Origin of the sequence: Methylobacterium organophilum (assembly GCF_022533465.1) — a bacterium.
In the GTDB taxonomy this organism is placed as follows: domain Bacteria; phylum Pseudomonadota; class Alphaproteobacteria; order Rhizobiales; family Beijerinckiaceae; genus Methylobacterium; species Methylobacterium organophilum.
The window spans coordinates 831586-942152 of the sequence record NZ_CP092848.1 but is presented as its reverse complement, the minus strand read 5'-3'; the positions used below and the strand labels follow the sequence as shown (position 1 = coordinate 942152).

The 110567-nt window shown below is 70.9% G+C and carries 103 protein-coding genes, 9 tRNA genes and 1 pseudogene (2 of these 113 only partly in view); 49 read left to right on the top strand and 64 right to left on the bottom strand.

Annotated elements, in window-relative coordinates:
* From MMB17_RS04320 to MMB17_RS04265, 12 genes and pseudogenes are all read right to left on the bottom strand, one after another.
* Window positions 1–279, bottom strand: the 5' end (the start) of a protein-coding gene (locus MMB17_RS04320; protein ID WP_276518055.1) for a DUF2793 domain-containing protein. Its footprint begins 1242 nt before the window's first position; the window shows 279 of its 1521 coding nt (coding positions 1–279); its start codon is at window positions 277–279; the stop codon falls past the left edge of the window.
* Between the two features lie 42 nt (window positions 280–321).
* A pseudogene (locus MMB17_RS04315) lies at window positions 322–4214 on the bottom strand (baseplate multidomain protein megatron).
* Window positions 4211–4681, bottom strand: a complete 471-nt coding sequence (locus MMB17_RS04310) for an NlpC/P60 family protein (RefSeq protein ID WP_241101191.1) — start codon at window positions 4679–4681, stop codon at window positions 4211–4213. Before MMB17_RS04310 ends, MMB17_RS04315 begins: the two are co-directional and overlap by 4 nt.
* A gap of 56 nt (window positions 4682–4737) precedes the next feature.
* The gene (locus MMB17_RS04305; protein ID WP_241101190.1) at window positions 4738–5631 is read right to left on the bottom strand and encodes a DUF2163 domain-containing protein; all 894 of its coding nucleotides are present in this window, start codon (window positions 5629–5631) and stop codon (window positions 4738–4740) included.
* A gap of 18 nt (window positions 5632–5649) precedes the next feature.
* Window positions 5650–6285 (bottom strand): DUF2460 domain-containing protein, encoded by a 636-nt coding sequence (locus MMB17_RS04300; RefSeq protein ID WP_241101189.1) that lies wholly within the window; start codon window positions 6283–6285, stop codon window positions 5650–5652.
* Window positions 6286–6294: 9 nt separating this feature from the next.
* Window positions 6295–6924: a phage tail tape measure protein gene (locus MMB17_RS04295; RefSeq protein WP_241101188.1), complete on the bottom strand. Its 630-nt coding sequence runs from the start codon at window positions 6922–6924 to the stop codon at window positions 6295–6297.
* A 12-nt stretch (window positions 6925–6936) separates the two neighbouring features.
* A complete protein-coding gene (locus tag MMB17_RS04290) occupies window positions 6937–7155 on the bottom strand; it encodes a phage tail assembly chaperone (protein WP_420847328.1) in 219 nt (72 codons plus the stop codon).
* Window positions 7152–7481: a gene transfer agent family protein gene (locus MMB17_RS04285; RefSeq protein WP_241101187.1), complete on the bottom strand. Its 330-nt coding sequence runs from the start codon at window positions 7479–7481 to the stop codon at window positions 7152–7154. Before MMB17_RS04285 ends, MMB17_RS04290 begins: the two co-directional genes overlap by 4 nt.
* Before the next feature lie 3 nt (window positions 7482–7484).
* Window positions 7485–7895 carry a phage major tail protein, TP901-1 family gene (locus MMB17_RS04280; RefSeq protein WP_241101186.1) on the bottom strand — a complete coding sequence of 137 codons (411 nt, stop codon included), beginning with the start codon at window positions 7893–7895 and terminating at the stop codon, window positions 7485–7487.
* A 10-nt stretch (window positions 7896–7905) separates the two neighbouring features.
* Window positions 7906–8316, bottom strand: a complete 411-nt coding sequence (locus MMB17_RS04275; protein WP_238314124.1) for a DUF3168 domain-containing protein — start codon at window positions 8314–8316, stop codon at window positions 7906–7908.
* Window positions 8313–8654 carry a head-tail adaptor protein gene (locus MMB17_RS04270; protein WP_238314126.1) on the bottom strand — a complete coding sequence of 114 codons (342 nt, stop codon included), beginning with the start codon at window positions 8652–8654 and terminating at the stop codon, window positions 8313–8315. Before MMB17_RS04270 ends, MMB17_RS04275 begins: the two co-directional genes overlap by 4 nt.
* Window positions 8655–8677: 23 nt before the next feature.
* Window positions 8678–9259 carry a head-tail connector protein gene (locus MMB17_RS04265; protein WP_241101185.1) on the bottom strand — a complete coding sequence of 194 codons (582 nt, stop codon included), beginning with the start codon at window positions 9257–9259 and terminating at the stop codon, window positions 8678–8680.
* A gap of 42 nt (window positions 9260–9301) precedes the next feature.
* On the opposite strand from MMB17_RS04265, the gene MMB17_RS04260 reads away from it, so the two are divergent.
* Window positions 9302–10075, top strand: coding sequence for a trypsin-like serine protease (locus tag MMB17_RS04260; RefSeq protein ID WP_241101184.1), 774 nt, complete (start codon window positions 9302–9304; stop codon window positions 10073–10075).
* Window positions 10076–10262: 187 nt separating this feature from the next.
* The gene (locus MMB17_RS04255) at window positions 10263–11087 is read left to right on the top strand and encodes a S1 family peptidase (protein WP_241101183.1); all 825 of its coding nucleotides are present in this window, start codon (window positions 10263–10265) and stop codon (window positions 11085–11087) included.
* A 28-nt stretch (window positions 11088–11115) separates the two neighbouring features.
* On the opposite strand, the gene MMB17_RS04250 is transcribed toward MMB17_RS04255, so the two are convergent.
* The 5 genes from MMB17_RS04250 to MMB17_RS04230 form a co-directional block, all read right to left on the bottom strand.
* Window positions 11116–12384, bottom strand: a complete 1269-nt coding sequence (locus tag MMB17_RS04250; RefSeq protein WP_241101182.1) for a phage major capsid protein — start codon at window positions 12382–12384, stop codon at window positions 11116–11118.
* Between the two features lie 7 nt (window positions 12385–12391).
* A complete protein-coding gene (locus MMB17_RS04245) occupies window positions 12392–12919 on the bottom strand; it encodes an HK97 family phage prohead protease (RefSeq protein WP_241101181.1) in 528 nt (175 codons plus the stop codon).
* A 32-nt stretch (window positions 12920–12951) separates the two neighbouring features.
* A complete protein-coding gene (locus MMB17_RS04240; protein ID WP_241101180.1) occupies window positions 12952–14109 on the bottom strand; it encodes a phage portal protein in 1158 nt (385 codons plus the stop codon).
* Window positions 14110–14309: 200 nt separating this feature from the next.
* Window positions 14310–15575, bottom strand: coding sequence for a DNA-packaging protein (locus MMB17_RS04235; RefSeq protein WP_241102111.1), 1266 nt, complete (start codon window positions 15573–15575; stop codon window positions 14310–14312).
* A complete protein-coding gene (locus MMB17_RS04230) occupies window positions 15556–16257 on the bottom strand; it encodes a hypothetical protein (RefSeq protein WP_241101179.1) in 702 nt (233 codons plus the stop codon). Before MMB17_RS04230 ends, MMB17_RS04235 begins: the two co-directional genes overlap by 20 nt.
* Window positions 16258–16556: 299 nt before the next feature.
* Between MMB17_RS04230 and MMB17_RS04225 the strand changes: the two genes are divergently transcribed.
* Together MMB17_RS04225 and MMB17_RS04220 are read left to right on the top strand one after the other, a co-directional pair.
* On the top strand, window positions 16557–17588 hold the full coding sequence (locus MMB17_RS04225; protein ID WP_238314141.1) for a sensor histidine kinase: 1032 nt from the start codon (window positions 16557–16559) through the stop codon (window positions 17586–17588).
* An 84-nt stretch (window positions 17589–17672) separates the two neighbouring features.
* Entirely contained in the window at window positions 17673–18104 is a 432-nt protein-coding gene (locus tag MMB17_RS04220) for a SufE family protein (protein WP_238314142.1), read from the top strand.
* 94 nt (window positions 18105–18198) lie between these two features.
* On the opposite strand, the gene MMB17_RS04215 is transcribed toward MMB17_RS04220, so the two are convergent.
* From MMB17_RS04215 to MMB17_RS04205, 3 genes are all read right to left on the bottom strand, one after another.
* A complete protein-coding gene (locus tag MMB17_RS04215; RefSeq protein WP_241101178.1) occupies window positions 18199–19050 on the bottom strand; it encodes a DUF6456 domain-containing protein in 852 nt (283 codons plus the stop codon).
* Window positions 19051–19187: 137 nt separating this feature from the next.
* Window positions 19188–19382: a hypothetical protein gene (locus tag MMB17_RS04210; RefSeq protein WP_241101177.1), complete on the bottom strand. Its 195-nt coding sequence runs from the start codon at window positions 19380–19382 to the stop codon at window positions 19188–19190.
* A gap of 133 nt (window positions 19383–19515) precedes the next feature.
* Window positions 19516–19953, bottom strand: a complete 438-nt coding sequence (locus tag MMB17_RS04205) for a Ros/MucR family transcriptional regulator (RefSeq protein WP_238314146.1) — start codon at window positions 19951–19953, stop codon at window positions 19516–19518.
* A 404-nt stretch (window positions 19954–20357) separates the two neighbouring features.
* On the opposite strand from MMB17_RS04205, the gene MMB17_RS04200 reads away from it, so the two are divergent.
* Both MMB17_RS04200 and ilvD read left to right on the top strand, forming a co-directional pair.
* Window positions 20358–22538, top strand: a complete 2181-nt coding sequence (locus MMB17_RS04200; RefSeq protein WP_241101176.1) for a S9 family peptidase — start codon at window positions 20358–20360, stop codon at window positions 22536–22538.
* A 113-nt stretch (window positions 22539–22651) separates the two neighbouring features.
* On the top strand, window positions 22652–24490 hold the full coding sequence (gene ilvD / locus MMB17_RS04195; protein WP_241101175.1) for a dihydroxy-acid dehydratase: 1839 nt from the start codon (window positions 22652–22654) through the stop codon (window positions 24488–24490).
* 136 nt (window positions 24491–24626) lie between these two features.
* Here the strand turns inward: ilvD and MMB17_RS04190 are convergent, their stop codons facing one another.
* Together MMB17_RS04190 and MMB17_RS04185 are read right to left on the bottom strand one after the other, a co-directional pair.
* Window positions 24627–28271 carry an AsmA-like C-terminal region-containing protein gene (locus MMB17_RS04190; RefSeq protein ID WP_241101174.1) on the bottom strand — a complete coding sequence of 1215 codons (3645 nt, stop codon included), beginning with the start codon at window positions 28269–28271 and terminating at the stop codon, window positions 24627–24629.
* 152 nt (window positions 28272–28423) lie between these two features.
* Complete coding sequence (locus MMB17_RS04185; protein WP_241101173.1) at window positions 28424–28678, bottom strand: hypothetical protein; 255 nt, start codon at window positions 28676–28678, stop codon at window positions 28424–28426.
* A gap of 137 nt (window positions 28679–28815) precedes the next feature.
* Here MMB17_RS04185 and MMB17_RS04180 point away from each other — a divergent pair, with 137 nt between their 5' ends.
* From MMB17_RS04180 to MMB17_RS04165, 4 genes are all read left to right on the top strand, one after another.
* A complete protein-coding gene (locus MMB17_RS04180) occupies window positions 28816–31173 on the top strand; it encodes an ATP-dependent helicase (protein ID WP_241101172.1) in 2358 nt (785 codons plus the stop codon).
* A 69-nt stretch (window positions 31174–31242) separates the two neighbouring features.
* Window positions 31243–31560, top strand: a complete 318-nt coding sequence (locus tag MMB17_RS04175; RefSeq protein ID WP_241101171.1) for a hypothetical protein — start codon at window positions 31243–31245, stop codon at window positions 31558–31560.
* Entirely contained in the window at window positions 31535–32251 is a 717-nt protein-coding gene (locus MMB17_RS04170) for a PhoH family protein (RefSeq protein WP_238314156.1), read from the top strand. Before MMB17_RS04175 ends, MMB17_RS04170 begins: the two co-directional genes overlap by 26 nt.
* Before the next feature lie 489 nt (window positions 32252–32740).
* Window positions 32741–32971, top strand: coding sequence for a hypothetical protein (locus tag MMB17_RS04165; RefSeq protein ID WP_238314157.1), 231 nt, complete (start codon window positions 32741–32743; stop codon window positions 32969–32971).
* Between the two features lie 76 nt (window positions 32972–33047).
* On the opposite strand, the gene MMB17_RS04160 is transcribed toward MMB17_RS04165, so the two are convergent.
* Both MMB17_RS04160 and MMB17_RS04155 read right to left on the bottom strand, forming a co-directional pair.
* Window positions 33048–34532, bottom strand: a complete 1485-nt coding sequence (locus MMB17_RS04160; protein ID WP_241101170.1) for a L,D-transpeptidase family protein — start codon at window positions 34530–34532, stop codon at window positions 33048–33050.
* A 339-nt stretch (window positions 34533–34871) separates the two neighbouring features.
* Window positions 34872–35831, bottom strand: coding sequence for an acetyl-CoA carboxylase carboxyltransferase subunit alpha (locus MMB17_RS04155; protein WP_241101169.1), 960 nt, complete (start codon window positions 35829–35831; stop codon window positions 34872–34874).
* Window positions 35832–36070: 239 nt separating this feature from the next.
* On the opposite strand from MMB17_RS04155, the gene MMB17_RS04150 reads away from it, so the two are divergent.
* On the top strand, window positions 36071–36856 hold the full coding sequence (locus tag MMB17_RS04150) for a 3-hydroxybutyrate dehydrogenase (protein ID WP_238314163.1): 786 nt from the start codon (window positions 36071–36073) through the stop codon (window positions 36854–36856).
* Window positions 36857–36919: 63 nt separating this feature from the next.
* On the opposite strand, the gene MMB17_RS04145 is transcribed toward MMB17_RS04150, so the two are convergent.
* The 3 genes from MMB17_RS04145 to MMB17_RS04135 form a co-directional block, all read right to left on the bottom strand.
* Window positions 36920–37276 carry a CsbD family protein gene (locus tag MMB17_RS04145; protein WP_238314166.1) on the bottom strand — a complete coding sequence of 119 codons (357 nt, stop codon included), beginning with the start codon at window positions 37274–37276 and terminating at the stop codon, window positions 36920–36922.
* 194 nt (window positions 37277–37470) lie between these two features.
* The gene (locus MMB17_RS04140) at window positions 37471–38664 is read right to left on the bottom strand and encodes an adenylate/guanylate cyclase domain-containing protein (RefSeq protein WP_241101168.1); all 1194 of its coding nucleotides are present in this window, start codon (window positions 38662–38664) and stop codon (window positions 37471–37473) included.
* 77 nt (window positions 38665–38741) lie between these two features.
* Window positions 38742–38816, bottom strand: a tRNA-Gly gene (locus MMB17_RS04135).
* 282 nt (window positions 38817–39098) lie between these two features.
* Here MMB17_RS04135 and MMB17_RS04130 point away from each other — a divergent pair.
* The 4 genes from MMB17_RS04130 (at window position 39099) to MMB17_RS04115 (ending at window position 40656) form a co-directional block, all read left to right on the top strand.
* A complete protein-coding gene (locus tag MMB17_RS04130) occupies window positions 39099–39785 on the top strand; it encodes a Maf-like protein (protein ID WP_241101167.1) in 687 nt (228 codons plus the stop codon).
* Window positions 39782–39988, top strand: coding sequence for a DNA gyrase inhibitor YacG (gene yacG, locus MMB17_RS04125; protein WP_241101166.1), 207 nt, complete (start codon window positions 39782–39784; stop codon window positions 39986–39988). The genes MMB17_RS04130 and yacG overlap by 4 nt, the downstream gene beginning before the upstream one ends.
* A 112-nt stretch (window positions 39989–40100) precedes the next feature.
* A tRNA-Phe gene (locus MMB17_RS04120) sits at window positions 40101–40176 on the top strand.
* A gap of 207 nt (window positions 40177–40383) precedes the next feature.
* Window positions 40384–40656, top strand: a complete 273-nt coding sequence (locus MMB17_RS04115; RefSeq protein ID WP_241101165.1) for a hypothetical protein — start codon at window positions 40384–40386, stop codon at window positions 40654–40656.
* A gap of 31 nt (window positions 40657–40687) precedes the next feature.
* Here MMB17_RS04115 and MMB17_RS04110 read toward each other — a convergent pair whose 3' ends face one another.
* From MMB17_RS04110 to glgX, 4 genes are all read right to left on the bottom strand, one after another.
* Window positions 40688–40834 (bottom strand): hypothetical protein, encoded by a 147-nt coding sequence (locus MMB17_RS04110; protein WP_238313312.1) that lies wholly within the window; start codon window positions 40832–40834, stop codon window positions 40688–40690.
* Between the two features lie 147 nt (window positions 40835–40981).
* Window positions 40982–42946 carry an AI-2E family transporter gene (locus MMB17_RS04105; protein WP_241101164.1) on the bottom strand — a complete coding sequence of 655 codons (1965 nt, stop codon included), beginning with the start codon at window positions 42944–42946 and terminating at the stop codon, window positions 40982–40984.
* 5 nt (window positions 42947–42951) lie between these two features.
* Window positions 42952–43335: a response regulator gene (locus MMB17_RS04100; protein ID WP_238313308.1), complete on the bottom strand. Its 384-nt coding sequence runs from the start codon at window positions 43333–43335 to the stop codon at window positions 42952–42954.
* Window positions 43336–43428: 93 nt separating this feature from the next.
* Window positions 43429–45702, bottom strand: a complete 2274-nt coding sequence (glgX, locus tag MMB17_RS04095) for a glycogen debranching protein GlgX (protein ID WP_241101163.1) — start codon at window positions 45700–45702, stop codon at window positions 43429–43431.
* Between the two features lie 298 nt (window positions 45703–46000).
* On the opposite strand from glgX, the gene MMB17_RS04090 reads away from it, so the two are divergent.
* Entirely contained in the window at window positions 46001–46423 is a 423-nt protein-coding gene (locus MMB17_RS04090; protein ID WP_238313304.1) for a CBS domain-containing protein, read from the top strand.
* A 7-nt stretch (window positions 46424–46430) separates the two neighbouring features.
* Here MMB17_RS04090 and MMB17_RS04085 read toward each other — a convergent pair whose 3' ends face one another.
* Complete coding sequence (locus MMB17_RS04085) at window positions 46431–46967, bottom strand: DUF533 domain-containing protein (protein ID WP_241101162.1); 537 nt, start codon at window positions 46965–46967, stop codon at window positions 46431–46433.
* 126 nt (window positions 46968–47093) lie between these two features.
* Between MMB17_RS04085 and MMB17_RS04080 the strand changes: the two genes are divergently transcribed.
* The 3 genes from MMB17_RS04080 to MMB17_RS04070 are packed head-to-tail and all read left to right on the top strand — an operon-like array spanning window position 47094 to window position 49424.
* Complete coding sequence (locus MMB17_RS04080; protein WP_241101161.1) at window positions 47094–47867, top strand: SHOCT domain-containing protein; 774 nt, start codon at window positions 47094–47096, stop codon at window positions 47865–47867.
* A 7-nt stretch (window positions 47868–47874) separates the two neighbouring features.
* Window positions 47875–48942: a spore photoproduct lyase family protein gene (locus MMB17_RS04075; RefSeq protein WP_241101160.1), complete on the top strand. Its 1068-nt coding sequence runs from the start codon at window positions 47875–47877 to the stop codon at window positions 48940–48942.
* 20 nt (window positions 48943–48962) lie between these two features.
* Window positions 48963–49424 (top strand): nucleoside deaminase, encoded by a 462-nt coding sequence (locus MMB17_RS04070; RefSeq protein WP_241101159.1) that lies wholly within the window; start codon window positions 48963–48965, stop codon window positions 49422–49424.
* A gap of 13 nt (window positions 49425–49437) precedes the next feature.
* Here MMB17_RS04070 and MMB17_RS04065 read toward each other — a convergent pair whose 3' ends face one another.
* Window positions 49438–49749, bottom strand: coding sequence for an ETC complex I subunit (locus MMB17_RS04065; RefSeq protein WP_241101158.1), 312 nt, complete (start codon window positions 49747–49749; stop codon window positions 49438–49440).
* Window positions 49750–50257: 508 nt separating this feature from the next.
* Here MMB17_RS04065 and gmtY point away from each other — a divergent pair.
* From gmtY to gmtX, 5 genes are read left to right on the top strand one after another with little or no spacing between them, the layout of a single operon-like run.
* Window positions 50258–51694 carry a gamma-mobile-trio recombinase GmtY gene (gene gmtY, locus MMB17_RS04060; RefSeq protein WP_241101157.1) on the top strand — a complete coding sequence of 479 codons (1437 nt, stop codon included), beginning with the start codon at window positions 50258–50260 and terminating at the stop codon, window positions 51692–51694.
* 39 nt (window positions 51695–51733) lie between these two features.
* Complete coding sequence (locus MMB17_RS04055; protein WP_241101156.1) at window positions 51734–54877, top strand: VPA1269 family protein; 3144 nt, start codon at window positions 51734–51736, stop codon at window positions 54875–54877.
* A gap of 2 nt (window positions 54878–54879) precedes the next feature.
* The gene (locus MMB17_RS04050; RefSeq protein ID WP_241101155.1) at window positions 54880–55410 is read left to right on the top strand and encodes a hypothetical protein; all 531 of its coding nucleotides are present in this window, start codon (window positions 54880–54882) and stop codon (window positions 55408–55410) included.
* Window positions 55407–57689: an AAA family ATPase gene (locus MMB17_RS04045; protein ID WP_241101154.1), complete on the top strand. Its 2283-nt coding sequence runs from the start codon at window positions 55407–55409 to the stop codon at window positions 57687–57689. The genes MMB17_RS04050 and MMB17_RS04045 overlap by 4 nt, the downstream gene beginning before the upstream one ends.
* Before the next feature lie 9 nt (window positions 57690–57698).
* Window positions 57699–58439, top strand: coding sequence for a gamma-mobile-trio protein GmtX (gmtX, locus tag MMB17_RS04040; RefSeq protein ID WP_241101153.1), 741 nt, complete (start codon window positions 57699–57701; stop codon window positions 58437–58439).
* Window positions 58440–58736: 297 nt separating this feature from the next.
* On the opposite strand, the gene MMB17_RS04035 is transcribed toward gmtX, so the two are convergent.
* From MMB17_RS04035 to MMB17_RS04010, 6 genes are all read right to left on the bottom strand, one after another.
* Window positions 58737–58820: transfer RNA gene (locus tag MMB17_RS04035), tRNA-Tyr, on the bottom strand.
* A 56-nt stretch (window positions 58821–58876) separates the two neighbouring features.
* Window positions 58877–58953: transfer RNA gene (locus tag MMB17_RS04030), tRNA-His, on the bottom strand.
* A gap of 6 nt (window positions 58954–58959) precedes the next feature.
* Window positions 58960–59044, bottom strand: a tRNA-Leu gene (locus MMB17_RS04025).
* A 76-nt stretch (window positions 59045–59120) separates the two neighbouring features.
* A tRNA-Leu gene (locus MMB17_RS04020) sits at window positions 59121–59206 on the bottom strand.
* A gap of 24 nt (window positions 59207–59230) precedes the next feature.
* Window positions 59231–59307, bottom strand: a tRNA-Pro gene (locus MMB17_RS04015).
* A gap of 144 nt (window positions 59308–59451) precedes the next feature.
* Window positions 59452–59528, bottom strand: a tRNA-Pro gene (locus tag MMB17_RS04010).
* A 347-nt stretch (window positions 59529–59875) separates the two neighbouring features.
* On the opposite strand from MMB17_RS04010, the gene MMB17_RS04005 reads away from it, so the two are divergent.
* Together MMB17_RS04005 and MMB17_RS04000 are read left to right on the top strand one after the other, a co-directional pair.
* Complete coding sequence (locus MMB17_RS04005) at window positions 59876–60649, top strand: Crp/Fnr family transcriptional regulator (protein WP_241101152.1); 774 nt, start codon at window positions 59876–59878, stop codon at window positions 60647–60649.
* Window positions 60650–60690: 41 nt separating this feature from the next.
* The gene (locus MMB17_RS04000; RefSeq protein ID WP_241101151.1) at window positions 60691–60927 is read left to right on the top strand and encodes a DUF6894 family protein; all 237 of its coding nucleotides are present in this window, start codon (window positions 60691–60693) and stop codon (window positions 60925–60927) included.
* Window positions 60928–60949: 22 nt separating this feature from the next.
* Here the strand turns inward: MMB17_RS04000 and MMB17_RS03995 are convergent, their stop codons facing one another.
* Window positions 60950–61174, bottom strand: a complete 225-nt coding sequence (locus tag MMB17_RS03995) for a hypothetical protein (RefSeq protein ID WP_241101150.1) — start codon at window positions 61172–61174, stop codon at window positions 60950–60952.
* A 211-nt stretch (window positions 61175–61385) separates the two neighbouring features.
* On the opposite strand from MMB17_RS03995, the gene MMB17_RS03990 reads away from it, so the two are divergent.
* Window positions 61386–62093, top strand: coding sequence for a glutathione binding-like protein (locus MMB17_RS03990; RefSeq protein ID WP_238313289.1), 708 nt, complete (start codon window positions 61386–61388; stop codon window positions 62091–62093).
* 41 nt (window positions 62094–62134) lie between these two features.
* On the opposite strand, the gene MMB17_RS03985 is transcribed toward MMB17_RS03990, so the two are convergent.
* The 5 genes from MMB17_RS03985 to MMB17_RS03965 form a co-directional block, all read right to left on the bottom strand.
* The gene (locus MMB17_RS03985; RefSeq protein WP_241101149.1) at window positions 62135–63001 is read right to left on the bottom strand and encodes an MBL fold metallo-hydrolase; all 867 of its coding nucleotides are present in this window, start codon (window positions 62999–63001) and stop codon (window positions 62135–62137) included.
* Between the two features lie 82 nt (window positions 63002–63083).
* Window positions 63084–66278, bottom strand: coding sequence for an efflux RND transporter permease subunit (locus tag MMB17_RS03980; protein WP_238313287.1), 3195 nt, complete (start codon window positions 66276–66278; stop codon window positions 63084–63086).
* Between the two features lie 140 nt (window positions 66279–66418).
* On the bottom strand, window positions 66419–67573 hold the full coding sequence (locus tag MMB17_RS03975; protein WP_373325065.1) for an efflux RND transporter periplasmic adaptor subunit: 1155 nt from the start codon (window positions 67571–67573) through the stop codon (window positions 66419–66421).
* A gap of 94 nt (window positions 67574–67667) precedes the next feature.
* Complete coding sequence (locus tag MMB17_RS03970) at window positions 67668–67991, bottom strand: rhodanese-like domain-containing protein (RefSeq protein ID WP_241101148.1); 324 nt, start codon at window positions 67989–67991, stop codon at window positions 67668–67670.
* A gap of 226 nt (window positions 67992–68217) precedes the next feature.
* Window positions 68218–69516 carry a glycosyltransferase family 4 protein gene (locus MMB17_RS03965; RefSeq protein ID WP_241101147.1) on the bottom strand — a complete coding sequence of 433 codons (1299 nt, stop codon included), beginning with the start codon at window positions 69514–69516 and terminating at the stop codon, window positions 68218–68220.
* 201 nt (window positions 69517–69717) lie between these two features.
* Here MMB17_RS03965 and MMB17_RS03960 point away from each other — a divergent pair.
* Window positions 69718–69795, top strand: a tRNA-Pro gene (locus tag MMB17_RS03960).
* Between the two features lie 185 nt (window positions 69796–69980).
* On the opposite strand, the gene MMB17_RS03955 is transcribed toward MMB17_RS03960, so the two are convergent.
* Window positions 69981–70133 (bottom strand): hypothetical protein, encoded by a 153-nt coding sequence (locus tag MMB17_RS03955; RefSeq protein WP_241101146.1) that lies wholly within the window; start codon window positions 70131–70133, stop codon window positions 69981–69983.
* 498 nt (window positions 70134–70631) lie between these two features.
* Complete coding sequence (locus MMB17_RS03950) at window positions 70632–71477, bottom strand: outer membrane protein (RefSeq protein WP_241101145.1); 846 nt, start codon at window positions 71475–71477, stop codon at window positions 70632–70634.
* 985 nt (window positions 71478–72462) lie between these two features.
* Here MMB17_RS03950 and MMB17_RS03945 point away from each other — a divergent pair.
* The gene (locus MMB17_RS03945) at window positions 72463–73032 is read left to right on the top strand and encodes a hypothetical protein (RefSeq protein WP_241101144.1); all 570 of its coding nucleotides are present in this window, start codon (window positions 72463–72465) and stop codon (window positions 73030–73032) included.
* A 173-nt stretch (window positions 73033–73205) separates the two neighbouring features.
* Here MMB17_RS03945 and MMB17_RS03940 read toward each other — a convergent pair whose 3' ends face one another.
* Both MMB17_RS03940 and MMB17_RS03935 read right to left on the bottom strand, forming a co-directional pair.
* Window positions 73206–74393, bottom strand: coding sequence for a DUF1501 domain-containing protein (locus tag MMB17_RS03940; protein WP_241101143.1), 1188 nt, complete (start codon window positions 74391–74393; stop codon window positions 73206–73208).
* A gap of 11 nt (window positions 74394–74404) precedes the next feature.
* Entirely contained in the window at window positions 74405–75931 is a 1527-nt protein-coding gene (locus MMB17_RS03935; protein WP_420847326.1) for a DUF1800 domain-containing protein, read from the bottom strand.
* 450 nt (window positions 75932–76381) lie between these two features.
* On the opposite strand from MMB17_RS03935, the gene MMB17_RS03930 reads away from it, so the two are divergent.
* From MMB17_RS03930 to MMB17_RS03920, 3 genes are all read left to right on the top strand, one after another.
* Entirely contained in the window at window positions 76382–76591 is a 210-nt protein-coding gene (locus tag MMB17_RS03930; RefSeq protein ID WP_238313276.1) for a cold-shock protein, read from the top strand.
* Between the two features lie 182 nt (window positions 76592–76773).
* Complete coding sequence (locus tag MMB17_RS03925; protein WP_241102109.1) at window positions 76774–77076, top strand: DUF6481 family protein; 303 nt, start codon at window positions 76774–76776, stop codon at window positions 77074–77076.
* A 30-nt stretch (window positions 77077–77106) separates the two neighbouring features.
* Window positions 77107–77304 carry a hypothetical protein gene (locus MMB17_RS03920; protein ID WP_241101142.1) on the top strand — a complete coding sequence of 66 codons (198 nt, stop codon included), beginning with the start codon at window positions 77107–77109 and terminating at the stop codon, window positions 77302–77304.
* 44 nt (window positions 77305–77348) lie between these two features.
* On the opposite strand, the gene MMB17_RS03915 is transcribed toward MMB17_RS03920, so the two are convergent.
* The 8 genes from MMB17_RS03915 to MMB17_RS03880 all read right to left on the bottom strand — a co-directional run bounded on the left by MMB17_RS03915 (window position 77349) and on the right by MMB17_RS03880 (window position 85868).
* Window positions 77349–77963 (bottom strand): class I SAM-dependent DNA methyltransferase, encoded by a 615-nt coding sequence (locus MMB17_RS03915; protein ID WP_241101141.1) that lies wholly within the window; start codon window positions 77961–77963, stop codon window positions 77349–77351.
* Window positions 77960–78697, bottom strand: a complete 738-nt coding sequence (locus tag MMB17_RS03910) for a PIG-L deacetylase family protein (RefSeq protein WP_241101140.1) — start codon at window positions 78695–78697, stop codon at window positions 77960–77962. Before MMB17_RS03910 ends, MMB17_RS03915 begins: the two co-directional genes overlap by 4 nt.
* Window positions 78697–79848: an acyl-CoA dehydrogenase family protein gene (locus MMB17_RS03905; RefSeq protein WP_241101139.1), complete on the bottom strand. Its 1152-nt coding sequence runs from the start codon at window positions 79846–79848 to the stop codon at window positions 78697–78699. Before MMB17_RS03905 ends, MMB17_RS03910 begins: the two co-directional genes overlap by 1 nt.
* 14 nt (window positions 79849–79862) lie before the next feature.
* Window positions 79863–80375, bottom strand: a complete 513-nt coding sequence (locus MMB17_RS03900) for a DNA polymerase ligase N-terminal domain-containing protein (protein ID WP_338041765.1) — start codon at window positions 80373–80375, stop codon at window positions 79863–79865.
* Entirely contained in the window at window positions 80368–81678 is a 1311-nt protein-coding gene (locus MMB17_RS03895) for a glycosyltransferase family 2 protein (protein WP_241101138.1), read from the bottom strand. Before MMB17_RS03895 ends, MMB17_RS03900 begins: the two co-directional genes overlap by 8 nt.
* 80 nt (window positions 81679–81758) lie before the next feature.
* On the bottom strand, window positions 81759–84173 hold the full coding sequence (locus MMB17_RS03890; protein WP_241101137.1) for an EAL domain-containing protein: 2415 nt from the start codon (window positions 84171–84173) through the stop codon (window positions 81759–81761).
* 703 nt (window positions 84174–84876) lie between these two features.
* On the bottom strand, window positions 84877–85392 hold the full coding sequence (locus MMB17_RS03885; RefSeq protein WP_241101136.1) for a hypothetical protein: 516 nt from the start codon (window positions 85390–85392) through the stop codon (window positions 84877–84879).
* Window positions 85389–85868 carry a hypothetical protein gene (locus tag MMB17_RS03880; RefSeq protein WP_241101135.1) on the bottom strand — a complete coding sequence of 160 codons (480 nt, stop codon included), beginning with the start codon at window positions 85866–85868 and terminating at the stop codon, window positions 85389–85391. Before MMB17_RS03880 ends, MMB17_RS03885 begins: the two co-directional genes overlap by 4 nt.
* A 532-nt stretch (window positions 85869–86400) precedes the next feature.
* Here MMB17_RS03880 and MMB17_RS03875 point away from each other — a divergent pair.
* The 6 genes from MMB17_RS03875 to MMB17_RS03850 all read left to right on the top strand — a co-directional run bounded on the left by MMB17_RS03875 (window position 86401) and on the right by MMB17_RS03850 (window position 93794).
* Window positions 86401–88740 (top strand): TonB-dependent siderophore receptor, encoded by a 2340-nt coding sequence (locus MMB17_RS03875; RefSeq protein ID WP_241101134.1) that lies wholly within the window; start codon window positions 86401–86403, stop codon window positions 88738–88740.
* Window positions 88741–88813: 73 nt separating this feature from the next.
* Complete coding sequence (locus MMB17_RS03870) at window positions 88814–90376, top strand: PepSY-associated TM helix domain-containing protein (protein WP_241101133.1); 1563 nt, start codon at window positions 88814–88816, stop codon at window positions 90374–90376.
* Between the two features lie 136 nt (window positions 90377–90512).
* Window positions 90513–91223, top strand: coding sequence for a CatB-related O-acetyltransferase (locus MMB17_RS03865; protein ID WP_241101132.1), 711 nt, complete (start codon window positions 90513–90515; stop codon window positions 91221–91223).
* A gap of 218 nt (window positions 91224–91441) precedes the next feature.
* Window positions 91442–91762 (top strand): PepSY domain-containing protein, encoded by a 321-nt coding sequence (locus MMB17_RS03860; RefSeq protein WP_241101131.1) that lies wholly within the window; start codon window positions 91442–91444, stop codon window positions 91760–91762.
* A 23-nt stretch (window positions 91763–91785) separates the two neighbouring features.
* Window positions 91786–92466 carry a response regulator transcription factor gene (locus MMB17_RS03855; protein ID WP_238313251.1) on the top strand — a complete coding sequence of 227 codons (681 nt, stop codon included), beginning with the start codon at window positions 91786–91788 and terminating at the stop codon, window positions 92464–92466.
* Window positions 92463–93794 (top strand): sensor histidine kinase, encoded by a 1332-nt coding sequence (locus MMB17_RS03850; RefSeq protein ID WP_241101130.1) that lies wholly within the window; start codon window positions 92463–92465, stop codon window positions 93792–93794. The genes MMB17_RS03855 and MMB17_RS03850 overlap by 4 nt, the downstream gene beginning before the upstream one ends.
* A gap of 25 nt (window positions 93795–93819) precedes the next feature.
* On the opposite strand, the gene MMB17_RS03845 is transcribed toward MMB17_RS03850, so the two are convergent.
* Window positions 93820–95139: an MFS transporter gene (locus tag MMB17_RS03845; RefSeq protein WP_241101129.1), complete on the bottom strand. Its 1320-nt coding sequence runs from the start codon at window positions 95137–95139 to the stop codon at window positions 93820–93822.
* Between the two features lie 181 nt (window positions 95140–95320).
* Here MMB17_RS03845 and MMB17_RS03840 point away from each other — a divergent pair, with 181 nt between their 5' ends.
* Window positions 95321–96646, top strand: coding sequence for a leucine-rich repeat-containing protein kinase family protein (locus MMB17_RS03840; protein WP_241101128.1), 1326 nt, complete (start codon window positions 95321–95323; stop codon window positions 96644–96646).
* 8 nt (window positions 96647–96654) lie between these two features.
* Here the strand turns inward: MMB17_RS03840 and fdhD are convergent, their stop codons facing one another.
* Window positions 96655–97497 (bottom strand): formate dehydrogenase accessory sulfurtransferase FdhD, encoded by an 843-nt coding sequence (fdhD, locus tag MMB17_RS03835; RefSeq protein ID WP_241101127.1) that lies wholly within the window; start codon window positions 97495–97497, stop codon window positions 96655–96657.
* A gap of 386 nt (window positions 97498–97883) precedes the next feature.
* Here fdhD and coxB point away from each other — a divergent pair, with 386 nt between their 5' ends.
* The 9 genes from coxB (at window position 97884) to MMB17_RS03790 (ending at window position 105563) form a co-directional block, all read left to right on the top strand.
* On the top strand, window positions 97884–98717 hold the full coding sequence (gene coxB / locus MMB17_RS03830; protein WP_241101126.1) for a cytochrome c oxidase subunit II: 834 nt from the start codon (window positions 97884–97886) through the stop codon (window positions 98715–98717).
* Window positions 98718–98816: 99 nt separating this feature from the next.
* Window positions 98817–100445 (top strand): cytochrome c oxidase subunit I, encoded by a 1629-nt coding sequence (gene ctaD / locus MMB17_RS03825; protein WP_238313239.1) that lies wholly within the window; start codon window positions 98817–98819, stop codon window positions 100443–100445.
* Between the two features lie 159 nt (window positions 100446–100604).
* On the top strand, window positions 100605–101567 hold the full coding sequence (locus MMB17_RS03820; RefSeq protein WP_238313237.1) for a heme o synthase: 963 nt from the start codon (window positions 100605–100607) through the stop codon (window positions 101565–101567).
* 8 nt (window positions 101568–101575) lie between these two features.
* Window positions 101576–101740 carry a hypothetical protein gene (locus tag MMB17_RS03815; protein ID WP_238313236.1) on the top strand — a complete coding sequence of 55 codons (165 nt, stop codon included), beginning with the start codon at window positions 101576–101578 and terminating at the stop codon, window positions 101738–101740.
* Window positions 101741–101753: 13 nt separating this feature from the next.
* Window positions 101754–102359 carry a cytochrome c oxidase assembly protein gene (locus MMB17_RS03810; protein ID WP_241101125.1) on the top strand — a complete coding sequence of 202 codons (606 nt, stop codon included), beginning with the start codon at window positions 101754–101756 and terminating at the stop codon, window positions 102357–102359.
* A gap of 149 nt (window positions 102360–102508) precedes the next feature.
* Window positions 102509–103369 carry a cytochrome c oxidase subunit 3 gene (locus MMB17_RS03805; protein WP_238313232.1) on the top strand — a complete coding sequence of 287 codons (861 nt, stop codon included), beginning with the start codon at window positions 102509–102511 and terminating at the stop codon, window positions 103367–103369.
* A 156-nt stretch (window positions 103370–103525) separates the two neighbouring features.
* Window positions 103526–103930: a DUF983 domain-containing protein gene (locus MMB17_RS03800; RefSeq protein ID WP_373325063.1), complete on the top strand. Its 405-nt coding sequence runs from the start codon at window positions 103526–103528 to the stop codon at window positions 103928–103930.
* 443 nt (window positions 103931–104373) lie between these two features.
* Window positions 104374–104838, top strand: coding sequence for a MarR family winged helix-turn-helix transcriptional regulator (locus MMB17_RS03795; RefSeq protein ID WP_238313228.1), 465 nt, complete (start codon window positions 104374–104376; stop codon window positions 104836–104838).
* 266 nt (window positions 104839–105104) lie between these two features.
* The gene (locus MMB17_RS03790; protein ID WP_238313226.1) at window positions 105105–105563 is read left to right on the top strand and encodes an NUDIX hydrolase; all 459 of its coding nucleotides are present in this window, start codon (window positions 105105–105107) and stop codon (window positions 105561–105563) included.
* A 4-nt stretch (window positions 105564–105567) separates the two neighbouring features.
* Here the strand turns inward: MMB17_RS03790 and MMB17_RS03785 are convergent, their stop codons facing one another.
* Both MMB17_RS03785 and MMB17_RS03780 read right to left on the bottom strand, forming a co-directional pair.
* Window positions 105568–106530, bottom strand: a complete 963-nt coding sequence (locus MMB17_RS03785; RefSeq protein WP_241101124.1) for an ABC transporter ATP-binding protein — start codon at window positions 106528–106530, stop codon at window positions 105568–105570.
* A gap of 34 nt (window positions 106531–106564) precedes the next feature.
* Entirely contained in the window at window positions 106565–106831 is a 267-nt protein-coding gene (locus MMB17_RS03780) for a hypothetical protein (protein WP_238313222.1), read from the bottom strand.
* A gap of 180 nt (window positions 106832–107011) precedes the next feature.
* Between MMB17_RS03780 and MMB17_RS03775 the strand changes: the two genes are divergently transcribed.
* Window positions 107012–107359, top strand: coding sequence for a DUF2293 domain-containing protein (locus MMB17_RS03775; protein WP_238313220.1), 348 nt, complete (start codon window positions 107012–107014; stop codon window positions 107357–107359).
* Between the two features lies 1 nt (window position 107360).
* On the opposite strand, the gene MMB17_RS03770 is transcribed toward MMB17_RS03775, so the two are convergent.
* The 3 genes from MMB17_RS03770 to uvrB all read right to left on the bottom strand — a co-directional run.
* Complete coding sequence (locus MMB17_RS03770; RefSeq protein WP_241101123.1) at window positions 107361–108239, bottom strand: aldose 1-epimerase family protein; 879 nt, start codon at window positions 108237–108239, stop codon at window positions 107361–107363.
* A 63-nt stretch (window positions 108240–108302) separates the two neighbouring features.
* A complete protein-coding gene (locus tag MMB17_RS03765) occupies window positions 108303–110075 on the bottom strand; it encodes an ABC transporter ATP-binding protein (protein ID WP_241101122.1) in 1773 nt (590 codons plus the stop codon).
* A gap of 224 nt (window positions 110076–110299) precedes the next feature.
* Window positions 110300–110567 carry the final stretch of an excinuclease ABC subunit UvrB gene (uvrB, locus tag MMB17_RS03760; protein ID WP_238313217.1) on the bottom strand. The gene runs 2456 nt beyond the window's last position, so the window shows 268 of its 2724 coding nt (coding positions 2457–2724); its start codon lies off the right edge, out of view; the stop codon is at window positions 110300–110302.

The following is a 110567-nucleotide window of genomic DNA, read 5'->3' as shown; positions in this document are numbered from 1 at the left end:
GGCGCACCAGCCCGGCCGGGGTGCGTAGCCCGTCCAGACGCCGTCGCGGAAGGCGGCGACCTGCCCCGACAGGCCGCTCCAGGCCCCGGTCGGGTTCGCCGCGAGGACCAGGTAGCGGTCTCCCTCGTTCGGCACGGCGGGCGGCGCCGCGAGGTCCTTGTCGAGGCAGGCGAGCTGCACCAGCGCGTCGAGGTCGGCGAGCGCCTCGTTGTGGGTGACGTGCTTCTGGGCCTGCCCCGCCGCGAGCAGCGGCAGGCGCAGGTTCTCGGTCTCCGCCATGCGGGGCTCCGTCGTCGAGGGGCTTCGGGAAGAGGCGGCCGTTCAGGCCATGCGCACCGGCAGGCGCGCCTGTGTCGCCGGGCCGGGGCCGGTCACGGCGCCGAGCTGCGCCACCGAAACGGTCAGCGTGTCCTGCGGGCCGCCGAAATCGGCGCTCTCCTGCGCCTGGGCATAGAGGGCGCTCGCTTCGTCCGTCTCGAGGCTGCGCAGGGCGCTGCCATCCGCGCCCAGGATCGTGACGCGGTAGCGCTCCGGCGCGTCGAGGGGGATCTCGGCGGCCTCCCAGGCATCGGCGTCGCGCAGCGCGCGGCGGATCCAGGAGAGCCGCACGCCCTCCGCCTCCCGCCGCGCCCGCAGATGCACCGGAGACAGCGGCCGGTAGGCCAGGAGGCCGGCGCTCGCCTCGAAGCCGGTGGAGGCCGGATCGGCGGGATCGCGCTCGGCGGGCACCGCCCGGTAGCGGAAGGCCCGTCCGGCCTCGTCCAGGCGTTCCACCAGGGGCTGCACGGCCCCGTCGTCGAGACGCACGAGCAGGCTGCCGGCGGGGGCGGTCCGCGCCGCGGCGGCCTCGCTGCCGGCGAGCCCCCGCAGCAGCCGGGACAGCCGCCAGCGGCCCGCGCCGATCAGCGCCACCCCGGCGGCCGCGAGGATCTCGACCGTGCCGTCCGGGGTCCGCAGGGCGAACAGGTTGCCGCCGCCGAGGGCCTCGGCTTCCGAGATCGCCGCGAACCCCTCGGCATGGCGCAGGGCGACCTCGAAGCCGGCTCCGCGGTCGAAGCGCCAGAGCGGGCCGGGCGGCAGCGCCGTCAGCGTTTCCCCGAGGCAGGCCGGATGCTCGATCAGGCGCTGCAGGGCGAGGCCGGCGCCCTCGCCCTCCGACCGCCAGAGCGCGACCCGGCCCGGCCAGGGATCGGCGGCCACCGCCACGTATTGCAGGGCGGGCGGCGTGCCCCGGGCGATCGGCAGGTCGAGGGCGACGGCGAAGGGCGGCCCCGGCAGGGCGGGCGGCGCGCGCCGCGGCGCGCGGTCCCGGACGCGGCGGCGGGGCTGTCGGAGGCCGGCGGCACCGCCCGCGCCTCGATCCGCCGCCCCGCGGCCGAATCCGCGATCCGCTCGATCCGGTAGAGGCCGCCTCCGGATTCTTGGGGCAGGATCAGGCGGTCCCCCGGCTCCGCCGCGATCTGCCGGGGGCTGAGCGTCAGGCTCGCGCTGTCGCGGCCGGCCAGGGCGGTCTCCAGCACCGCTTCCGCCAGATCCTGCGCGCTCGCCCGCCGCGTCACCACGGCCGTGTCGAGGCGGCTCTCCCGGCGGCGCTGGCCGCCCGGGCGCAGGGCGGCGGCGGTGGCGCGCCGGTAGTCCGGGTTCTCGGAATCGGTGAAGGCGAGCGCGACCGAGCGGGGCAGCTCGCTCTCCTGCGCCCGCACGAAGCGAAGCGGCGCCTCCCCGTCGCGCGGGCGCACGAGATCGTCGGCCCGGAGCGTCAGTGCGGCGGCGCGGCCGGGGCCGCGGATGGTCAGGGTGCCGGCGCCCGCGCGCACGTCGAGGCCGAAGAGCTGGACGAGGGGTTCGAGGGCGCCGCGGGCGGAGAGCGGCCGGTCGATCACGTAGCCGTCGAGGAAGCCCGCCGCCTCGCAATCGAGCCCGCCCGCCTGGCCGAAATCGGCCAGGATCGCCGCGATCAGCCGGTCGAGCTCCATCCCCTCGATCCGGCCCGTGAGCCAGTGGCCGCTGCGCCAGTTCTCCGCATCCGCCCAGACGCCGTCGAAATCCGGGAAGGCGGGGAAGGGCCGCGCATCCCAGCACCAGGCGAAGAGGCGTGCCGGATCCACCATGCGGCCGGGGAAGGCGGCGGCCTCCGGATTGTGGGCCGCCTCGAAGCCCGGCATGGCGGGATCGAAGCGGGCGACGATCGCCTCCAGGCCCCGGGCCTGGATCAGGTCGTCGCGGAACCCCCGCGAGAAGGGTGGCAGGGCGTTCTCGGAGGACTTGGCGTCCGGGAAGGCGTTCGGGCCGTTGCTGCCCCGGTCGACGGCGGGGATGCCGATCTCGGTGAGCCAGATCGGCTTGCTCCCGGGCACCCAGGCGGTGGCGCCCGTCTCCACCCCGTTCTCCCGCTCGACATGCGGGTTCGACCACCAGGAGACGAGGTCCTTGGCCCGGTAGGTCCAGGGCCGGCCATAGGCCCCGTCCGTGATCGGGGTGCGGATCTGGGCCGCCCGGTCGGCGGCGCTGGCATAGAACCAGTCGAAGGCCTCCCCCGATCCGAGCCGGCCCTTCAGATAGGCGCGGTCGTAGATCTCCGGCGCCTCGGCGGCGTCGCGATGCGCCGTGCCGTCGCGCCAGTCGGTGATCGGCGGGTAGTAGTCGATGCCGACCGCGTTGAGGGCCGGGTCGGCGAAGAGCGGGTCGAGGGGGAAGCGCAGGCTCGCCCCGTCGTCGCGGATATGGGCGCCGTACTCGGTCCAGTCGGCGGCGTAGACGAGCGTCACCGACGATCCCAGCCGTGCCCGCACGTCCTGGGCGAGCCGGCGGAAGGCGGCGACCGCCGGATAGGCGCCGCCGGGGCCGCGCACCCGGGTCAGCCCGACGAACTCGCTGCCGATCACGAAGCCGGAAAGCCCCCAGGCGGCGGCACGGTCGGCATAGTGCAGGACCATCCGGCGATAGCCCTCCGCCCCGTCGAAGAAGGCGGCGACCTGCTCGGCGGCGGCCGCCGTTCCGTCGACGCTGCCCGGCGCCCCGGGGGCGGGATGGCAGGTGATGCGCCCCCGCCAGGGATAGGCCGGCTGCGGCTGGTCCGGCGCCTGTGGGTCGGGCAGGGCGTTGCCGGCGGGCACGTCCATCATCACGAAGGGGTAGAGCACCACCTTGAGCCCGCGCCGCGTCAGTTCCGCGACGAGGCGTTCGAGGGACGCGTCGTCCGGCGTGCCGCCATAGGCCGGCCCGCCTCCGGGCCGCGTCGAGACGGTCCGGGCGGTGGCACGCGTCAGGCCGGCGACGCTCCAGGCCGCGCCGAAGGTGGCCTTGCGCGTCGAATCCACCCGCGGCGTCAGGGTGCAGGCGCCCGCCCGCAGGTCGTCGCCGAACCAGCTGACCACCACCGACACCGCCTCGAGCTTCGGGCAGAGCGCCTGCAGGGCGTCGAGGGAGGCGACCACGTCGCTCGCCCCCTGGAGCTGGAAGCGGTTGGCCGGCTTGGTCGCCCCGAACCCGGCATCCTCGGTGACGGGGCGTGGGTCGAGCCCGAATTCCGTCGCGCCGGGGATCAGGCAGACCGCCCGCAGGTGGCTGGCCAAACCGGCCACGGGGCGGATCACCTCGAAGGCGAATTGCGGGATGCGGTTGCCGAACTCGGCCAGGGCCAGGTTCTCGAACACCACATAGGCGAGCCCGCGATAGGCCGGGGCGTTCTCCGCCCCCTCCTTGGCGACGATCAGCGGATCCGGCATCTGGTCCGGCCCGCCGCGATGCACGCGGTAGCTCAGCCGGGTCAGGTCGAGCTCGGTGCCGTCCGCCCAGATCCGGCGCACCAGGGCGATCTCCCCGGCGCAGAGCCCGACCGCGAGGCTGACGGAATAGCTGTAGGCGGTGGTCACGACCTTGCGGCCGCTCCCGCCCTTCGAGCCGGACTGCGTGCGCGTCACCGTGGTGTTGGCGGTCTCGAGGGGCCGCGTCGCCCAGATCAGGGTGCCGCCGAGGCGGGCGCGGCCGTAGAGGCGGGGAATGGGATCGCCCTCGGTCGAGGTCAGGCCGGCGAGGTCGGTGAGCCGCGGCCCCTCGACGAAGCGGGGGCCGGGGGCGCCGGGGCCGAACAGGGCGCGGTCGAGCGCCCCGCCGGCCGCCGCGCCGAGCACCTGCCCGATCCCGGCCCCGATCGGGCCGCCGAGGGCCGCGCCGATGGCGGAGCCCGCCGCCTGCAGGACCAGCGTGGTCATCGCGGCTCCTCCCGGTCGGGAAAGCGGAAGGCGGCGGCGAGGTGCCGGCGCCACCAGGGGGTGAAGGCGATCTCGGTGACCGCGGCGCCGTCCTGGGCATGCACCATCGCCTCCGGGCCGGTGGCGATGGCGCAGTGCTTGGCCGGCAGATGCGCCCGGAAGGCGAAGAGCAGCACGTCCCCGGGCGCCGGCCGGTAGCCTGGCCCCGCGGGAACCGGGATCAGGTGGCGCCGCGCCGCCTCGGCCAGCAGGTCGCGCCCGCCGGGCACGGCCTCGGCCCAGCCGGCGGGATAGGGGGGCGGCGTCTCCGGCTCGGCGCCGTGGATCTCGGCCCAGACCCCGCGCACGAGGCCGAGGCAGTCGCAGCCGACCCCCTTCAGGCAGGCCTGGTGCCGGTAGGGCGTGCCGATCCAGCCGCGCGCGGCGGCGACGATTCTTTCGCGCAGGCGCGGGGAAGCGGGCGGCATGGGCGATCCTCCGCGCGACGGGACGGAACGATGGGTCGGGTGGGCGTTCGGCCGCCTCAGCGGAACAGGCTGCCGCCGTCGAGGCCGGGGCCGCCGCTCGGAGCGGGGCGCAGCACGAAGTCGTTGCCGGGCATGTGCGGGAAGCCCTGGAAGTTGAGCCCGTTGGCGAACTTTTCGCGGCAGGTGGCGAAGGCCTTGTCGCAGCCCGCGGTCAGGGTGACGGCGTCGCCGGCGGCCACCGCGCGCGCCGGGGCCTGCCAGAGCTCCAGCAGGATCTCGGTCCCCGTCCCCGCCTGGGTGCGTATGTCGGCGGAGAGCCCGGCATTGGCGCCCGTCTCCCAGGCGAGGCGCCCGCCGCCGAACCAGCCCTCCGCGACGGAAGCGGCCAGGCTCACCCGCAGCTGCGTCGCGGACGCGATCTCCGCGACCGTGCCGGTGCCGCGGTAGCGCGGATCCGTCAGGTCCACCCCGCAGCGGGCCTCTCCGAGGGCGGCGTCGCAGGCTGCCCGGAAGGTGCGGCCGGATTCCGCGTCGAGCCGGTGCATCGGCCCGCGCAGCTCCGCCACGAAGGCGGTCCCCGCCCGCCGGATCTCGCCGATCTCGGCGCGATCGAGCAGCAGCCGGGCCTCGGGGGCACGCCAGTCGACGAGCCAGGTCTCGACGGAGGCCCCGTCATAGAGCCCGGCGGCGACGTCGGCTTCCGCGATCGCCGCGGCGCTGAGCGCCCCGGCCACCTCGCCCCCGCCCACGGCGAAGCCGAGCTCGGCGCTCGCCTCCGCCGCCTCCAGCCCCGTGCGGGCGGCGAAGGCGGTGCCGTCGAAGGCGAGGTCGCGGTCGTGGTCGGTGAAGCCGAGGGCGAGCCCGTCCCGGCGCAGCAGCCGCCAGCAATGGCACAGGGTCGTCGCCCCGTCGGCGAGCCGCGCGGCGAGGTCGGGAGGAAGGGCGCGCATGGCGGAGGGGTCCCTCACCTAGGGCAGGATCTCGATCAGCGGCACCCGCGGGATCTCCCCCGCGGTGAAGGCGGCGAGATCGATGGTCAGGTCATCGGTGTCGAAGCGAACCGGCACGTCGAACTCGTAGCCGGCGGTGATCGCCGCGCCGCTCGGGGGCGCCGCCGTGAAGACGACGAGGCCGGTGGCCGGGTCGCAGGCGAAGGCGGAGGCCGCGCGCTCGACCCCGTTCACCGCGACCCGCACGCTGCCCGCCACCGGCTTGCGGATCGTGCGCAGATAGGGGAGCGGCCCGTCGCCATAGGTCTTCACCAGGGAAAAGCCCTTCGTGCTGCCGTCCCCCGTGCCGATCCGCTGGTCGAGGGGCGTGACCGGCGCGCTCGGCGGGCCGGAGCGGTGGTCCACCCGGTCGCGGTAGCGGAAGCCGTAGAGGCGGCCCCGCCGCGCCTCGAAGAAGCCGAGCACCGTGTGCAGGGCGTCCAGGGTGCGGATGCCGAGCCCGGCATCGTAGCGCCGGCGCGAATCCGCCCAGCGGCTGTTGCGGTGCTCCCGGCCGGAGGCCAGGGTCACGATCTCGGTGAGCCGGCTCGGGCCGCCGCTGCCCTTCAGGGCCACGTCGAGGGGGAAGCGCACTTCGTGGAAATCCTCGGCCATGACGCGTCCTCACAGCGCGCGCCGGCCGCGGGCGACGGCCCGGGCGAGGGTGGCCGCCACCTGCGCCTCCGAGCGGCGGAAGCTCTCCGCATCCGGCGTCGTGATGTTCACCGTGACCGCGACCGGGCGCTCGCCCCCGGAGGCGGCGACGCCCAGGCGGCCGTCGCTGCCCCGGCGGAGGGGCATCACCGCCTCCGGCCCGGCCTCGCCCATCAGCCCGGTGCCGTTGGCGAGGGGGAAATAGGTCGGCGCGGCCACGATTCCGCCGGCCGCGAAGGGCTGGACCCGGCCGGAGGCGATCCCGCCCGGGAAGGCGGCTCCCTTGGCGTAGGCCGAGACCCGGCCGTTCTCGATCACCCCGCCCCGGGCCAGCGCCTCGTCGGCGCCGGAGAAGCGGCCGAGCACCTGCGTGACGAGGTTGGCCACGCTCCGCCTCACCGGCACCGCGGCGGCCCGGAGGGCGAGACCGGCGAGCCGGGTCGAGAGGGTGTCGAGCACGCTGTCGAGCTGGCGTCCCGCGCTGAGGGAGCTCGTCAGGGCCTGGGTCAGGGAGCGGCCGAAGCTGCGGGCGAGCCTGTCGAGGGATTCGAGGCTCTTCACGCGCTCCGCGTCGCTGCGGGTGGCATCGTCTTCGGCCATGCGGCGTCCTCGTCAGCAGGGATCGGGATGGGCGGCGACGAGCCGGTCGAGATCGGCCCGGGTCGCGGCGGGTGCGGGCCGCGGCCCGGCCGCGGCGGCGAGCTCCCGCGGCGTCGCCGCCCAGAAGGCGGCGGGCGTCCAGCCGAGGCGGTTGAGGGCGAGGGCCATCGCGGCGTCCCACGGGAAGGCGAAGGCCTGCGCCTCCGCTGCCGTCCCTCCCGTGGGTCTCAAGGGCGGGGGGCGTCCTCCGCCGTACCGAAGGCGGCCTCCACCGCCTCGCCCAGCGCCCGCACGATCGCGTCCAACCCGCTCGCCAGGGGCAGGGCGGCCACGGCCCGGTCGTCCAGGGCGTGGCCGCCCCCGCGCAGGGCGGCGCCGAGCAGGATGATCAGGTCCCGGCTGCGCAGGCGCCCCTCGGCGAGGCGCCCGGCCAGCGCCACCGCATCCGCCGCCTGGAAGGCCTCCTCCAGCTCGGCCAGGGCGCCCAGCGTGAGGCACAGGGTGTAGCGCTCGTGGCCGAGCACCAGGGGCACCTCGCCCCGTCTGCGGTTCGCCATGGCTCAGGCTGCCGTGAAAGAGAGGGCGCCGGCGGATTCGAGGGTCATGTCGTAGGTGACCTCGCCGGCATGGTCGCCCCGGTATTCGAGGCTCGTGACCTGGAACGGCCCCTCGATCGTGCCGAAGGCCGGCACCACCACCTGGAAGGTCTCGATCGCCCCGTCGAAGAACAGGGCGCGCAGGCGCAGGTCCGAGGCCTCGTCGCGGAAGACGCCCGCCCCGGTCACGGAGGCGCGCCGCACCCCGGCGCCCGCGAGCAATTCGCGCCAGCGCCCGGCGGAATCGGCGTTGGTCACGTCCACGCTCTCCGCGTTGAAGGCGATCTGCCGGGCGCGCAGGCCCGCCACCGCCACGAAGCCGCCGCTGCCGTTGCCGGCCCGCAGCAGCAGGTCCTTGCCCTTCTGTGCGCTCATGGGATCCCCTTCAGGCGATGGTTTCGGTGACGGCTTCGAAGGCGAGCACCGCCCGCGTCTCGCCGGTGGCGGCGTCGCGGGCGGCGCTGGTCCGGGCGATGCGGAAGCTGACGAGGGCATGGCCCTGCGGCGCGGGCGCGCCCGTTTCGAGGCGGGCCGCGACGGCCTCGGCCGCCTCCAGGGCGCTGCGGGCGGAGCCGGGCCGGCCATGGATCACGAGGTCGAGGGCGTGGCGATGGCGCCGTGCCCCGTCGACGGAATCGTCGCGCGCCTCCGCGGGGCCGAACACGGCATAGACGGGGGCGGCGCCCCGGGGCGGCTCGTCGTAGAGCCGGACTTGGCCCCCCATGAGGGCGGCGAGGGCGGTATCGCCGGAGAGGCGCGCGAGGATCGCGCCGCGCAGGGCGAGGAGCGGGCTCACGGCAACGCCTCCGGCAGGATCTCCTCGACCAGGCAGACGAGGTCGCAGCCCCGCCCGTCCGGATCCTCCGCGCTGCGGATCGCGAAACGGCGCGGCCCGGCGGAGAGGCGCATGGCCGGCGTGATGCCGGCGCGGAAGCGCAAGGCGATGCGGTGGGTGCCGATGCGGTCGGCCCGGCCGCCGCGGATCTGCGTCTCGGCGCCGAGCGCCTGCATCGCCCCCCACAGGACCGGGCCGGCCTCGTAGCGGCGGATCCGCCCGCCGAAGCCGTCCGGCGTGTCCACGGGCTGTTCGAGCACGAAGCGTCGCCGCCGCGCGCCGATGGGCACCTGCGTCATGGTCGGGGTTCCTGGTGGGCGGGTCAGAGCCGGAGCCGGCGATGGGGCGCGATCAGCGCCAGGGCGGTCTCGGGCAGGGCGGTGCGGCGGCCGGGGCCGTCGCCGCGGTTCTCGAAGGCGTCGGCCACGGCGAGGCGCAGGGCCTGGAGCAGGGGCGCGGGCACCGGTGGCCCCGGCTGCGGTCCCGCCCCGCCGCAGCCGGCGCTCAGCTCGATCAGGGCCGCGCCGTCGCCGAGCGGAGGCCGCTCCCCGGTCAGGAGGAGGCAGGGCGCCTCCCAGGGATCCGGCCCGAGCCGCAGGAGGCCGGCGGGCAGGGGAGTCGCGGTGCCGGCGGCATCGACCTGCTGCACGCTCGCGATGCCCGTGAGCGGGCTCAGGGGCACCGGCACCACGCCGCAGGCCGGCCAGGCCGTCAGGGTGATCCGCCAGCGCCCCGGAGCCAGCAGGCGCCGGCTCTCGGCTTCCACCGCCTGGCGGGCGGCGGTGATCAGGCGGGCGAGGAGGTCGTCCTCGTCCGTATCGTCGGGATCGAGGCGCAGATGGCCGCGCATCTCGGACAGGCTCACCGGCTCGACGGCGCTGCTGTCGACGCGTATCGGGGTCAAGGCATCCCTCCCGTTCCTCTCGTCTCGCCGGGACCGCTTCCGATGGCCGCTTCCCGTCCCGCCGGCCCGCGCCGGATCACGGCCCGCCTCGTCCTCGCCGGGGCCCTGGCCGCGACGCTGGCCTGCGCCCCGGGACCGGCCGGCGCGATCGTCGGCGGCCGGGAGGCGGCGGACACGGATCTCGCCCGCGCCGCGGTGATGGTGCTGACCTCGGCCGGGGGCGTGTGCACCGGCGTGGTGGTGGCCCCCGACGCGGTGCTCACCGCCGGCCATTGCGTCGCCGGGGCGGCGCAGAACCGGGTCCATTTCCGCGACGAGGCCGGGCAGCCGGTGCTGATCGAGCCCTCGGCCCGCCTGGTGCATCCGGGCTACGACGCGGACGCGATCCGCGGGCGCACCCGCTCGATCGACTTGGCGCTGCTGCGCCTGCCCGCGGCCCTGCCCGCCCGCTTCCGGCCGGCGACGCTGGCGCAGGACGTACCGGGGGCGGGCACCCCCCTCGAACTCGGCGGCTACGGCGCGGCCCGGGACCGCGACCGCAAGAGCCTCGGCCGCTTCCGCATCGCCACGCTGCCGGTGGTCGAGCCCTACGGGCCGAGCCGCATCCTGCTCTGGCTCAAGGCGCCCCGCGCCGGGGGCTGTAACGGCGATTCCGGCGGCCCGATCGTGCAGGGAGGCGCCGTGGTGGCGCTCGCCGCCTGGGTGAAGGATGCCTGCGGCGGCCTCACCCAGGGCATCCTGCTCGGCCCGCAGCGCGGCTGGATCGACGCCACGCTTCGCCCCTGGGGCGCCGGGGCGTCCTGGCGCGGGCCCTGAGGGCGGCGATCGGGTCTCCCCCTTGTCCCGCGGGGTTTCGCCCGAGGGCGGACGGCCCGCGCGCCGTGCCTGATGGCACGGATCCGGCTTCGGCCCGGTCCGGCACGGGGAACCTCAGCTTGGCCGCCGAATTGGGTTCGGATACGCTGAATCGAATCGGAGCGCGCTTGGGCGCGGGAGAGGCAGCATGGTTTCGATCCCCGTCCGCAGGCTCGCGCTCGGCGCGCTGCTGGCCCTCGTGCCGCTCTCGGCGCAGGCGGTGGTGCAGGGGCAGGTCGAGCGCGACCCCGGCGGTCTGCGCGCCTCGGTGGTGCGCGTCGAATCCACCCAGGGCGAGATCTGCTCCGGCACCCTCATCTCCCAGGACGTGGTGCTCACCGCCGCCCACTGCGTGATGCACCAGGCCGGCTACAACGTCGTGGTGGTGGATCCCTCCTTCCGCCAGCGCCGCATCCGCGCGGTCGCCGCGGCGATGCATCCCGATTTCGTCTCCGGCACCACGCCGGAGGACCAGCCGGGCATCGATCTCGCGCTTCTGAAGCTCGCCCAGCCGGTCGGCCCGGGCTTCCGCCCCCTCGATCCCCGCGGCGGCGCCATCGGCACCGGCGATTCCGTGGACATCGCCGGCTTCGGCGTGGTGGCGGAGAACCGCCGCGGCACGGCGCGGACGCTGCGCACCGCCCATCTTGTCTCGATCGGCTCCCTTCAGGTCGCCAACCGGGTCACCGTGGTCACCGATGCCCGCCGCATGGCGGAGACGGCCGGGGCCGGCGCCTGCCTCGGCGATTCCGGCGGCCCGATCCTGCGCGGCGGCCAGATGGTCGGCGTGGTGAGCTGGTCGAGCGGCGCCATGCGCCAGGACCGGCGCGCCCGCACCGCCTGCGGCGGCTTCACCGCGGTGACCCCCACCGCCGAGCATGCCGGCTGGATCTCGTCCCGGGCGGCGGAGCTGGAGGCGATGCCCGCCGCCAGCGCCCGCTCGGAATGGATGGCCCGGCCGGGGCGGCGCTGAGGCGCCCCGGCTTCCGCTCGCGCCGCGCTCACGCGGTGAACTTCAACAGCTTGATCGCGTCGAAGTCCTGCACGCCGCCGCCGACCCGCTTGGTGGTGTAGAACAGCACGTAGGGCTTGGCGGAATAGGGGTCGCGCAGGGTGCGCAGCCCCGTGCGGTCCACCACGAGATAGCCCCGCCGGAAATCGCCGAAGGCGACCGAGAGGCTGCCCGTCGCGAGGTCGGGCATCGCCTCGGCCTCGGCCACGGGGAAGCCCATCAGGGTTGCGGCCCGGTCGGCGGCCAGCGGCGGCTGCCACAGGTAGTTGCCGTCCGCGTCCTTGAACTTGCGGATCGTGCTCTGCACCCGCCGGTTCATCACGAAGCTCGCCCCCTGCCGGAAGCCTGCCCGCAGGGCGTAGACGAGGTCGAACAGCACGTCGGAGGGGTTGCTCGCCGGGAAGGCGCCGTTGGCGCCGGTGGCGACGAAGCCGAGCTTGCCCGGCACCCAGGCGCTGTTGGCCACGGTATCGTAGGCGAGAAAGCCCTTGGGCCGGCCGCTGCCGCTGCCGGTGACGAAGGCGACGCTCTCCTGCTCGGCGAAGACCGTCTCGATCTCCTCGGCCAGCCAGGCGTCGATGTCGACCACCGCGTCGTCGAGCAGCGTCTGGGTCGCCGCCGGCATGGCGTAGAGCTCCATGGCCGGGAAGTTCAGCTCGGTCAGGGGCGGGCTGTCGGTCTGGGGGCGCGGGGCGGTCTCGGCCACCCAGCCCGCGGCCGGCCCGGTCGCCGAGAAGGCCCGCTTGTACTGGCCGCCGGAGATCACCCGCACGGAGGCGATGGCGCGGATCGGCGAGATCGTGGCCAGCCGGCGCAGCACCTCGCGCTCGACCATGCTCGGCACGAGGTAGCCGCCATCCGGTCCGGAGCCGGCCGAGAGCGCCTTCTCCTCCAGCCGCTTCAGGCCGGCGCTCTCGCCGGCCCGCATGTAGAGGTCGAAGGCCGCCTTGTGCTCGCTGGCGCCGGCCACCCGGCGGGTCCCCTCCGGGTCGGCCAGGGGCGGGCGGGCGCGGTCGAGGCTGATCCGGTCGAGCCGGTTCTTGGCCTGGTCGAGGGCCGCGTCGATGCGGGCGAGCTTCTCCTCCGTCACCACGTCGGCGGAGAGCCGGGTCTCGATCTGCCCGAGCCGGGCGTCGTTGGCCTCCTTGAAAGCCTCGAAGGCGCGGCCGAGCTCGTCCAGGGCGGTGTCGACCCCGCCGAGCGCCGCCTTGTTCTCGAGGGACTTGGTTTCGATCGCGAAGGGGATCTGTCCGGTCATGAGGGCCTCAGAGGTGGGAGGGTGTGGCGGAGCGGGGCGGGATCCGGCCCGGGGCCCCGGGCGGCGGATGCAGGCGGCCGGCGCAGCGGCGCAGCCGCGCGGCGAGGTCGATGGTCGGGGCGGCCTTGGCGGAGCGGGTGGCGATCCGCGCCCCCGGCTGCAGGGGGAAGCTGACCAGGGAGATCTCCCAGAGATCGACGGCCAGGAGCCGGCGGCCGCCGCGGGACGGCGCCGCCCGCACGGTCCGGAAGCCGATGGAGAGCCCGTCCAGCGCTCCTTCGCGCAGGAGCGCGTCGAGTTCGCGGGCTCGCTGCACAGCGAGGTTCAGCCGCCCCTCGACCCGCAGGCCCCTGCCGTCCTCGCGCAGGGCCAGCCAGGCGCCGATGGGCTCGGCCGCGTCGTGCTGCCAGAGCATGCGCACGCCCGCCGGGCCCCCCCGGGCGAGGCTGTCCGCGAAGGCGCCCGGCATCACCGTGTCGCGCCCGAGATCGGGCACGCCGAACAGGCTGGCATAGCCGGTGAAATGGCCATCCATCGAAAACCTCGGCGCTGGGAGGAAGGGGGTGGTCAGGCGGCGGGCGTGCCGGCCGGCGGGTAGCCCAAAGCCTCGCGCTTCTCGTCCGGGCTGAGGAAATCCGCACCCTGGAGGCGGCGCCAGAGGGATTCGCGCTCGGCGGCGAGCGCCTCGATGCCGTCGAGATCGGGCACCAGGGCGGCGGGGCCGAAGGCCGGCTCCAGCCAGCCGGCGAGGGCGGCGGCGGTGCGGCGCACCAGGGGGATCACCGTTTGGCGGTAGAAGGCCCGGTTGGCCTCGGCGTAATTGGCGTGGGTGTTGTCCCCCGGCAGGCCGAGGAGCAGGGGCGGCACGCCGAAGGCGAGGGCGATCTCCCGGGCGGCGGAGGCCTTGGCCTCCACGAAATCCATTTCCTTGGGCGAGAGTGCCAGCGGCTTCCAGTCGAGGCCGCCATCGAGCAGCAGGGGCCGGCCGGCATTGGCCGCGCCCTGGTAGCTCGCTTCCAGTTCCCCCTTGAGCCGGCTGAACTGCGCGTCGCTCAGCGAGGCCCCGGAGGCGGGGGCGAAGACCAGGGCGCCGGAGGGGCGCGCCGCGTTGTCGAGCAGCGCCTTGTGCCAGGCGCCGGCCGCGTTGTGGATGTCGAGGGCGACGGCGGCCGCCTCCACCGGCGAGAGGCCGTAATGGTCGTCGAGGGGGTTGAAGGTCTTCAGGTGCAGGATCGGCGGCACCGGCCCCGCCTGCTCGTAGCGGACGGGCCGTCCCCCGGCGGAATATTCGTAGGCCGTGGGCCAGCCGTCCGGCCCGGCGATCACCCGCATCCGGTCGGGGCGCAGGGCGTAGAGGGCGCGGGGGGCGCCGTCGAGGAAGACCGCTTCGAGATAGGCGTTCCCGGCGATCATCAAGTGCCCGTAGATGCCCTCCAGGAAGCCGGGGCCGCCCTCCCGCGGGCTCGGCCGGGCGAGCAGGGCGAGGAGCGGATGCCCCGCCTCGCCGCCCTCCAGGGTGAGGGGCAGGCTCGCGGCGGATTCCGCGACGAGGCGCACGGCCCGGTGGGCGATGGCGTTGCGCTGGTAGCCCTCCCGGGCGAAGGCGCCGATATCCCGCGTCATCCAGACGGCGGGGGCATCGCCGTAGAGGGCGAGGCTCGCCCCCTTCACGGCGGGCGCGGAAAAGCCCGCGGCCCGGACGAGCCGCGCGAGAATGTTGGGCATCGGGGACTCCGCGGGTGGAGGTTCGGTCGAGGCGGACGCACCGTTCCTCCCCCACTCGGGGGAGGTGGCCGCGAAGCGGACGGAGGGGGCCGTGGCTTCCGGCCTCGCGCCCGCGGCCCACTCCACCCCGCTTCGCGCGGTTCTCCTCGCCCAGGGGCGAGGAGAGAGGCGGCCATCGCGTCCATCGTCCGCAAGCACGCCTAAAGCCGCCGCACCTGCGGCGCGGCGGGCGGCGTCAGCATCAGGTGGGTCAGCGCCCAGACCAGGGCGTCGAGCCGGTCGGGGGAGGCGCCGGTGGAGAGGCCGCCGGGGCCGAAATCGCAGAGTTCGTCCTCCAGGGCCGGGAAGGCGCCGACATGGCGCACCCGGCCTCGGGCGTAGAGCAGGGCGACCGGCTCGGCCCGCAGGTACTTTCCGCGGCTCGCCCGCACCGGCACCACCGGCACGGCGGCGTCGATCTGGGCGAGCACGGCGGCGACCATCTCGCCGCCCTGGTTCACCTCCACCACCAGGGCATCGGCCGCGAGCCGGTGGTAGAGGGCCAAGGCGGCCCCGGCCCAGGCCTCCGGGCGCGCCCGGTCGAGGCTGGCATCGGCGAGCACATAGGCGATGCCGTCCTCGGCGAGGCCCGCGGCGACGAGGCCGCAGGCATCCGCCCCCGCCCCGGAGCTGGCCGGCGGGTCGAGGGCCACCGCGATGCGCATCAGCGCCGGGGCCCGGGCGACGCGGCCGGCCTCGATCAGCGCCCGCGACCAGAGCGCATCCGGCCGGTCGTCGATCAGCGCGCCGTCGAGCTCCTGCCGCCCGAGCCGGGTGCCGGCATAGCGGCCGACGATCGTGTCGAGGAAGCCCGGCGCCAGGTTCATGGCGTTGTCGGCGGTGCGCGCCCGGCTGACCGCGACGCGCGGGTCGGCGAGCAGCCGGCGGATCAGCGGCACCGGCCGCGGGGTGGTGGTCACGAGGCCCCGGGGCCGCGTCCCGAGGCGCAGGCCGAACTGGATCATGTCCCAGGTGGCCTCCGCATGGCGCCACTTGGCGGCCTCGTCGGCCCAGGCGGCGCCGAACTGGGGTCCGCGCAGGGAATCCGGCTCCTCCGCCGAGAAGGCGAGGGCCACGGCGCCGTTGGCGAAGGTCAGCCGGCGCCGCGAGGGCATCCAGTCGGGCCGGGCCGCGCCCCGCCGGGGCAGGGCGAGCAGGCCGGAGGGGCCGTCGATCATCACGTCGCGGACATCGGCGAAGGTCTCGCCGACCAGGGCGATGCGCCCCACCGGCGCGGGCGTGAAGGCGGGGTCGCCCAGAGCCAGCGCCCGCACCCATTCGGCCCCGGTGCGGGTCTTGCCCGCCCCGCGCCCGCCGATCACCGCCCAGGTGGTCCAGTCGCCCTCCGGCGGCAGTTGATCGTCCCGGGCGAGGAAGAGCCAGTCCTGCGCCAGGGCCTGCACCGCCTCAGGCGGCAGGCTCGCCAGGAAGGCCCCCAGCCGCCCCGTCCGCGAGAACCGCCGCAAGGCGTCGCGCGAGGTCGTCGCGGAGGGCGGCGAGATCGGTGTCAGATCCCCCATCCGCCCCGTCTCCCGTGTCCCGAGGGCCTCCGGCCCGTTCGTCGGCGTCGAGTGCGTCGAGCAGCCGCTTCAGGCCGCCGAGATCCCGCAACACCCGGGCGGAATCGATCACCGCCGCGCCCTGCCCGTGCAGGGCGGCGTCGAAGGCGGCGATCTGCCGGGCGACATGCGCCCGCAGGGCCCGGTTGAGCGCCCGCGCATCGGGCGCCTCCTCCCCGAGGGGCGCGACGGCCGGCGGCGGCGTCCGCAGGGCGGGCCGGCGCGGGGGCAGGCCGCAGGCGCGAAACAGGTTCTGGGCGGAGCTCGGCCGCACCCCCATCGCCTCGGCGAGGTCCTTCGGGTCGACCCGCGGCTCGTAATAGAGTCGGGCCACCGCCTGCAGCCGGCTCTCGGGCCAGTTGGCCGGGCTCAGCGCGCCGCGGCCGACGACCTTCGGCTTGCGCCAGCCGCCGGCACTGTTCCAGGTGCTGACCGTCTTGGGCGACACGCCGGTGCGCCGCCCGATCTCCACCAGGGTCAGGGCGGTGTCGCGCAGCATCGCCTCGACGGCCTGGCGCGTCTCGGCGCTGTAAGGGCTCGGAATCCGCATCACCCCCCGCCGTCTCGTCACACTTCTTGAGCGTGGGATCACCCTAGCCGAGGAACGTCACGCTGTCAATCATAAATTCCTATAGTAGGAAAAATGTCCGATATTCTCTCCGCCGAGCGGCGGGCCGCTCGCCTTGCCGGCGCCGCGCCCGGCCTGTCGCCGGCGAAATGCCCCATATCCGCAGCGCCCTAGGCCGATGCGATCCCGGTTTCCCCGGCCGGAACGGCGCTACCCTCGACACGTTGACCGCCGGGTGCCCGGTGTGGTTCAGGCGGGCCGTGAAGCTGGGCGGGTCGCGTATGGTCGGGGCGGCAACGGGCGAGGAGCGGGAGGGCGGCGGGATCCGCGACGACTTCCGGCGATTCGCGGATTTCGTCCCGCTCATGATGTGGCGCTGCGACGCGGCCGGTCAGGCGATCCATCACAACGAGTGCTGGCTCGAATTCACCGGGCGGAGCCTGGAGGAGGAGCTCGGGCAGGGCTGGCGCCAGGGGCTGCATCCGGACGACTTCGCCCGGCACGCGGCCCTGGTGGACGAGGCCTTCGCCGCGCGGAAGCCCTTTACCGTCGAATTCCGCCTGCGCCGGCATGACGGGGCCTATCGCTGGCTGCTCGACACCGCCCGGCCCCTGGTCGAGGACGGCGCCTTCGCCGGCTATATCGGCTCCTGCTTCGACATCACCGACCGCAAGCATGCCGAGGAGCATGCCGAGGCGGCGCTCGCCGAGAAGGAGACGCTGCTCGCGGAGATCTATCACCGCGTGCGCAACAATCTGCAGGTGATGGTGAGCCTGATCGGCCTCTACGGCCGGGCCGCGCCGGAGCCCTGCCGCGGCAGCTTCGATGCCCTCGGTCAGCGGGTCCGGGCGATCGCCCTCGTGCAGCAGCACCTGCACGAGGCGCCCCACATCGCCTCCATCGACCTCAAGGACTATCTCCACCGCCTCGCCTCCGGGCTCGGGCAGCTGCGGCGGGCCGGGCGCATCGGCGTGACGGTCGAGGGGCGGGGCACGAGCATCGTCGAGCCGCGCATCGCCAATGCCCTCGGCATGATCGTGGCGGAGATCGTGGCCGAATGCCTCGACGCCACGGCGGAGACGGTGGCCTGCACCATCGCCATCACCCTGGAGGCCCCCCCCGGTGCCCCGGTGCAGCTCGCGATCGTGTCCGGCGAGACGACGGCGATCGCGCGGCCGGGCGTGCCCAAGCTCGGGCCGCGCCTCATCGCGGCCTATGCCGCCCAGGCGGAGATCGCCGTGCGGGGCGAGGCCACCAAGGCCGATCCCCTCCTGCTCCAGCTGCCCGAACCCCGGACGCAGGGGAGGGCCTGACTCGGGCTCCTCCTGCGGGCCGGTCTCGTCCACGGCGGCATCACCGACTATATGGGGGCCTCGCGAAGACCGGCCGGACCCCGCATGCTGCCTCCCATCGAGACCATCATCGAGAATTTCGCCTTCATCGACGACGCGATGGATCGGTACGAATATGTGATCGAGCTCGGGAAGGCGCTGCCGCCCCTGCCCGAGGCGCTGCATTCCGAAACGAACCGCGTTCATGGCTGCGAGAGCCAGGTCTGGCTCGACGTCTCCCTCGATCGCGCCGGTGCCGGGCCGCAACTCGCTCTCCAGGGGGACAGCGATTCCCAGATCGTGAAGGGATTCGTCGCGCTCATGGTGGCGCTCTACCGCGGCAAGAGCCCCGAGCAGGCCGTGACGACGGACGGGTTCGATCTGCTCAAGCAGCTCGATTTCGGCGCGCACATCACCTCCAAGCGCTCGAACGGCGTCCGGTCCATGGTCGAGCGCATCCAGCGGGATGCGCGGCGCTTCGCCGCCGAGGCCGCCTGACGATCGGGTCCGGCCCGGGGCCGGATCACGCCCCGGCCGAGGGGGCGCCCTTCCCCGGGGCGGGGAAGGGACGGCGGTGTTTCCGTGCGCCGGCTCAGGCGGAGGCGTCGGCCGCGCGCCAGTGGCGCGCGCGGGTGCGCTCCGGGCCGGTCGCCTCCGGCGCGAGGCCGTAATGCTCGGCGAGCCGCCGCAGGGCGATGCGGACCACGACCTTGGCCGAGCGGGCCGGCCAGTCGCGCTCGCTCTCGATCTGCTCCAGCCCCTTCAGGAAGCCGCACAGGTCGATCAGCAGGCCCGACAGGTCGGCGCCGACGGCGCGCAGGGCCCGGTCGGTACGCTGGCGCGCCGCCACGACCCGGTCCGAGCCTGCGGCCGGATCGCGCGGGCCGCCGCCATCGACCCGCAGCGTATCCCAGGTCTGGCCGAGGCTCGGCAGCATCTGCGCCGCGGTGAGGTCGCGGCGCAGGCGCTCCCCCGCCTCGAAGGCGGCGGCGTCGATCAGGGGAATCCCGCCCCGCCCGCGCCGCCGGGCCATCCAGGCCAGGGGGCTCTCCGCCGCGTCGCGCAGCCTTACGGCGCCGCCCTCGGGGGGCGTCTCCGCCACGAGGGCGAGGTGCTGCGCCCGGAAGGCCTCGCCCTCCGGCGCCTCGGCGCGCCGCAGGCGGGCGCGTCCCGCCGGGCTGATCCGCAGGCGGTCCCCCGGACCGCCGCCCTCGACGAGATCGGCTGCCCGCAGGCGCTCGACCGCGGTACGGCTGAAGCGGCCGCCGCCCAGGGAGATGCCGCCGCGCGCGCGCCGCACGCAGATCCGCCCGCTCTCGACCGGATCGGGGAAGGCGTAGGCTTCGTCCTCGCCGAGGGCCGCGAGCAGGCGCGCCGCCTCGCGCCCCAGCGGGCGGCCCGTTCCCCCATCCTGCTCCCGGCGGCCGTCAGACCGCTTTGCCATCGCAATGTTCATGATATGTTCCAAGCGCGATCCGCAATTCGGGGACGGGCGTCCCCAAGGAGCGAGAGCTATCAGAAAATAATCCTAATTCAAGACTTGACGCCTGATCGGTCGAGGGCGCACGGGGCTGGGGGGCGCTATTCGCCCGCGGCCGGCTTCGTCGGCGGGTGCCTCAGAGCCTCTTCGATCTCTTCCTCGGACTTGCCGCGCACGGCGTAGCCCATGCGCTCGAAACGCTCGATCAGCGTCTCGCTCTCGGTCGCCTTGCGGGCGGCCCATTCGGCAAGGAGGGCATTCGTCTTGCCGAGCTGCTCGGAGGGATCGTCGTCCATCGCCGGAACAATCGGCGAGGATGCACCGCGTTCCCGATCTTTCCTGTTGATAAGGGCGTTCCATGTGAAAACCCCGGCCGGGACAGAGGCCCGGCCGGGGTTTCGAGGTTGATGGCGCGACGCTTGCCGACGGTCAGGCGGCTTCGTCGTAGCTGCCGTTGCGGGTCTGGCCCAGGCCGATCGCCTTGGCGAGGTCGGAGCGGGCCTTGGCGTAGTTCGGCGCGACCATCGGGTAGTCGGGGGAGAGGCCCCACTTCGCCCGGTACTGCTCGGGGGAGAGGTCGTACTTGGCGCGCAGGTGCCGCTTGAGCGACTTGAAGGTGCGGCCGTCCTCCAGGCAGACGATGTAGTCGGGCATCACCGACTTCTTGATCGGCACGGCGGGCTGCTGCGGCGCGGCCTCGACCGGCTTCTCCTCGACCGCGCCGGTGGCGATCTGCGTGAGAACGGCGTGGACCCGCTTCAGGAGCTGAGGAAGCTCGGTGGGGGGAACCGGGTTCCGGGTGACGAAGGCCGAGACGATGTCGGCCGCGAGTTCGATCAGGTCCACCGCTTTCTCGTTTTCTTGCATGATTGGCATCATCCCCTTGGCACGCAGCAAGCCGCGAGGCTGCGCGTCCGGCCCATGACGGCACAAGACGGCAGCCGCCCCAGCGAGGAAACCCTTCGCATCGCCGGCCCGACTGCAAATTCTCCGATAGATGTGGCATCCCCCTCTGCCACGTTACTGACTTAGGCCATCGGGTTTCAGGTCGCAAGACAGGGCTGGCATGCACGGATACGTGAAGAGGACTTCATCCGACCGACGTGGTGGGTTTCCGCACTTGCGTTGAGCCTCCTGAAGCGGTTGCAGATGCTCTTGCGGCGGGCGCCACTTGTGTCGAAGCCGCAGGCGAGACACATGCCGGCTCCGGCCCGGCAGGGAGGCGAACTCCCGGAAGCGATGCCCGAAGCGATGCCCATGGAGCGAGAGCCATGACCGACACCCCGCCCGCGATCCCGCCTTTCGCCCTGCCTCCGCAGGCGCCGGTCGCGGAGGCGAGGCCCCGTCCCTTCCATCTCCACGGATGCGAGGTCGCGGACGACTATGCCTGGCTGAAGGCGGCGAACTGGCGGGACGTGCTCAAGGACCCGGCCGCCCTGGACGCGGATATCCGCGCCTATCTCGAGGCGGAGAACGCCTATGCCGAAGCGGCGCTGGGGCAGGCCGCGGCGCTGCGCAAGGCGCTGGTGGCCGAGATGCGCGGGCGCATCCGCGAGGACGATGCCAGCGTGCCCGAGCCGGACGGGCCCTACGCCTATTACATCCGGCACCGGGAGGGCGGGCAGCATCCGCTGATCTGCCGCCGGCCGCGCACCGTGGTCGTGCTGCCCGGCCAGGGCGCCGAGACCGCCGCCGATGGCGGCCCGGAGGAGGGCGAGGTGATCCTGCTCGACGGCGACAAGCTCGGCGAAGGGCTTCCCTTCTTCGAGATCGCCGGGACGACGCATTCCGACGACCACGCCTTCCTGGCCTGGGGCGCCGACACCAAGGGCTCCGAGCTGCACACGATCCGCATCCGCGACCTCGCCACCGGCGAGGACCTGCCTGACCGGGTCGAGGAGACCGCCGGCCAGGCGGTGTGGTCCACGGACGGGTCGGTGTTCTTCTACGTGGCCCTCGACGAGAACCACCGCCCGGCCCGGGTGATGCGCCACCGGGTCGGCACGCCCCAATCCGAGGACGCGGTGGTCTACGAGGAGGCCGATCCCGGCTTCTTCGTCCATATCGGCAAGACGCAGTCCGGCCGTTTCCTCACGGTGGTCGCGAGCGACCACGAGACGTCGGAGGTGCATCTCCTGGAGCGCGCCGCGCCCGAGGGCCCGCTGACCTGCGTTGCCCCCCGCGAGGAGCGGCTGATGTATTCCGTCGAGCATTGGGGCGAGTATCTCGTCCTGCTCACCAACGCCGACGGGGCCGAGGACTTCAAGATCGTCACCTGCCCGCTCGCGCAGACCGCCCGCGAGAACTGGCGCGATGCCGTGCCCCACCGGCCGGGCGTGTTGATCGGCCACCTGCACGTGCTCGGCAATCACCTCGTGCGGCTGGAGCAGGAGAACGCCCTGCCGCGCATCGTGGTGCGGGACCTGAAGGGCGAGGAGCACACGGTCGCCTTCCCCGAGGAGGCCTATTCCCTCGGCCTCTCCACCGGCTACGAGTTCGAGACGGCGCGCATCCGCTTCACCTATTCCTCGATGACGACGCCGTCGGAGACCTACGACTACGATTGCGTCACCCGTGGCCGGCACCTGCGCAAGCGCCAGGTCGTGCCGAGCGGCCACGAGGCCGGCGCCTACGTCACCCGCCGCCTCTTCGCCACCGCGCCGGACGGGGCGCAGGTGCCGATCTCCCTGCTGCACCGGCGCGACACGCCCCTCGACGGCTCGGCGCCGCTCCTGCTCTACGGCTACGGCTCCTACGGCGCGTCGATGTCGGCCGCCTTCCGCACCAACCCGCTCTCCCTGGTCGATCGCGGCTTCGTCTACGCCATCGCCCATGTCCGCGGCGGCACGGAGAAGGGCTGGGGCTGGTATCTCGACGGCAAGCGCGAGAAGAAGCCCAACACCTTCACCGATTTCGTGGCCTGCGCCCGCGCCCTGATCGAGGCCGGCTACACGTCGCAGAAGCGCATCGTCGCCCATGGCGGCAGCGCCGGCGGCATGCTGATGGGCGCCGTGGCCAACCTCGCCCCCGAGCTGTTCGCCGGCATCGTGGCCGACGTGCCCTTCGTCGACGTGCTCAACACCATGCTCGACGCCGACCTGCCGCTCACCCCGCCGGAATGGCCGGAATGGGGCAACCCGGCCGAGAGCGAGGCGGCCTTCCGGACCATCCTGTCCTACTCGCCCTACGACAACGTGGCGGCCAAGGCCTACCCGGCGATCCTGGCGCTGGGCGGCCTCACCGATCCCCGCGTGACCTACTGGGAACCGGCCAAGTGGGTCGCCCGGCTGCGCGCCACCATGACCGGGGGCGGCCCGGTCCTCCTCCGGATCAACATGGAGGCGGGCCATGGCGGCGCCGCCGGGCGCTTCGACCGCCTGGAGGAGGTCGGCCTGATCTACGCCTTCGCCCTCATGGCCGCGCGATCGGCCTCCGACGCCGCCTCCGCCTGACCCCTGCGGCCATCGCGGACCGGCCCTTCGTTGAAACGGGGGGCCGGTTCGTGAGAGAGGGGGCGCAGCGGCGCCTCTCGAAGCCGACCACTTCCAAAAAGACCCGCCACGCCATGCCCGCCTATCGCTCCCGCACCACCACCCACGGCCGCAACATGGCCGGCGCCCGCGGCCTGTGGCGCGCCACGGGCATGAAGGATTCCGATTTCGGCAAGCCGATCATCGCGGTGGTGAACTCGTTCACGCAGTTCGTGCCGGGCCATGTCCACCTGAAGGATCTCGGCCAGCTCGTCGCCCGCGAGATCGAGCAGGCCGGCGGCGTCGCCAAGGAGTTCAACACCATCGCGGTCGATGACGGCATCGCGATGGGCCATGACGGCATGCTCTACTCGCTGCCCTCCCGCGAGCTGATCGCGGATTCCGTCGAGTACATGGTCAACGCGCATTGCGCCGACGCCATGGTCTGCATCTCGAACTGCGACAAGATCACCCCCGGCATGCTGATGGCGGCGCTCCGCCTCAACATCCCGGCAGTCTTCGTCTCCGGCGGCCCGATGGAGGCCGGCAAGGTCGTGATGAAGGGCGTCACCCGCAAGTTCGACCTCGTCGACGCCATGGTGGCCGCGGCCGACGACCGGATCTCGGACGAGGACGTGGCCGTCATCGAGCGCTCCGCCTGCCCGACCTGCGGCTCCTGCTCGGGCATGTTCACCGCCAATTCCATGAACTGCCTCACGGAGGCCCTCGGCCTGTCCCTGCCCGGCAACGGCTCGGTGCTGGCGACCCATGCCGACCGCAAGCGCCTCTTCGTCGAGGCGGGCCACCTGATCGTCGACCTCGCCCGCCGCCATTACGAGCAGGACGATGCCAGCGTGCTGCCGCGGGCCATCGCCACCATGGCCGCCTTCGAGAACGCGATGACCCTCGACATCGCCATGGGCGGCTCCACCAACACGGTGCTGCACCTGCTCGCCGCCGCGCACGAGGCCGGGGTGAACTTCACCATGGCCGATATCGACCGGCTCTCGCGCCGGGTGCCGGTGCTCTGCAAGGTCGCCCCGGCGGTGGCCGATATCCACATGGAGGACGTGCACCGGGCCGGCGGCATCATGGGCATCCTCGGCGAGCTCGACCGCGCCGGCCTGATCGACCGCAACGTCGGCAATGTCGGCTCCGGCACGCTCGGCGCGGCGCTGGACCGCTGGGACGTGACCCTGAGCCGGAGCGAGGCCGTCCAGACCTTCTACCGGGCCGCGCCCGGCGGCGTGCCGACCCAGGTCGCCTTCAGCCAGGAGTCGCGCTGGGACGAGCTCGACACCGACCGCGCCGCCGGCGTCATCCGCGATGCGGCCCACGCCTATTCCAAGGATGGTGGCCTCGCCGTGCTCTACGGCAACCTCGCCGAGGACGGCTGCATCGTGAAGACCGCGGGCGTCGACGCCTCGATCCTCACCTTCACCGGCACGGCCCATGTCTTCGAGAGCCAGGACGCGGCGGTGGACGGCATCCTCAACGGCCGGGTCAAGGCCGGCGAGGTCGTGCTGATCCGCTACGAGGGCCCCCGCGGCGGCCCGGGCATGCAGGAGATGCTCTATCCGACGAGCTATCTGAAATCGAAGGGGCTCGGCAAAGCCTGCGCCCTCGTCACGGACGGGCGCTTCTCCGGCGGCTCGTCGGGGCTCTCCATTGGCCACGTCTCGCCGGAGGCGGCGGAGGGCGGCCTGATCGGCCTCGTCGAGCAGGGCGACCGGATCGAGATCGACATCCCGAACCGGCGCATCCACCTCGCCGTGGACGAGGCGGTGCTCGCCGAGCGCCGCGCCGCCCGGGACGCGGCGGGCTGGCAGCCGGCCGCCCCGCGCAAGCGCAAGGTCAGCACCGCGTTGCGCGCCTACGCCATGCTCGCCACCAGCGCCGCCAAGGGCGCCGTCCGCGCCCTGCCGGAGGGCTGAGGGCAGGGCCGGTCGAGGCACGTCGGTCCGGTCTAAGGCGCTCCCTTCCGCGCGCGGCGATCTGTGAATGCCATCGCCGCTGGCGGGGCGAGAGCGACCCGGCTCGACCGCAGCCCTCGACCGAAGCCGGCCTTGGCTAAGGCTGCGGGGCCGGCTCCGATGTCGTCGGCTCGGCCGGGTTGTGGGCGGAGGGCGTGGCGGCGCGGCGGGCCTCCTCGTCCTCCCGTTGGCGGGCCTGGCGGGCGGCTTCCTCCGCCGCGGCCTGGCGCGCCCGGCGGGCGGCGTCTTCCTGAGCCGCCTTCTCTTGAGCCGCCTTCTCCTGGGCCGCTCTCTCCTGAGCGGCCTTGTCCTGCGCGGCCTTCTCGGCGGCTTCCTTCTCCGCCGCGGCCTTGAGGGCGGCGGCGCGGGCGCGATCCATCTCGATGCGGGCGCGGCGGCGCTGGCGCTCGACCTGATCGGCCTCGAACATCTCGATCTTCTCGAGTTCCCGCTGCAGCACCAGGGCGGCGAGGCCGTTGGTGAGGGGCGCCGGGTCGGTCTGGCGTTCCGGCGCGGTCAGCGGTCCCGCGAAGCCGAGCTGGATCGCCGGCGCCGCGCCGGGCCAGCCCTTCGGCGCGCCCGCGCTGACGAGGGTGCCGCGGGCATCGAGGCGCCGGCTGCGCAGGTCGATCCCGAGGGTGCCGGTCCAGCGGGCCGGTCCGAGGGCCAGGGTGAGGGGGGCGCTGCGCAGGCTGCCGCCCACCAGCGTCGTGCTCGTCGTCACGGGCTCGGCCTGCGTGAGCGCCCCGGCGGAGAGCTCTTCCGCGAGGAGGCCCTGGAGCCGGCCCTCGCGCAGGGGATCGTCCTCGCCGAGCGCCCGGGCCAGGGTGCGGTCGATCGCGGCGGGGTCGGCCCCGGGCAGGGACAGGCCGGCCAGGGTCAGGCGGCCCTCGCCCGCGAGATTTCCGACGAGGGCGGCCGGGCTCTCCCCCGTGCTGCTGAAGCGCAGGTCGCCCGAGACGCGGCCCTTCAGCGGCCCCTCGCCCACGAGATCCGGGAGCGCGGCCTCGGTGAGCGTGGCCTCGCCGGAAAGGGAGGCCCCCTTCGGCAGCCGCATCAGCCGCAGCCCGCCCGACAGCTTGCCCCCGGCGAGATCGGCGGAGAGGTCGCGCAGGGTCAGGGTCTCGCCCTCATGGGCGAGGTGGAACGTGCCGTTCCGCGCGGTCAGGCCCCGGCCGAGATCGAGCTCGCCGACCTGGAGGTCGAACACCATCCGCGGCGTCGGCGGCGGCGCGGCGAAGCGGGCGGTCGACCAGCCGGCCGCATCCGCGGCGGTCCCGGGATCGGTCGGGAGGATCAGGGCGGCGGCGAGCAGGGGCAGGGAGAGCCGGCCGAGGCTGGCGCGCCCGGTCAGGGCGCCGTCGTAGCTGCGGCTCAGGCTCGCCGAGAGGGGCACGCCCGCCACCCGCCCGCTCAGATCGGCCCGCGCGTCCCGGTCCTTGCGCGAGAGGGCGAGGGTCAGCTCCGCCCGCAGCGGCGCGGAGAGGACGACGGCGCTGCCGGCCAGCGTCAGGAAGGGGGTGAGATCCGGGGTCTCGATGCCGATCGTCCCGTTTTCCGGCGCCGAGAGGTCGTCCGCGAGCAGGATCGGCCGATCGGTGGAGAGGGCGAGGCCGGCGAGGTTGCCCCCGAGCGAGAGGCCGAGCAGCCCCGCGCCTTCGGGCTTCGGCGCCCCGGGGGCGGGGGGCGCGTCCGGCACCCGGCGGGCGGCGATGCGCAGCCGGCCCGGCTGGCGCAGGGCCACGATGTCGTCGCGGCCGAACCAGTCCGAGGCCCGGGGCGTGGCCGCGTCGATCTCCGCGGATTCGATCCGGCCGGCCCGGCTCAGGGCCGCGCCGTCGAGGCTGCCCCGGGCGGCCTTGCCCTTGGCCGCGATGCGGAGGGAATCGGTGTCGCCGGCGGCGCGCTCCAGGGTCAGATCGAGATCGAGGGGGCTCTCGCGCAGCACGTTCGGCAGCAGCCGCATCTCGGGGATGCCGAAGCGGTCGACCAAAGCGAGGAGGGGCGCCGCGGCGGGCGCGGCGACATGGCCCGCGATCCGGCCCGAGCCGTCCGGTGCGATCCGGCCGGAGAGCCGGGCGCTGGCGCCGGCCAGATCGGTGACGTCGAGGCTGTCGACCACCAGGGCGGTCCCGTCGGACTGGATCCGCGCCGCGATGCGGCCGTTCCCCGAGCCGGTCGGGCCGTAGCGCACGTCCCGCGCCTGGATCGTCAGGCCGAGATCGCTGCGGCGCAGGCCGGCCCGCAGGGCGCCGAGGGAGGGCAGTTCCGCGATGTCGAGGCCATGGGCGGAGATCTGCGCCTCCAGCCGCCCCCGGCCGTTCGGCGCGCCCGCCGCGTAGCGGGCATTGCCGGCGAGGCGCAGGTCGCCGAGCGACAGGCGCAGATTCGAGAGGGAGAGATCCGCGCCCGCGAGCGACAGATCCGTGGCGAGCCCCAGCGTCCGGCCGTCGAGCAGGTTGGCCAGGGTCTCGGGGCCGCCGGCCCGGTTGAGGAAGCGGCCGAGATTGGCCGAATTGGCGGCCTCGACGTCGAGATGGCCTGAGAAGCGCAGGGCCTGGGCCAGATCGGCCTCGCCGGACGCGTCGAGCCTGGCCCCGCCGGGGCCGGTCGCGGTCAGCCGCCGCAGGACGAGGCCGCCGCCGCGGTCGAAGGTGCCCTTGAGGGCGAGGCCCGACCATTCCTCCAGGCCGAGGGCCACGCTGTCGACGGCGAGTTCGAGATCGAGCAGCACCGGCAGGGCGAGGCCGGTTTTCGGCAGGCCCCGGGCGAGCCAGGCCTGTCCCGCGGAGGAGATCAGGAAACCGTCGATGTCGAGCCGGCGCGCCTCCAGGTTCAGGCCGGCCCGCCAGGTCCGCAGGTCGATCTGGCCCGTGCCCGACAGGCGCATCGTGCGGCCGCCCGGGTCGATCTCGGCGGCGACGGTCTCGAAGCGGGCCACCGGGCCCCGGGCCTTGAACTTGCCGGTCAGCGAGAAGGGCAGGTAGGGGCCGGCGATCTGGCTGGGGGGGCCGACCACGAGGCGGGCCGAGCCCTCCGCCTCCGGCATCGCCACGCCCTCGGCGGCCCCCGGGACCGGCCGCAGGGAGAAGCGGGCATCGGCCTCGAAGCGGGGCCGCGTCTCGCCCCCGCCGGTGACCTTCGCGGTCAGGCTCCCGTCCGGGCCGAGGGCGCCGGTGGCGACCCGGAAGGGGGTGCCGTTGGACGAACCCTCGACCTGCCAGGGGCCGCTCAGGGCGGGGGCCTTGAGGTGCACGTCCTCGGCCCGGATCTGGTCGGTGCGGCCCGTGGCCGGCACCTGCGTCGTCACGGCGAGCTGCTGGACCTGGAGATCCTCGATCACGAGGTCGCGCCGCGTCCCCTCCGCGAGGTCCGGCGGCAGGGCGAGGGCGTTCCCCTCGGTGACCGGCACGGTCAGCTCGGCCCGCCCCACCCGGGTCTCGGTGAACCGGAACTCGCCCTTGAGCAGCGGCGTGAGCGCCACCTCGGCCTTCACGAAGCGCGCGTCGAGGGAGAGGCTGCCCTCCTGCCCGAGGACGAGCCGGTCCAGCCGCAGCCGCGGGGACGGCAGCAGCCGCACCGCGATCTCGCCCTCGCTGCGGGCCGCCATGCCGAGCGACCGGCTCACCGCCCGGTCGACGAAGGCGCGCCGGGCGGTCCAGTCGATGAAGGGCGGCAGCGCGAGGGCGGCCACGAGAACGAGGATGACGGCCCCCGCGAGCGCGGTCAGGAGATCACGCACAGGTCTTGGTCCGCTCGACGCCCGGCCCCGCCCTCCGGGGCCGGCTCAAGGGGATGCGGCGGCCGCCGGAGCTCTCCGTCCGGCCGGCCCCTGGCCCCCGGCGTGGCCTTAGCACAGCCCGTGGCTGTCCCGCACCTCGCCTCTGCCACGCTTCAGCGGTAACGGGGCGCGACGGTGGGGCCGGTCGGCTGCGGGCCGAACAGCTCGTTGCGCTGGATCTGCATCCGGGTCTGGTTGTTCTCGAAGGTCTGCTGCTGCTGCAGGCCGCGGATCTGGTTCTGGTTCTGGAACGACTGGTTGGTGAAGTTCGAGGAGGCGTTGCCCCCCGAGATCTGGGCGAGCGCCGGAGCCGCCCCCGCGAGCAGGGCGGCAGCGGCGAGCAGGGCGGGAAGGGTGGGGGCGCGCATGGCGGCTCCTGCGTTGGGTCCGTCTCGAGGGAAGGTGCGTCGAGGCATGTGTCGTCTCATGGGGACGACGCGGGGGAAAGGCCCGGAGTTCCGATCCCGTCTCGACGACGTTCGCGTTTTGGTCCAGGGAGGCGGCCATGAACCATCAGCCCGACGACATGGGGCGCGACGCGCCCGAAGACGGTGCCGCTCCGTCGATCGCCGCCCGCGCCATGGCCGCCCTGCGGCCCGGGGGGGCACCCTACCTCTCCGGCCTCAATCCCGAGCAGCGCCGCGCGGTCGAGGCGACGGAGGGGCCGGTCCTCGTCCTGGCCGGGGCCGGCACCGGCAAGACCCGCGTGCTCACCACGCGGATCGCCCACCTGATCGCCACCGGCAAGGCGCGCCCCTACGACATCCTGGCCGTCACCTTCACCAACAAGGCGGCGCGGGAGATGAAGCACCGCATCGGCCAGCTGGTCGGGCCGGCGGGAGAGGGGATGCCCTGGCTCGGCACCTTCCACGCCATCGGCACCAAGATCCTGCGCCGGCACGCCGAGCTGGTCGGGCTGAAATCCGACTTCACGATCCTGGGCACCGACGACCAGCTCCGCCTGATGAAGCAGGTCATCGCCGACCAGAACGTCGACGAGAAGCGCTGGCCCGCCCGGGCGCTCGCCTCCGCCATCGACGGCTGGAAGAACCGGGGCCTGTCCCCGGAGCAGGTGCCCCCCGGCGAGGCGCAGGCCTTCGCCTTCGGCAAGGGCGGAGCGCTCTACACCGCCTATCAGGAGCGCCTGAAGACCCTCAACGCGGTCGATTTCGGCGACCTGCTGCTGCTCTGCCTCAAGCTCTGGCGGGAGAACCCGGACATCCTGGCCAACTACCAGGACCGCTTCCGCTACGTCCTGGTCGACGAGTACCAGGACACCAACGTCGCCCAGTACCTGTGGCTGCGGCTCATCGCCCAGGCGCGCCGGAACGTGTGCTGCGTGGGCGACGACGACCAGTCGATCTATGGCTGGCGCGGGGCGGAGGTCGACAACATCCTGCGCTTCGAGCACGACTTCCCCGGAGCCGTCGTGGTCCGCCTGGAGCGTAACTACCGCTCCACCGGCCACATCCTCGCAGCCGCCTCGGGCCTCATCGCCAAAAACGAAAGCCGCCTCGGCAAAACCCTGCGCACTGAGGACGTTCCCGGCGAGCCGGTCACCGTCACCGGTGCCTGGGATTCGGAGGAGGAGGCCCGGCTCATCGCCGAGTCCATCGAATCCTTCCAGCGGAAGGAGCATCCGCTCTCCGAGATCGCGGTGCTGGTGCGCATCTCGGCGCAGATGCGCGAGATCGAGGACCGCTTCGTCCAGCTCGGTCTGCCCTACCGGGTCATCGGCGGCCCGCGCTTCTACGAGCGGGCGGAGATCCGCGACGCGCTCGCCTATCTGCGCGTCACGGCCAACCCCGCCGACGACCTCGCCTTCGAGCGCATCTTCAACACGCCCAAGCGCGGCCTGGGCGACGCGACCCTGCAGACCCTGCACGCCTTCGCCCGCGCGGACCGGATCCCGCTGCTCGCCGCCGCCCGCAAGCTGATCGAGACCGACGAGCTGAAGCCCCGCGCCCGCTCGATGCTGCGCGGCCTCGTCGAGAGCTTCGCCCGCTGGGCCAGGGCCGTGGAGAGCCAGCCCCATTCCGAGGTAGCGCAGACGATCCTCGACGAATCCGGCTACACGGAGATGTGGCAGAAGGACCGTTCGGCCGATGCGGCGGGGCGGCTCGAGAACCTCAAGGAGCTGGTGCGCTCCATGGAGGAATTTCCCGATCTCGGCGCCTTCCTGGAGCATGTCTCCTTGGTCATGGAGGCGAGCGAGGCGGAGGGGGCCGACCGCGTTTCCCTGATGACGCTCCACGCGGCCAAGGGACTCGAATTCGACACCGTGTTCCTGCCCGGCTGGGAGGACGGCCTGTTTCCCAACCAACGCGCCCTCGACGAGAGCGGGCGGGCCGGGCTCGAGGAGGAGCGCCGCCTCGCCCATGTCGGGCTGACCCGGGCGCGCAAGCGCGCCAAGCTCTCCTTCGCGGTCAATCGGCGCATCCACGGGCTCTGGTCCTCGACCATCCCGTCGCGCTTCATCGACGAACTGCCCCCTTCCAGCGTCGACGTGATCGAAGCGCCCGCGCATTTCTCCGCCGGGGCCTCGCGCTTCGACCGCAACCCCACGCCCTTCGGTTCCTCCTACGGTACGCCGGGCTGGCAGCGGGCCCAGGCCCAGACCGGCGGCAACTTCGGCGCGAGCCGGGGGCCCGGCGGCCGGTCGGGCAGCGGCCCGCGCCAGATCGAGGGGGAGCTCGTCGCCAAGTCGACGGCCAGTTCTTCGGCCTTCTCGGGCGGCATGCGGGTCTTCCACACTAAGTTTGGTCCCGGAACGGTTGCAGGAATCGACGGCAACAAGCTGACCGTTGACTTCGACAAGGCCGGTCGCAAGATGGTGCTCGACAGCTTCGTCCAACCCGGATGAGGCGTGCCGCCGAAGCCTGCGGGGTTCTCTCCGCGGGATCCGGTTCGCCCCGGGAGGGCGCGTGCTGCGATGGAAGCAGGGTCGCCGCGATCCGCCCACCGCGCCGAGATGGGCGACAGATTCATCACCTCTTCATCTTTGCGTCATGCCCCCGTCGCCGGCGCCTGCAAGAAGCGTTGCAGTAAAGCCGCGATCCACAACCAATCTTTCCCCGCCTGGAACCCACCCGAGGCGATTGGCTTTGCTCTTGCAACGCAGCTTCCCGCTGCGGCGGCGTACTCGGCCACGGCACAGGAGACATCACAAGAAGACGGCAGGTCCCAGGAACGAGTTGCTCAAGTCCAAGGTGGAGTGTTGATCGATGAAGAGACGACGCGCACGGCTTGAACTGGTTGAAGATCGCACCACACGGATACACCGGACCCGTTTCGACGAAGAACGTCACCTCGCTCCCATACAACCCCTGACCGACAAGCAAGCCCAGTACCTCGACGCGCTCGCCCATCACCCCCAAGTCATCGTCCTCGGCCCAGCTGGCACCGGGAAGACCTACATCGCCGGCACCCGCGCGGCCGATCAGCTCCGCCAGCGCCGGATCTCGAAGGTGGTCATCACCCGGCCCAACGTTCCCTCCGGCCGCTCCCTGGGCTTCTTCCCGGGTACCCTCGAAGAGAAGATCGCCCCCTGGGTCGCCCCCCTCACCGAGACCATGAAGGAACGGATGGGCGCCGCCGCCTTCGAAATCGCCGTGAAGACCGGCGACATCGAAGTGGTGCCCTTCGAGGTGATGCGCGGCCGTACCTTCAAGAACTGCCTCGTGATCCTGGATGAGGCGCAGAACACCACCACCCAAGAGATCAAGATGTTCCTGACGCGCATCGGCGACGATTGTCAGGTCATCATCAACGGTGACGTTTCGCAGACGGACCTGCGCGAGACCTCGGGCCTCCGCACGGTCATCCATCTGGTGAAGAGCCGGATGATGAACATCCCGATCGTCGAGTTCACCCTGGAGGACATCGTCCGCTCGGGCATCTGCGCCGAATGGGTGAAGGCCTTCGAGGAAACCCGTCTCTGACGCCGATCCGTCGCCGGGCCGCTGAGGCCCGGCGACGTTCCTTTCTGTGGCATTTCGCCAGGCCCGCCTCGCGCCGAGCCGTTCCGGGCGCGCCGAGGCGCCGACGCCATCCGGCACGTGCGGATCGAGACGCCCGCTCCGAGCCTGCGGCCTCTTCGTCCCGAAGTGCTTCGTCCCTCCTCGTGCAGGCCCGTGACCGTGACGACGGCAGGGCTTTGCCAAAGAGCGAAACCCGCCGCGTCCCGTCGCCGGCGGCTGCCTTGCGCCTCGCGCGGCGACACGCCTCCCACGCTCCGAACACACGTTGGTGAACCGGCGATCATTGCAATCTCCGGGTGAACCAATGGTCAAGCTGGCGGGTTGTGGGGTGGCGAGCTGCGCGGGAGCTTCGCGATACAAATGGTCTCCATCGCCCCTGGGCCGGAGATCGCACCGGCTGCCGCAACCGGATCAGAGAGAACGGGAGTCCCTCAGGTGAGGAAACTGACTTTGGCCATCGCGCTTGCGGCTTCGCTCGGCGGCGCCTTCGCGACCTCGGCTTCGGCCGCCCCGGGGGCTCCCATGGGTGTCACCGCCGGTAGCACCGTCGAGACCGTGCAGATGACCCACCGGGAGCGTCGCATGATGCGCCACCGCATGGAGCGCCGCATGATGCATCGTCACATGCACCGCAAGATGATGCACCGGCGCATGATGCATCGCCGCATGCACCACATGTGATCGGTTCGAGGAGCCCTTCGGGGCTCCTCTTTCGTTTCGGGTGGCGTCTCCGCGACGAGGGGGCGGTTTCGCCCGTTCAGTTATGCGGCGCGGCAGAAGCTTGGGGCTTGGTCGCCGCCGGCACGTCCTTCTTCGCGACGGGGGCGGCACCGTCCTTCCGGGCGCCCGTGTGATGGGCGGGGCCGGCCGTCTTTGCCTCGGCCGCTTTGGTGTCCGTCGGCTTGGTCTCGGCGACCTTCGTGCTGGACACTGCGGCCGTCGTCGTGGGTGCGATCGCTTCGGCGGCCTGCGCAGCGCTGGAAGCGTTGCTGAACAGGTTACCGAGCAGCTTCTTGTACGTGCTAGGATCGCCCTCGGCGTCGGCCACCGAGATCCGGGCCGGGGTCGCGGCGGGCTTGGCGGTTTCCGCCGGAGCCGGCTCCTGCTTGGCAACGACGGTGGCGGCCTTGGTGTCCTTGCCCTTCTTGCCCGGCGCTTCCTTGATGGGGGTGGTGGGCGCGGCGGCCATCAGGACCGGGCGTCCCTTGGCGTCGACCTCGATCTCCTGCGGACCGGCGGCCAGACTCTCCGGCCGGCTCACCTCGCCGAGATTGTGCCGGGCATATTCCTTGGCCGCGTAGGCGAGTTCCTTCTCCTTGTCCTTCTCGGATTCGGTCAGGCTCGCCAGGGTATTCTGCGGCGGCTGCGGTCGGAAGACCGGGTTCTGGCCGCCATCGTCGTAGACGATGCGCATCGCCGGGGTGCCCTTGGCGACGAGCTCGGCGACCTCCTGGGCGTCGCGGCTGCTCTTCTCGGCCACGACCGGGTCGACCCGCGGCGTGCAAGAGCCGGCCGCGACGTCGTTGCCGCCGAACACGTAGCGCCGTCCGCAGACATTCACCCGCGGCTCGTCGCGCAGGGCCTCGAAGTAATCCGAGCCTTCCTTCAAGTTCTTCCAGAAGGGCGCGTTGGGATCGTTGCGGGAGCGGGCGATGTTCGACGCCGTCATCCGGAAGGGATAGGATTGGAACTGGAACGCCCGCTGGCCGCCGGCGAAGGCCTCGCGGGCGATGGCGTAGATCTCCGACATCGAGGCGTCCGTCATCGCGAAGCAGCCCGCCGACGAACAGGTGCCGTGCACCATGATGTAGTTGCCGGTGCGGCCGTTGGCGCGGTCGAAGTTGTTCGGATAGCCGACGTCGAAGGACAGATAGTAGGACGAGTTCGGGTTCATCTGACCCGGGGTGATCGTGTAGAAGCCCTCCGGCGCCTGGCGGTCGCCCTGCTTGGTCTTGGGGCCGAGCTGGCCCGACCAGCGGCAGATCGGATAGGTTTTGAGCAGCGCGTAGCGGCCGTCGCTGCCGCGCTTCCACACCTCCATCTCCGCCTCCTTCTTATAGGCGCGGATCAGGATCGGGTCGCTCTGCGACATACCCTTCTGCTGCATCAGCGAGAGGGTCTGCGGCGGGATTGGGGTCAGGCTGCGGGTCGAGGCGCCGCCGAGCAGGCCGCCATCCTGGCAGGCACCGAGGGAGATTGCCATCGCGGCGGCGGCGATCACCGCCAACGGACGCACAGCCATGGGGAACCCCGTCCTCTCGCAATCGCCTGCGGGTCGTCCCGCGCAGGCGCCACTCCCCACCCCATTAGCCCGGTTAAACTTACCTCGGTGTTACCGCAAGCGGCCAAGCTTACCCGTCGGGTCTCAGGTCAGATGACTCTGATTTCAGGCGAATCCGCGGCGGAGCCGCGCCATCGAAGCGGGTTCTCCAGCCTGGCGAAGGGGATAGCGGGGCTTGTGCCGTGGATTTCTCGTGGAGGCCCTGTCGAGCGAAGGAGGGGAAGCCGGGCAACGGACCCTTGAGCGGAACGTAAAAGGTTCCAGACTGCGGAATGTGTCAAAACGACGCAGAACGTCCGCTCAGAGCTTGCGGCCGATCTCCAGGAACTTCTGGGCACGCCGGTCGCGGATCTCGTCGCTGCTGAGGCCGTCGAACTCGGCAAGCGACTCGGCGATCGCCGCGCCGGCCGCGGCCAGGACGCTGTCGCGGTCGCGATGCGCGCCGCCGGTCGGCTCCGGCACGATCCGGTCGATGATGCCAAGGCGCAGGAGATCCTGTGCGGTGATCTTCATGGCGGTGGCGGCATCGTGTGCGCGACCCTGGTCCCGCCACAGGATCGAGGCGGCGCCCTCCGGCGAGATCACGCCGTAGATCGCGTGCTCCAGCATCAGCACCTTGTTGGCGGTGGCGATGGCGATGGCGCCGCCCGATCCGCCCTCGCCGATGACGACGGCGATGTTGGGCACGCCGAGGGCGAGGCAGGCCTCGGTCGAACGGGCGATGGCCTCGGCCTGGCCCCGCTCCTCAGCCTCGATGCCCGGGAAGGCGCCGGCGGTGTCGACGAAAGCAAGGACCGGCAGGCCGAAGCGGTCGGCGGTCTCCATCAGGCGCACCGCCTTGCGGTAGCCCTCCGGCCGGGCCATGCCGAAATTGTGCCGCAGGCGGGCTTCCGTGGTCGCCCCCTTCTCCTGGCCGATCACGCAGACCGGGCGGCCGCGGAAGCGGCCGAAGCCGCCGACGATGGCCTCGTCCTCCCCGAAGCTGCGGTCGCCCGCGAGCGGGGTGAACTCGTCGATCAGCCCGGCGCAGTAATCGACGAAATGCGGGCGCTGCGGGTGGCGGGCGACCTGCGTCTTCTGCCAGGGCGTCAGGGCGGCGTAGATCTCGGAGAGGGCGGCGGCGGCCTTGGCCTCGAGCCGCCCGACTTCCTCGCTGATCGAGACGGCGCCGTCGCGCTGGCCCATGGCGCGCAGCTCTTCCACTTTCGCTTCCAGCTCGGCGACCGGCTTCTCGAAGTCCAGGTAGGAGCGCGTCGCCATGGTCGAGAGCGGTTCCTGAGAGCGTGCGTGAAGGGGCCTCGCCCGAGGCGGGCCTGCGCGAAGCGTGGTGCGCGGTGTTGGCGAAGCAGGCACCGGTGTCAACCGCTCCGCTGCTCCCGGAGCCTTGAGAGCCGGGCACGAGCGTTTCACGAACCGGTCGATTTCGCGTTGCCGTTCCCGCGATGCGGCACAACTATCCCGACGGATCGCGCGAGGCGCGGAAATCGGAGACCTGATCGATGATCTTGAAATCCAAGGCCGCGGTGGTGACGGGTTCCACGAGCGGCATCGGCCTCGCCGTCGCGCGAGGCCTCGCGCGGGAAGGGGCGGACGTCGTCCTCAACGGTTTCGGAAAGCCCGAGGACATCGAAAAGGCGCGGGCCGAGATCGAGCGGGAGTTCGGCGTCCGCGCCATCCATTCCCCGGCCGACATGTCGAAACCGGATCAGATCGCGGCGATGATCGCGCAGGCCGAGGAGACCTTTGGAAGCGTCGACGTGCTCGTGAACAATGCCGGCATCCAGTTCGTGTCGCCGATCGAGGAATTCCCGCCGGAGAAGTGGGATGCGATCCTGGCGATCAATCTCTCCTCGGCCTTCCACACCATCCGCGCGGCGGTGCCGGGGATGAAGAAGCGCGGCTTCGGGCGGATCGTGAACATCGCCTCGGCCCATTCCCTGGTCGCCTCGCCCTACAAGTCGGCCTATGTCGCGGCCAAGCACGGCATCGTCGGCCTCACCAAGACGGTGGCGCTGGAGGTGGCGGGCCAGGGCATCACCGCCAACTGCATCTCCCCGGGCTATGTCTGGACTCCGCTTGTCGAGAGCCAGATCCCGGACACGATGAAGGCGCGCGGCCTCACCAAGGAACAGGTGATCGAGGACGTGCTGCTGAAAGCCCAGCCGACCAAGGAGTTCGTGACGGTCGATCAGGTCGCCGCCACCGTGATCTATCTCTGCTCGGAGGCTGCCAAGCAGATGACCGGCGCCAACCTCGCCCTCGATGGCGGGTGGACCGCGCAGTAGCGCCGCCCTGGTACGAGGAGCCTTCGCGGCACCGCGATGATGCCGCGAAGGCGAGGCCTGCGCTCAGCGGCGGCCGTGCAGAAGCAGGGCGAGGCCGTAGCCGACGGCGCCCGCGATCAGCAGCGCCAGGAACGGGCTCTCCTCGACGCGGCTCTCCACCGCTGCGCGGCCGTCCCGCAGATAGGTGCCGCCGTGCTGGCGCACGCGGTCATAGGCGTCGCCGGCATAATCGCCGACATCGTCCGCGACATCGCGCAGGGTGTCCTTGGCCTGCCCGTAGGCCTGCTGCACCCGGCCCTCGGCTTCGCGGTAGCGGCCTTCGAGCGAGGCCCGGTTCGAGCCAACGGCATCGCCGACCGCGCCCTGGACCCGGCCGCCGACATCCTTGGCGGCACCGACGATGCGATCCGTGTCAACCATGATGGAACTCCCTTGGGGTTCGCGCCATCTCGGGATCCGGTCCGTCGGATCCCGCGGCGCGTCGCTGACAGAACGTCCGAACCCGCAATCGGTCCCGCTTGTCCGTCGATTTCCCCGAAAGCCCTCCGCGGCGCGTCTCCACGGGCCATGCCCACCGATCGATCGAACCGCCGCGCCGCACGGCCGGCAGGCCGTTACAGCGGATCGGACGGCGCCCAGACGCGGTGGGGCCGCTCGATGCCCCGGAACGTGAACGACCCGAGCGCCCGCAGCCCCTCCCGACAGCGGGCGGCGAAGGCGTCGGACAGCAGCAGCGGCTGGTCCAGCTCCGCGCAAAGCTGCTCGATCCGGCTCGCCTCGTTCACCGCCGAGCCGATGATCGTGAAATCGAGACGCCGGTCCGTGCCGACATTGCCATACACGACCGGCCCGTAATGCAGCACGATGTCGGCCTTCAGCTCCGGCAGGCCGGTGCGCGCCCGTGCCAGATTGAGGGCGCCGTTGCGTGCGAGGGCCTCGCGCGCCGCCCGGAACGCGCCGGCGCAGGCCGGGCAGGACGGGGCTTCGGGATCGGAGACGGGGAAGATCGCCAGGAAGCCGTCGCCCAGGAACTTCAGCACCTCCCCGCCGTGACGCGTCACCGGCTCGCCGAGGGCGTCGAAATGCTCGTCGAGCCAGCTGACCACATGGGGCGGTGCGTGGCGGTCGGCCAAGGCCGTGAAGCCGCGCAGATCCGTGAGCAGGATCGCGGCGGGCACCATCGCGCCCTGGCCGCGCCGCATCTCGCCGGACAGAACCCGCTCCGCCGTGCGCGTTCCCAGATAGGTGCCGACGACCTCGCGCAGGGTGTGCGACAAGGCGAGCTTCGCCGTGACCAGGGCGAGCGAGGGGACGAGAGCGGCCAGCACCGCGGCCTCGGCTTCCGTGAATCCCTCCGCGTGGTCGGTCGCGAAGGAGATGCCGACGCCGGACAGGGCGGTCCCCGGCGCGAAGCCCGTCAGGTGGAGCAGGTAATCGGTGGCCCCCGCCGCGCGCAGTTCCGTCAGAAGCGGCAGGTTCGGGTACGCGTCGCCATCCAGACGCCAGCGCGCGTGGGTCTGCTCCGACGCGTGCAGCCAGGCGATGGGGCTGCGGGCGAAAACGTCTTCGCCTTCGGGCCCGTGGGCGGTGGACGAGAGGCTGAGCCCTTCGCCGCAGCGCCAGGCGAGGCTGACGCCGCGAAACAGCGGATCGATCGTGGGGACGGACAGGCTGGCCCGCCACAGGGGGAGCCCGACGGCCGAGAGCGCCTCGCAGAACTCGGTGAAGATCTCCTCGCTCTCATCCGAGGCCGTCGCCCGCGCCACGAGGCGGCGTTCGATGTCGTGGATCGGGCTGGGAATGCGCATGACGCGGGCATCTTACCTGCGAAGCGCACCCGATCTAGCCTGCCGACCGGACAGGGCCGACGCTTCGGCAAGTGGGTTGGAGCGGGCGATCGGGATCGAACCGACGACATTCAGCTTGGGAAGCTGACGTTCTACCACTGAACTACGCCCGCATGCCCCGCATGACGGGGCGGCGCCCAGCCTTGGCCGGGCGAAGCGCGGGGACCATAGCAGACCCGGCCCGATTGTCCACGCGGACGTGGTGCTTGCCGGGCCGGGCGGCTTCGGAGCCGCGGCCCGGATGAGGAGCGCCAGGGTTTCGCCGTTCGGGAGGGGGCGGGTCGGTGAGCGGCGACGTTCCCTTGCCGGTTGCCTTGCAGTAGCCTCGGAGGCCAATGAGCCCTGGCCGCACCCTGCGGTTTCGCTCCCTGCCCATCCCGAAGCACGCCTGACGCATGAACGACGCCCTTCTCCAAGACGCGCCGACGGATCCGGCCGCGACGTCCGCCCCGGACAGGCCGGTGGCCGGTCCGCATCTCGTGCTGGCCTCGGCCTCGCCGCGGCGGCTGGCCCTGCTGCAGCAGATCGGGATCGAGCCCGACGCGCTGCTGCCCGCCGATATCGACGAGACGCCGCGCAAGTCGGAATCGCCGCGGGAACTCGCCCGGCGCCTCGCCCGGGCCAAGCTCGACGTGGCGCAGGACGCCGCGCGGCGTCGGGACGACATGCGCGGGAGCTACCTGATCGCGGCCGACACCGTGGTGGCGGTGGGGCGCCGGGTGCTGCCGAAGGCCGAGCGCCTCGACGAGGCGGCCGATTGCCTGCGCCTGCTCTCCGGCCGAGCCCACCGGGTCTATACGGCGGTCTGCGTGCTCTCGCCGAAGGACCGGCGCCGGGAGCGCCTGGTGGAGAGCCGCGTGCGCTTCAAGCGCCTCTCCACCCGGGAGATTGAGGCCTATCTCTCCTCCGGCGAATGGCGCGGCAAGGCGGGCGGCTACGCCATCCAGGGGCTCGCCGGTGCCTTCGTCGTCAAGCTCGTGGGGTCGCACAGCGCCGTGATCGGCCTGCCGCTCTACGAGACCGTGAGCCTGCTCGAAGGCGAAGGCTTCCCGGCGCGCCGCAACTGGGGCGCGATCGCATGAGCGCACCACGACCGAACAGGAAGCCCGCCCTCGCCGCGACCTGCCCGATCTGCGGCAAGCCCGCGCAAGCGGAGACCGCCCCGTTCTGCTCGACCCGCTGCGCCGACATCGATCTCGGCCGCTGGCTCGGCGAGCGCTACGTCATCTCCGAGCCCCTGGACGGGGAGGAGGAAACCCCGCTCTCACGGGAGCGCGAGCCCTGACGGAAGGGCGCGTCACGAATTCGTCGTTTGGCGCGCCGGCGAGGCTGGACAGGGCCCGCACCCTTCACTATACCCCCGCTCCAGCCGAGGCCGCCGCGCCGGCCCGGCGGTCGCCCAGGTAGCTCAGTTGGTAGAGCATGCGACTGAAAATCGCAGTGTCGGTGGTTCGATTCCGCCCCTGGGCACCATCTCATTCCTAAGCCGTTTCAAAGGCTTAGCACTCCCTTCCAGGGCATTCCCTTAGGGTCGCGTGACGGTCTGCGTGCGTCGCAGTCCGGCTTCGTCACGGGGCTCGGGCCTCCGCGTCGAGAAGGCACCTCCCGATCACGCAAGCGCCGCCGGAACGCGATGCGCCTTCCGGGTTTGTCTCCGCAGGGCAGGATGCGGAGGCGGCGATGAAGGTGTTTCAGGTTCGGCAGGGCGCGAGCGGAGCCATTCTGTGGACCGGCGCGGCGGCCGGCGAGATCCAGGCGCTCGATGCCATGGCGCACGAGGCCGGCTACTACGATCATTCCGATCTTCCGGCGAGCATCCGCGAGGGCGGCCTTTCGGTCGAAGCCCTCGGCTTCTCGAAAAGCACCGGTTCCCCGGCGCGGCGCGTCGAAGGCGGCCGCAGCGGTCACATCCTGAGGCCGTCTTCCGCGGCAGCGCGCGCCGCCCGCGTCTAGGCGGGTGGAAAGGGCGAGGCCTGCGCGCGTCTCAGGCCTGCGCCCGCTTGATGGCGAGCACCGTGCGCGCGAAGCTTCCGGGTTCCGCATCGGGATTGCGCAGTTCGCGCCATGCGCGCGTGTGACCGTCCAGCAGGAAGACGATCACCGCCACCACCAGAAACAGCTTCGTGCGCATCGCTCCCGTCCTTCTCCCCGGAGAAGGGCGTTCTATTCTCGTGCCTGCCGCCGCTGCATGCGCTGGCGCACATTCGCGCGGCCGCTCCGCTCGACGCTGCCGAGACGGTAAAGAACCCGTTGCCGCCGTCGACGGGGGGCGCGGAGGTCAGATCGCGGCCGGCAGCGGTGCCGCGAGCCGGGGCGAGGCCGGACCCTCCTGCCGTCTGGTCTCAGGCTGCGGTTCGGCCCGCGCTAGGTCGAGGGCGGCGTCGAGGGCGTCGCTGAAGGACGTCACCAGGAGATCGGCGGAGGTGGCGCGGCGCAGCCCGTCCAGCGTGGTCGGATCCCGCTCGCCCCAGAAGCCGACGAGCACCTTCACCCCGGGGATCGCGCGCCGTGCGGCTCGCACCGCGAGCCGGATCTGCGAGAGACTGATCGGCTCGAGATAGGACAGGCAGACCAGGGCCGTGCCGCTCAAGGCTTGGACCGGGGGGGCCTCGCGGGTGGAGGAGGGGAGGGGAATCACCTCCGCGCCGAGGCCGTGGCGCTCCAGGATCTGGCCGAGCATGGTCGCGGCGGCCTCGTCGAACACGCCGCGGCTCGCCACGCAGAGGACCGGATAGCGGGCGCGCCAGGCTTCGGCGAGATCCGCGCTGCCGAGCACGATGCCGGCGGAGCGCCGGTCGGGGCCGATGGCGGCGAGGGCGGCGGCGGCTTCGCTGCTCCGGCGGCGGCCTCGGCGCCGGCGCGCCCGGCCAAGGCGTTCGACCACGAGACGGAAGGCCGCGCGCATCTCCGCCTGGCGGGCGGCGTCGAAGCCGCCTCGGGAGAGATCCTGCTGCGCCAGCCGGAGCGCGGCGAGCACCACCTCGTCGTAATAGGTGACGAGCGCCCGCTCCTTCAGGAATTGCAGGCCCTGGTCGATCGCCTCCGCCGGGTCGCCGGCCAGCATGCGCTGATAGAGGATCTCCGGCGGCGTCAGGGCCGGCTGGTCGCCGAGGATCACGTCGAGATACCACAGGCGCTCGACATGCCGGCCGAGCACCACCAGGCAGACCGTGAGCGGGGTGGCGAGCACCAGGCCGATCGGCCCCCACAGGAAGGTCCAGATCGTTGCCGCCAGGATCACCGCGATCGGCGAGAGCCCGGTCGAGTGCCCGTAGAGCAGGGGCTCGACGACGTGCCCGGCGATGGGCTCGACGATCAGGAAGAGCAGGGCGGTCTGGATCACCATCGTCCAGCCGGGATCGACCGCCGCCGCCAGGGCCAGGGGCAGCACGGCGCTGATCGCCGCGCCGACATAGGGCACGAAGCGCAGGATGGCGGCGAGCACCCCGAACAGGATCGGGCTGGGGACGCCGATGAGCCAGAGGCCGAGGCCGATCACGAGGCCGAAGGCGGCGTTGAGGGCGAGCTGCGCCAGGAAGAAACGGCTCAGGCGGGCCGTGGCATCGTCCAGCGCCGCCGTCGTGCGCCGCAGATCCCCGGAGCCGGCGAGCCGGATCGCCCGGTTCCGCAGGTCCTCCCGCTGCATCAGGATGAAGATCGTGAAGAGCAGGATCAGGCCCGCCGTGGCGAAGGGGTGGAGCACCGAGCCGGCATAGGTCTGAAAGGTGGTGATCAGGCCCGAGCGCGCCTCGTGGATCTCCACCTGCATCGGCCGTCCGGGGCTGCCGATCTGGGCCTCGGCGGCGATCGCCTCCACCGGCGGCTGCAGGGCGGCGCCGATGTCCTGGGCCATGTCGAGGATGCGCGAGAGGGTGCCCTGCTCGGCCGCCGCCCCGCGCAGGGCCGCCACCTTGTCGCGGATCGTCAGGGTGTAGCGCGGCAGCTCGGCGGCGAGCTGCGCGCCCTCCCGGGCGATCAGGACGCCCACCGCCCCAAGGGTGCCGAAGGCGAGCAGGACTACGAGCAGCACGGCCGGCGCCCGCGGCATGCCGAGGCGGCGCAGCCCGCGCACGGCCGGCACCAGCACGAAGCTCAGGAGGATCGCCAGGGTGATCGGGACGAGGATGTCCCGCCCCAGATTGAGGGCGACGGCGAGTGTCACCACCACGAGCAGCGAGGCCAGCGCGACGAAGATCGGCAGGGCCTGCCGCATCAGCCGGGCGGTGAGGGGATCCTCGGTCATGGGCGTCAGGCCGCGGGCTCGGCTTCGCCCAGGGCGGCGGTGATCTGGCCGACGAGCTTGGAGAAGTCGACCGGCTTGGGATGATAGTCGTCGCAGCCCGCCTGGATCGCCTTGTCCCGGTCGCCCGACATGGCATGCGCCGTGAGCGCGATGATCGGGATGTCCTTGGTCTCGGCGTTCGACTTGAGGGCGCGGGCCGCCGACCAGCCGTCGAGCACCGGCAGGTTCATGTCGAGGAGGATCACGTCGGGCCGCCCGGTCCGGGCCTGGGCGACGCCGGCCTCCCCGTCATGGGCGAGCATCACCTCGTAGCCGCGCCGCCGCAGGCGACGGGAGAGAAAATCCCAGATCTCCTCGTGGTCCTCGACCAGCAGGATCTTTGCCGACACGCCCTTGCCCCTCTCGCCCTGGCCCGTTCGCCATGGAAAGGCCCGCACGCCTCAACGCGCGGGCCTCGCCTCAGGTCGCATCTGGCCCGAGGCCTATTCCTCGTCCAGGCCGAAACGCACGGTCTCGATATTGGCCCGCTCGAAGGCCTGCATCACGTACTGGTAGGAGCGCTCCATCTCGCTCGCCTCGCCCTCCGATTCCTCGGGCTTGAGCACGAACATCAGCATGGAGCGGCCGGTCACCGCGTAGGTGTCGCCCACGGCGAAGCTCGCCACCTCCTGGTCGTCCGGCAGGTTGGTGTCGAGGAGGCGCGTCCAGGCCACGCCGCCCGGCGTCTCGGGGAAGGTGAACCCCACCACGTCGTGATAGGCGTTGAAGTAGAGGAGCAGGGTCGCGTCCCCGCCGCGGCGGTGGATGCCGCTCGCCTGGGCACGCCCGTCGAGGAGCACGGCGAGGGAGCGCGAGGCGGCGTCGTTCCAGTTCTCCGGGGTCATCTCCGTGCCCGCCGGCGTCAGCCAGGTCACGTCCTTGACGCCGAATTCCTCGTCGTAGGCCCCCGTCACGAAGCGCCCGCGCGACAGCATCGGCAGAGCGTTGCGCAGGAGGATCAGGCGCTGGGTGAATTCGGCGAGGTCGCGCTCCTCCGGGCCGATGGCGCCCCAATCGACCCAGGAGACCTCGTTGTCCTGGCAATAGGCGTTGTTGTTGCCCTGCTGCGTGCGGGCGAACTCGTCGCCGGCCAGCAGCATCGGCGTGCCCTTCGACAGGAACAGCGTCGCCAGCATGTTGCGCATCTGGCGCAGGCGCACGGAGCGGATCTGCGGATCGTCGGTCGGCCCCTCGACCCCGTAATTGAAGGAGAGGTTGTGGCCGTGGCCGTCGCGGTTGCCCTCGCCGTTCGCCTCGTTGTGCTTCTCGTTGTAGGAGACCGTGTCGTTGAGCGTGAAGCCGTCATGGGCGGTGATGAAGTTCACGCTCGCCCAGGGCCGGCGCCCCCGCTTGTTGAACTTGTCGGCCGAGGCCGTAATGCGGGAGGCGAGGCCCGGCAGCAGGCCGCCATCGCCCTTCCAGTAGCCGCGCACGTCGTCGCGGAAGCGGTCGTTCCACTCGGCCCAGCCGGGGGGGAAGCCGCCGACCTGATAGCCTCCGGGGCCGCAATCCCAGGGCTCGGCGATGAGCTTGACCGCGTTCAGCACCGGGTCCTGCCGGCAGGTGTCGAGGAAGCCGCCGCCCTCGTCGAAGCCGTAGGGCTCGCGGCCCAGGATCGTGGCGAGGTCGAAGCGGAAGCCGTCGACCCGCATCTCCGTCGCCCAGTAGCGCAGGGAATCGGTGACGAGCTGCAGCACCCTCGGATGCGACAGGTTGAAGGTGTTCCCGGTGCCCGTGTCGTTGATGTAGTAGCGCTCCTGGTTCGGCAGCAGCCGGTAGTAGGAGGCGTTGTCGATGCCCTTGAAGGAGAGGGTCGGACCCTTCTCGTTGCCCTCCGCCGTGTGGTTGTAGACCACGTCGAGGATCACCTCGAGGCCGGCGCCGTGCATGCGCGCCACCATCTCCTTGAACTCGGAGAAGGCGAAATCCGGCACCGCGGCGTAGCGCCGGGCGGGGGTGAAGAACGAGATCGTGTTGTAGCCCCAGTAATTGATCAGGTCCTTCTGCTGCAGGTAGTCGTCCTGCACGAAGGAATGGACCGGCAGCAGCTCCACCGAGGTCACGCCGAGGCTCTTGATGTAGTCGAGCACGGCCGGGTGGCCCATGCCGGCATAGGTGCCGCGGTGCTTCTCCGGCACGGCCGGGTGCAGCTTGGTGAAGCCTTTCACGTGGGTCTCGTAGACGATGGTCCGCTCCCACGGCACGTGAGGCTTGCGGTCCCGGCCCCAGGTGAAGGCCGGGTCGATCACCCGGGAGCGGCGGGTGAAGGGGGCGGAATCGCGCTCGTCGAAGGTCAGGTCGTCGCCGCTCTCCATCTGGTAGCCGAACAGGGCCGGGTTCCACTGGATGGTGCCGACGAGGCCCTTGGCATAGGGGTCGATGAGCAGCTTGTTCGGGTTGAAGCGGTGCCCGGCCTCGGGCGCGTAGGGCCCGTGCACCCGGTAGCCGTAGATCGTGCCGGGGCGGGCATCGGGCAGGTAGCCGTGCCAGACCTCGTCCGTGTATTCCGGCAGCTCGATCCGGTCGATCTCCTTCTCCCCGGCATCGTCGAACAGGCAGAGTTCGACCTTGGTGGCGTGGGCGGAGAACAGCGCAAAGTTCACGCCCATCCCGTCCCAGGTCGCCCCGCAGGGATGGGGCGAGCCTTCGCGGATCCGCGAGCGCGCCACGGCCGGCTTGCCGATTCCGTTCGTGGCGGTCCTGTCGTTGGGGGCCATGGTCACTCCGCGAGGTGGTGCGTTGCTCGGCGCGGAGGGGGAACGCGCCGGAGGGCACCGGATTTCGATTCGAAACGTTCGCGCTGCGGTCTAGCTCCGGGGCGCGAGAAAAATTCACTCCGCCCCGGCGCTTGACCGGCCCGCCTCTGTTGCGGTGCAACACCTAGAGCGCGTTCCGGCGAAGGGGATGCCGGTTCGTCGACGGAAGGCGCGGCCTTACAGGGACCGGGAGCCGCCGGCCCGATGCGATCGGGTCGGACGGGGCTCCAGGCGGCGGAGCGGGTTCGGGAAGGACGTCATGCAGGTTGCCGAACTGATGAGCCGCGACGTCGAATTCATCGCGGCCGAGGCGAGCGTGCGGGAGGCGGCGGAGCTGATGGGCGAGCTCGATGTCGGCGCCCTGCCGGTGGGCGAGCCCGGGGCGATCGAGGGCATCCTGACCGACCGGGACATCCTCTACCGTGTCGTGGCGGCGGGGCTCGACCCGAACACGACCACGGTCGGGGCGGTGCAGTCCCGGCCGGTGATCGCCTGCGCGCCGACCGACACCGCCCGGGCCGCCATGGACCTGATGGCCGCCCACCATGTCCGCCGCCTGCCGGTGCGCGACCGGGAGGGCCGCGTCGCCGGCTGGATCACCCTGGCCGACCTGTCCCGCGCCCTGCTGATCGGCAGCGCGACCCTGCAGGGGGCGCTCCAGGCGCTGACCGAGGAGCGGTGAGGCCCGCTCAGGGCCGGTAGCGGCGGTGCAGGCTCGCCACCGCATCCTCGGGCAGGGCGAGGCGCGCGGCGAGATAGGCGAGGTAGCGCGCGCTCGCCGGGTCGCGCTGGTCCACGGCCAGCAGCGCCGCGCCGTAGGCGTGGGTGCCGATCCGCGCCGCCAGGATCGCGTCGAACAGGGCCGCCTCCGCGGGCTTGCCGAAGGACTCGGCCAGCATCCGGCGCTCGCGCTCGCCGGCCCCGATCCGCGCCAGGGCGCCCTGGGCGAGGTCGAGGTCGCAGCCGCGCCCGCCCGCCTCCATCGCCGCGGCGACGAGGCGGATCACCAGGGCGCGCTGTGCGAGATCGAGGGAGCGCAGGTTGAGGGTGAGCGGCAGCAGGGTCTGGTAGCGGTTCTGCAGCCAGCCATGCAGAACCTTCTGGCCGAGGCTCTCGAGCACGATGGCCTCGGGCCGGCCGGCATGGCGGTCGCGCCGGGGCCGGGCCGGCGCGGCGGGCTCGGGCGCCGGGTCGGGCCGGCGCAGGAGGCGGTCGAGAAGGGTCACGCGAGGGCCGTCCCGGCAGTGCCACGATCGGCGCGTCTTGTGCCGGAACCGGGGGCCGCCGTCACGCGTCCGTTCAGGCGATGCGGCGGGCGGCACGGCGGCTGCTTCCGAGGGAGGATGGTGGCGATGTTCGAGGATCCTTCCGAGCGGCCCGCGGGCCTGACGGCGCTCGCCGAGCGGCATGGCGTCAGCCTGGACGCGGTGCGCCACCTCCTGCGGGCGCTGGAGGCGGGCCAGGGCCAGATGGCCCAGTTCGACCATCCCGATCTCGGCGGCTTCGGGCAATGGTCCGCGGGCGGCATGATCATGGTCGGGCGCATGAACGACCACGCCCTGAAGGCGCGGGTGGCGGCGCTCTGCGCCGATCTCGCCGCCTCGCTGCCCGCCCTGGCCTGGGACAGGGGCGCCGGGCCCTCCGGCGGTTCGACGCATTGGTGGCCGGAGGAGCTCGGCCTGCCCGCCAGCGCCGGCGCGCAGAACACGACCCGCTACGCCTATTTCCCGGGGCGCCGCCGGCTCGCGGTGGAGCGGGACGGCCAGGTGAGCCTCTACGATACCGGCCCGTACGTCATCACCGGGGCCTCGCAGGCGCAGAGCGGCAGCGCCTCCTTCCAGTTCAGCGGGCCGGACGGGCCGGTGCGGCTGGAGGATCTCACCCCCGTGGATCTCACCCCCGCGCCGCCCCGCCCCGAGACCGCGCCCGGGCCGAAGGCGGCCCCGGCCGGGCCGGTGGCCCCCTCCGCCACGACGCCCGCTCCTTCCACCGCTCCCGCGGCCGCGCCGGCCTCCGCGACCGAGATCCTCGCCATCCTGGAAAAGCTCGCCGACCTGCACGGGCGGGGCGTGCTCACCGAGGCGGAGTTCGCGGCCAAGAAGGCGGAGCTGCTGGCGCGGCTGTAGCCTTCCCATGGCCCTGTCCCGCGACCTGATCACGATCGAGCGCATCTTCCACGAGGAGGCCGTGGCGGGCTTTCCCCGCGGGCAGGCGATCCTCGACCGTTTCCCGCAGGCCGAGCGCATCCCGGTGCCCTCGCACTGGAACATCCCCTCGCTCCACTGCAACGAAGGCGCGGTGGAGGATTGGGTGCGCCTCAAGCGCTCGACCCTGGTGTTCGGGGTGAAGAAGGGGCTCGCGATGCGCCCCAACGGCCGCTCCGCGCATTTCATCGCGCCCTCGGTCTCCAATGGCTGCGCCATGGCCTGCGCCTATTGCTACGTGCCCCGCCGCAAGGGCTACGCGAACCCGATCTCGCTCTTCGTGAACATCGAGGCGATCGGTGCCGCCATCCGGCGCCACGCGGAGCGGCAGGGCGCCCTGCCGGAGCCGGATCAGGTCGACCCGGCGGCCTGGGTCTACGATCTCGGCGAGAACGGCGACCTCTCCGTCGACGCCGCGATCTGCGACAATGTCCGCGACCTCGTCGCCCTGTTCCGCGACCTGCCCAACGCCAAGGGCTCCTTCGCCACCAAGGCGGTCAACCGCGACCTGCTCGCCTACGATCCGCAGGGCCGCACCCGCATCCGCTTCTCGCTGATGCCGGCCCGGATCGCGCGCATCGTCGACGTGCGCACCGCGCCGATCGGGGAGCGCATCGCCGCCATCGGCGACTTCCTCGCCGCCGGCTACGAGGTGCACGTGAACTTTTCCCCCGTGATCCTCTACGAGGGCTGGGAGGCCGATTGGCGGGACCTGTTCCGGGAGATCGACGACACCATCCCCGCGGCGGCCAAGCGCCAGCTCAAGGCCGAGATCATCCTGCTCACCCACAACGCGGCCCTGCACGCGGTCAATCTCGGCTGGCACCCGAAGGCCGAGGCGCTGCTCTGGCGCCCGGACATCCAGGAGGCCAAGCGCTCGGAGGGCGGGGGCGACAATCTGCGCTACCGCGCCGGCTGGAAGGGGCGCTGGCTCGCCCGCTTCAAGGCGCTGCTTGCCGAGGAGATGCCGTATTGCGCGGTACGCTACGCCTTCTGACCAGAGCCTGAGGAATCGGCATGAACGGGCACGAGGATTTCCTGCGCGAGGCCGTCGCGATCGCGCGCCAGAACGTGGCCGAGGGCGGCCGGCCCTACGGCGCCGTGATCGTGCGGGACGGAGAGGTGGTGGCGCGGGCGGCCAACACGATCCATTCGACCAACGACCCCACCGAGCATGCCGAGCTCGCGGCCCTCCGCGCGGCGAGCCGCCGCCTCGGCCGGCCGAAGCTCGACGATTGCGTCGTCTATGCGAGCGGGCGCCCCTGCCCGATGTGCCACGCCGCCATGCGGCTCGCCGGCATCCGGGAAGCCTATTTCGCCTTCACGGCGGAGGAGGCGGCGGCGCACGGCCTCCTCAGCGCCGGGATCTATGCGGAGCTGTGCCGTCCGCTCGAGGAGCAGCCGATGCCGGTGCGCCACCTCGCGCTGTCCGACGAGGCGAGCCCCTATCCCGACTGGGCGGCGCGCCAGGGCGGCTAGAGCGCCCCCGGCCTCAATGCGTCCAGGGGGCGGTGCGGTTGAACTTGAAATTGTCGGAGTAGGACAGGCCCTTGCGCACGGTCTGGGGCTTGGCCTCCTCGACCCGGTAGGCGATGCCCGCCCGCGTGGCATAGGCCACGGCCTCTTCCTTCGTGTCGAATTCGAGCCGCACCTGCTGCAGCATGTCGGAGGACCCGGTCCAGCCCATCAGAGGATCGGTCTCGCGCGGGGCGGTCTGGTCGAATTCGAGCAGCCACTGCTTGGTGCGGGCGAGGCCCGACTGCGAGGGATCCTTGGACGGGCGGTAGATGCGGGCGCTCGACATCGGACGCTTCAAGTCTCCGGCAAAGGAATGGTCGGGGCGATAGGATTCGAACCTACGACCCTCTGCTCCCACTGTTACCCCCGATTGGGGTGTCATATCCAGAGGCGATATCGCCTCATTGCGGCGGCAAACAGTGCGGGGGCTCAGGCTCCCACCGTTATTTCACACGCTCACCCTTCCTCTATACCCCCCATAACATAGCACATCTCATACCTGCTCGGCTCCCATTCGCTCAGCCTGCTTCTCGGATTAGGGCAACAAGGAATAGGGAAGAAGACTGTTAACTATGGCGACGCATCAGCAGGGCAGGTAGTTCTACCGGAGGCGTCGCAGTAACGACTTTTTGGCGAAAAGCTGCTACTGTTCGCTTTAGATCTGGCGAGCGGCCCATTCTTTGCCAGCGTCGCCCACATATCCCACTGCAAGTCTCAAATCGGCGCAACTAAGCGTACCCGCGGCTTAGTGGGGCGCTTGTTTGCGCTTGGCCCTGTTATGGAGGCGTTCGTAGATGGATGCAGAGCGCCAGATCAGCCCGCTCCATCATGTCGCCTGCGACTACCCATTGGCTACACCCCACGGTTCCTCTGTCCGCGTGCTGATCACGGAGGACGGGGTCTCCCAGGTCCTGCTGGATTGGTTTCTGGCCCCACGGAACCGGCAGAAGAGCGGGAGCTGGCAGCGGGGATACGCCCAAGCCTTCGGCCTGTTCTACGACTTCGCCCGACAGCGTGGGCACCTCTACGCGGGGGCCGGGCGACAGCACGAGATCCTTTCGGACTTCGCCGAAGCTCTGCTGTGCGGCACCATCCAGCCCGACGGGAGCGATGTGTCCGGCCTCTTCTGGCCGAAGGTCTCGTTCGATGTGGCCGATGCTCACGTCAAGCGCTTGACGACGCTGTCAGACTACTGCGTGGAGCACCACGGCAACGAACCCCTCAACCCATGGACAACCGCCGATTGGGGGAAGCGCTTGGCCCAGTTCCGCGTGTGGGACATGGGAAACAAACGGTCCTTGCTGAAGCATGCCGGCGACCGTCAGGCGGCTTGGGAACGCGCAGGCCATGCACGCGACGTCGCAATGAGGCGTCGTCCGCGAACCGACGCCACGCGGCCACCCTACTTCCCGCCCGACAAGTTCCCCGACCTGATCAGGAAGGGCTTCGTCGTACCCGGCCGTGATCGGCGCGGTCCGATGCATCACCGTTTCCACGTGCGGGACATGATGATCGCGATCCTGCAGGGAGCCGGCGGCTTGCGGGAATCGGAGCCATTTCACCTATTCCTGGACGATGTCCGGGAGGATCCGCGGTCTCCCGGCTCCGCTCTGGTTCGCATCCATCACCCGAGCGAAGGGAAGTACCGCACCTTCAACCCGGTCGACCGCAAGTGGGATGTGAAGAGCCGCGAGGAGTTCCTGCGCGCGCAAGGGCTCTGTCCGCGACACAAGGTCGGCTCCAAGCACCTCTTCGCGGGATGGAAGGACCCCCTCCTCGTGAGGGAGAAGTCGGGTGACTTCTACCTGGAGGTTCAATGGTTCCCGGCTTGGTGGGGCAAGGTCTTCTGGGGCTTGTACAGGACATACGTCAGCGACGTGAGGCCGTCGACGCCCAGCCCCTTCCTGTTCGTCACCCACAGCGGGCCAGACGCAGGTAGCCCGTACAAAATCAAGCAATACAACAAGAAGCTCGCCAGGGCTGTCGGGTCCGTGGGTGTCAGGCCGGTCAAGGAGACCGGGGGCACGTCGCATGGGTTGCGGCACCATTACGGGCAGATCCTCACGGACGCCAAAGTGGACCTGGCCGTGATCCAGAAGGCGATGCACCACAAGTCGCCGGAGAGCACCGCCATCTACACGCGCCCGGAAGCGGACAAGGTCAACCGTGTCCTGAACGAAGCCGTGTCGCGGCAAGAGCAGATCGAGCTTCCTATGCTGGCTGGGGCGTGAGCAAATATGGGATGCACCACAAACCTGTCGCCGGTCAGGATGGCGTCCGAGCGCGCCGGCGACGCGCCACTGTTCGTGGCCGCCGATGACGTACGTCTGACCGTCCTCGACCCATTCAACCTCCCCGGTGCCCGAGCGGCGGCCGGTGCCATCGAGGCGTTACTACGGGGTAAGCCGCGGGCGCGCCCAGAGGCCCTGAGACTGCTCGCGTCCCTTGCAGATGCCTCCGACCGCGCCGAGTTCGTCGACGCGCTAGATGCCACGCATGCGGCCTTCGTGGCGCGCCGGTTCCCACAGCCGGAGTTCGTCCTCCTGTGCCTGCATCTGTATGTGCGCGGCGTGGTCCTTTTTCCGCGCAACTTCGTGCGAGGGGGCGAGACGCTGTTCAGCCCAGTCTACAGCAATCAATCCACGCCGGTGACCGCAGCGACGGCAGCCGAGCTCGCCGCGCTTCAGGATCGGGTCAGGCGTCACGCACGCAGTAAGGCGAGCAACAACCTCGATTTGGTCTCCCGTTGGGCGATCCGCGCCGTGGTGACGGTGGGTCCCTACTCCCCCGAGCTCACCATCAACGAGAACATCGCCCGCATATTCGCCGAGTTCGCACCGAGCGAGGACCGGAAGTATTGGGCCTTCCGCGAGGCCATCTACGCCCTGAATCGGAGCGCCGGCTCGGACGGGTTCACTGGTGACATCAACGAGATCCTCCGGCCCCGGGTCGCGGCAGAGCACGCGCTCGTGTCAGAGGATGGGGTTACTCGCCGCCGCCATAGCACCAGCCGCGTCGACGGTACCTTCGCCTGGGCGGTGCTTAAGGATCGAGGGGTCGAGCCTTGGCGCAAGCTTGTCGCGGACTGGATCGGCAGCATCCGGGCGCGTAAGCGTCTGACCGCGAACATCGTGACCGGGAACCACTTGCTCGACTTCCTGATCCTGCACCCTGGCGTGACGCGGGATCCGGTCGAGTTCCTGAAGGCCGACTATGCCCCGGCTGGAAGCTTCCTGACTTATATCGCGGGCAAGAAGAACGACACCATCTCCAAGGCACACGCCTTTTTCGAATACGCGCTCGATGTCTTATGCACGGTTGACGAGGAGGGGTCCCGCTACCGCGTGAGGGGCTTCATCAACCCCGTTCCCCAGGATGCCATCCCGTCATCCCGGAAATACTACGGCGGTCAGACGCACCGGCTTGCGATGCCCGTCGCCTGGGTGGCCATCCTCCAGGAGATCATCACGCGCGACCACTTCCGCTGGCCGAAGGAGACGTTCGCCGGCGCGGACTGGCTGCGCGTGGCCGATCCCGCGACGGGGGAAATCTCAAACGTTTGGAACCCGGTGCGTGCGTTCCTCGTGTTGCTAAAGCTCTACCTGCCGCTCCGGACGCACCAGATCCGGATGCTGGACAGCGGAGAAGGCGACCGCGAGGTGCTCGATGCGGCATCCCGGACGTGGGTCGTGAACGGGTACGGCGTGGCCCCGACCAAGGAGGATCAGGGCGTCCTGCGCCGCATCTGGGATCCGGAGCGGACCAGTTGGTTCACCGGCATCTTCGTCAACACCAACAAGACGCAGGACCGCGTCGGCGAGATCGACCGCGGCTACGTCATCCCTTGGGAGAACGAGCAGGTCATCCGGCTTGTCCTCGAACTGCGCGAATGGCAGGTCCGCTACAACCCGCTGGCGGCTCCCACGCCCTACCGAAACCTCCCGGACGCACGTGAGGCCAGCCCCGACGTGGTCGCCGGCACGCCGGCTCGCTACTACCTGTTCCGCGACGCGACGAGCGACAAGCGCGCTGTGCCCGTCACCTCGGCCCGGATGCGGCACTTCTGGAACACGCTGTGCGCCGAGTTGGAGGAGGAGCTCCAGAGACGGGGCATCCGCAACCAGGATGGATCCAAAATCCAGATTATCGATAGCTGGCGGGAGGAGCCATCCGGACCGGTTCCGGCGACCTCGATCTTCGACCTGCACTCGCTGCGCGTGACCGGCCTGACGGCGTTCGCGAAGGCCGGCGTACCCATCGAGATCCTCAGCAAGCTGGTGGCTGGGCATGCCAGCATCCTAATGACGCTCTACTATGCGCGGTTGGACATCGGCCATGTGAGCGACGTTCTCAGCAACGCACAGGTGAGGGTCGACGATCAGGCACAAGCCGAGATGGCCACCTTCATCAAGGCATTGTCAGTCAACGAGCTTTCACTCCGAACCGCGTTCAACTCCGTGCAAGGGCTGGAAACGGCAAAGAAGACGCAGCCGGCCATCTGGCAGTGGATGGATCACGGCATCTGCCCGAACGGGCGTACCCGGTGCCACGAGGGAGGAGAGCCGGTCGTCGACCAGCGCGACCGCAAGCATTACGGACCGGTACGGGGTGGCGTTGGCAATTGCGCACTTTGCCGGTTCTTCGTCACGGGCCACCAGTTCCTGCCGGGCCTCGTCGCGAAACTCAACGAGGCTAGCTTCGAGGCGGCAGAGCGGGCGAAGGCATGGCGCTCCCGCACCCAGACCGAGCAGAGGCTCAGGGCCGAGCGTATTGCAGCTGAGGACGCCGGCAACACGCCGCGCCCGGAGCAGGATGCGGAACTGGTCAGGGCCGCGAGCGCCGCCGAGGACGCGATGCGCGAGCTCGACGTCTGCGCGGAGACGATGCACGCCTATCACAACTTGGTAGAGCAGGCGGTGGCCATTGCGCGCCGTGAGGCGACCGTCGGCGACGGCGCAACGCCGGCGGGACCGGCGCTCATCGTCAACGCGCCCGAGGGGGCCGGAATCGGCATCGACTATGTCGAGGTGCCCGAGTTCGAGCTGGTCGACGAGATCTGCCGGACAGCGCGCTTCTACCACTCCATCAACTGGTCGACGGCCAACCTGAGGCGGAAGGAGATCTTCAACCGAATGCTCATGCGCAACGGGCTGGAGCCGGTCTACGTCGGCCTTTCGGACGAGGTCAGCAAGGCGTCCCTCGACGCTGCCTCCGACCTACTGCGGAGGCGGATGTCGCGCGACAAGCTCGGTCAGCTCATGAGCGGCGAAGCACGCCTGAAGGAACTCGGCCTGCTGGAGGAGACGGTTTCCTTGATCGAGCAGCAGATCGGTCGTCCTGTACAGCGCGCGGTGATGATCGAGGCTCCGACAGCCCGCCCGGCACTGGCACGCCCGGCGCTCCTGGAGGCCTGAACGTGGCGCAGCCTTCCATCATCCCCGTGATCCTCTCCGTCCTGGAGCCGTACCTCGACGCCATCGAGGCCGAATGGCAGGCGACACCAGCCGCCCAGCGGGTCCCGACGCTGCCTCACCTCTCGGACGGGAAGGTCAACGTGCGGCAGCTCGTCCGCGATCTCATCGACCGCGAAGCTGCCGAGGTGGAGGTTGCCGGCCAGGGGACCCGGGTGCTGGAGAGCCACCAGCAGCACTTCTTCACCAAGCCCGAGTTGTCGGGCCCGGTGAACGTCGTCGCGAAGGCACAGGGTCTCAAGCCCATCGGCAGCAGGGCCCTCTCGGATGCAGAGGATGGCGCGGTGCGCCGGCGGCTCGCCGAGGGACGCTCCGAGGCGAAGCGGCAGGCGGAAGGGCACCTGGAAGCCAGGGCGCAGCTCGCGGACATGGCGCGGCGGAACGCGGCCTTGGAAGCCGAGAATGCCAGTCTCAGGAACAGGCTGCAGCACCTCCAGCGTACCGGAAGCCTCCTGCGAACGGACCCCGTCCGATGAACGGGCCCGAAGCGGAGGCCACGCTCGAAGGCGTGGTCGCGTCCGTACTCAGCGAACTTCCAGGTGGCGTCATCTTTTCGCTTCGCCTCGCGAAGGGCGAGGTCATTCGCGTCGTGGTGACCGGCCACGGTGTCGAGCCGGAGGTCGGAGCCTCCTGGCAGGTCGCCGGGCGGTGGCGGAGCCATGCCGCGCACGGCTGGCAGCTGCATGCGCCCTCGGCAACCTGCCGCCGCATCCCTCCACGGGACGCGCTGGTGGTGTCCTGGCTGTGCACCCTGCCGGGCCTAGGCCCCGCAAGGGCACGCCGCTTGGCCGAGCGCTACGGCCGCGACTTGGGTCTGGTCCTTTCGGGGGGAGCCCCGGTCGAGGAGATCGCCGCGACCCTCGATCCCAACCGGCCTCATCTCGCCGCCCGCATCGCTGCCAACATCAACATGAGCTGGCAGACGCTCATGGGCGAGTACACAACGACGGCGTGGCTGGATCAGCAAGGCATCGAGGATGCCACGGCCGCCCGGACCATCGTATCGCTGATGGGGGCTCAGGCTCCCGAGATCCTTCAGGCTAACCCTTACGTCCTCGCCGGCGTCCTTCCGTGGAGGAGGGTCGACAACGTAGGTCGGCGCATCCTGGCTAACCGCCACCCTGGAGCGGATGTCGATCTCGCGCCCGAAAGGCTCGTCGGGGCCGTGGATGCCACGATGCGCCACGTCGTGGCCAAGGGCGATACGGCCGCACCCAAGGCGGCCTTCATCGACGATGTCATCAAGCGTCTGGGCCGCGACCCCACACCCGAACTAGCCGAGGCGGTCGTCGCGGTTGCCGTTAGGAACCGGGCAGTGGTCGACGGGGGCGAGGTGTGGCGCTCGCCTGGCTGTTCGCTGATGGAGGATGAGATCGCGGACCGATTCCGCAGGATGGCGCACGGCATGGAGGCTCGGGGCCCGGTCATGGTGCCTGCTTCAGCGGCGCTAGACCTGAGCTTGGCGGCCTCGACCGCGGGAGGAAGGCCACTGCACCCGGAGCAGCGCGACGCCGCCTGCAAAGTCCTAGGGAACGCCCTAAGCTGCCTGGTTGGTGGCGGTGGAACCGGCAAGACGAGCACCTGCCGCGCCATCGTCGAGGCATGGGAGGGGCTCGGCGGCCGCGTCGAGATGGCCGCGTTATCCGGCAAGGCAGCCCTGCGGCTGACCGAGGGAACCGGACGCTTAGGGAGGAACTGCCGGCCGGCCCTCACAATCCATCGCCTCCTGCTCGGGCTTCGCAAAAGGCGGGACGGTGCGACCCACTGGTTGACGCCCGGAGGCGAGCCTGACGCCGCCTCGGAGTTGCCCCTGCTCGATGTGCGCACGCTGCTCGTTCTCGACGAGGCATCAATGATCGGCCTGGGCGAGATGCACCAGATCCTCGAAGCCATGCCGGAGGGCTGCCGGCTGCTCCTCGTTGGCGACCCGTTCCAGCTGCCACCGGTCAGCTTCGGGGTGTGCTTCCACCGTCTGGTCGAGGTCGAACGGATCACGGCGAGGCTGACGACCATACACCGCCAATCGGAAGCGTCGGGTATCCCGGCAGTAGCCGCCTCCGTGAGGGCCCGAAGCATGCCTGACCTGCCGCGGTTTGCGGGAGCGGCACCGGGCGTCTTCATGCTCCCCTGCGCGAGAGAGGAGATCGACGCGGCGGTGGAGGAGGTTATCGAGACCCTGGACCCGGAGGGCACCTTCGCGGAGCTGTTGGTCGTGGCCGCGCTGAACGAGCGAGGGAGCGGCTCCGTGCTGAGCCTGAACACGCGCTGCCATGACGCGCACGTCAAGCGCACCCAGGCGCAGGGCGTCAGAGGCTGGCTAGGCCAGCGGTTCGCCGCTGGCGAGCCGGTCGTGCACCTACGGAACGATTACGAGCGGGGCCTCCGCAACGGTTCCATGGGAAGGATCATCGCCGTCGACGAGGATGGTCAGGGCCTGACGGCACGGTTCGACGGGATCGACCGGGACATGTCGTTCGGTCGTGACCGGCTCGTTGACCTGGCGCTCGGCTATGCGGTTACCGCACATCGAGCGCAGGGCAGCCAAGCGCGCCGCGTCGTGATCCCCCTCAGCGACAGCACCTGGATCGATCCGACTTGGATCTATACGGCGCTCACCCGTGCAGAGGAACAGGCCGTGTTCGTCGGCTCGCCGGGAGATCTGGCGGCGGCCCTGGGCCGCATGCCTGCCTACGAGAGGAGGATCAGCAATCTGCTCATCGACCTTGAGCAAGCCCCGATGAGTTCCGCAGCCTAGGGAGTGACGATGGACGAAGAGTTCCACCTGCCGCAGCCTTCCCCGGGGCTCAAGCTGGCCGAGCAAGTCCCAGACGCCTTCGAGCCCGAAGGTGCCCTCGCCGGCTACCCGAGGACCCTGGAGCGTTACCGCGAGATCCTCTCGCGCACGTCGAGCACCACCAAAATCCGCCAACTCAGAAACCTCGCCTGGGTGCTCCTCACCCAAGCGAGCGCTCGATCTCAAGACTACCGCGTCTCGACCGTTGGCAACCGCACGGCGGCTTGCGGCGGTCCGACCGCGCAGACCATCAGAAACGCGAACGGGTCAGATTACCGGGCGCTCATCGAGTTGTTCGAGGGAGAGGTCGAGAAGCCGAAGGCTCTGCCGGTGTCCGCCGGCAAGGAGGACGCTCTCCTGGCGGCCATCGACAATCCGTCGGCCCGCAACCAGGTGCGGCTGCTCCTTCATGACTGCGCGAGCCTTCTGAACCAGGTGAACCTCCTCAAGAACCAGATCGCGCGGAAGGCACCTCCTATCCCGACGGCACTCAGCACGCCGGCACAGGGGCTACCCGCGACCGCGGCAGGGACCATCAAGATGTCGAGGTCGCGCCGCGAGGCCATCGAGCACTTCGTCAGCGAGCCCAACATGGCCATGAAGAGGTGGCGCACGAACGAGCATGGGGCTCTCGTCGATGCGTTGGACATCGAGATTGCCCGGCCTGGCTTCGTCGAGGCGCTGAGGCAGATCCTGCCCCACATTGCCTAGCTCCACGGTGTCCGTCGAACCGCCTCAGGCCCCTGACCTTTGGTGAGTCCCTGAGCTAGCGGTTTATCCTGGGCGTCAGCCCGGATGGTGGGGTCCCGCAACCCCTGACCTCCGGAGCCGTCCCCTCGCATCGCCCGTCCGGCATGGGCGCGCACAGCCCGCAAGGAGGGTCCGCGCACGAAGTGCGTGGATGCCTTGCGGGCGAGCACGGCTATGCCAGGGTGATGATGCGAGGGGGCGCGCAGGAGGTCAGGCTCGGTACGCTCTGCCTTCTCAACCTCATCAGCGTGGTCGTCTTGGTGGGTGTGGGTGGACTCGAACCACCGAAGCTTACGCAGCGGATTTACAGTCCGCCCCCTTTGCCGCTCGGGACACAAACCCAATTCCGTGCCGACCCTTTCGGGCAGTCGGCCCTCCCTTGCCCCTTTCAAGGAGGCTGGTACCACCGGCTGGGTTCGAACCAGCGACCTCTCGATCCACAATCGAGCGCTCTAACCAACTGAGCTACGGCGGCAAGCCTTGGTGCGGTCGCCGGGACTCGAACCCGGAAGGGTCTCCCCACCAGCACCTCAAGCTGGCGCGTCTACCATTTCCGCCACGACCGCTAACGGATGTCCAGATCTCGACGCCTCCCGGGCGCTGATCGCCGCGCGGGAGTTGGCCGATGCCGGGAAGGTTGGGTGCGCAAGGCGGGACTCGAACCCGCATGGACCTCGCGGCCCGCCAGCTCCTGAGGCTGGTGTGTCTACCAGTTCCACCACCTGCGCGGGACAAAGGGATCAAGGAAGAGATGGTCGGGGCAGCAGGAATTGAACCTGCGGCCTCCACGTCCCGAACGTGGCGCGCTACCAGACTGCGCTATGCCCCGAGAACCCTGGCCTTAACCGGCAGGGAAGGATGCCCGTGTCGTTCAATCGCGGTCCCGAGGCGTCCATGGCCTGCGAGGGAGCGGTCGAGACACGAAAAGGAAGAGGATGCGATTGCCCCTCAGGGGAGGCTCGAATTGGGATTTTGGTCGGGGCGACACGACTCGAACGTGCGACCTGATGGTCCCAAACCATCCGCTCTACCAGGCTGAGCTACGCCCCGATGTTATACGGCACTGTGAGGTGTCACACCTCTAAGCGCCTGAACCTAAATACATAGTACACGTTCCGGGGGGCATAACTCCCAAAGCAGATGCGCTACCAGACTGCGCTACACCCCGACGCGCGGATGCGCATCGAGGGAGATACGGTCTCGGCCTCACGCGAGCAAGCCGGGAGTTGCAGGATCGGAAAAAGGGACCCTGCGGGACGGGGAATCGCCCGCCGCATCCCCGGGTGACGCAACCAGGGATTTTAATTCGTGGATCGGGCCTATCTAGGCTGAAGGCCCCCGCGCCCCCGCAGCCCGCGGAGGCCGGGGCGCAGAAGCCGTGACGCGAGCGCCGCACGATGGGCAACCCGCTGATTCTCAAGCTGTCGCACGGGATCGACCTCGACGAGGACGAGCGCGCCGCGCTCTCGGCCCTCACCGAGCGGACGGTTCCGTCCGCCGCGCGGCACGTGATCATGCGCGCCGGCGAGCCGAGCGTGAACCTGCATCTGATCATGAGCGGCGTGGCCATCCGCTACAGGCTGCTGCCCGATGGCGGACGCCAGATCTTCGCCCTGCTGCTGCCGGGCGATTTCTGCGATCTCCAGGCGCATCTGCTCGACCATTCCGACCACTACATCGAGACGGCCACGGACTGCGCCATCGTCGAGATCCCGCCCGCGATCGTGGACGACCTCGTGCTCACCCGCTCCCGCCTCGCCCGCGCCCTGTGGTGGGCCACCCTCGTGGACGAGAGCGTCACCCGCGAATGGATGCTGGGCCTCAGCCGCCGCCCCGCGGACAAGCGCACGGCCCACCTGTTCTGCGAGATCCTCCTGCGCATGCACGCCGTCGGGCGGGGCGAGAGGGACACCTGCGCCATGCCGCTGACTCAGGCCCAGCTCGCGGACGTGCTCGGCATCACGAACATCCACGTGAACCGGGTGCTCCAGGAGCTTCGGGACCGGGATCTCATCGTGCTGAAGAAGCGGCAGCTTCTCGTCCCCGACCTCCCTCGCCTGCAGGCCTTCTGCGACTTCGACCCGGGCTACCTGCATCTCGGCCAGCGCGCCCGGGCGGCCGAATCCCGGGGGGCACGCGCGCCGCAGCCCAGCTCCGCCCGAACCCTCTGAGGCGCGGCCGGTTATGAAAGGGTGATCGGAGAAGTCAGACGATGCCGCGTTACTTCGTCGACACCAGCGACGACGACCTGTTCGTCGAGGATGAGGATGGGCAGGAACTCGCGGGCGCGAACGACGCCCGTCGGCTGGCCCTCAGCGTCCTTCCCGACATGGCCCGGGAGAAGATGCCGAACGGCGACCGGCGCAGCTTCCTCGCGATCGTCCGCGACGAGGGCGGCCGCGTCGTCTACAGGGCGACGCTGACGCTGAGGGGGGAATGGACGCGCTGATCCGCCCGTCCCGCGGCCGGCCTCAGACCAGGATGTCGAGGACGCGCTTCTCCATGTCCACGGAGGATTTCAGGAGGCTGGTGTTCAGCCCCACCTCGGACTTGGCGGCCATCGCCTCCTGAACGGCCGAAGCCAGATCGTCCTGAGGCTGGGTCGTGCCCTTGGCGGCGATGTCGCCCGCGCTCCGCTCGAAGCGCTGGAAGGCATGGGTGAGCGCCGCGCTGCTCGTGGAGATCGAACCGACCATGGCTGCCCTTTCCGCTCGGATGCCGCGACCTGACCGGGCGACTTGGCCGAAGCACCGGTAAAGCCTCCCTTGCGGGATTCCGGCGCTTTCTCGGGGTTAGGCGGATTCCTGGGGGCGGCCGCTCGCTTGACCGGCGCGGCGGTCGCACCCACTTCGGCCCCGGGGCGGGCGGTACCGGTGCCGCGACGGGCCGGTCGCAAGGGATAACACGATGATCGATCTGTATTATTGGCCGACGCCGAACGGCCACAAGGTCACGCTGTTCCTGGAGGAGGCCGGCCTCCCCTACACGATCCGGCCGGTGAATATCGGGGCGGGCGACCAGTTCAAGCCGGACTTCCTCACGATCGCCCCCAACAACCGGATGCCGGCGATCGTCGACCACGCGCCGGCCGATGGCGGCGCCCCGGTCTCGCTGTTCGAATCGGGGGCGATCCTGCTCTATCTCGCCGAGAAGACCGGTAAGTTCCTGAGCCCGGACCTGCGCGGCCGGGCCGAGACCCTGCAATGGCTGTTCTGGCAGATGGGCGGCCTCGGCCCGATGCTCGGGCAGAACCACCATTTCTCGCAATACGCGCCGGAGAAGATCCCCTACGCCATCGAGCGCTACGTCAAGGAGACCAACCGGCTCTACGGCGTGCTCGACCGCCGCCTCGCCGACCGGGCCTTCGTGGCGGGCGCCGATTACAGCATCGCCGACATGGCCTGCTATCCCTGGATCGTCCCTTACGAGAAGCAGGGCCAGACCCTCGACGACCATCCGAATCTGAAGCGCTGGTTCGCGGCCATCGCCGCGCGGCCGGCCACGAAGGCAGCCTATGCCCGGGGGCCTGAGGTCAACCCGAATCTCGGCCAGACGATGAGCGAGGAGGCCAAGAAGGTGATGTTCGGGCAGACCGCCGCGAACACGCAGCGCTGAGGAGCCCTCCTTCCCCCTCCGCGGGGGAGGGGAAGCCTCCGCTACGTCCGCAGCGACTCGAGCGGCACCGGCGCCGCATGCGGCCGGCGGCCCAGCATCGCGTCGATCAGCGCCAGCACCTCGGCCCGGCCGACATTCGCGGCCGGCTCGAAGGGCGTCCAGGTCTGGGTGAAGTCGAGGCGCTCGAACACGTCGCGGTAGCGGCGCAACTCGTTGACGGTCAGCGGCACTCCGCGCACGAAGGCCTTGTGGGCCGAGATCGTCAGCGCGCGGCGGAAATCGCCGGGGTCGAGCTCGAATTTCAGCGCGTCGCCGCAGAAGCAGATCTTCCGCTTGCGGTCGAACAGGATGGCGTGGCCGTCGAAATGGCCCGCGGTGCGGTGCAATTCCAGCCCCGGCAGCGGTTCCAGTGCATCGTCGTAGGGCCAGGAGACTTGGAGCGCCGCGCTCCAGGTGAAGTCGGCCGCCGGCAGGCAGAGCTCGGGGTCGAAGCGGTCCTGGAGCTGGACGAGCGCTCCGTAGGAATGGGGATGCGAGGCCGAGAGCACCTGCATCCCGCCGAGCCGTGCGATCTGGTCGAGGGCCGCCTCGCTGAAGACCGGGCAGGCCTCGAAGCCCATGTTCCCCGCCTCCGACTGGATCAGGTAGCCGCTCGGGCCGATGCCGGAGACGGGCTCGTTCCAGAAGCGCCAGACCCCCGGCTCCAGCTCCTGCCAGTGGCAGGGAAAGGCCTCCTGCGCCTCGGCCTCGGAGCGGAAGCGCCAGCCGTCCTGGGGCACCACGTGCCGGGCATCGAGGCACATCGGGCAACTCGACGGTCTCTCGAAATGCCGCTGCCAGAACCCGCAATTGTCGCAGGTGAAGGCGGGCAGCTTCAGGGCGCCCGCGAAGGGCAGGTAACCGGGCACGGGCGGACCTGTTCGCAAAAGGAGACGGCCGGAAGCTAGTGCTCCCGGCCGTTCCCGCATCCCCTTCTTGCCGGATCGGCGCTCACCCGTGGGCGGGCGCCCCGTGGGCCGCGTCGTGCGGATCCTTTCCGCGTTTCCGGCCGATCCAGATCACCGCCTTGCGGATCACCACGTAGAAGACCGGCGTGAGGAACAGGCCGAAGAAGGTCGCGCCGATCATGCCGAAGAACACCGCCGTGCCGAGCGCCTGGCGCATCTCGGCGCCGGGGCCGGTGGCGATCACCAGGGGCAGCGTGCCCAGGATGAAGGCGAAGGCCGTCATCAGGATCGGGCGCAGGCGCAGGCGGCAGGCCTGCACGGCGGCGTCGACCGGGCCCTTGTGCTCGCTCTCCTCGATGTCGTGGGCGAATTCCACGATCAGGATCGCGTTCTTGGCGGCGAGGCCGATCAGCACGATCAGGCCGATCTGGGTCAGGATGTTGTTGTCCTGCCCCCTCAGCTGCACCCCGAACAGGGCCGCGAGCACGCCCGTCGGCACCACCAGCAGGATCGCCAGCGGCAGCGCCCAGGATTCGTACTGCGCGGCGAGCACGAGGAAGACGAGCAGCACGCCCAGGGCGAAGACGTAGATGGCGGTGCCGCCCGCGGCCTTCTGCTGGTAGGCGATCTCGGTCCAGTCGTAGGAATAGCCCTCCGGCAGGGAGCGCTTGGCGATCTCCTCCATGGCGTCGAGCGCCTGGCCCGTCGAGATGCCCGGCTTGGCCACGCCCTGCACCGGCACCGAGTAATACAGGTTGAAGCGCTGCACGATCTGCGGGCCCGTGATCTCGCGGATCGTGGCGAGCGTGCCCATCGGCACCAGGGCGCCGGTGGAGGAGCGCACCTTCAGCTGCTCGATGTCGCGCTTCGACATGCGGTAGACCGCGTCGCCCTGCACGCGCACCTGGTAGATGCGGCCGAGCGTGTTGAAGTCGTTCACGTAGGTGCCGCCGAGCGCCGCCTGCACCGTGTTGAACACGTTGGCGAGGGGCACGTTCAGCATCCGCGCGATGGTGCGGTCGATGTCGAGATAGAGCTGCGGCGTGTCGTTGCCGAAGGTCGTGAAGACCCGCTGCACGTCGTTGCTCTGGTTGGCCTGTCCCAGCACCTCGCCGGTGGCGGCCAGGAGCGGGCCGATCGCCGAGGATTGCCGGCTCTCGATCTGCATCTTGAAGCCGCCGCCCTGGCCGAGGCCGCGCACCGGCGGAGGCGGGATCACGATGATGCGCGCCTCCTGGATGCCCGCGGTGGCCTTCAGCACGTCGCCGGTGATCACCGCGGCGCTGCGGCCCTGCTCGGCCCGCTCCTTGGCGCCCTTCAGCGTCAGGAACATCACTGCCGCGTTGGTGGTGTTGGTGAAGGTGGCGCCGTCGAAGCCCGCGATGATGACGGTGTTGGTCACGCCGTCGACCTTCCGGGCCAGCGCCGCGGCGCGGTTGACCACGTCCGTGGTGCGGTCGAGGGAGGCGCCCGAGGGCAATTGCACCACGCCGATCAGGTAGCCCTGGTCCTGGTCCGGGATGAAGCCCGTGGGCGTCGTCTGGGCGAGGTGCAGGGTGCCCGCGATCACGCCCACATAGACGAGCAGCATCGCGATCACGCCGATGGCCGTGCCGGTCAGGAACCGGATCGAGCGGGCATAGCCGTTCGAGAGCGCGTCGAAGCCGCGGTTGAACAGGCTCGCCAGCCAGTTGAAGAAGCGGGTGAGGAAGAATTTCGGCTTCTGATGCGCGTGGTGGGGCTTCAGCAGCAGCTTGCAGAGCGCCGGGGAGAGCGTCAGCGAGTTGAAGGCCGAGATGATGGTCGAGGCCGCGATGGTGAGCGCGAACTGCTTGTAGAACTGGCCCGAGATGCCGGGGATGAAGGCGGTGGGGATGAACACCGCCGCCAGCACCAGCGCGATGGCGACGACCGCCGAGCCGACCTCGTCCATGGTCTTGTGCGCGGCCTCGCCGGGGGACAGGCCCTCCGACATGTTGCGCTCGACGTTCTCGACCACGACGATGGCGTCGTCGACCACGATGCCGATGGCGAGCACCAGGCCGAACAGGGTCAGGTTGTTCAGGGAGAAGCCCAGCGCGGCCATGACCGCGAAGGTGCCGACCAGCGAGACGGGAATCGCGATCACCGGGATCAGCGCCGTGCGCCAGCTCTGCAGGAACACGATCACCACGATCACGACGAGGAGCACCGCCTCGAACAGGGTCTTGTAGACCTCGTGGATCGATTCCTCGATGAACTCCGTCGGGTTGTAGGCGATGCGGTACTCGACGTCCGGCGGGAAGTTCTTCTTGAGCTGCTCCATCGTCGCCTTGACGGAGGCGGCCGCGTCGAGGGCGTTGGTCCCCGGGCGCTGGAAGGCGCCGATGCCCACCGCCGGGGTGGCGTTGAGGAAGGAGTTCGTCGTGTAGTCCTTCTGGCCCATCTCGACGCGGGCGATGTCCTTCACCCGCACGAGGCGCCCGTTGGTCGCCTTGACGATGACCTCGGCGAATTCCTCCGGCGTCTGGAAGCGCCCCTGCGACTGCACCACGAGCTGGAAGGCGGCGCCCGGCGCGGCCGGCGGCCCGTTGAGCTGGCCGGCGGCGACCTGGACGTTCTGCTCCTGCAGGGCGGTGGTGACGTCGGTCGTGGTCAGGCCGTAGGCGGCCATCTTCTGGGGATCGATCCAGATGCGCTCGGCGTATTCGTTGCCGCCGAAGATCGTGATGTCGCCGACGCCGTCGAGGCGCAGCATCTCGTCGCGGATGTTGAGGTAGATGTAGTTGGCCAGGTAGTTCTGGTCGTAGGTCTTGTTCGGCGAGAGCAGGTGCACGACCAGCATCAGGTCGGGCGAGGCCTTGCGCACCGTGACGCCGAGGTTGCGCACGTCCGGCGGCAGGCGGGGCTGGGCCACCGAGAGCCGGTTCTGGACGAGGACGTTCGCGATATCGAGGTTGGTGCCGACCTTGAAGGTCACGGTCAGCAGCATCGCGCCGTCATTGGTCGACAGCGACGTCATGTAGAGCATGTTGTCGACGCCGTTGATCTCCTGTTCGAGCGGCGTCGCGATCGTGGCGGCCACCGTCTCGGCATTGGCGCCGGGGAAGGAGGCGCGCACCGTCACGGTCGGCGGCACGATCTCCGGATACTGGGAGACCGGCAGCTTCTCGTAGGCGACGAAGCCGAGGATCAGGAAGACGATCGACGTCACCGACGCGAAGATCGGCCGGTCGACGAAGAAATGGGCAAAACGCATCGGTCAAACCTCTTGCCGCGCCTCAGGCCTTGCGGCCGGCGGCGGCGCTGCGTCGTCGTCTCACGGCCGGCGGAGGCCGGCATCGGGTCTCATTCCGGCCCGAGGGAGCGAGGCCGTTCGGGGCCGCTCCCCCGCGCCCGTCATTCCTTGACCGGCGGAAGCTCCTTGCGCTCCGCCTTGACCTGCGCCCCGGGCCGGATCTTCGCGAGCCCGTTGATCACCACGGTCTCGTCGCCCTTCAGCCCGTCGCGGATCACGCGGTAGCCGTCGACGAGGGGCCCGAGCTGCACCGGCTTGGCGGCGACCTTGTCGCCCTCGCCGAGGATGTAGACGATGCGCTTGTCCTGGTTGGCCGAGATCGCGTCGTCGGGCAGCAGGATGCCCTGGAAGGGCTTGGTCGCCGGCATCGAGACGATGCCGAACAGGCCCGGCTTGATGAAGCGGTCCTCGTTGGGGACGGTCGCGCGCAGCAGCACGGTGCCGGTGGCGTTGTCGACGCGGTTGTCGACGAAGTCGAGGGTGCCCTTGTGGGTCGGCTTCTTCTCGCCGGTCAGGGCGATCATGATCGGCGCGCCCTTGCCGCGCTGCATCTGGCCCATGCCGATGCCGAGGGACGCCTGGTATTTCAGGAACGACTTCTCGTCGACGGTGAAGCCGAAATAGATCGGGTCGAGGGAGACGATCGTCGTCAGCAGCGTCTGGTCGGTGATGACGATGTTGCCCTCCGTCACCGCGCGCTGGCTGATGCGCCCGTTGATCGGCGACTTCACCTCGGTGAAGTCGTAGTTGAGCTGGGCGTTGCGCAGGGCCGCCTCCGCGCTGTCCACGTCGGCCTGCGCGGTCTGCGAGGCCTGGCGGCGCTGGTCGGTGACCTGCTCGGAGATGTTGCCGCCCTTGGAGAGCACCTGGGCGCGCTCGAGATCGGTCTGGCTGAAGGCGAGCCGCGCCTTGGCGGAGGTCAGAGCGGCCTGCGCCTGCTCCAGGGCCGCCTTGTAGGGCCGCCGGTCGATCACGAAGAGCGTCTCGCCCTTCTTCACGTCCGCGCCGTCCTGGAACATGATCTTGTCGAGATAGCCGGTGACGCGGGCGCGCACTTCGACGAACTCGATCGGGTCGAAGCGGCCGGTATACTGGTCCTGCTCGACGATTTCCTTCACCACCGGCTTGGCGACGGTGACGGTGGGTGGCGGCATGCCCGGTGCCTGGGCCCATGCCGCATCCCCGAGACCCGCCGCGGTCGATCCGGCAAAAACTCCGGAGACGACGAGGCGCAACAGCCGAAGCTTTCGCATCATTCTATTCCCTGCCTTCCGCGACCTAGGGGGCGGAGAAGGTCCGTGGTGTGCGCTCGCGCACATGTTATCGACGGCGATGGAACGATCGGCGGGGTCAGGTCTCGATCGGCTCGCCGGCGCCGTACCAGTCCTTGAAGGCGCCGGCGTAATGCTCGACCAGGTCGAGGCCGGCATTCTGAACCGCCGCGAGCGCGTGGACCGAGCGCACGCCCGAGGCGCAGGAGAAGACCGGCCGGCGCCCGTCCGCCTGGACCAGCGCCCGGATCTCCGCCGGATCGAGGCTGGAGAGCGGCCGCGAGACCGAGCCCGGGATGTGGCCCCGGGCGAATTCATAGTCCTCGCGCACATCGATCAGCAGCAGCGAGCCGTCCGCCAGCCCCTGCTTGACCGTGTCCCGATCGAGATCGACGACCTTCATCGCTGTCGTTCCCTGGAGCGACTCCCGCCGCGACGGAGGCCGCTTCGGCATCGGGGACGGGGCGCTCGTAGCCATGGTGGGGAAGCCGGCCCGACCGTTTCGGATCGGGGCAGGCCCGCGCGGAAGCGCGACCGGGACGGTGAACGACGGCGCCGGGAGGCGCAACGGTCGCGCTGATGAATTTTCATATTCATCAGCGGGCCGGTGCGCAATCACCTCGTGCTCGCTACGGTTGCAGAGAGGGGCGCGGCCCGGCGCCGAGATCGTCCAGGACGGCATCAACGGTCTCGAAATGCGCCTCCCAGCTCGGCGGCCGGAAGGCGTCGAGCCGCGCGGCGAGCTGGCGCCTCAGGGCGGAGGCCGGTTCGCTCAGGGCCAGGACCGCGTCCCGCCAGCCCGGCCCGTCCAGGGGGTCGAGGAAATGCGCAGCCGCGCCGGCGATCTCGCGATGGACCGGGAGATCGGACGCCACCACCGGAAGGCCGGCGGCGGCGGCCTCCACGACGGGCAGGCCGTAGCCCTCCACGAAGGACGGCATCAGCAGCGCCGTCGCTCCCCGCATCAGCCGCGCCAGGCCCGGCGTGGTCAGCCCGCGCACCTCCTCGACATGGCCGTGCAGGGCCGTGCAGCGGTCGAGCATGTCGACGACGTGCTCGATCTCCCAGCCCCGGCGGCCGATCACGAGGAGGCGCGGCGTGGCCGGGCCGAGCCTCTCCGCCAGCGCCCGCCAGACATGCAGGAGCAGCAGGTGATTCTTGCGCGGCTCGATGGTGCCGCAGACGAGGAAGGTCGGCCGCGCCAGCCTCGGCGCCGCCGCGTCCCGGGCGAGGAAGGCGGGTTCGACGCCGAGGGGGGCGAGGCGCGCGGGCGGCCGGCGCAGGCCCGCTTGCGCGCAATGGGCGTCGAACCGCGCCCCCGTATCCCGCGAATTGACCAGCACATGCGCGGCATGGGCCGCCACGGTCGCGAGGCGCCTTCCATGGCGCTCGGCTTCGCCCGCCCGCCCGTATTCCGGGTGGGTGATCGGGATGAGGTCGTGCACGAAGAAGACCGGCCGGATGTCGGTGCGGCCATAGAGCCAGTCGAACCGCCCCGGCAGGTCGAGGCGCAGATGCGAGGTGTGGAGATAGACCGTGCCCGCGGGCAGCGCGTCGACGCCGCCCGCCCGCGCGGTGCGCAGCAGGGCTTCCGCCTGCCGCCGCCGCCGGTGCAGCGCCCCGGAGGCGGTCGCGCCCCCCGCCGCCGCCAGGGGCGGGAGACCGGCGAGCCGGCGATAGACCGGGTCCGCCTCCGCCGTGCGGTTCTCGGTCCAGCCGTCCGCGACCGCCTCGACGATGCGGCGCGCCTCTTCTTGGGGCAGCACCCGCATCCCCCGGGGCGTGAGCACCACACCGAAGCGCTGCCCCGGCCCGGCGAGGTAGCGGCGGGCATAGGCGAGATCGACCCGGTCGATCCCCGTGGGGCTGGCATGCCGCAGGCGGGTGATCAGGCGCGTCAGGTCGAAGGCGAGCGCGGAGGAGGGCATTCGTCCCTTTCGAGGATGGGCGCGGTGCGGGGAAGCCCGGCCCTGCGCTCCATAGATCGGTTTGGCCGGGCATGACGACCACCGCGGCGGCGGTCCCGCCCGGCGCGGAACCCCGCTCCGATACAGCGCCGCCTCATCATCGCTGATTTCGGGGTTGCGGCGGAGCCGCCGGGAAGCTAAGAGCGCCGGGCCTCGCGGCGTCGGAGTGTAGCGCAGCCCGGTTAGCGCACTAGTCTGGGGGACTAGGGGTCGTGGGTTCGAATCCCGCCACTCCGACCATTTTATGCTTTGTTTACGGGCACTTAGCGAGCGCGGCCTTCAGGCCTCGTTTTCCATTTTCCAGAAGTCAAATCGAGAACGCTTGGACTGCCTTCGTTCCGTCGAAGGGTGGCGGACGGCGATCCGGCAGCAAAAAAGGCGGCCCGCTCGCGCAAGCCGCCCTGTGCCTTGTCTCAGCTCCACTATCAGTGATCGTTTTCCGCGAAAAAGCGATCGGTCGATGGGGCGAGCGTGATGTCGGCCGCCAGCGGTCGAGCGTTAGATCGGCGACCGGCCGTTTCAGCTTGCTGTTCCTGTTTTCCCGCCGCTTTGAGCCGCCAGATCTCCGGCGCGCCCATGTCAGTTGGCGGTTCTGCCCCGATCTCCGACCCGGCGGATCTGTCGGACGCTGGGAGAGCGCGTGAGGACGCCTAAACGAAAGCCTTGTTCATACCGCGGGCGACGAGGGCAGCCCAGGCGATCGCGACGATCACGGTGGCCAGGGGGATGGCAACGGCAAAGACGATCTTGAGATCCATGATCGCTCTCCGAAAATAGAGCCGCCATCGAGGCGGAGGGGGCATCCTGAAGAGAAGCCCGGCTCGGCACCGGAAACGATCCGGTGCGGAGGTGGGCGCGGGAAGGCGGGGCGATCGGCCGAACCCGCGGACGGCACCCCATGCTCCGTCGGTACAGCCTGCAAACCACCGCGATGGGGAAAGCCCCGGAAGCGGCAAGCTTCCGGGGCGGTGTCGACGCCGCGGCCAGGTTGATCGGGCTGGGGATGCGACGGTCGAACGAAGATGCCTTCACCGTACCGGTCGCGAGGACGGATACCGTCCTCGCGCAGGTTCGGCTCAGTAGCTTCCGAACTTGTAGTTCACGCCGGCGCGCACGACGGCGAAGTCGTCGCCGAGGGAGCGGCGGTCGGGGGTGCGCAGGTAGAGGTCGCCCGTCTCGGTGTTGACGGCGAGGAGGGCGGTGCCCTGGTTGCGCTGGACGTTCACGTAGAGGCCTTCCACCTTCAGGGTCACGGCGGAGGACTTGAAGAAGTTCAGGAAGGAGTCGGTCGGGAGGGCGTATTCGACGCCGCCGCCCACGGTCCAGCCGGTCCGCATCTGGGCGTTGTCGGTGGCGCCGAAGTAGCGCTTCTCGCTGCCGCCGCCATAGGCGTAGCCGCCGGTCGCGTAGACGAGGGTGCGGTCGAAGGCGTAGCCGAGGCGGCCGCGCACGGTCCCGAAATACTCCATGCCCGCCGTGGCCCGCGGATCGAAGAAGACCGTGTTCGGGTTCAGGACGGTGCCGGGACCGGCGAGCACGCCGGAGCGGCGGCGTCCGGCATCGAGATACTGCGCGTCCGCCTCGACGCCGACCACGAAGCCGCTGCCGGGGGTGAACTGGTAGTTGGCGCCGACCTGCAGACCGCCGGTGAAGCCGTTCTGGCCCCGGTTGTTGAAGCCGAACGTGCCCCCGACCGTGCCGATATCGGAATCGTCGATCAGGAAGGCGGCGTTCCGCTTGCTGCTCTCACGGGTGGTGAAGGCGTAGCCGGCATTGCCGCCGAGATAGAAGCCGGTCCAGGTGAACACCGGAACCGGGGTGAAGACCGGCGCCGGCGGCGCAGCGCGCCGCGGCAGATCGGCCGCGGCCGCCGCGGCCGTGAGGGCCGTGAATGCAACCAGAGATGACAGAACCTTGATCATGGCCGAGCTATTTCCACTCCAGATTTATCGATGGACATGATGTATCAGATCAGTCCTTAAGAGTATGTAGCGGCCTTGCAACAGTTATATTACGCGACGATTCAGAAATGTGTTGGTTAATACTTGCATAACTGCAGCATATACTAAAAGTAGAAATGTATTATTTTGTTTATTCTGCAAGTTGTGTGACTTGCTGGCCCGCCGAATGCGGTGACCTGCCGATATCTTAATATATCGTTTGCGATTCTCCAGAGGCGTTTCACGATCGAACTGCATTCCGATGAGGTGGATGCCGGTTCTTCGAAAGACGGCGCGGTGTCACAAGGATCGAGCGCCACCCGCCTGAGGCCATCAGGTTGGTGGCGGTTTTCGCCTCCGCGACCCAGTTGCGGATCGTCTGCGCAGAGGGCTCGAACGCGCGAGGGAGGCCGGTCGGATCGCGGCGGACGCGGACCGGGTCGACCATCGGGCGACGAAACTCGGCCCGGCACGGGGTCCGAGGCCCGGGCATCGGGAAAACACCTCACGCCAAAGCGCGCTCGGTGCCCGCAAACCCGTCACGGCTCGCTTCCTCGAAGTGTCCGGTGCAGACGGCGCGTCGGATGCGGAAGGAGGCAAAGCCTCCTCGAGGGTGCCGGAAGCCTTCGACCGGTCGCCCGGTTCTCAGGGGCGCGGAGCGGCGGGCTCCCGACGGTGCGCGGCTCGCCGGTTTATGGTCGTGAGATTGCCAAAGTTCAATTCTGACTCATTCCATGTTCTTGAATATCGCATACCGTCTGTAGCGTGATCGCGGGCTGGATGGGTCCATGAATAGGATTGGTTTGCTTATATCGATTTTTCGTAATCGAAATTGGTCAATGCATACAATATATTCTGCTTATTGCGATTTTTGAAATATGCGCACGACGATCATCGTATTGCCAATTCATTGATTTGTGAAAAACTTCGCGCATCCAGAAAATATCGATTGCTGGAGGTTCGAGCCATGTCGTCAGCATTCAGATTTATGAAGATACGTCTGGGCGTTCCGCTTTCTTATGCAGAGGTCCGTATCTTCCGGGAGAACATGTGGAAGCGATACACAGGGAAAAGTTTTCCGGATGAGGGGGATGGTACACAAGCTGGGGCTGCGTTATTGTATCTCGATCGAATCGTCGATAGATTGATCAATAAAGCACGGGGGATATTGCCGTTCAATTCGATATTGATTGTCATCGCTAATCTGGAACGGGCTCTGGACGCGCATAAGGAGCTCATCAATGCCTCTCTCGTGTCCCTGGTTGTGTCCACGGTCCTGCTGATCAATCTTTTCTGGGTGCATTGGGGGGATGTGGATCATTACGCATCCGCCGCACGCGAGTTTGGCGCTACGGTCAGGATCATCTGGGTCCGATCCATGATCATGCAAATTTCGATATTTCTGTCTCTTTTGGGCCTGGTTCTTCTGACGATCAGCGGGGTGGATTATTACTCGAATGCGCAGGGTCTATCTTTTTCGGCAACGTTGCAGGTTCCATTCAATTTCAGCAGATTGAATCCGCAAGTCATGGAATAGAAGATTGTCTATTCAGGCAATAATGCTCTTGCGGCTTTGGAGGTCTTTCTCGTCGTGGTGTTTCGCAGCGGGTGCGATCGCCGCCTCGTGACCGCGAAGGGCGGGATGCGCGAACCCGACGGGACGGCTCCGTCCGGTCCGCGTCCTCCCGCGAGCCGGAGCGCCCCCACCCCTCACAACAGGCCGAGATCGGCGGGCGTGACCTCGGCGAAGACGCGCGCCAGGGCGCGCTGGTCGAGCCCGTAGAGGCGCTGGAACAGGCCGGCGAGGAGGGCGCGGTAATCGGTGAGGACCGGAAAGTCCCGGTTCTGAAAGAGGTGGGCCTCGTCCGCCCGGACCTGCGGCCCGGCGATGCGGCCGCCGCGCACCCCGCCGCCGAGCACCCAGTAGACGCTGCCGTGCCCGTGATCGGTGCCGCGATTGCCGTTCTCCCGGAAGGTCCGCCCGAATTCCGACAGCACCACCACCACCGTCTGGCTCCAGCCCGCGCCGATCTCCTGCTGGAACCCCGCGAGCCCTCTCCCGAGCTCGCCGAGCCGGTCGGCGAGGTAGCCTGTCGCGGCGCCCTGGTTCACATGCGTGTCCCAGCCACCGACATCGACGAAGCCGAGGTTGAAGGCCTCGCGCATGAGCCGGCCGATGCGCCGGGCCGAGAGCTCGAAGCCCTTGGGGGACACGGCGCCGCGATCGGCCTGTGCCTGATGCTCCGAGATCGTGTGATAGACCTCGTCGCGGACCCGGAAGCCCTCCTCGACGGCGGCGCGCAGGGCGCTGTTGCCGTACATCGCGGTGATCAGCTTCGCCTGCCGGTCGTCGATGCCGGGTTTGCCGACCCCGTTGATGGCGATGTTCGGCACCGTCTCGCCGCCCCGGAAGACGAGGGGCATCTGCTCGGTGAAGCTGATCGGCCGGGCCCGGGTCAGCTCGGCGGCCAGACGCCCCATGAAGCCGGAATTGTAGTCGCGGGTGCCGCCGAGGCTCTGGCCGAGCTCGATCGTGTCCTGCGTTTCGAAGTGGCTGCGGGTGAGGTCGTCGGTGCCCGCGAACGGCACGAAGGCGGCCTGCCCCTTGGCATAGAGCGGCAGGATCGTGTCGCGCAGCGCGGGATGCAGACTCCACTCCGCATCGAGCGGCAGGGCGGCCGCCGGATCGGCCGGGTTCGCCCGGGCCAGGGCCAGGTGCGGGCGCGCCTGGTAGTAGAAGTCGCTTCCCGTCGGGATGACGGTGTTGGCCGCGTCGTAGGCGCCGCGGAGGAAGACCACGAGCAGCCGCGTATCCGCCTGCGGGACGGCCCAGACTCGCCCGGAGGTGGTCATGAGAGGCAGCGCCAGAGCCGCGCCGAGCAGGTCCCGCCGATCCATCGCGATCCTCCTCACTGCATGAACTCGGGCGAGGACAGGTAGAGGGTGTTCCAGTCCTGCGGGGAGACGGCCCGGTCCAGGGCCGTGCGGGTGCTCGCGCTCAGCGCGCGGGACAGGACGGAGAAGTAGAGCGCGTTCTGCAACAGCGGGAAGGCGGGCTCCTCCACCGCATCCGGGCCGGGCGGCCTGAACAGGCCGGCGGACCCCGAGCCGAGCTGCCGGGCGACCTCGAAGCGGGTCATCATCTGTCCCGGCCCGGTCCAGGCTTCGGGTCCGAGCGGGTAGCCGTCGGGCGTCGAGCGGTTGAACAGGCCCTCGCCCAGCCGGTTCAGCCAGTTCTGGATGGGGCCGGTATTGAGCACCACGCGCCCGTCATAGGCGAGGCGGACAGCCGAAAGCACGTAGCGGACGGGGTCCTTGGTCTGCTGGCCCAGGGCCGCGGCGAAGTCCGGTGCATGGACCAGGGCGTCCATGATCGCGGCGACGTCGCCGTCGCTGCGCGCGAACGCGGCGGCGAGCCGGTCCACCAGGGCCTCGGCCGGCGCCCGGCCCGTGAAGTAGCTGGCCAGGGCGCGGGACACGTTGCGAGCGGTCGCGGGGTGGCGGCAGAGGAGATCGACGGCCTCCTCGATCTCCGCGAAGCCGCGGCCTCGGATCGGGTGGCCGAGCAGGACCTTGTCGCCGTAATCGTGCCGGGCCGGATTGAAGAGGAACAGGCCCTCGCGGACGAGGTCGCCCTGCCGCTCGGGCTTGAGCTTCGGATCGTCGGGCCGGCTGTCGATGCCGACCCCGGTGAGGATGCGCGCCAGCGCCTCGACATCGGCCTGGCCGTAGCCGGCGCCGACGCCCAGGGTGTGCAGCTCCATGATCTCGCGGGCGTAGTTCTCGTTGAGATGGCCGGCGGCGTTCTCGGCATTGTCGAGGTAGCGCAGCATGGCCGGGTGGCGCAGCGTCGCCATCAGCAGGTCGCGAAACCGGCCGAGGGCGTGGGGACGGATGGCCGTGTCGACGTAGTCGCCGACGAGCAGCCGCAGATTCGCCTTGTGCTGGTGGACGTTGAAGCGGTTGAACCAGAACCAGGTCAGGCGCTCGCGGATCTGATCGGGCGCGTAGAGGGCCCGGATCAGCGTGAGCGCCGCGGCGTCCCGCGCCTCGGTGTTCAGGGCGGCCTGGTAGAGCTGATGCGCCGCCTTGCGCGGCTCGCCTTCGGGCTCCGCCTGGGCCGCCTTCTGCTGCGCCTCGAACGCGCGGGCCCGGTCGATCAGGGGGACCGACCGTATCAGGGGCGCGGCCACGGCTTCGGCGGCCGGGGGCAGGGTCACTGCCGCGGCGGGGTGCAACTGCTCGCGCAGCCAGCGTTCCCGGCCCTTGGCGTGCAGTTCGGCGTAGCTTGAAGCGTTCGCGCCCCAGGTCAGGGCATTGAGGAAGGCGAGGTCGTCGCCGGCCGGAGGGGCGGCGCGGGCCGGCGCCGCCATCAGCCAACAGGCGACGATGACCGCGATGCCCGAGGGCCAGCAGATCGAATGCGCAGACCTCATGAGCCTCACCTCCGGGCTCACACGGCTCGATGCAGAACGCGGCGGAACGAGGACGATCCGCCGGGAGCGTGCCGGGCTCCCGGACTCTTGAACGGTCCGCGCCGCTAAATTCAGGTTAAGCCGCGCGTACCCCGTCACGCCGCAGGCAAGGGCATCGGCCGCGAGCGAGGCAAAAGCGGCGAGAAAAATACGATGACAAGGCACCGTTTCGATCAAAATCACCGTGCGGCAGATGAATTCTGCGGCCGTTTTCCATAATTTTTCCTGGGGACTTGCCGCGAGGGTTGTAAAGGTCTACTGATTGTCTATCGATCTAAGCCCGGAATTTGGGCCGTATTCGCCTTCGCAGGGCGGTTCGGAATTTCTCGTCTTCTATCGGTTTCGACTATTTTGCCGCTGCAAGGCGGCGAAGTGCCTACGCATGATTGCCTGCGAAGCGACAGGGATAAAATGAGCACCGGTACCGTCAAATGGTTCAACGATCAGAAGGGCTTCGGCTTCATCCAGCCGGATGATGGCTCCAAGGACGTGTTCGTCCATATCTCCGCCGTGGAGCGCGCCGGCATGCGGGGCCTCGTCGAGGGCCAGAAGGTCTCCTACGAGATGGAGACGGATCGCCGCTCCGGGAAGCAGTCGGCCGGCAACCTGCAGAACGCTTGAGCCGTCTCTTCGGCCCATGTTTCGAAGCCGCTCCCCACGGGGCGGCTTCTTCGCTTTTTCGCACCATCGTTTCCGAGACCAGCCCCTCGCGGCGCGGGTCACAGCAAGGATCCTACGTGAGCTTCAGCAACCAGACGGCACTCGACGGACGTCTTTCCGCACAGCAGCAGGCGCGCCAGGCCATGCTCGAGCGCTTCCGCCGCCGCCCCGGCGCGGATGACCCGGCCGTGATGGCCCGGACCGCCGAGCGCCGGGCCATCGCCGAGGCCCGGGCCGCGCGTGTCGAGCAGCGCGAACTCGCCCGCCTCGCCGAGGAGGAGCGCAAGGCCGCCGAGGCCGAGGCGGCGCGTCAGGCCGAGATCGCCCGGCAGGCCGCCGAGCGCGAGGCCATGGCCGAGCGAGCCCGGGCGGCCCAGGCCGCCCAGAAGGCCGAGCGCGACGCGCGCTACGCCGCGCGCAAGGCCAAGATCAAGCTGCGCCGCTGAGCGCAGGCCGTCCCGTCACAGGAGGATGTCATGTCCCACAAGTTCAAGCTCGGCCAGCGGGTGAAGCGCCTGCGGCCCGTCTCCCTGGCGGACAAGACCGGCTTCGCCGACGTGGCGGAGGTCGTCCGCCTGATGCCGGCGGACCAGTCCGGCGAAGTCTCCTATCGCATCCGTTCGGGCTTCGCCGAGCGGGCGGTCCGCGAGGATGAGATCGAAGCGGCGCTCTGACACCGCGCATCCGGGGTTCCGGCCGTCGATCGTCGGGCCCCGCCTCAGGCGCGTCCCGCCGGTGGCGCGTCTTTCGCAGATCGGTGCAGGACGTCGAGGCGGTATGTGGGCGTCCGCGCCTGCCCGACGCAATGCAGGAAGCCGCCCGTGGCCTCGATGAAGAGGCGGGCGGCCTCGTCCCCCGTCAGCGGGTAATGCGTCTCCCCCGTCCAGTGTACCAGCACGACGTCCCCGCCCGGCGGCAGGCTCGCGCGCATGCGCTCCGCCAGACGCCCCACGTCGGACGCATCGAGATAATAGACCACCTCCGAGAGCAGGATCAGGTCGAAGGCCCCGTCCGGCCATTGCCCGGGGACCTGCCTGGCCTCGAAGCGGACATGGTCGAGGCCGCCGCAGCGCTCCCGGGCCTGGCGGAGGGCCGATTCCGCGACATCGAGCCCGAGCAGGTGCGCGCACCGGCCGGCCAGCGCCTGCGTCATGACGCCGATGGAGCAGCCGATCTCCAGGGCCGAGGCGTAGCGGGCGCGGGGCAGGGCCGCCAGGGTGGCGGCGTATTTCGCGCGCTCGTAGGCGCTGGTGGCGAAGCGCCAGGGGTCCGGATCGGCGGCGTAGCGCGCCTCGAAATAGTCGGGGGGCAGGGAGGTCATGTAGCGGGTCACGGCCGCATCTCCAGGAAGATCTCGAAGGGGCGGCCGAAGCGGGCCAGCATGGCCGGCTCGAGCCGGAACCCCGCGGGATCATCGTCGATGAGGTCGGTCGTCTGCGAGCGGTGGGCGGCGATCGCCGCGCCCTTCGCGGCGAGTTCGCCCGCGATGTCGAGGCGGGCGCCGCGCGGGGCGGCCCCCACCTCCGTCTCCCCGGGCAATGTCCAGCCCCAGACCGGATAGGCGAAGAGGCGCACGTCCCCGAGGCGGCGGCGGGCGAGTCCGGCCAGGGCCGCGGCGGCTTGGTGATCGCCATGCGGATCCTGGGCCCAGGTCACGAACAGGGCGCTCGCCCCGCAGGCGCGGGCGAGCGCGGCAATGGCCTCGGCCGCAGACTCCGCCGCGGGGCCGGAGGCCGGCACGAACCGGTCGGGCAGGCGCAGGAAATGAATGTTGTCCCCGTCGAGACCGAGGGCCCGCCCGGCGGCCAGGGTCTCCGCTTCGCGCAGGGCCCGCAGCCGCTCGGGCGGGTAGCTCGGCGAGTTCGGGTGCGAGCCGGCGCCGTCGCTCACGACGACGAGGCGCACGGGCATGCCCCGGGCACGGGCCTGGGCGATCAGGCCGCCGCAGCCGAGGCTCTCGTCGTCCGGATGCGGGGCGATCACCACGAGGCCGCCGCCCCCGGCCAGCGTGCGGAGATCGGCGAAGGGCAGCGTCTCGGCAGCCGCGAGGAAAGCGTCCGCCCGCATCAGCGTTTCCCCTCCGCAATCCAAAGCTCCCCCGCCGGCCCCTCCGCGGACAGCACCGCGGCGGCGGCCGTCGTGAGGGCCCGGTCGGGCGCCGGCTGGCGCAGATAGGTGGCGAGATCGCGCGCGCGCCGCTCCAGCGGGTGCCCGCGCAGGAAGCCCTGCAGACCGACAGAACGCTGGGCGAGCTGCAGCACCTCGAGGCCCGCGCGCTCGACGGCCAGGCGCGCCAGATTGACGAAGGCGACGATCCGATCCGCGGGAAGGGCCTCCTCCGTGGCGAGGGCGGCCGCCCGGCCCACCCAGTGCCGGGCGGTCTCGACCGCGATGGCGCCCTCGCCGAGGCGCGCGAGCTGGTGCGGGTCGGCGCCGCGCCCGTGCCGGCCGAGATGGGCGCGCCAGGCATCGAACACCGCCTCGATGCCGCCGAGCTGGACCGCCGCGAACCGCCAAGCGCCGCCCGAGAAGGCCGGCTGCCGATGGTAGTCGTCCGGCCCGCCGAGGATGGCATCCGGGGGGACGGCGAGGCCGCCGAAATCGACGGTGCCGGTGGCCGAGGCGCGCATGCCCTGTGCCCGCCAGGCGGAGAGATCGGCGCGGGTTCCGGGCTCCAGGGGCACCACCAGCATCAGCGGCTCGGCCTCCCCCGGGCGGCGTCCGGTCACGAGGGCGCGCGTCACGAAGCCGGCCCCCGAGGCGAAGGTCTTCACGCCCCGCAGGCTCACGCCGCCGGTGCCGGAGTCGAGGGTCAGGCCGCCCTCGGGCGGCTCCGTGTTCCAGACGCCGAAAAGATGGCCGTCGCGTGCATCGGCGAACAGGCGGGCGCGCTGGCCGGCCTCGCCGTAGCGGGCCACCAGCTGGAGGGCATTGACGTGGCCCTCGTAGAGCCGACCGAGGGGGAGGCTGCCATAGCCGACGAGGCGCAGCACCTCGGCGAGATCCCGGGCCCCCGGCTCCCCGCCGAGGCCGGCGCCCCGTTCCTCCGCCGGAACCGGCGCGGCGAGCAGCCCGAGGCGGGCGAGATCGGCGACGTCCTCGGCGGGGAAGCCGCCGTCGTGGTCCTGCGCCTCCGCGCGTGCGGCGGCCGTGGAGGCCACGTCCCGCGCGGCCGCGATCGCGTCGTAGGCCAGATTGAGCGGCGTCGCCTGGTCCATCTGCTGCGCTCCCGTCAGACCGCCGCGGCGGCGATCTCCTCGATCGTGCGGCCGGTCAGAACCGACCGCGGCTGTTCGTCCAGAATGTCCGGCGCCCCGGGTCCGCGGGCCGCCTCGTCCCGGGATTTGACCAGCAGCCAGGAGACCTGCCGCGCGCCCCCCCGCGTCGTCATCCGCATGAGCCGCCAGCGTCCCCGCAGCTTCTCCCCGTGCAGGGTGAAGGCGAGCGACCCCGAATCCAGCGCGGACCGGGGGTCGCTGTCCTCCGGCACCCAGTGGCCGCGGTCCCACAGCAGGACGACGCCGGCCCCGTAGCGGCCCGGCGCGATCACCCCCTCGTAATCGGCATAGTCCAGGCCGTGATCCTCCACCGCGACGGCGAGACGCCGCGCGCCGGCGACGAGGCTCGGCCCGCGCGTGACCGCCCAGCTCTTCAGGACGCCGCCGAGCTCCAGCCGGACATCGTAATGCAGCCGCCGCGCGGCGTGCTTCTGGATGCGATAGGCGAGGCGCGCCGTCTCAGGCATGGCCCGCCCGCTCGATGGGCGGCTTGCCGGCCCCCTCCATCACGGTCGCCGCTCCCGGTCGGGGCAGGCGGCCGGGGACGAGGCGCTGGCTCGCGCGGAGCAGGGCCAGACAGGCCCGCGCCTGCCGGATCCGGCCCGGGAGCTGCGAGGGCCGCAGCGGGTGATGGACGAGGCGGGGGCTTTCCAGCTCCGTCACCGCGAGCACCGCGCCGAGGCTCGGCAAGCCCGCGATCGCCCGCGCGCGATCGGCGCGAAGGCCGAGCCAGGGCGCCCACAGGGCGGTGCGGGCGAGGCGCCCGCTCGCATGCAGCCGCCGCAGCCATCGCCGTGTGGCGAAGCGGAACAGGGCCCGCGGCAAGGTCTCCAGGCGCGGGTCGCACGGACTCTCCGGGATCGCGCAGCGCCGCTTCATCGTATCGGCCGCGCCGCCCGGGGCCCGCCCGTCGAGCCGGCCCGAGGTCACGACGACGATGTCGGGATCGTGCCGCACCCGCGCGTCGCTCGACAGGAGCGAGGAAACGAAGGCCCGGTCCTCGCCGACCGCCAGGGCCGGCATGCCGCCGACCTGGCGATAGACGGGCAGGCGAACGGCGAGGGTCGCGCCGGAGGTGGTCCAGTGCCGCGGCCAGGGATCGTGCGGGATCGGGTCGATCCGCGCCTCCAGCTCGGTGAGGAGCGCCTCGTAGGTGCCCTCCAGCCTTCCGCGGGCGTGCAGGGCCGCGGGCAGCCGCGCCGCGTCGTCCGCATCGAGGGCGATCCGGCCGGCCACGGCATCGGCGCCCGCCGCGATGGCGGCGAGATTGCGGGCGACCCAGTCCGGCGCTACCCGGCTGTCCGCGTCGGAGGTCAGGATGACGCCGTCGCTGGCGCCCGCCGCCTCCAGCCAGCGGGCGGCTTCCTCCATGGCCTCGCGCCGGGCCCAGCCGGCATTGGCCCCGGCGGAGACGCGCGCGATCACGCGGACCGGAAAAGGCAGGTGCGGGCGAAGGGAGGCGACCACCGCCGCCGTCGCGTCGGTGCAATTGTTGAGGAACAGGACGATGCCGAGCCCGCTCGTGCCGATCTCCCCCTGGGCCGCGAAGGCGGCGAGGCAGGCTCCGATCCGCTCGGCCTCATTGCGGACGGGCACGGCCACCACCACCCGGAGAGGGCGCGCATCCTCCGCTGAGGGCAGGGGGGCGGTTCCGTCGTGGTCCAGCGTCATCACGCACTCCGGCAGGCCGGTACGCGACAGCCGGCAGACCCGGTAAAAACCCTCGGCGTGGGGAACCGGTTCGGTCCCGGGCACGGCCTGCGCCACCATGGCGCGAGCGATCCCACGACGGAGGCTCGCAGCGCGGTATCAGTCGAGCATAGGGGGCCGGGCCGAGCTCGGGGGCCGCGTCACGCCCGGCGACGGAGGCGGTGAGCGAAGGCGTCTTCCAGGGCGGCCGCGGCGGGCGGCGCATCCGCCGCCCGGGTATGGGCCGCGAAGGCCGCGATCGGCGCGGGCCTGCCGATCAGGTAGCCCTGCGCGGAATCGCAGTGCTCGGTTTCGAGGAAGCGCATCTCGGCTTCCGTCTCCACGCCCTCCGCCACGACGGGCAGGCCGAGGCCGTGCCCCAGCCCGATGACGGAGCGCACGATGGCCGCGGCCTGGGGGTTCTCGTCGACCCTGCGCACGAAGGACCGGTCGATCTTGATCTTGTCGAAGGGATAGGCCCGCAGGTTCGAGAGCGAAGAGTAGCCCGTCCCGAAATCGTCCATGGCGATGTGGACGCCGAGGGACTTGAGCAGGCGCAGGGTCGCCTGCGCCCGCGAGGGATCGCGGATCAGGGCGGTCTCGGTGATCTCGATCTCCAGGCGCCCCGGCTTCAGCCCGGTCTGCAGCAGGATCTCCTGGACGCGGGTGGCGAAATGCGGCGCGTGGATCTGGACCGCCGAGACATTGACCGCGATCGGCAGGGGATTCGACCAGCGCGCCGCCTCCCGGCAGGCCTCGCGCAGGACCCATTCCCCGATCCCCAGCATCGCGCCGCATTCCTCCGCGACCGGGATGAAGACCGCCGGCGAGATCCAGCCGCGCACCGGGTGCAGCCAGCGCAGCAGCACCTCGAAGCCGATGACCTCGCTGGAGCCGACGCGCGCCAGGGGCTGGTAGACGAGATTCATCTGGCCGAGGGCCACCGCGCGCTGGAGGTCGTGCTCCAGCTGCCGGCGCTCGCGCACCTCGGATCCCATCGCCTGCTCGAAGAAGCGGAACGTGCCCCGGCCTTCGCTCTTGGCGCGGTAGAGGGCCGTGTCCGCGTTGGTGAGGAGGAGCGTCCGCTCGGTCGCATCGTCCGGGAACAGGGCGATGCCGATGCTGGTGGCGATCGAGATCCGGGCCGGATCCTGGGACTCGGCGGCGAGCGCGCCGAGCACCGCCTCGGCCAGGCGGCCCGCCTCGGCCGGGTGGCGGCAGCGGGCCAGGATGGCGAACTCGTCGCCGCCGAGCCGGGCCATCAATTGCCCCTCGTCGAGCAGCGCGCTCACCTTGTCGGCGACGTCGATCAGCAGGGTGTCCCCGGTGGCGTGGCCGAACAGATCGTTGACCTCCTTGAAGCGGTCGAGGTCGAGGCAGAGCACGGCGACCTTCTCGCCGCGGGCGGCGGCCACGGCGAATTCCTGATCGAGGCGGTGGCCGAAGCTCGTGCGGTTGGCGAGGCCCGTCAGGGAATCGTGATGGGCCAGGAAATGGATCTGCCGCTCGGCCTGGCGCCGCGCCCGCAGGTCGCGGATGGCGACGGCGTAATGGGGCTGATGGCCGTAGAGGATCGGCCGGGCGATGCATTCCACGGGGATGGGGTCGCGCCCGGACGGATGCAGCTCGGCCTCGAAGGCGGCGTCCTGCACCCCGTCCGGCGCGGGCCGGGCGGCGAGCGCCGGCAGGAAGGGGGCGAGGGGGGCGCCGACGAGATCCGCCGCGGGGATCCCGACGAGGCCCGCGAAGCTCTCGTTCGCGCTCACGATCACCTCGTCCCGGTAGACCACCATCCCCTCCACGGCCGCGTTGGCGAGGCTCTGCAGGCGGGAGCGCTCTAGGGCGTTGTGCCGGTCGCGGATGTCGAGGTTCAGGGCGGCGCAGGCGAGCAGCAGGATGGTGACGCTCACCAGGGCCACGCCCCCGGCCAGCGTCGGACCGGTGACCAGGCCCTCCGGCACGACGCGGCCCGGATCGGGCACGATCGTCACCGCGGCCATGGCCGTGAAATGCAGGCCGCAGATCGCGGCGAGGAGGATCAGGGCGCCTCCGAGGCGGCCGGAGGGGCCGAGGCGCGAGAGGGCCAGGGGCAGCGCGAGGGCGCCGAGCCCGACGCCGATCCCGATCGAGACCGCGGCGAGACCGGGATCCCACACGATGCTGGCGGGCGCCTGGAACGCCCGCATGCCGACGAAATGCATGACCGCGATGCCGCAGCCCAGCACCGCGCCGCCGAGGGCCGCCATCGCCCGGGACCGCCCGGTGGCCGCGAGGGCGAGGCCGAAGCCGGTGAGGCTGATCGCGTAGATCAGCGACGAGGCCGTCAGCGCGAGGTCGTAGGCATGCGGCACGCCCGGCTCGAAGGCCAGCATCGCCACGAAATGCGTCGCCCAGATTCCCGAGCCGCCGGCAATGGCGGCCACGGCGATCCAGAGGATCCGAGCCCTGGCGACACGCTCGCAGGCATGCCGGAGAAGCTCGACGGAGGTAATCGCCGCGAGGCCGCAAATCACCGCAGCAAGGATGACGAGCCGCATATCGTGCGCGCCGGTCACGCAGCCGACCACTTTGAGCATCGATCGCACCCGCTGCCTTCTAGTTGCGGCAATATCGCTCTGGTCGACCTAACCAACTCTTAAATCTTGTTGTCTGTCATGAAGCGTACGGATTTAAAAACTATGGAAATCTGTTTTCATTGCGGGAGTCTTGTCGGGGCCTGCATCTTGAAATTGCAATTCTTCCTTTGGACCGGGGTTGAACCCGGTACATTCGTCCCGCGCGGGCGCCCGCAGCCGCCATGCCCGGGCCGCCCGGACGCATCGCCTTCTGTCCCGATCGAGATTGGCGGCTTGATCCCTGATTGCCCGCCGTTCCGGGGGGCTGAGGCGCGCCAAGTGGGAGGGCCATGCGGCTGCGGGGCCCGGAGCGGCCACCGCGCGCCGCAAAAAGAAATCCCGCCACGGCTGGGCCATGGCGGGTCGGGAAGTTGGTCTCGTCACATCTCCTTAACAGGCAGAGCGGAAGGCGATGTGTTCTGAAGCACGGCGCTCGTTGTGAGAAATAATCCTGCGCGGCTCCGGAAATGAGGCCGGGAAAACAAAAATCATCTTCCGGCATGAGCGGATGAATGAAGGCGCTGAATCCGTTCATCATGGGTCGTCGGGCTGCCCGCCCCGCACGCGGTACGCGGACGACTGGCGGCCCGGTCAGCTTCCTCGGCTCACCCGGGCCGCCCTCGTTTGCAGGGGGCGGATGCGGGCGGAGCTCGGCCGCCCGCCGTCAGGCCTGTCCCTCGGTCAGGGGCGTGATCGTCAGCGCGTCGAATTCCCCGACGATGCAATCGTGCATCCGCCGCAGCCAGTCCTGGGTTTCTCGGCTCTGCCGCTCGGCGGCGGCGGCCCGCTTCTCCGCCTCCTGGAGCCGGAGGGTCAGCTCGCGCGCCTGCTTCTCGGCGGTCTCCGTCCGGTTGCGGGCCCGTTCGAGGCCGGCTTCCGCGCTGCGGGCCCGCTCCTCGGCGGCCTGCGTCGCCGCCGTCGCGTTCCGGACGATCTGGTGGGCGTCCTGGGCGATGGCGTGGGCCCGCTGATGCATCGCCCGCACCCGGGCGGCCACGCTGCGCACGAGGGTGAGGGAATCCGACCAAGCGTCCGGGCCGCTCGCCCCGGCGGCGAGGGGCGGCGGCGTCTGCGTGAAGAGCTGCACGACCTTGTCGAGGGCCGCGGTGGTCGTGTCGCGCTCCTCCGCCCGGGCGGCGGGCGGGGACGGGGGCGGGGAGGGGGCGAAGGCGGCGCTCATGCCACGTCCTGCCGCGGGAGCTCGCCGAACTCGGCCAGGATGGTTTCCTGCAGGCGCATCAGCCAGGTCTCCGCCATGCGCGCCCGCTCCTCGGCGGCCTGGGCCCGCTGTTCCGCGATGGTGAGCTGGGCCTGCAGCTCGCGGCCCCGCGCCTCGGCGGCCCGCACCCGGGCATCGGCCTCGCAGATGTCGTGGCCGACCTGTTCCATCAGCTGCTGGACCCGGAGCTCCTGAGCCTGCGCCTCGACCTCCCGGGAATGCCGGGCGGCCGATTGCACCCGCGCGATCAGCCTGTCCCAATCCTCGGGGGCGGACAGGCGGGTGAGGGCGGGCGCCTCGGGCTCGCTCGCAACCGCCGCCGTCGGGGCCGCGCCCGTCGCCGTGCCCGTCCGCGGCAGGGGCGCGCCGGCGCCCAGACGCTCGCGGATGGCGTCGAAATCCCAATGATCCGTCGAGGGTTTGAGAAGGGCATTCACGGCAATCGAGCCTGATCAAGTCCGAGGGGCGCCGGAGCGGCGATGGCGCAACCATCAGGTGCAGATATGGTTAATCGGGTCTTAACGCCGCGGTCCCTCTCGGAGGGGCCACGGCCATCGAGACCGGCGGCATAGGTGCCCCAGCGCGCACGATGAATTGCGCAAACCTTTGTTTCGACGCGGAAAATCCTCGACGGCTCCGGCCATGCCCGCGCGCGATCTGCTGTCTTTCCGCCGCGCTCTCGGGACGGAGTGGCGCTGAAAACAGTTTTCGCAACCTATAGTGGCGTTTCCGCCACCGTCCCCATCCCGCTTCCATCGTGCCCCGCGGGCCGCGCATCGGCTTTTTCTGCCAAGGTTGTGGATTAAGCGGCGCCAAAGAATCGTGCGGCTGCAAAGTAAATTTGAAGTAGAAAACTTCTAAATCATAGGTGTTGCATGTAGGTTTTGATTGTTGCCAAGGATGTTTCTGCAACCAGCAAGAAACGCGATCGTCCTCTGTGGCGGGCCGCAAGCAGAAACAGAGACCATCATGCGCTCGCGTATCACGGCCGCCCCCTGCAGCGCCGGATTGTTCGAGGGAGAACCGTCCCGCTGGCTGCGTCCCGCGATGGTATCGGGCGCGATGCTGTGCGGCGCCTTCGATCCGGCCCTGGCGCAGGAGACGGTGACCCTCGACGCCATCGCCGTCGAGGGCGAGGCGCAACGGCGCAACGCCGCCGGCACCGGGCGCGGGGGCGCCCTGGGGCCCGTGCCGGGCTACGTCGCCACGCGCAGCATGGTCGGCACCAAGACGGACACGCCGATCCTCGAGACGGCGCAGTCGATCTCGGTGATCGGGCGGCAGCAGATCGAGGACCAGAACGCGCTGAGCGTGGTCCAGGCCCTGCGCTACACCCCCGGTGCCTCGGTGGAGCAGCGCGGCGGCGCGGGCTCGACCCGGCTGGAGCAGTTCTTCATCCGCGGCTTCGTGGCTCCGACCTATCTCGACGGCCTGCGCCTGCCGCAGAACCGCGACGCCTATCCGTCGGTCGATCCCTACAACCTGGAGCGGATCGACATCATCAAGGGGCCGGCCTCCACCCTCTACGGCCAGGCGGGCCCGGGCGGCCTGGTCAATCTCGTCAGCAAGCTGCCGCGCTTCGTCCAGCACCGCGAGATCTTCGTGCAGGGCGGCGGCTTCGACGAGGTGCGCGGCGGCTTCGACGTCGGCGGCCCCGTGGGCGACGGCAGCGGCACCGTGGCCGACCAGTTCGCCTATCGCGTCGTCGGCTCGGGCCGCATGGGCGACGGCCCGGCGGTGACGACCCGGGTGGAGCGCGCCTTCATCGCGCCGAGCTTTACCTGGCAGCCCTCCACCGACACGAGCCTGACCGTGCTCGCCCGCTACCAGCGCGATCCCTATTCCGGCTTCTATGGCGGCTTTCCGGCCAAGGGCACGGTGTTCCCCTCGAATTTCGGCATCCCCGGCGGCCGGCTCGGCTACCTGCCCGTCGATTTCTACGACGGCGACCGCAGCTACGAGCGCTCCGACCGCACCATCGGCTCGATCGGCTACATCTTCGATCACCGCTTCGACGAGAACCTGCGCTTCCGCTCCACCACCCGCTATCTCCACAGCCAGGGCGACTACCGGCAGGCCTATACCGCCTTCTCCGGCAACGGCCCCTCCTGGGACGGGCGCCTGCTGCAGCGCGGGCGCGGCGGTACCCGGGTCGCCATCGACGCCTACACCACGGACAACAATCTCGAATACCGGTTCGACACGGGGCTCTTCCATCACACGATGCTGTTCGGCATCGACCACCAGACCCTGCGGACCACCACCTTCGGCACCGGCTTCCCGAGCACGGTCCCCCTCGACCTGCTGAACCCGAACAACGACATGGGGCTGCCGGGGCTGCCCTTCACCACCTACCAGGACATCGTGGCGAGCCAGACCGGCGCCTACGTCCAGGACCAGATCCGCTTCGACGACCTGATCCTGACCCTGGGCGGCCGCTACGACCGGGCCCGCCAGGAGGGACCGACCTTCAGCCTGCCGAGCTACCGGCGCACCGGCACGCAGGATGCGCGCGCGGAAGCCTTCACCTACCGGGCGAGCCTGCTCTACCGCTCGGAGATCGGCCTCTCCCCCTATGTCAGCTATTCGGAGGCTTTCGAGCCCATCGTCAGCGGCGCGATTTTCGACGGCGACCCGAACGGCCTCGGCCGCATCCCGGATCCGCAGACGAGCCGGCAATACGAGGCCGGCGTGAAGTATCAGCCGCCGGGCACGGAGATCCTGCTCACCGCGGCGGCCTTCGACATCAAGCAGCAGAACCGGTTGCAGCCCGATCCGGTCAACGGCACCCGCTTCAGCATCCAGACCGGCGAGGTCGGGGTGCAGGGCGTCGAGTTCGAGGCCCGGGCCAACCTGCTCGACGGCCTCAACGTGATCGCGGGCTTCTCGATCCTCGACGCCAAGGTGACCCGCGATTCCACCACCACCCTCAACGAGCTGACCAACGGGCAGGTGCCGCTGCTCGGCCGCGTGCCGGTGCAGATCCCCGACCACACCGCCTCGATCTTCGCCGATTACCGGGTGCCGGACGGGCCGCTGCGGGGCTTCGGCATCGGCGGCGGCCTGCGCTGGATCGGCCGTTCCTGGGGCGACCCCGCCAACACCTTCCGGGTGCCGGACGCCTTCCTGGTCGATGCGGTGGCGTCCTACGACTTCACCCATCTCGATCCGGCCTGGGCGGGCGTGGACCTGCAGCTCAACATCCAGAACCTCCTGGACGAGCGCTACATCACGACCTGCTTCAACTACTCCGCCTGCTATTACGGCCTGCCGCGCACGGTCTTCGCGACCCTGCGCTACCGCTGGTAGCCGTCATCATCCCCGGTGCGGGGCCTTGGCTCCGCGCCGAATGCGTTCGGGTCGGGAAGACGGGATCGGCGTCATGCGAAAGGGCTTCCGCCAATCGATGGCGTGGCTGCATGCCTGGTCGGGGCTGATCGTCGGCTGGGTGCTGTTCGCGGTCTTCGTCACCGGCACGGCGAGCTATTACCGGGCCGAGATCTCCCGCTGGATGCGGCCGGAGCTGTCGCGGAGCGCCGATACCCGGCCGGAGGCGCTGGCTGCCGCGGCGGAGCGGGGCGTCGCCTATCTCCAGGTGCATGCGGGGGAGGCGCGGGCCTGGTTCATCGGCCTGCCGCGGCCCGACAGCCCGGTGCTCGACCTGTTCTGGCGGGTGCGGCCCGGCGCGCCGCCGAACCGCGTGACGCTCGATCCCGAGAGCGGCGCCCCAGTCGCGGCCCGCGACACCCGGGGCGGCGACTTCTTCTACCGGTTCCATTTCGAGCTGCACATGCCGCCGATCTGGGGCCGCTGGGTCGTCGGGATCTGCGCGATGATCATGCTGGTGGCCCTGCTCTCGGGCATCGTCACCCACCGGCGGATCTTCGCGGATTTCTTCACCGTCCGGCGGGCGAATTCGGCCCAGCGCGGCTGGCTCGACGCGCACAACGTCACCGGCGTGCTGGCGCTGCCCTTTCACCTGATGATCACCTATACGGGGATCATCACCCTCGGGCTGATGTACATGCCCTGGGGTGTCACCGCGGCCTACAAGGGCGACCAGCAGGCCTTCTTCGCCGAGACCGGGCAGGTCACGAAGCCCCGGCCGCCCCTCGGCCGGCCGGGAACCCTGGCGCCGGTCGGTCCGATGGTGCGCCAGGCGCTGGCCGATGTGCAGGAGCCCCTGGAGCGGTTGACGATCGGCAACCCGAAGGACGCGAACGCCACGGTCGTGGCCGTGTTCGAGGAGCCGCACGGCATCGTCCACCAGCATCCGCAGGTCGCCTTCGACGGCACGACCGGTGCCGTGATCGAGACGCTCCGGGGCGGCCTCAAGCCGGCGGCGCAGACCTTCACCGCCCTGGTCGGCCTGCACGAGGCCCATTTCGCCGGGGCGGCCCTGCGGATCTTGTTCTTCCTCTGCGGCCTGATGGGCTGCGCCATGGTGGCGACCGGCCTCGTGCTCTGGTCGGTGGCCCGGCTGCCGAAGGCGGGCGAGGCGAAAGGCTTCGGCCTGCGCCTCGTCCAGGCGCTCAATATCGGCACGGTCGCCGGCCTGCCCGCGGGCGTCGCGGCCTTCTTCCTGGCGAACCGGCTGCTGCCGGCGGGCCTGGCGGGCCGGGCGGAGGGGGAGATCGGGGCCTTCTTCGGCGCCTGGATCCTCGTCGCTCTGGCCTCCCTCGCCCTGCCGCAGCGTCAGGCCTGGTCGCGCATGCTCGCCGCCGCGGCGCTCCTGTTCCTGGCGGTGCCCGTCGCCAACGCCCTGACGGTGGGGCTGGCCGTCCCGGCGAGCGAGTTCGCCCTCCATCGCGGGTTCGATCTGGCGATGCTGGCCCTCGCGGCCGGGCTCGGCGTCACCGCCCTGAAGGTCCGACGCTACCGCGCCCCGAACCGGGGCAGGAAGGGCGTTCCGGTGGGCGAGGCGATGCCGAGCGGGGCGCAGTAGAGCGCCGTCTGCGAAGGGGGCCGGTCCGTCGAGGAAATGCGCGCCGAAACAAGAGGAGCGGGCTCTTGCCAGCCCGGCGGGAAGGACGGAGGAAGCGGCCTCCCGCCGCCTCCCCCGCCCAACCGGAGCCCCTCTCTTGATCCAGCCCCAGCCGATCTTCGGCGAACTGACCCGCTACCACTTCGTCCGCGAGATCGAGCAATGGGGCTGGTCGATCGGCGCCTACAGCTACGGGCGGCCGACGGTGCTCGAGCCCGAACTCGCGCGCCTCCGCATCGGCCGGTTCTGCTCGATCGGCCCCGGCGTCACCATCGTGCTCGGCAATCACCGGACCGACGGCGTGACGACCTATCCGTTCAAGGCCATCGCCGGCCTCACCGGCGGTGGGGTGTGGGCAGAAGCGCGCGCCTGCGCGGACGACCATGCCAGCCGCGGCGACGTCGTGATCGGCGACGAGGTCTGGCTCGGCGCCCATTGCACGGTGCTCTCCGGCGTCACCATCGGCAGCGGTGCGGTGATCGGGGCCGGCGCGGTCGTGCGGCGGGACGTGCCGCCCTACGCCGTCGTCACCGGCAACCCGGCGGCGGTCGTGCGGACCCGCTTCGACGAGGCCACGGTCGCCCGGCTGCTCGCCCTGGACTGGTGGTCCTGGCCGGAGGCGCGCATCGCCGAGCATCTGCCGCTCCTCCTCGGCGGCGATGTCGCGGCCTTCCTGGCGGCGGCGGAGAATCCCGGCGGCAAGGCCGCCCGGAAGGCCAAGGACAAGACGAGCAAGGGCGAAGGCGGCAAGGCCAAGAAGGACGGAAAGCCCAAGAAGGACGGAAAGGCCGCCAAGGCCAAAAACTAGCCCGTCAGCGTTGCGGATCGCGCGCGTCGGGCGGGCAGAGGACGGTGCCGGCGAGGCAGGCGGCGCCGGCGAGCAGGATGCCGAGGATCAGGGACATGGCGTCGGTTTCCTTGGGGACGGATGTTCGTGGCGCCCGTTCTGCGCCTTGCCCGCCCCGCGGCCCTGACGGCGCCTGTCAGCGTTCCGTCAGGTCGCCTCGATCAGGATGATCGCCGACCATGCGGACCCCTCTGCCCTCCCTCCTCGCCGCCGCCCTGCTCGCGGGCCTCGCGCTTGCCGGGTCGTCGCCCGTGCGCGCCGACAAGGATGCCGACCAGGCCCGCCAGGCCCTGGAGAAGGGGGAGATCCGGCCCCTCGACGAGATCCTGCGCGCCGCCCGGGAGGCCTTGCCCGGGGAGGTCGTCGCCCTCGATCTCAAGCGCGACAGCGGCCGCTGGCTGTACAAGCTGCGCATCCTCGGGCCGGACGGGAAGCGCCGCCGCCTGAAGATCGACGCCGGCAGCCTCAGGGTCCTCGACAGGGACGACGACGATGACTGAGTTCCGGCGGGAGAGGTGAGCGGATGCGCATCCTGATCGTCGAGGACGAGCCGCGCATCGCCGCGGATGTGAAGCAGGGGCTGGAGCGGGCCGGCTACGTCGCGGAGGTCGTCGCCGATGGCGAGGCGGCCTGGTTCCGCGCGGAGGTCGAGACCTACGACGCCATGGTGCTCGATCTCGGCCTGCCGCGCCTCGACGGGCTCGGCGTGCTGCGCCGCCTGCGGGCGGCCGATGTCGGCTTGCCCGTGCTGATCCTCACCGCCCGGGACGGCTGGCGCGAGCGCGTCGAGGGGATCGATGCGGGGGCCGACGACTACCTCGTCAAACCCTTCCGCATGGAGGAGCTGGTGGCGCGGCTGCGGGCAATCCTGCGGCGCAGCGCCGGCCATGCCTCGCCGGTCCTGCGCGCCGGCCCCGTCGAGCTCGACACCCGCACCCGCGCCGTGAGCGTCGACGGCCGGGAGATCGACCTCACCGCCCTCGAATACCGTCTGCTCGCCTTCCTGCTGCACCGGCAGGGACAGGTGGTGCCGGCGGGCGAATTGCTCGACCATCTCCACGGCACCGGCAGCGCGCGCGAGGCCAATGCCCTCGAGGCCCTGCTCACCCGCCTGCGCCGCAAGCTCGGCCCGGGCATCGTCGAGACCCGCCGGGGCCACGGCTACCTGGTGCCCGCGGACGCGCCCGGCGGCCCGGAGCCGTGAGGCTCGGCTCCCTGCGCCTGCGGCTGGGGCTCGCCGCCGCCGGCCTGATCGCCCTGGCCCTGCTGCTCGCGGGCGCCGGGCTGACCCTGATCTTCGAGCGCGTCCTCGACGCCCGGGCGGCGGACGAGCTCGACCGCCGGGTCAAGCTCCTGGCCGGCCAGGTCGAGCAGGCCCCGGACGGCGCCCTGAGCCTGGCCCACGAACCCTCCGATCCGCGCTTCGCCACGCCCTATGGCGGCCTCTACTGGCAGGTGGAGGGAGGCGGCCACGTGCTGCGCTCCCGCTCCCTCTGGGACCGGCGCCTCGACCTGCCGCCGGGCGACGGGCTCGTGGCCGATGCGGCGGGGCCCGATGGCGGGCGGCTGATCGCGTTCACCCGCGCCGTGCGCATCGGCCCCAGGGGGCACGAGACGGAATTGCGCATCGCGGCGGCGGAAGACCGGCGCGGCCTCGCCGCGAGCCGGGCCACCTTCCTGCGGCTGCTCGTCCCCTCCCTCGGCGCCCTGTTCCTGGTGCTGACCCTCGCCATGGCGTTGTTCGTGCAGCGGGCGCTCCGGCCTTTCCGCACGCTCCAGGCGGAGCTGCTCGCCGTGCATGCGGGCGAGCGCGACCGCCTGCGGGGCGCCTTCCCCGACGAGGTCCGGCCCCTCGTCGCCGATCTCAACCGGCTGCTCGACGTGCAGGAGCGGGCGCTGACCCGGGCGCGGGCCAGCGCCGCCGACATGGCCCACGGCCTCAAGACGCCGCTCGCCGTGCTCGATGCCCTGGTGCGGCGGATCGGCGGCGGCGAGCCGGCGCTCGCCGCCGAGATCGCCGAGCAGGGCCGGGCCATGAGCGGACAGGTCGAGCGGGCGCTTGCCCGGGCCCGGGTGGCGGCGGGGGCGGATCTGCGCAAGCGCGCCTGCCCCGTCGCCCCGGTGGCCGAACGCCTCGTCGCGACTATGCGGCGCCTGCCGGAGGGCGAGTCCCTCGCCTGGGAGATCGCCGTGCCGGCGGGCCTCGCCTATCCCGGCGAGGAGGGCGAGCTGATGGAGCTTCTCGGCAATCTCCTCGACAATGCCCGCAAATGGGCGCACCGGCGCGTGCGCATCGGCGGCGGCCTCGATGCGGCGGGGGCCCGCCTCGTCGTCGAGGATGACGGGCCGGGCATGGCGGCGGAGGCGATCGCCGGCCTCGGCCGGGGCGTGCGCTGGGACGAGAGCCGCCCCGGCACCGGCTTCGGCCTCGCCATCGTCCGCGACCTCGCCGAGGCGGCGGGCGTCGCGCTCGCCTTCGGCCCCTCGGACGGGGACGGCCTTCGCGTGGAGCTGCGCTGGCCCTCGCCCTGAGGGAGCGCCGCGCGCGGGACCGGTGTCAGGCGCGGGCGTCGTCGAGGTCGCGCCGGCGGGTCTCCGGCATCAGGATCGCCGCCACCGTGCCGATCGCGCTGAAGGCGGCGAGGTAATAGGCCGGGGCGAGCCGGTCCCCGGTCACGGCGATCAGCCAGTTCACGACGTAGTTGGTGCTGCCGCCGAAGATCGAGACGGAGAAGGCGTAGACGATCGACAGCCCGGCGCTGCGCACCGCCCGCGGCAGCGATTCCGGGATGCCGACGATGATCGCCGCGGCGTTGATGGAGGAAAGCGCCGAGAGCAGGAAGGTCACCGTGAAGACGCTTCCCGCATTGCCCGCCGCGACCATCCAGGCGAAGGCCGGCACCGACAGGACGAGGATGAGCAGGCGCGGCCAGATCATCACCGGGCGCCGGCCGGCCCGGTCGGCGATCCAGCCGCCGAGCAGGGGGAAGGCGACGGAGGCGAGCCCGAGGGCGATCGGCACCGCCCCGGCGACGAGCCCGCTCAGGCCGAGGGTCGCGCCGGCATAGACCGGCATGTTGGTCCCGACCGCGTTCGAGACCGTCGAGGCGGCGATGATCAGGAAGGTCAAGAGCAGCAGGCGCCCATGCTCCCGCAGGAGCCGCATCACCACGGCGCCGGTGCTGGGGGCGGCGGCCGGGTTCTTCTCCGCGCCCGCGGTCTCCGGCAGGTGGCTGCGGATGATCAGGCCGATCGGCACCACGGCGAGGCCGAGGGCGAACATCAGCCGCCAGCCCCATTCCGCCATGGCCGGCTCGCCGAAGAGCAGGCCGAGCGCCGTGGCGAGGAGCCCCGCGAACAGGGCGGCGCAGCCCTGGCTGGCGATCTGCCAGCTCGCGACGAAGCCGCGATGGGCCGGGGGCGCCGCCTCCAGCAGATAGGCGGTGGAGGGGCCGACCTCGCCGCCGAGGGCCAGGCCCTGGATCAGCCGCCCGGCGATGACGATGCCCTGCGCCCAGGCGCCGATCGCGGCATAGCCCGGGCAGGCGGCGAGCATCAGCATGCCCACGGCCATGAGCGCGATGGTGATCAGCATCGCCGGCTTGCGCCCGGCCCGGTCGGCGAAGGCGCCGATCAGGATGCCGCCGATCGGGCGCATCACGTAGCCGATGCCGAACAGGGCCAGCGAGGCGAGCAGGCTGTGGGTGGCGTCGCCCGAGGGGAAGAAGGTCTCGCCGATAGGCTTGGCGAAGAAGGCGTAGAGGGTGAAGTCGTAGAATTCGAGGGCGTTGCCGAGCACCACGGCGGCCACCGCCTTGCGCTCGAGATTCGGGTGGGGCGCCGGTGCGATCCGGGCCGTGGCATGCGTCGAGACCATCCGCTCCTTCCGTCGGGCTGCGACGGCGTTGTAGGGCCGGGCGCGCCGCCGCCCACCGCCGGCGGGGGCGGGGCGCCCCTTCGCCGCGGGCGGGCATGGCAGCGGGCGGGCGCAGGCCCGCGGGGCGCTCGGGTCGATTTCGGATGTGACAGCAGGGCCTGCCCATGGTCCATGGGAGCCCATGTCGACCGATCAGACCGCCGCGACGCTCGAGGCCCTGCGCCGGGGAGACCTCGCCGGGGCGCGAACGCTCCGCCTGACCGGGCTGTCCGAGGTGCCCCGGGAGCTGTTCGGGCTCGCGGACACGCTCGAAGTGCTCGATCTCGGCGGTGGTACGCTTACCGACTTGCCCGCCGATTTCGGCCGGCTGCGCCGGCTCCGGGTGCTGTTCGGCTCCGGCAACCGTTTCGCGCGGCTGCCGCCGGTGCTGGGCGACTGCCCGGCGCTGAGCCAGGTCGGCTGCCGGGGCGCGGGCCTGCAGGAGGTGCCCGCGGAAGCGCTGCCGCCGGCCCTGCGCTGGCTCACGCTCACCGACAACCGGATCGAGGCCCTGCCGGCGCGCCTCGGCGCCCTGCCGCGGCTGCAGAAGGTGCTGCTGGCGGGCAACCGCCTGCGGGCGCTGCCCGCCAGCCTCGCCGGCGCGCCGAACCTCGAATTGCTGCGCCTGGCCGCCAACGCCTTCGAGGCCCTGCCGCCCTGGCTCGCCGGGATGCCGGCGCTCGCCTGGCTCTCCTGGGCCGGGAACCCGTTCGAGCCCGCGACTCCTCCCGCGGGCGCGCCCGGCATCCCCTGGGCCGATCTGGAGATCGGGCAGTGCCTGGGGGAGGGGGCCTCGGGCCGCGTGCACGGCGCCCTCCGGCGCCAGCCCGACGGGGCCGAGCCCGTGGCGCTCAAGCTGTTCAAGGGCGCGATGACCAGCGACGGGCTCCCGGAGCGGGAGATGGAGGCCTGCCTCGCCGCCGGCCGGCATCCGAACCTCCCGGGCGCCCTCGGGCGGCTGACCGGGCATCCGGAGGGGATGCAGGGGCTCGTCATGCCGCTGCTGCCCGCCTCCTGGCGGGCGCTGGCCGGCCCCCCGAGCCAGGAGAGCTGCAGCCGCGACGTCTACGCGCCGGACCTCGCCCTCGACCCGGCCTCGGCCCTGCGCCTCGCCCGCGCGGCGGCCGCGGCGGCCGCGCATCTGCACGGCCAGGGCCTCCTCCACGGCGACCTCTATGCCCACAACCTGCTCTGGGATGCGCAGGGGGATGGGCAGGGGGGCGCGGCCGTGCTGAGCGATTTCGGCGCCGCTTCCCGCCTTCCGCCCACCCCCGCGGGGGAGGCCTACCGGCGCATCGAGGTGCGTTCCTGGGGGATCCTCCTCGGCGAGCTCCTCGATCGCTGCCGGGAGCCGCCGCCTCGGGAGGCGGCTTTGCGCGCGCTGGAACGGGCCTGCACCCAGCCCGAGGTGGCGGCCCGGCCGACGATGCGGCAGGTCCTCGACGCGCTGCCCGCCGAGGCGGGCTGAGCCCGCCCTCAGGCGCCGCCGGGGATCAGCCGCTCGCCGCCGGCGAAGACCGTCAGGGTGTCGGAGCGGGCGATGGCGCAGAGCGTCATGTCGTGCAGACGGGCCCGCTCCACGGCGAGCGAGGTCGGCGCGGAGATCGCCACGAGGACGGAGGCGCCGAAGGCGGCGGCCTTCTCCGTCATCTCGAAGGAGCAGCGGCTCGTGATCACCAGGAAGCCCCGGTCCGGGTCGGTGCCGGCCCGCATCAGGGCGCCGATCAGCTTGTCGAGGGCGTTGTGGCGGCCGACATCCTCGCGCACGGCTTCCAGGCTCCCGTCGAGGCGCGCCCAGGCGGCGGCGTGCACGGCCCGGGTCTCGCGGTTCAGGCTCTGGCGGTCGCCAAGCGCCGAGAGGGCCGCGGCGATCGCCGGCAGCGTCACGTCAGGCCCGCGTCCGGTGCGGGGCTTGGCCACGGGAAGCGAGGCCAGATCCTCGATGCCGCAGACGCCGCAGCCGGTGCGCCCGCTCATGGCCCGCTTGCGGGCGAGGTGTTCGCGCAGGCGTCCGGGGGCGATGTCGACCACGAGGCGCAGGCCCTCCTCGGCCGCCTCGACCTGCGCGCCGCGCACTTCCGCGGCCGCGGCGACGACGCCCTCCGTCAGGCTGAAGCCGTAGGCGAAATCCTCGAGGTCGCGCGGCGTCGCCATCATCACCGCGTAGGGCACGCCGCCATAGACGAGGTTGACCGGCGTCTCGACGGCGAGCGCCCGGCTGTCCTCCCTCGCCTCCGGCGCGTCGTAGGCGAGGACGAGGGTGGGCACGCGCCGCGACGGCGCCGGGGCGCGGGGGGGCGTCGTCGGTTCCTCGGGCAAGGGCGTCCCTCCATGCGGCGTCGGTTCGACGGTCGGGTCCTGCTTTACCCCGGAGCCCGGGCGGAACGATACTTCCGGGCAGCGCCGCCGGCGCCGGGGGGCGGCATAACGTCCGCCCGCTCACGGAATCGCACCCGCGATCATCCGGCGATCGCTCAATAATTTGCTTTGGAAACGAAAAATCGCCAGCGCTCCGGGAACCGCCACGCTTGTGCGACGCTCAGGCGGTTGCGCATTTGCAATCAGTATGGTTCTACGTCGCGGTCGAGAATCCGGCGGTGTGCCCGCGCACGCCCACCCGGTCCGCCGATCGCCCGGCCTGCATTCTGCATTCAGATGCGGTGCCCACCAATGAAATCAAGGGAACCGGGGAGCCAAAGAGGCCTATGAGGACGGTGAAGCGCCAACATCGGTCGTCGTGGGGAGCCGCCGCCGGCGCCCTTCTCGCCTCCATGGTGCCGGCTTTTGCCGAGCCGGTCGGTCATCCCGAGCGCTGGCAGATGGGCCGTCAGGTCCCCGTCACCGCCGAGGCCGCCGATCTCGCCCTGTTCGAGCACTACCTGCACCTGCTCGCCTTCGGCATCTCGATCTTCGTGCTGGCGCTGCTGGTCTACTGCATCGTCAAGTTCAGCGAGAAGGCGAACCCGCGCCCCTCGCGCACCACGCACAACACCGCCATCGAGGTGGCCTGGACGATCATCCCCGTCCTGATCCTCGTCGCCGTCGCCATCCCCTCGTTCCGCCTGCTGCGCACGCAGCTCTCGGACCCGAAGGCCGACGTGATGGTCAAGGTGATCGGGCATGCCTGGTACTGGTCCTACGAGTACCCGCAGGACGGCGACAAGGGCGGCTTCACCTTCGACGCCAACGTCGACGAGGAGAAGGAGCCCAAGCTCCTCCAGAACGACAACGAGGTGGTCGTTCCGGTGAACAAGGTCGTCAAGGTGCAGGTCACCTCCGGCGACGTGATCCATTCCTGGGCCGTGCCGTCCTTCGGCGGCAAGATCGACGCGATCCCCGGCCGCCTGAACCAGTGGTGGTTCAAGGCCGAGCGGGAGGGGACCTATCACGGCCAGTGCTCGGAGCTCTGCGGCGCCCGCCACGCCTACATGCCGATCACCGTGCGTGTGGTGAGCGAGGAGGCCTACGCCCAGTGGCTCACGGAAGCGAAGACCAAGTTCGCCGCCATCGACGGCGGCACGAAGGTCGCCGCCCGGTAACGAACCGGCCCACGGCCTGAGAGGAGGACCGGCACCCCGCGCGGGTTGCCGGCTCTCATCCCGCGAGATCTAGGAAACACCCGAGCAAGGTCAGCATCGATGGCTACCGCCGCAGCACATGCCGGGCACGACGCCCACCACGATCACAAACCCTCCTTCTTCGTCCGCTGGTTCCTCTCCACGAACCACAAGGACATCGGCACGCTCTACCTGCTGTTCGCCTTCTTCGCGGGCATCATCGGCGCGTTCCTCTCCTTCGGCATCCGCATGGAGATGGAGGAGCCCGGGCTCCAGTACTTCTCCAATCCGGCCACCTACAACGTGTTCGTGACCGGCCACGGCCTCATCATGGTGTTCTTCATGGTGATGCCCGCCCTGATCGGCGGCTTCGGCAACTGGTTCGTCCCGCTGATGATCGGTGCGCCGGACATGGCCTTCCCGCGGATGAACAACATCTCCTTCTGGCTGACGGTCTCGGGCTTCTGCTGCCTGGTCTGCTCGCTGTTCGTCGAGGGCTCGCCCGGCGCCAACGGCGCGGGCACCGGCTGGACGGTCTATCCGCCGCTCTCCTCGTCCTCCGGCCATCCCGGCCCGGCGGTCGATTTCGCGATCTTCTCGCTGCACCTCGCGGGCGCGGGCTCGATCCTCGGCGCGATCAATTTCATTACCACCATCCTGAACATGCGCGCCCCCGGCATGACGCTGCATAAGATGCCGCTCTTCGCCTGGGCCGAGCTCGTCACCGCCTTCCTGCTGCTCCTGTCGCTCCCGGTGCTCGCCGGCGCGATCACGATGCTGCTCGTGGACCGCAACTTCGGCACCACCTTCTTCGACCCGGCCGGCGGCGGCGACCCCGTCCTCTACCAGCACCTGTTCTGGTTCTTCGGTCACCCCGAGGTGTACGTGATGATCCTGCCGGCCTTCGGCATCGTCTCGCACATCATCGCGACCTTCTCGAAGAAGCCGGTCTTCGGCTACCTCGCCATGGCCTATGCCATGGTCGCCATCGGCGTCGTCGGCTTCGTCGTGTGGGCGCACCACATGTACACCGTCGGCCTGTCGCTGCAGACGCAGTCCTATTTCGTCTTCGCGACCATGGTGATCGCGGTCCCGACCGGCGTGAAGATCTTCTCCTGGATCGCGACCATGTGGGGCGGCTCGATCCGCTTCACCGCCGCGATGCACTGGGCGGTGGGCTTCATCTTCCTGTTCACGGTCGGCGGCGTCACCGGCGTCGTGCTCGCCAACTCGGCGGTCGATAAGTACCTGCACGACACCTACTACGTCGTCGCGCACTTCCACTACGTGCTGTCGCTCGGCGCGGTGTTCATCATCTTCGCCGGCGTCTACTACTGGTTCCCGAAGATGACCGGCCACGTCATCCCGGAATGGGCCGGCAAGCTGCACTTCTGGCTGGCCTTCATCGGCGCGAACATCCTGTTCTTCCCGATGCACTTCCTGGGTCTCGCCGGCATGCCGCGTCGCTATGCCGACTACCCGGAGGCCTTCGCGCCCTGGCACAAGGTCGCGACCATGGGCGGCCACATCTTCGCCCTCGGCATGGTCGTGTTCTTCATCGGCATCGTGCTGGCCTTCCGCTCGAAGACCCGCGCCGCGGACAATCCCTGGGGCGAGGGCGCCACGACCCTGGAGTGGACCCTCTCCTCTCCCCCGCCCTTCCACCAGTTCGAGACGCTCCCGAAGATCGTCGACGAGCCGGCGCACTAAGGGACCGACACAACGCGAGGACCGCCCCGGCGGTCCTCGCTCTTTCCGGGTGGCCCCGCGGGGCCGCCCGCAAAGGGCGACGCTTCCGAGATTCGGAAGGGCGCGCGGATTGAGAAAGACGGCCCCCCGGGGCCGACGCTTCGAGAAGCACGTGGGTTCATGACGGTTCTGTCGAACAGCCTCGGTGCCGGCGCGGATCGGCCGGCCTTCGCGCCCGCGATGGGCGCCGCCGGAGGCGAGGTCTCCGATTTCTTCGCCCTGCTGAAGCCGCGGGTGATGGTGCTCGTGATCTTCACGGCCCTCGTCGGCATGGTGGTCTCCCATGCCAGCGTGAACCCGGTCGTGGCCGGCATCTCGCTGCTGATGATCGCCGTGGGCGCCGGCGCCTCGGGCTGCCTCAACATGTGGTGGGACGCCGATATCGATGCGGTGATGACCCGCACCGCCACCCGGCCGATCCCCGCCGGGCGCATCCGCCCCGACGAGGCCCTGGCCTTCGGCATCGTGCTCTCGGTCGGCTCGGTGCTGATCCTGGGGCTCGCCTCGAACTGGCTCGCCGCCGGCCTGCTCGCCTTCACGATCGTCTTCTACGCCGTGATCTACTCGATGTGGCTGAAGCGCGCGACGCCGCAGAACATCGTCATCGGCGGCGCCGCCGGGGCGCTGCCGCCCGTGGTCGGCCAGGCCGCGGTGACCGGCCATGTCGGCATCGAGTCGCTGATCCTGTTCGCGATCATCTTCATCTGGACCCCGCCCCATTTCTGGGCGCTGGCGCTGGTGAAGAGCGGCGAATACGCCAAGGCCGGCATCCCGATGATGCCCAACGTCGCCGGTCCCGACTCCACCCGCCGCCAGATCGTCTGGTACACCCTGCTCCTGGTGCCGCTCGGGCTCGCCCCCGTGGCCCTCGGCTTCGGCGGCTGGCTCTACGGCGTGGTCGGCCTCGTGGGCGGCCTCGGCATGCTGGCCGGCGCGGCGCAGGTCTACCGCCGGCGCGAGGGCGAGGCGGAGCGCAAGGCCGCCATGGGCCTGTTCGGCTTCTCGATCCTCTACCTCTTCGTGCTGTTCTCGGCGCTTCTGGCGGAGCAGGGCCTCGGCCTGTTCCGCGCGGTCCTGGCGTGAGCACGGCCATGTCGAACCTGCCCGAGGGCATCCGCCCGCTCACGCCGGAAGAGGCCAAGGCCCGGCGCAAGCGCTCGGTCGCCATCGCCCTGACGCTCGGCGCGCTCGTCCTGCTGTTCTTCGTGCTGACGATCGCCAAGCTCGGGCCGCAGATCCTCAACCGGCCGCTCTGAGGACGGATCGGCGATGCGCAGCAGCGGGAGCACGGGCAACGGGGCGCGCTGGACGGCGATCGCCTGCGCTGGCGTTGTCCTCGGCATGACCGGGCTCGCCTTCGCCTCGGTGCCGCTCTACGACCTGTTCTGCAAGGCGACGGGCTTCGACGGCACGCCGGTGCGCGGCGTCGCCCCGGGCCTCGCCCTGGCGGACGGCACGGCCAAGCCGCTCACGGTCCATTTCGACACCAACGTCGCCAAGACCCTGTCCTGGAGCTTCCGGCCGGAGACGCGCAGCGTCTCGGCGACGCCCGGCGAGACCAAGACGGTGTTCTTCACCGTGAAGAACAACGGCCTGAAGCCCGCGACCGGTATCGCGACCTTCAACGTGCAGCCCGACCTGATGGGCGCCTACTTCGTGAAGGTGGAGTGCTTCTGCTTCAGCGAGCACACGCTGCAGCCGGGCGAGAGCATGGATTTCCCGCTGGTCTTCTACGTCGATCCCAAGCTGCGCCGCGACCCCGATATCGGCGGCCTCGACGAGATGACCCTGTCCTACACCTACTTCGCCTCGAAGAACGGGGCGCCCGCCGCGGATACGGCGAGCGTGGAGGCGGGGGAGCGGAAGAACTTCTGACGCGGGGCGATTCCTTTCGCGCCAAGCGTGACAACAGCTTCCCGACCGCGATAGTGGTCGGGCCGGAAAGGCGGGGAACCCCGCCGCAACGAAGAGAACGGGACCGGTGCCGCGGGCGGCCGGAGCCGGGGGTGAGGAGAGCGACGACGATGGCCGAGGCCCACGCCAAGAACCACGACTACCACATCATCAATCCGAGCCCGTGGCCCCTGATCGGCGCGTTCTCCGGCTTCCTGATGGCCTTCGGCGCGGTCTTCTGGATGAAGAGCCTGACGCTCGGCAACCTCGCCGTCGGCCCCTACATCTTCGGCGCCGGCACCCTCGGCGTGCTCTACACCATGCTGTCCTGGTGGAAGGACGTCGCCCACGAGGCCAATAGCGGCGACCACACCCGCGTCGTGCAGCTGCACCACCGCTACGGCATGATCATGTTCATCGCCTCCGAGGTGATGTTCTTCGTGGCCTGGTTCTGGGCCTATTTCGAGGCGGCCCTCTACACCGCCGACCCGATCCAGGCGACCCGCGTCGAGTTCACCGGCGGCGTCTGGCCGCCCAAGGGCATCGAGGCCTTCGATCCTTGGCACCTGCCGCTGCTCAACACGCTGATCCTGCTCACCTCCGGCACCACCGTGACCTGGGCCCACCACGCCCTGCTGCACGGCGACCGCAAGGGCCTCAAATACGGCCTGTGGCTGACGATCATCCTCGGCGTGCTGTTCACCGCCTGCCAGGCCTACGAGTACAGCCACGCCCATTTCGGCTTCTCGGGCAGCATCTACTCGTCGACCTTTTTCATGGCGACGGGCTTCCACGGCGCCCACGTCATCATCGGCACGATCTTCCTCGCCGTCTGCCTGCTGCGCGCCTACAAGGGCGACTTCACGCCCAAGCAGCACCTCGGCTTCGAGTTCGCCGCCTGGTACTGGCACTTCGTCGACGTGGTCTGGCTGTTCCTGTTCGCCGCCATCTACGTTTGGGGCTCGGGCGTCGGCCACGCCGCCCACGGCTGAGCGCAGCCTGATCCCACGGACGACGGAAGGGGCGGCGCGAGCCGCCCTTTTTCATGCGCGGGGCGCCGTTGCGCCCTGCGACGTTCCGCCGGGACCGGGCGGATGCGATATCGGGTCCGCTGGCGGACCGTTTCGTCGTGCCGGGAGGTTCCCGGGATGGGTCGCCTGGTCTTCCGGAGTTCGAACGACGTGACACGCCCCATCGCCAACGAGCCGCCTCCGATCCCGACGGGCCTGCGCGGGCGCTGCCCCCGTTGCGGCGAGGGGCACATGTTCAAGGGCTATCTCAGCTTCCGCCCCACCTGCGAGGTCTGCGGGCAGGATTTCTCCGCCTTCGATTCCGCGGACGGGCCGGCCTTCTTCGTGATGTCGATCGTCGGCGCGGTCGTGGTCGCCACCGCCCTCTGGCTGGAGATCACCTACGAGCCGCCGATGTGGCTGCATGCGGCGGTGGCGGGCACGCTCTCGATCGGCCTCAGCCTGCTCCTGGTGCGGCCGCTGAAGGGCCTGCTGGCGGCTCTCCAGTTCCACAACAAGGCCGCCGAGGGGCGCTTCCGCTAGAGCGCTCTCCGCCGACCTGGACACCGGTTCGGCGTGCGCGCGCGCGTCACGACAGCGGCTCTCGAAGGCCTCGGGTCGGCGCCAGGGCTGCCGCCCTTGCGCGGCGCCCTGGCAGTCTCTTGCCGGTCCTGGACCGGCAGGCGAGGGAACGCGCCGCCGGATGCGCCATTTTATCCCGGTCAGGATGAGGAATATTTCGTCATTCTCCCCGGCCCAGCTCCGGCGGCGGTTGCGCCTGGGGAGGTTTCGCGCCAGTTTCTAAGAAAAGTTTCCAGAGGATGCGGCGGAATGTTCCGGCAGATGGCGTGCCGTTTCCCGTCCGCTATCATGCGTGATCGGTGTTGCGGCCGGTTGCGCGCCGCCGAGCTTCGCGCCGCCGCGCGGCCTGCCACGGATGGGCACGCGGCCGGAGCCTCGGGTCGTCGAAGGGCGGGGTTTGGACAGTGAACGCTCCGAAGGAATCGGCAGAGACGCTGAGAGACCCTCTGCTGCTCGACAACCAGCTCTGCTACGCCCTCTACGCCGCCGCCCATCGGATGACGAAGTCGTACCGTCCGATGCTGGAGCGGATGGGCCTGACCTATCCGCAATATCTCGTGCTGCTGGTGCTCTGGGAGAGCGACGGCATCACCGTCTCCGATATCGGGCGCCGGCTGCGGCTCGATTCCGGCACGCTCACCCCCGTGCTGAAGCGCCTGGAGGGCTCCGGCCTGCTGCTGCGCAGCCGCCGGCAGTCCGACGAGCGCGAGGTCGAGATCGCGCTCACCCCGAAGGGGCGCGACCTGCGCTCCGAGGCCCTCGCCGTCCGCCAGGCGGTCATGTGCCAGCTGCATCTCACGGAGCCGGAGATCCAGGCCATGCGCGCCGATCTCAACGCCCTCATCGACAGCCTGAGCATGGCGGGGTGACCGGGCGGCCTTGGCAAGCCGCGCCAATGTTGATTTGCCGGTTAAGGATCTCTTGAGGAAGAGGCTCGACCTCGGCTAGTGGTGCGTCGCGGTGGGGATGTCTCGCATCGCGCCGTCCGGCTGATCTCCCGCTTCGCCCCGCCGATGATTCATCGCAAAGTTGCAGAGGCCTGCCTCCTCTCAGTGCCGGGCTCCTCCTCCCTCGTCCGGGCGCACCCTCTTGTGTCCGGAAGCGAACCGTTGCGTCATCGGCTCGTTGACCTGCGATGACGGCAGGGTTGATCTCGATCGAGCGAGAGGCCCGGCGGCAGGTGGGGGCGCTGCCCTATCGCCGCACGGCTGAAGGCGGCCTCGAAATTCTCCTCGTGACCTCTCGGGAGAGCCGGCGCTGGGTCATCCCCAAGGGCTGGCCGATGAAGGGCCGCAAGCCCTACGAGGCCGCCGCGCAGGAGGCCTACGAGGAGGCGGGACTCCTCGGGCATATCGGCAAGCGCGCCCTCGGCTACTACTTCTACGAGAAGCGGCTCAAGAACCGGGATTCGGTGCTCTGCCAGGTCCGAGTCTATCCCCTCGAGGTGCGCCGGCAACTCAAGAAATGGCCCGAGCAGGACCAGCGCGACGGCCGCTGGTTCTCCCCGTCGGAGGCCGCCGAGGCCGTGGTCGAGGCGGGGCTCGCGGGCATCATCCGCGCCGCCTGCAAGCGCGATTCCGGCATGCTGGCCTGAGAGCTCAGCCTGTCTCTTCGGTCGTGGCGGGAGGCGCGAAGGCCGCCCTCCGGATCGCGGCCAGGGTGATGAGCCGGGGCGTGCCCGGCGGCCCGGAGAGGGGCAGGCGATCGCGCCCCGTGGCCAGCATCCGCGAGAGCGCGTCCCGCAGGGAGGCCTCGGGCCTAGTCTCCGGCCCGCCTTCGGCCGAGCCCGGCTCGGCCCAGTCGCCGCAGGGCAGCAGGGCGAGGCGGCGCAGGGCCCGGTCCTGCCCGAGGAAGTCCGCCACGAAGCCGTCCGCCGGGGCGGCGAGCAGATCCGCGGGGGGCGCCGCCTGGACGAGGCGCCCCTCGCGCATCAGCGCGATCCGGTCGCCCATCAGCAGGGCCTCGCCGATGTCGTGGGTGACGATCAGTACCGTCTTGTGCAGCCGCGCCAGGATCGCCCCGATCTCGGCCTGGAGCCGGCCGCGGGCGACGGGATCCACGGCCCCGAAGGGCTCGTCCATCAGCAGGATCGGCGGGTCTGCGGCGAGGGCCCGGGCTACGCCCACCCGTTGGCGCTGGCCGCCCGAGAGGGCCTCGGGCCGGCGGTCGCGATAGGTCGCGGGATCAAGCCCGACGAGGTCGAGCATGGCGTCGACCCGCGCGTCGATCCGGCGCCGTGGCCAGCCGAGCAGCTTGGGCACGGTGGCGACGTTCTGCGCGACGCTCCGGTGCGGGAACAGGCCGATGCCCTGCAGCACGTAGCCGATGCCCCGGCGCAGGATGACGGGATCGAGGCCGGCGACGTCCCGGCCCCCGACGAGCACCCGGCCGGCATCCGGCTCGACGAGCCGGTTGACCAGGCGCAGCGTCGTCGATTTGCCGCAGCCGGACGGCCCGATCAGCACGCAGGTGCTGCCCTCGGGGATGACGAGGTCGAGGGCGGCGACGGCGGCGTGCGCGGCGCCGGGAAACCGCTTCGAGGCGCCCTCGAACCGGATCACGGCGCGGTGTCGCCGGCCGCCCGCGGCGACTCCCTCAGCAGCCCTTGCAGATCGAGCCCATGGTGCGCTGCATGCGCTGGTCCCAGGCCTTGTTGCGCGTCTCGGCCGCCTTCTGCGCCTTCAGCATCGCCGCCTCGCTCTCCGGCTTCAGGGCGCCGGTCCGGGGGCTCGCCGGGGGCATCACCCGGCCGGTCGAGGAGACGTTGCGTCCGGAGGGCGGGCTCGCGGGCACGGTCTCCGCCAGCGCGGGGGAGGCGGCGAGCAGCGCGGCCGCGGCGAGGAGGGCGATCCGGTCAATCATCGGCCAGTCCGAGCTGTCGTGATGGGAAGAGCGCGGGCGTCTGCAACCACGCGAGAGCGCCATGCCCCGGGCAGGGACTCGGGGCATGACGTCTCCGGGCATGAGGTGACATCGCGCCCGGCGCCGCGCAAGATCGGCCGCCGGTCCGATCGCTCCCTCGGCACCGGCAGGAGGAGCCGCATGACCGATTCCGCCGCCCCTCCGCCGGGCCGACGCGTGGCCCTGGAGCATGCTCTGGCCCGACTCGCCCCCCGCCTGCCGGATTTCGAGCGCGAGGCGATCCTCGACCGGGCGCTGGCGAGCCCCGGCCTGCGCCGGGCGGTTCCGGAGACGGCGGCCTGGCTCGCCCTCGTGGCCTTCGCCCGCCACGTCTTCACCGAGTACGACGCTCTGCTCGACGAGGGCTACGACCGCGACAGCGCCCGTCATTTCGTCCTCGACGACCTCAACGACGCGCTGGCGGAATGGGGCGTGCGCCGCCGCCTCAGCGAGGAGCCGGAGGCGAGCGAGGCCGAGGCGGAGGCCTGATCTATCCTTCGAGGGACAGCCCCACCCCGTGATGCGCCCGGCCGCCCGGGGGCAGCAGGCGCTGGGAATCGCGCTCCGCCAGCTCGCCCGAGAAATCCGACCAGTCGGCATGGCCGGTCCAGCATTCGAGGGAGAGGAAGGGCGCGGTCGGCTTGGTCCAGAGGGCGAGATGGGGAAAGTCCTCCACCGCCATGGCGATGGCCCGGCCGCCTGGCCCGACGAAGCGCAGGGTGCGGCTCGCGGCGTTGCGGAACACCAGGGCCTCGATGAAGACCGCCGGATCGAGGGGCAGGATCGCGCCGTCGAGGGGCGCCGGCCGCTCGCGGCGCAGGAGCAGGCCGCCGGGCCCCACCTCCGGCACGAAGGGCCGCTCCGGTGCCTCGAAGGCGACGTGGTAGCCGCCGCCGGCCCGGCGCTCGCCCCCGGCGAAGGGCCAGGGGAAGGCGGGGTGGAAGCCCAGGGCGTAGGGCAGCGGCTCCGCGCCGGGATTGGCGACGGCGATCGCGAAATCCAGCCCGCCGGGCCGGATCCGCGCCGCGATGTCGAGCTGGAAGGCGAAGGGGAAATGCGCCCGCGTGGCGGCATCGTCGGTCAGGCGCAGGCGCACCCGGTCCTCCGCCTGCTCGACGACGGAGAAGGCGGCGTCCCGGGCGAAGCCGTGCTGGGGCATCGGATAGGTCTGGCCCCCGACGCGGATCGCCGCGTCGGCCGAGGCGCCGACCACGGGAAACAGCCAGGGGGCGTGGCGATTCCAATGGGCGGGGTCGCCGTGCCAGAGATACTCCTGGCCCCCGACCTGCCAGGAGACGGGCTCCGCGCCCCGCAGGGCGATCCGCGCCGTGCCGCCGTCGCCCGCCCGGATCTCGACCGTTTCGCCCATCGCCTGCCCCGCTGGTTCCCCCGGAGGAATAGCGGGCCGGGGCGCCCCAGGCCAGCCGCCGGTTCAGGCGCGGCGCGTCTCTGCCAAGGGGGCAAGCTCGGGGGCGACGGCCTCCAGGGGGCCGGAGGCGACGAGGCGCCCGGCATCGAGGACATGCACCACGTCGACATGGCGCAGCGAGGTCAGCCGGTGCGCGACCATGATCAGGGTGCGGGTGCCCGAAAGCGCCTGGAGCGCCGCGATCACGGCGGCCTCCGTCTCCCCGTCGAGGGCGCTCGTGGCCTCGTCGAACACGATCACGTCCGGGTCGTGGTAGAGGGCGCGGGCGATGCCGATGCGCTGGCGCTGGCCGCCGCTGAGCCGCGCGCCGCGCTCGCCCACGCCGGTGGCGTAGCCCTGCGGCAGGGTGGCGATGACGTCGTGGATGCCGGCGAGCCGCGCCGCCCGCTCCAGAGCCGCCGGGTCGCGCTCCTCCGCCGGCACGCCGAGGGCGATGTTCTCGGCGATGGTCCCGTCGATCAGGAACACGTCCTGCGGCACGTAGCCGATCCGGTTCTGCCAGGCCGGTAGGCTGTCGGCGTCGAGCACGCGCCCGTCGACGAGGAGGCGGCCCCGCGTCGGGGCGACGATGCCGAGGAGCAGCCCGATCAGCGTCGACTTGCCCGAGCCGGTGCGGCCGACGAGGCCGATGGCGCCGTGGGCGGGGATGGTCAGGTCCAGCCCCATCAGGGTCGGCCGGCCCGGCTCGTAGTCGAAGCCGACGCCCTCGAAGCGGATCTCCCGGGCGAAGGGCAGCCGCTCGGCGGTGCGCGGCCGGGGCTCGCGCTCGCCCTGCAGCGCCTCCACGATCACCCGCACCCCCGGCAGGTGGAAGCGCAGCTGCGCGATCGACACGAAGATGTTCTGGAAGGCCGGCAGCATCCGATAGCCGGCGAAGGCGAACAGGCCGAGGAGCGGCAGCAGCCCGGCGGTGTCGAGCCCCTGATGCAGGGCGAACAGCACGACGACGATGACGCCGCCGAAGGCCAGGGACTCGATCACGAAGCGCGGCATCTGCCCGGTGAGCAGGCTCTCCGCCACCGCCCGGGCATAGGCGCGGGCCGGCGGGTCGAAGGCCGCCGCGAAGCGGGCCTCGCGGCCGTAGAGCTTGAGCTCCGTCAGGGCGCCGAAGGTCTCCTGCACCACCCGGTAGCGCCGCTCGTTGCCCGAGACCGCCCGGGCGCCGAGCTTGGCGAGCCGGGCCCGCATCACGAGGTAGATCAGCACGTAGAGGCCGCCGAAGCCGCCGCCGAGGATCAGGGCGAGCTTGGGCTGGTAGACGATCAGGAACAGCACCACCGCGAGCGCCGAGGCGCCCCGGGAGACCAGCACCATGGTCGGCGTCAGCACGCCGACGACCATGCGGTCGGTCTCGCTCAGCACGTTCTTGGCGAGCTCGGCGCTGTTGGCCCGGGCGAAGAACAGCCGCTCCCGGTCGACGTAGCGGGCGAGCAGGCGCCGGGCGAAGCCGTAGCCGGTCAGGTGCGAGAACAGGAGCTGCGCGAAGGTCAGCCCCGCATTGATCAGGCTGGTGGCCAGGATCGCGAGGAGCGCCGCGAGCCCGGTGACGAGCAGGAAGCTGCGGTCGTCGGTAAGCCCGAGCCCGTCGCGGATCGCCGTGAGATAGGGGATGCGGCCGGCGGCCGCCGGGTCCCCGACCAGGGTCAGGAACGGCACCACCGAGGCGACGCCCACCACCTCGAACAGGGCGGCGACGGCGAGCCCGAGCAGGATGAGGGCGAGCTGCCGGCGCTCGTGCGGCCGCATGGCGCGCACGAGATCGAGAAGCGTCCTCATGCGGGCATCGATGCCGGACGGCATCCCGGCGGAGAAGGGGCGGAAAGACCAGACACCGTGAGGCCCGTCGGCTGAGGCGGATCCCGCCGGAGCGTGGACCGGCTCGGCAGGGCGGCGGAGGATGATGGCGGACCGGGACCCGGGCCGGCGCACCCTGCTCGTGAAGGCGCCGTTCTAGGCGCCCCGGCGGGGCGATGTCCATGCCGCCCGGCGGGCGCCCGCCTCTATCCCCGCTTGCGGCCGCCGCCGCCCTTGTAGCGCGGCTTCTGGCCGCCGAGCCCCTGGGTCGAGCGGGCCTTGGGCCGCTCCTGCCAGGTCGGGGAGGGCAGGGCGCCCCCCACCGGCAATTCGCGGTCCGTGCCCGGCCCCATATTGTCGAGGGTCGGCTTGGCGATGCGGGAGCGGCCCTTCTCGCCGTAGCGGCCCGCCTCGCGCTCGATGGCGCCCTGATGGGCCATGGGATCGTCGGCGACCAGCAGCTCGGTCGCCTGC

Bases quoted from the DNA above. Each gene is read 5' to 3' on its own strand.
- MMB17_RS03995 (WP_241101150.1), bottom strand. From the start codon at position 61,174: ATGGTCGGTTCGATCTCCACGAGCAGCGCGGCGCTCACCCATGCCTTC.
- MMB17_RS04260 (WP_241101184.1), top strand. From the start codon at position 9,302: ATGGCCGCTTCCCGTCCCGCCGGCCCGCGCCGGATCACGGCCCGCCTC.
- MMB17_RS04110 (WP_238313312.1), bottom strand. From the start codon at position 40,834: ATGCGCACGAAGCTGTTTCTGGTGGTGGCGGTGATCGTCTTCCTGCTG.
- MMB17_RS03890 (WP_241101137.1), bottom strand. From the start codon at position 84,173: ATGCTCAAAGTGGTCGGCTGCGTGACCGGCGCGCACGATATGCGGCTC.
- gmtY (WP_241101157.1), top strand. From the start codon at position 50,258: ATGGATGCAGAGCGCCAGATCAGCCCGCTCCATCATGTCGCCTGCGAC.
- MMB17_RS03855 (WP_238313251.1), top strand. From the start codon at position 91,786: ATGCGCATCCTGATCGTCGAGGACGAGCCGCGCATCGCCGCGGATGTG.
- MMB17_RS03820 (WP_238313237.1), top strand. From the start codon at position 100,605: ATGACGGTTCTGTCGAACAGCCTCGGTGCCGGCGCGGATCGGCCGGCC.
- MMB17_RS03945 (WP_241101144.1), top strand. From the start codon at position 72,463: ATGTCGTCAGCATTCAGATTTATGAAGATACGTCTGGGCGTTCCGCTT.
- MMB17_RS04215 (WP_241101178.1), bottom strand. From the start codon at position 19,050: ATGGCAAAGCGGTCTGACGGCCGCCGGGAGCAGGATGGGGGAACGGGC.
- MMB17_RS04150 (WP_238314163.1), top strand. From the start codon at position 36,071: ATGATCTTGAAATCCAAGGCCGCGGTGGTGACGGGTTCCACGAGCGGC.
- MMB17_RS04180 (WP_241101172.1), top strand. From the start codon at position 28,816: ATGAACCATCAGCCCGACGACATGGGGCGCGACGCGCCCGAAGACGGT.
- MMB17_RS03900 (WP_338041765.1), bottom strand. From the start codon at position 80,375: ATGCCTGAGACGGCGCGCCTCGCCTATCGCATCCAGAAGCACGCCGCG.
- MMB17_RS03965 (WP_241101147.1), bottom strand. From the start codon at position 69,516: ATGCCCTCCTCCGCGCTCGCCTTCGACCTGACGCGCCTGATCACCCGC.
- MMB17_RS03895 (WP_241101138.1), bottom strand. From the start codon at position 81,678: ATGGTGGCGCAGGCCGTGCCCGGGACCGAACCGGTTCCCCACGCCGAG.
- MMB17_RS03875 (WP_241101134.1), top strand. From the start codon at position 86,401: ATGCGCTCGCGTATCACGGCCGCCCCCTGCAGCGCCGGATTGTTCGAG.
- MMB17_RS04185 (WP_241101173.1), bottom strand. From the start codon at position 28,678: ATGCGCGCCCCCACCCTTCCCGCCCTGCTCGCCGCTGCCGCCCTGCTC.
- MMB17_RS04255 (WP_241101183.1), top strand. From the start codon at position 10,263: ATGGTTTCGATCCCCGTCCGCAGGCTCGCGCTCGGCGCGCTGCTGGCC.
- MMB17_RS03770 (WP_241101123.1), bottom strand. From the start codon at position 108,239: ATGGGCGAAACGGTCGAGATCCGGGCGGGCGACGGCGGCACGGCGCGG.
- MMB17_RS04005 (WP_241101152.1), top strand. From the start codon at position 59,876: ATGGGCAACCCGCTGATTCTCAAGCTGTCGCACGGGATCGACCTCGAC.
- MMB17_RS04070 (WP_241101159.1), top strand. From the start codon at position 48,963: ATGAACGGGCACGAGGATTTCCTGCGCGAGGCCGTCGCGATCGCGCGC.
- MMB17_RS03860 (WP_241101131.1), top strand. From the start codon at position 91,442: ATGCGGACCCCTCTGCCCTCCCTCCTCGCCGCCGCCCTGCTCGCGGGC.
- MMB17_RS04310 (WP_241101191.1), bottom strand. From the start codon at position 4,681: ATGCCGCCCGCTTCCCCGCGCCTGCGCGAAAGAATCGTCGCCGCCGCG.
- MMB17_RS03815 (WP_238313236.1), top strand. From the start codon at position 101,576: ATGTCGAACCTGCCCGAGGGCATCCGCCCGCTCACGCCGGAAGAGGCC.
- glgX (WP_241101163.1), bottom strand. From the start codon at position 45,702: ATGGCCCCCAACGACAGGACCGCCACGAACGGAATCGGCAAGCCGGCC.
- MMB17_RS03780 (WP_238313222.1), bottom strand. From the start codon at position 106,831: ATGATTGACCGGATCGCCCTCCTCGCCGCGGCCGCGCTGCTCGCCGCC.
- MMB17_RS03970 (WP_241101148.1), bottom strand. From the start codon at position 67,991: ATGAAGGTCGTCGATCTCGATCGGGACACGGTCAAGCAGGGGCTGGCG.
- MMB17_RS04200 (WP_241101176.1), top strand. From the start codon at position 20,358: ATGACCGACACCCCGCCCGCGATCCCGCCTTTCGCCCTGCCTCCGCAG.
- MMB17_RS04000 (WP_241101151.1), top strand. From the start codon at position 60,691: ATGCCGCGTTACTTCGTCGACACCAGCGACGACGACCTGTTCGTCGAG.
- MMB17_RS04210 (WP_241101177.1), bottom strand. From the start codon at position 19,382: ATGGACGACGATCCCTCCGAGCAGCTCGGCAAGACGAATGCCCTCCTT.
- MMB17_RS04155 (WP_241101169.1), bottom strand. From the start codon at position 35,831: ATGGCGACGCGCTCCTACCTGGACTTCGAGAAGCCGGTCGCCGAGCTG.
- MMB17_RS03920 (WP_241101142.1), top strand. From the start codon at position 77,107: ATGTCCCACAAGTTCAAGCTCGGCCAGCGGGTGAAGCGCCTGCGGCCC.
- MMB17_RS03800 (WP_373325063.1), top strand. From the start codon at position 103,526: ATGGGTCGCCTGGTCTTCCGGAGTTCGAACGACGTGACACGCCCCATC.
- MMB17_RS04065 (WP_241101158.1), bottom strand. From the start codon at position 49,749: ATGTCGAGCGCCCGCATCTACCGCCCGTCCAAGGATCCCTCGCAGTCG.
- MMB17_RS03775 (WP_238313220.1), top strand. From the start codon at position 107,012: ATGACCGATTCCGCCGCCCCTCCGCCGGGCCGACGCGTGGCCCTGGAG.
- MMB17_RS03905 (WP_241101139.1), bottom strand. From the start codon at position 79,848: ATGGACCAGGCGACGCCGCTCAATCTGGCCTACGACGCGATCGCGGCC.
- MMB17_RS04080 (WP_241101161.1), top strand. From the start codon at position 47,094: ATGTTCGAGGATCCTTCCGAGCGGCCCGCGGGCCTGACGGCGCTCGCC.
- MMB17_RS04295 (WP_241101188.1), bottom strand. From the start codon at position 6,924: ATGGCCGAAGACGATGCCACCCGCAGCGACGCGGAGCGCGTGAAGAGC.
- MMB17_RS04285 (WP_241101187.1), bottom strand. From the start codon at position 7,481: ATGGCGAACCGCAGACGGGGCGAGGTGCCCCTGGTGCTCGGCCACGAG.
- ctaD (WP_238313239.1), top strand. From the start codon at position 98,817: ATGGCTACCGCCGCAGCACATGCCGGGCACGACGCCCACCACGATCAC.
- MMB17_RS03950 (WP_241101145.1), bottom strand. From the start codon at position 71,477: ATGATCAAGGTTCTGTCATCTCTGGTTGCATTCACGGCCCTCACGGCC.
- MMB17_RS03990 (WP_238313289.1), top strand. From the start codon at position 61,386: ATGATCGATCTGTATTATTGGCCGACGCCGAACGGCCACAAGGTCACG.
- MMB17_RS04305 (WP_241101190.1), bottom strand. From the start codon at position 5,631: ATGCGCGCCCTTCCTCCCGACCTCGCCGCGCGGCTCGCCGACGGGGCG.
- MMB17_RS03910 (WP_241101140.1), bottom strand. From the start codon at position 78,697: ATGCGGGCGGACGCTTTCCTCGCGGCTGCCGAGACGCTGCCCTTCGCC.
- MMB17_RS03845 (WP_241101129.1), bottom strand. From the start codon at position 95,139: ATGGTCTCGACGCATGCCACGGCCCGGATCGCACCGGCGCCCCACCCG.
- MMB17_RS04090 (WP_238313304.1), top strand. From the start codon at position 46,001: ATGCAGGTTGCCGAACTGATGAGCCGCGACGTCGAATTCATCGCGGCC.
- MMB17_RS03870 (WP_241101133.1), top strand. From the start codon at position 88,814: ATGCGAAAGGGCTTCCGCCAATCGATGGCGTGGCTGCATGCCTGGTCG.
- MMB17_RS03980 (WP_238313287.1), bottom strand. From the start codon at position 66,278: ATGCGTTTTGCCCATTTCTTCGTCGACCGGCCGATCTTCGCGTCGGTG.
- MMB17_RS04220 (WP_238314142.1), top strand. From the start codon at position 17,673: ATGCTGCCTCCCATCGAGACCATCATCGAGAATTTCGCCTTCATCGAC.
- MMB17_RS04270 (WP_238314126.1), bottom strand. From the start codon at position 8,654: ATGACGCAGGTGCCCATCGGCGCGCGGCGGCGACGCTTCGTGCTCGAA.
- MMB17_RS04280 (WP_241101186.1), bottom strand. From the start codon at position 7,895: ATGAGCGCACAGAAGGGCAAGGACCTGCTGCTGCGGGCCGGCAACGGC.
- MMB17_RS04140 (WP_241101168.1), bottom strand. From the start codon at position 38,664: ATGCGCATTCCCAGCCCGATCCACGACATCGAACGCCGCCTCGTGGCG.
- coxB (WP_241101126.1), top strand. From the start codon at position 97,884: ATGAGGACGGTGAAGCGCCAACATCGGTCGTCGTGGGGAGCCGCCGCC.
- MMB17_RS03840 (WP_241101128.1), top strand. From the start codon at position 95,321: ATGTCGACCGATCAGACCGCCGCGACGCTCGAGGCCCTGCGCCGGGGA.
- MMB17_RS04205 (WP_238314146.1), bottom strand. From the start codon at position 19,953: ATGCAAGAAAACGAGAAAGCGGTGGACCTGATCGAACTCGCGGCCGAC.
- MMB17_RS04170 (WP_238314156.1), top strand. From the start codon at position 31,535: ATGAAGAGACGACGCGCACGGCTTGAACTGGTTGAAGATCGCACCACA.
- MMB17_RS03810 (WP_241101125.1), top strand. From the start codon at position 101,754: ATGCGCAGCAGCGGGAGCACGGGCAACGGGGCGCGCTGGACGGCGATC.
- MMB17_RS04075 (WP_241101160.1), top strand. From the start codon at position 47,875: ATGGCCCTGTCCCGCGACCTGATCACGATCGAGCGCATCTTCCACGAG.
- MMB17_RS04300 (WP_241101189.1), bottom strand. From the start codon at position 6,285: ATGGCCGAGGATTTCCACGAAGTGCGCTTCCCCCTCGACGTGGCCCTG.
- MMB17_RS03790 (WP_238313226.1), top strand. From the start codon at position 105,105: ATGACGGCAGGGTTGATCTCGATCGAGCGAGAGGCCCGGCGGCAGGTG.
- MMB17_RS04230 (WP_241101179.1), bottom strand. From the start codon at position 16,257: ATGCGGATTCCGAGCCCTTACAGCGCCGAGACGCGCCAGGCCGTCGAG.
- MMB17_RS03925 (WP_241102109.1), top strand. From the start codon at position 76,774: ATGCTCGAGCGCTTCCGCCGCCGCCCCGGCGCGGATGACCCGGCCGTG.
- yacG (WP_241101166.1), top strand. From the start codon at position 39,782: ATGAGCGCACCACGACCGAACAGGAAGCCCGCCCTCGCCGCGACCTGC.
- ilvD (WP_241101175.1), top strand. From the start codon at position 22,652: ATGCCCGCCTATCGCTCCCGCACCACCACCCACGGCCGCAACATGGCC.
- MMB17_RS04225 (WP_238314141.1), top strand. From the start codon at position 16,557: ATGGTCGGGGCGGCAACGGGCGAGGAGCGGGAGGGCGGCGGGATCCGC.
- MMB17_RS04245 (WP_241101181.1), bottom strand. From the start codon at position 12,919: ATGGATGGCCATTTCACCGGCTATGCCAGCCTGTTCGGCGTGCCCGAT.
- MMB17_RS04115 (WP_241101165.1), top strand. From the start codon at position 40,384: ATGAAGGTGTTTCAGGTTCGGCAGGGCGCGAGCGGAGCCATTCTGTGG.
- MMB17_RS03940 (WP_241101143.1), bottom strand. From the start codon at position 74,393: ATGGATCGGCGGGACCTGCTCGGCGCGGCTCTGGCGCTGCCTCTCATG.
- MMB17_RS04240 (WP_241101180.1), bottom strand. From the start codon at position 14,109: ATGCCCAACATTCTCGCGCGGCTCGTCCGGGCCGCGGGCTTTTCCGCG.
- gmtX (WP_241101153.1), top strand. From the start codon at position 57,699: ATGGACGAAGAGTTCCACCTGCCGCAGCCTTCCCCGGGGCTCAAGCTG.
- MMB17_RS04145 (WP_238314166.1), bottom strand. From the start codon at position 37,276: ATGGTTGACACGGATCGCATCGTCGGTGCCGCCAAGGATGTCGGCGGC.
- MMB17_RS03885 (WP_241101136.1), bottom strand. From the start codon at position 85,392: ATGAGCGCCGCCTTCGCCCCCTCCCCGCCCCCGTCCCCGCCCGCCGCC.
- MMB17_RS03930 (WP_238313276.1), top strand. From the start codon at position 76,382: ATGAGCACCGGTACCGTCAAATGGTTCAACGATCAGAAGGGCTTCGGC.
- MMB17_RS04175 (WP_241101171.1), top strand. From the start codon at position 31,243: ATGGAAGCAGGGTCGCCGCGATCCGCCCACCGCGCCGAGATGGGCGAC.
- MMB17_RS04045 (WP_241101154.1), top strand. From the start codon at position 55,407: ATGAACGGGCCCGAAGCGGAGGCCACGCTCGAAGGCGTGGTCGCGTCC.
- MMB17_RS03805 (WP_238313232.1), top strand. From the start codon at position 102,509: ATGGCCGAGGCCCACGCCAAGAACCACGACTACCACATCATCAATCCG.
- MMB17_RS04250 (WP_241101182.1), bottom strand. From the start codon at position 12,384: ATGACCGGACAGATCCCCTTCGCGATCGAAACCAAGTCCCTCGAGAAC.
- MMB17_RS04105 (WP_241101164.1), bottom strand. From the start codon at position 42,946: ATGACCGAGGATCCCCTCACCGCCCGGCTGATGCGGCAGGCCCTGCCG.
- MMB17_RS03765 (WP_241101122.1), bottom strand. From the start codon at position 110,075: ATGAGGACGCTTCTCGATCTCGTGCGCGCCATGCGGCCGCACGAGCGC.
- MMB17_RS03935 (WP_420847326.1), bottom strand. From the start codon at position 75,931: ATGAGGTCTGCGCATTCGATCTGCTGGCCCTCGGGCATCGCGGTCATC.
- MMB17_RS03955 (WP_241101146.1), bottom strand. From the start codon at position 70,133: ATGGGCGCGCCGGAGATCTGGCGGCTCAAAGCGGCGGGAAAACAGGAA.
- MMB17_RS04160 (WP_241101170.1), bottom strand. From the start codon at position 34,532: ATGGCTGTGCGTCCGTTGGCGGTGATCGCCGCCGCCGCGATGGCAATC.
- MMB17_RS04130 (WP_241101167.1), top strand. From the start codon at position 39,099: ATGAACGACGCCCTTCTCCAAGACGCGCCGACGGATCCGGCCGCGACG.
- MMB17_RS04055 (WP_241101156.1), top strand. From the start codon at position 51,734: ATGGCGTCCGAGCGCGCCGGCGACGCGCCACTGTTCGTGGCCGCCGAT.
- MMB17_RS03975 (WP_373325065.1), bottom strand. From the start codon at position 67,573: ATGATGCGAAAGCTTCGGCTGTTGCGCCTCGTCGTCTCCGGAGTTTTT.